At 63.3% G+C, this 110,608-nt stretch carries 112 protein-coding genes and 1 tRNA gene (1 of these 113 cut by a window edge); 40 read left to right on the forward strand and 73 right to left on the reverse strand.

The window, feature by feature from the left end:
• Positions 1-146 precede the first annotated feature (146 nt).
• Positions 147-992, reverse strand: coding sequence for an LOG family protein (locus tag NKI38_RS14730; protein ID WP_352658705.1), 846 nt, complete (start codon positions 990-992; stop codon positions 147-149).
• Positions 993-1,218: 226 nt separating this feature from the next.
• Here NKI38_RS14730 and dapD point away from each other — a divergent pair, with 226 nt between their 5' ends.
• The 4 genes from dapD (at position 1,219) to NKI38_RS14750 (ending at position 3,668) form a co-directional block, all read left to right on the forward strand.
• Entirely contained in the window at positions 1,219-2,073 is an 855-nt protein-coding gene (dapD, locus tag NKI38_RS14735) for a 2,3,4,5-tetrahydropyridine-2,6-dicarboxylate N-succinyltransferase (protein ID WP_352658707.1), read from the forward strand.
• Positions 2,074-2,145: 72 nt separating this feature from the next.
• Positions 2,146-2,508, forward strand: a complete 363-nt coding sequence (locus NKI38_RS14740) for a DUF805 domain-containing protein (protein ID WP_352635600.1) — start codon at positions 2,146-2,148, stop codon at positions 2,506-2,508.
• The gene (locus tag NKI38_RS14745) at positions 2,501-2,878 is read left to right on the forward strand and encodes a DUF805 domain-containing protein (protein ID WP_352658709.1); all 378 of its coding nucleotides are present in this window, start codon (positions 2,501-2,503) and stop codon (positions 2,876-2,878) included. The genes NKI38_RS14740 and NKI38_RS14745 overlap by 8 nt, the downstream gene beginning before the upstream one ends.
• A gap of 13 nt (positions 2,879-2,891) precedes the next feature.
• On the forward strand, positions 2,892-3,668 hold the full coding sequence (locus NKI38_RS14750; protein WP_352658710.1) for a hypothetical protein: 777 nt from the start codon (positions 2,892-2,894) through the stop codon (positions 3,666-3,668).
• Here the strand turns inward: NKI38_RS14750 and NKI38_RS14755 are convergent.
• Positions 3,568-4,647, reverse strand: a complete 1,080-nt coding sequence (locus tag NKI38_RS14755; RefSeq protein WP_352658712.1) for a 2-dehydropantoate 2-reductase — start codon at positions 4,645-4,647, stop codon at positions 3,568-3,570. The genes NKI38_RS14750 and NKI38_RS14755 overlap by 101 nt on opposite strands.
• A 115-nt stretch (positions 4,648-4,762) precedes the next feature.
• Here NKI38_RS14755 and dapE point away from each other — a divergent pair, with 115 nt between their 5' ends.
• A complete protein-coding gene (dapE, locus tag NKI38_RS14760) occupies positions 4,763-5,956 on the forward strand; it encodes a succinyl-diaminopimelate desuccinylase (protein ID WP_352658714.1) in 1,194 nt (397 codons plus the stop codon).
• Between the two features lie 2 nt (positions 5,957-5,958).
• Positions 5,959-6,591, forward strand: coding sequence for a transporter (locus NKI38_RS14765; protein ID WP_352658716.1), 633 nt, complete (start codon positions 5,959-5,961; stop codon positions 6,589-6,591).
• Between the two features lie 40 nt (positions 6,592-6,631).
• Here the strand turns inward: NKI38_RS14765 and truA are convergent, their stop codons facing one another.
• The 5 genes from truA to def all read right to left on the reverse strand — a co-directional run bounded on the left by truA (position 6,632) and on the right by def (position 9,846).
• Positions 6,632-7,411, reverse strand: a complete 780-nt coding sequence (truA, locus tag NKI38_RS14770) for a tRNA pseudouridine(38-40) synthase TruA (RefSeq protein WP_352658718.1) — start codon at positions 7,409-7,411, stop codon at positions 6,632-6,634.
• 23 nt (positions 7,412-7,434) lie between these two features.
• Entirely contained in the window at positions 7,435-7,941 is a 507-nt protein-coding gene (locus tag NKI38_RS14775; protein ID WP_352658720.1) for a GNAT family N-acetyltransferase, read from the reverse strand.
• On the reverse strand, positions 7,938-8,891 hold the full coding sequence (fmt, locus tag NKI38_RS14780; RefSeq protein WP_352658722.1) for a methionyl-tRNA formyltransferase: 954 nt from the start codon (positions 8,889-8,891) through the stop codon (positions 7,938-7,940). The genes NKI38_RS14775 and fmt overlap by 4 nt, the downstream gene beginning before the upstream one ends.
• An 80-nt stretch (positions 8,892-8,971) precedes the next feature.
• Positions 8,972-9,259 carry a plasmid stabilization protein gene (locus NKI38_RS14785; protein WP_352658724.1) on the reverse strand — a complete coding sequence of 96 codons (288 nt, stop codon included), beginning with the start codon at positions 9,257-9,259 and terminating at the stop codon, positions 8,972-8,974.
• Positions 9,260-9,315: 56 nt separating this feature from the next.
• Positions 9,316-9,846 (reverse strand): peptide deformylase, encoded by a 531-nt coding sequence (gene def / locus NKI38_RS14790; protein WP_352658726.1) that lies wholly within the window; start codon positions 9,844-9,846, stop codon positions 9,316-9,318.
• 103 nt (positions 9,847-9,949) lie between these two features.
• Between def and NKI38_RS14795 the strand changes: the two genes are divergently transcribed.
• Positions 9,950-11,221 (forward strand): DNA recombination protein RmuC, encoded by a 1,272-nt coding sequence (locus tag NKI38_RS14795; RefSeq protein ID WP_352658728.1) that lies wholly within the window; start codon positions 9,950-9,952, stop codon positions 11,219-11,221.
• 6 nt (positions 11,222-11,227) lie between these two features.
• On the opposite strand, the gene NKI38_RS14800 is transcribed toward NKI38_RS14795, so the two are convergent.
• The 3 genes from NKI38_RS14800 to NKI38_RS14810 form a co-directional block, all read right to left on the reverse strand.
• Positions 11,228-11,632: a GFA family protein gene (locus tag NKI38_RS14800; RefSeq protein WP_352658730.1), complete on the reverse strand. Its 405-nt coding sequence runs from the start codon at positions 11,630-11,632 to the stop codon at positions 11,228-11,230.
• Between the two features lie 62 nt (positions 11,633-11,694).
• A complete protein-coding gene (locus tag NKI38_RS14805) occupies positions 11,695-12,660 on the reverse strand; it encodes a cation diffusion facilitator family transporter (protein WP_352658732.1) in 966 nt (321 codons plus the stop codon).
• Between the two features lie 135 nt (positions 12,661-12,795).
• On the reverse strand, positions 12,796-13,605 hold the full coding sequence (locus NKI38_RS14810) for a transglutaminase-like domain-containing protein (RefSeq protein ID WP_352658734.1): 810 nt from the start codon (positions 13,603-13,605) through the stop codon (positions 12,796-12,798).
• Positions 13,606-13,940: 335 nt separating this feature from the next.
• On the opposite strand from NKI38_RS14810, the gene NKI38_RS14815 reads away from it, so the two are divergent.
• A complete protein-coding gene (locus NKI38_RS14815; RefSeq protein WP_013528464.1) occupies positions 13,941-14,066 on the forward strand; it encodes a hypothetical protein in 126 nt (41 codons plus the stop codon).
• A gap of 209 nt (positions 14,067-14,275) precedes the next feature.
• Positions 14,276-14,590 (forward strand): quaternary ammonium compound efflux SMR transporter SugE, encoded by a 315-nt coding sequence (gene sugE, locus NKI38_RS14820; RefSeq protein ID WP_064990686.1) that lies wholly within the window; start codon positions 14,276-14,278, stop codon positions 14,588-14,590.
• A 79-nt stretch (positions 14,591-14,669) separates the two neighbouring features.
• On the opposite strand, the gene NKI38_RS14825 is transcribed toward sugE, so the two are convergent.
• Positions 14,670-15,098: a DUF6481 family protein gene (locus NKI38_RS14825; protein WP_352635574.1), complete on the reverse strand. Its 429-nt coding sequence runs from the start codon at positions 15,096-15,098 to the stop codon at positions 14,670-14,672.
• A gap of 279 nt (positions 15,099-15,377) precedes the next feature.
• Between NKI38_RS14825 and NKI38_RS14830 the strand changes: the two genes are divergently transcribed.
• From NKI38_RS14830 to nadE, 4 genes are all read left to right on the forward strand, one after another.
• The gene (locus NKI38_RS14830; RefSeq protein ID WP_352658736.1) at positions 15,378-16,439 is read left to right on the forward strand and encodes an LLM class flavin-dependent oxidoreductase; all 1,062 of its coding nucleotides are present in this window, start codon (positions 15,378-15,380) and stop codon (positions 16,437-16,439) included.
• Between the two features lie 121 nt (positions 16,440-16,560).
• A complete protein-coding gene (locus tag NKI38_RS14835; RefSeq protein ID WP_352658738.1) occupies positions 16,561-17,730 on the forward strand; it encodes an AI-2E family transporter in 1,170 nt (389 codons plus the stop codon).
• A 67-nt stretch (positions 17,731-17,797) separates the two neighbouring features.
• A complete protein-coding gene (locus NKI38_RS14840) occupies positions 17,798-18,799 on the forward strand; it encodes an LLM class flavin-dependent oxidoreductase (RefSeq protein ID WP_352658740.1) in 1,002 nt (333 codons plus the stop codon).
• A 141-nt stretch (positions 18,800-18,940) separates the two neighbouring features.
• Positions 18,941-19,768 (forward strand): NAD(+) synthase, encoded by an 828-nt coding sequence (gene nadE, locus NKI38_RS14845; RefSeq protein WP_352658742.1) that lies wholly within the window; start codon positions 18,941-18,943, stop codon positions 19,766-19,768.
• Positions 19,769-19,920: 152 nt separating this feature from the next.
• Here the strand turns inward: nadE and NKI38_RS14850 are convergent, their stop codons facing one another.
• Positions 19,921-20,940 (reverse strand): LacI family DNA-binding transcriptional regulator, encoded by a 1,020-nt coding sequence (locus tag NKI38_RS14850; protein WP_352658744.1) that lies wholly within the window; start codon positions 20,938-20,940, stop codon positions 19,921-19,923.
• A 220-nt stretch (positions 20,941-21,160) separates the two neighbouring features.
• Between NKI38_RS14850 and NKI38_RS14855 the strand changes: the two genes are divergently transcribed.
• Genes NKI38_RS14855 through NKI38_RS14865 form a run of 3 tightly spaced genes read left to right on the forward strand, consistent with a single transcriptional unit; the run spans position 21,161 to position 25,022 of the window.
• Positions 21,161-22,744 carry a sugar ABC transporter ATP-binding protein gene (locus NKI38_RS14855; RefSeq protein WP_352658746.1) on the forward strand — a complete coding sequence of 528 codons (1,584 nt, stop codon included), beginning with the start codon at positions 21,161-21,163 and terminating at the stop codon, positions 22,742-22,744.
• Positions 22,741-24,057, forward strand: coding sequence for an ABC transporter permease (locus NKI38_RS14860; protein WP_352658748.1), 1,317 nt, complete (start codon positions 22,741-22,743; stop codon positions 24,055-24,057). Before NKI38_RS14855 ends, NKI38_RS14860 begins: the two co-directional genes overlap by 4 nt.
• Positions 24,054-25,022: a substrate-binding domain-containing protein gene (locus NKI38_RS14865; RefSeq protein WP_352658750.1), complete on the forward strand. Its 969-nt coding sequence runs from the start codon at positions 24,054-24,056 to the stop codon at positions 25,020-25,022. Before NKI38_RS14860 ends, NKI38_RS14865 begins: the two co-directional genes overlap by 4 nt.
• 42 nt (positions 25,023-25,064) lie before the next feature.
• On the opposite strand, the gene NKI38_RS14870 is transcribed toward NKI38_RS14865, so the two are convergent.
• The 6 genes from NKI38_RS14870 to NKI38_RS14895 are packed head-to-tail and all read right to left on the reverse strand — an operon-like array spanning position 25,065 to position 32,195.
• Positions 25,065-25,526 (reverse strand): MarR family winged helix-turn-helix transcriptional regulator, encoded by a 462-nt coding sequence (locus tag NKI38_RS14870; RefSeq protein WP_352635922.1) that lies wholly within the window; start codon positions 25,524-25,526, stop codon positions 25,065-25,067.
• Positions 25,523-26,107, reverse strand: a complete 585-nt coding sequence (locus NKI38_RS14875) for an amino acid synthesis family protein (protein ID WP_352658752.1) — start codon at positions 26,105-26,107, stop codon at positions 25,523-25,525. Before NKI38_RS14875 ends, NKI38_RS14870 begins: the two co-directional genes overlap by 4 nt.
• Positions 26,100-26,981 (reverse strand): UPF0280 family protein, encoded by an 882-nt coding sequence (locus NKI38_RS14880; protein WP_352658753.1) that lies wholly within the window; start codon positions 26,979-26,981, stop codon positions 26,100-26,102. The genes NKI38_RS14875 and NKI38_RS14880 overlap by 8 nt, the downstream gene beginning before the upstream one ends.
• Positions 26,981-28,522 carry a 6-hydroxynicotinate reductase gene (locus NKI38_RS14885; protein WP_352658755.1) on the reverse strand — a complete coding sequence of 514 codons (1,542 nt, stop codon included), beginning with the start codon at positions 28,520-28,522 and terminating at the stop codon, positions 26,981-26,983. The genes NKI38_RS14880 and NKI38_RS14885 overlap by 1 nt, the downstream gene beginning before the upstream one ends.
• Positions 28,519-31,314 (reverse strand): molybdopterin-dependent oxidoreductase, encoded by a 2,796-nt coding sequence (locus tag NKI38_RS14890; RefSeq protein ID WP_352658873.1) that lies wholly within the window; start codon positions 31,312-31,314, stop codon positions 28,519-28,521. The genes NKI38_RS14885 and NKI38_RS14890 overlap by 4 nt, the downstream gene beginning before the upstream one ends.
• Before the next feature lie 17 nt (positions 31,315-31,331).
• Positions 31,332-32,195, reverse strand: coding sequence for an FAD binding domain-containing protein (locus NKI38_RS14895; protein ID WP_352658757.1), 864 nt, complete (start codon positions 32,193-32,195; stop codon positions 31,332-31,334).
• A 260-nt stretch (positions 32,196-32,455) separates the two neighbouring features.
• Between NKI38_RS14895 and pncA the strand changes: the two genes are divergently transcribed.
• Positions 32,456-33,070: a bifunctional nicotinamidase/pyrazinamidase gene (gene pncA, locus NKI38_RS14900; RefSeq protein ID WP_352658759.1), complete on the forward strand. Its 615-nt coding sequence runs from the start codon at positions 32,456-32,458 to the stop codon at positions 33,068-33,070.
• A gap of 49 nt (positions 33,071-33,119) precedes the next feature.
• Positions 33,120-34,529: a sodium:proton antiporter gene (locus NKI38_RS14905; protein WP_352658761.1), complete on the forward strand. Its 1,410-nt coding sequence runs from the start codon at positions 33,120-33,122 to the stop codon at positions 34,527-34,529.
• Here NKI38_RS14905 and NKI38_RS14910 read toward each other — a convergent pair whose 3' ends face one another.
• The 8 genes from NKI38_RS14910 to gcvA (NKI38_RS14945) form a co-directional block, all read right to left on the reverse strand.
• Positions 34,530-35,264, reverse strand: coding sequence for an ABC transporter ATP-binding protein (locus NKI38_RS14910; RefSeq protein ID WP_352658762.1), 735 nt, complete (start codon positions 35,262-35,264; stop codon positions 34,530-34,532).
• The gene (locus NKI38_RS14915; RefSeq protein ID WP_352658764.1) at positions 35,261-35,986 is read right to left on the reverse strand and encodes an ABC transporter ATP-binding protein; all 726 of its coding nucleotides are present in this window, start codon (positions 35,984-35,986) and stop codon (positions 35,261-35,263) included. The genes NKI38_RS14910 and NKI38_RS14915 overlap by 4 nt, the downstream gene beginning before the upstream one ends.
• Positions 35,983-36,945: a branched-chain amino acid ABC transporter permease gene (locus tag NKI38_RS14920; protein ID WP_352658766.1), complete on the reverse strand. Its 963-nt coding sequence runs from the start codon at positions 36,943-36,945 to the stop codon at positions 35,983-35,985. The genes NKI38_RS14915 and NKI38_RS14920 overlap by 4 nt, the downstream gene beginning before the upstream one ends.
• The gene (locus NKI38_RS14925; protein WP_352658768.1) at positions 36,942-37,823 is read right to left on the reverse strand and encodes a branched-chain amino acid ABC transporter permease; all 882 of its coding nucleotides are present in this window, start codon (positions 37,821-37,823) and stop codon (positions 36,942-36,944) included. The genes NKI38_RS14920 and NKI38_RS14925 overlap by 4 nt, the downstream gene beginning before the upstream one ends.
• A gap of 301 nt (positions 37,824-38,124) precedes the next feature.
• On the reverse strand, positions 38,125-39,429 hold the full coding sequence (locus tag NKI38_RS14930; protein WP_352658770.1) for an ABC transporter substrate-binding protein: 1,305 nt from the start codon (positions 39,427-39,429) through the stop codon (positions 38,125-38,127).
• Positions 39,430-39,583: 154 nt separating this feature from the next.
• Positions 39,584-41,026 (reverse strand): hypothetical protein, encoded by a 1,443-nt coding sequence (locus NKI38_RS14935; RefSeq protein WP_352658772.1) that lies wholly within the window; start codon positions 41,024-41,026, stop codon positions 39,584-39,586.
• Between the two features lie 185 nt (positions 41,027-41,211).
• Positions 41,212-42,516, reverse strand: coding sequence for a nicotinate phosphoribosyltransferase (gene pncB, locus NKI38_RS14940; protein ID WP_352658774.1), 1,305 nt, complete (start codon positions 42,514-42,516; stop codon positions 41,212-41,214).
• Positions 42,517-42,676: 160 nt separating this feature from the next.
• Complete coding sequence (gene gcvA, locus NKI38_RS14945) at positions 42,677-43,651, reverse strand: transcriptional regulator GcvA (RefSeq protein WP_352658775.1); 975 nt, start codon at positions 43,649-43,651, stop codon at positions 42,677-42,679.
• 265 nt (positions 43,652-43,916) lie between these two features.
• Here gcvA (NKI38_RS14945) and speB point away from each other — a divergent pair, with 265 nt between their 5' ends.
• From speB to NKI38_RS14970, 5 genes are all read left to right on the forward strand, one after another.
• Positions 43,917-44,978: an agmatinase gene (gene speB, locus NKI38_RS14950; protein WP_352658776.1), complete on the forward strand. Its 1,062-nt coding sequence runs from the start codon at positions 43,917-43,919 to the stop codon at positions 44,976-44,978.
• Positions 44,979-45,058: 80 nt separating this feature from the next.
• The gene (locus tag NKI38_RS14955) at positions 45,059-45,865 is read left to right on the forward strand and encodes a transporter substrate-binding domain-containing protein (RefSeq protein WP_352658777.1); all 807 of its coding nucleotides are present in this window, start codon (positions 45,059-45,061) and stop codon (positions 45,863-45,865) included.
• A 6-nt stretch (positions 45,866-45,871) separates the two neighbouring features.
• Positions 45,872-46,528 (forward strand): amino acid ABC transporter permease, encoded by a 657-nt coding sequence (locus NKI38_RS14960; protein ID WP_352658779.1) that lies wholly within the window; start codon positions 45,872-45,874, stop codon positions 46,526-46,528.
• On the forward strand, positions 46,525-47,172 hold the full coding sequence (locus tag NKI38_RS14965) for an amino acid ABC transporter permease (RefSeq protein WP_352634580.1): 648 nt from the start codon (positions 46,525-46,527) through the stop codon (positions 47,170-47,172). The genes NKI38_RS14960 and NKI38_RS14965 overlap by 4 nt, the downstream gene beginning before the upstream one ends.
• Positions 47,173-47,454: 282 nt before the next feature.
• Positions 47,455-47,889, forward strand: coding sequence for an FKBP-type peptidyl-prolyl cis-trans isomerase (locus tag NKI38_RS14970; RefSeq protein WP_352634582.1), 435 nt, complete (start codon positions 47,455-47,457; stop codon positions 47,887-47,889).
• 128 nt (positions 47,890-48,017) lie between these two features.
• Here NKI38_RS14970 and NKI38_RS14975 read toward each other — a convergent pair whose 3' ends face one another.
• The 10 genes from NKI38_RS14975 to gcvA (NKI38_RS15020) form a co-directional block, all read right to left on the reverse strand.
• Complete coding sequence (locus tag NKI38_RS14975; protein ID WP_352658781.1) at positions 48,018-49,421, reverse strand: MATE family efflux transporter; 1,404 nt, start codon at positions 49,419-49,421, stop codon at positions 48,018-48,020.
• Between the two features lie 169 nt (positions 49,422-49,590).
• Positions 49,591-51,177, reverse strand: a complete 1,587-nt coding sequence (locus tag NKI38_RS14980; protein WP_352658783.1) for an FGGY-family carbohydrate kinase — start codon at positions 51,175-51,177, stop codon at positions 49,591-49,593.
• Positions 51,174-51,857: an HAD family hydrolase gene (locus NKI38_RS14985; RefSeq protein ID WP_352658785.1), complete on the reverse strand. Its 684-nt coding sequence runs from the start codon at positions 51,855-51,857 to the stop codon at positions 51,174-51,176. Before NKI38_RS14985 ends, NKI38_RS14980 begins: the two co-directional genes overlap by 4 nt.
• A gap of 15 nt (positions 51,858-51,872) precedes the next feature.
• Entirely contained in the window at positions 51,873-53,351 is a 1,479-nt protein-coding gene (locus tag NKI38_RS14990) for a mannitol dehydrogenase family protein (RefSeq protein ID WP_352658787.1), read from the reverse strand.
• A gap of 156 nt (positions 53,352-53,507) precedes the next feature.
• Positions 53,508-54,278 carry an L-iditol 2-dehydrogenase gene (locus tag NKI38_RS14995; RefSeq protein ID WP_352658788.1) on the reverse strand — a complete coding sequence of 257 codons (771 nt, stop codon included), beginning with the start codon at positions 54,276-54,278 and terminating at the stop codon, positions 53,508-53,510.
• Between the two features lie 2 nt (positions 54,279-54,280).
• Positions 54,281-55,279, reverse strand: a complete 999-nt coding sequence (locus NKI38_RS15000) for an ABC transporter ATP-binding protein (protein ID WP_352658790.1) — start codon at positions 55,277-55,279, stop codon at positions 54,281-54,283.
• A gap of 50 nt (positions 55,280-55,329) precedes the next feature.
• A complete protein-coding gene (locus tag NKI38_RS15005; protein ID WP_352658792.1) occupies positions 55,330-56,154 on the reverse strand; it encodes a carbohydrate ABC transporter permease in 825 nt (274 codons plus the stop codon).
• 11 nt (positions 56,155-56,165) lie between these two features.
• Positions 56,166-57,038, reverse strand: a complete 873-nt coding sequence (locus tag NKI38_RS15010) for a carbohydrate ABC transporter permease (protein WP_352658794.1) — start codon at positions 57,036-57,038, stop codon at positions 56,166-56,168.
• 123 nt (positions 57,039-57,161) lie between these two features.
• Positions 57,162-58,472, reverse strand: coding sequence for an ABC transporter substrate-binding protein (locus NKI38_RS15015; RefSeq protein ID WP_352634608.1), 1,311 nt, complete (start codon positions 58,470-58,472; stop codon positions 57,162-57,164).
• 227 nt (positions 58,473-58,699) lie between these two features.
• A complete protein-coding gene (gene gcvA / locus NKI38_RS15020) occupies positions 58,700-59,605 on the reverse strand; it encodes a transcriptional regulator GcvA (RefSeq protein ID WP_352658796.1) in 906 nt (301 codons plus the stop codon).
• A 110-nt stretch (positions 59,606-59,715) separates the two neighbouring features.
• Here gcvA (NKI38_RS15020) and NKI38_RS15025 point away from each other — a divergent pair, with 110 nt between their 5' ends.
• Positions 59,716-59,901, forward strand: a complete 186-nt coding sequence (locus NKI38_RS15025; RefSeq protein ID WP_352658875.1) for a hypothetical protein — start codon at positions 59,716-59,718, stop codon at positions 59,899-59,901.
• A 55-nt stretch (positions 59,902-59,956) separates the two neighbouring features.
• On the opposite strand, the gene NKI38_RS15030 is transcribed toward NKI38_RS15025, so the two are convergent.
• Positions 59,957-60,916 (reverse strand): sugar-binding transcriptional regulator, encoded by a 960-nt coding sequence (locus NKI38_RS15030; RefSeq protein WP_352658797.1) that lies wholly within the window; start codon positions 60,914-60,916, stop codon positions 59,957-59,959.
• Between the two features lie 257 nt (positions 60,917-61,173).
• Here NKI38_RS15030 and NKI38_RS15035 point away from each other — a divergent pair, with 257 nt between their 5' ends.
• Complete coding sequence (locus NKI38_RS15035) at positions 61,174-61,806, forward strand: HAD family hydrolase (protein ID WP_352658799.1); 633 nt, start codon at positions 61,174-61,176, stop codon at positions 61,804-61,806.
• Positions 61,807-61,809: 3 nt separating this feature from the next.
• On the opposite strand, the gene NKI38_RS15040 is transcribed toward NKI38_RS15035, so the two are convergent.
• From NKI38_RS15040 to ureC, 9 genes are all read right to left on the reverse strand, one after another.
• A complete protein-coding gene (locus tag NKI38_RS15040) occupies positions 61,810-62,577 on the reverse strand; it encodes a class II aldolase and adducin N-terminal domain-containing protein (RefSeq protein WP_352658801.1) in 768 nt (255 codons plus the stop codon).
• Positions 62,578-62,658: 81 nt separating this feature from the next.
• Complete coding sequence (gene ureG, locus NKI38_RS15045) at positions 62,659-63,303, reverse strand: urease accessory protein UreG (protein WP_352658803.1); 645 nt, start codon at positions 63,301-63,303, stop codon at positions 62,659-62,661.
• Positions 63,300-63,740: a DUF3995 domain-containing protein gene (locus tag NKI38_RS15050; RefSeq protein ID WP_352658805.1), complete on the reverse strand. Its 441-nt coding sequence runs from the start codon at positions 63,738-63,740 to the stop codon at positions 63,300-63,302. Before NKI38_RS15050 ends, ureG begins: the two co-directional genes overlap by 4 nt.
• Complete coding sequence (locus NKI38_RS15055) at positions 63,737-64,408, reverse strand: urease accessory protein UreF (RefSeq protein ID WP_352658806.1); 672 nt, start codon at positions 64,406-64,408, stop codon at positions 63,737-63,739. The genes NKI38_RS15050 and NKI38_RS15055 overlap by 4 nt, the downstream gene beginning before the upstream one ends.
• Positions 64,401-64,988, reverse strand: a complete 588-nt coding sequence (ureE, locus tag NKI38_RS15060) for an urease accessory protein UreE (protein ID WP_352658808.1) — start codon at positions 64,986-64,988, stop codon at positions 64,401-64,403. Before ureE ends, NKI38_RS15055 begins: the two co-directional genes overlap by 8 nt.
• Positions 64,985-65,590 (reverse strand): glutathione S-transferase family protein, encoded by a 606-nt coding sequence (locus tag NKI38_RS15065; protein ID WP_352658810.1) that lies wholly within the window; start codon positions 65,588-65,590, stop codon positions 64,985-64,987. The genes ureE and NKI38_RS15065 overlap by 4 nt, the downstream gene beginning before the upstream one ends.
• Positions 65,591-65,635: 45 nt before the next feature.
• Complete coding sequence (locus tag NKI38_RS15070) at positions 65,636-66,229, reverse strand: hypothetical protein (RefSeq protein WP_352658812.1); 594 nt, start codon at positions 66,227-66,229, stop codon at positions 65,636-65,638.
• A gap of 69 nt (positions 66,230-66,298) precedes the next feature.
• Positions 66,299-66,787, reverse strand: coding sequence for a DUF29 domain-containing protein (locus tag NKI38_RS15075; protein ID WP_352658814.1), 489 nt, complete (start codon positions 66,785-66,787; stop codon positions 66,299-66,301).
• 168 nt (positions 66,788-66,955) lie between these two features.
• A complete protein-coding gene (gene ureC / locus NKI38_RS15080) occupies positions 66,956-68,668 on the reverse strand; it encodes an urease subunit alpha (protein ID WP_502899316.1) in 1,713 nt (570 codons plus the stop codon).
• A gap of 182 nt (positions 68,669-68,850) precedes the next feature.
• Here ureC and NKI38_RS15085 point away from each other — a divergent pair, with 182 nt between their 5' ends.
• Together NKI38_RS15085 and NKI38_RS15090 are read left to right on the forward strand one after the other, a co-directional pair.
• Positions 68,851-69,234: a hypothetical protein gene (locus NKI38_RS15085; RefSeq protein WP_352658816.1), complete on the forward strand. Its 384-nt coding sequence runs from the start codon at positions 68,851-68,853 to the stop codon at positions 69,232-69,234.
• A 129-nt stretch (positions 69,235-69,363) separates the two neighbouring features.
• Positions 69,364-69,858: a hypothetical protein gene (locus tag NKI38_RS15090; protein WP_352658818.1), complete on the forward strand. Its 495-nt coding sequence runs from the start codon at positions 69,364-69,366 to the stop codon at positions 69,856-69,858.
• Between the two features lie 20 nt (positions 69,859-69,878).
• Here the strand turns inward: NKI38_RS15090 and NKI38_RS15095 are convergent, their stop codons facing one another.
• Genes NKI38_RS15095 through NKI38_RS15115 form a run of 5 tightly spaced genes read right to left on the reverse strand, consistent with a single transcriptional unit; the run spans position 69,879 to position 72,241 of the window.
• On the reverse strand, positions 69,879-70,184 hold the full coding sequence (locus NKI38_RS15095) for an urease subunit beta (protein WP_352658820.1): 306 nt from the start codon (positions 70,182-70,184) through the stop codon (positions 69,879-69,881).
• Between the two features lie 2 nt (positions 70,185-70,186).
• Complete coding sequence (locus NKI38_RS15100) at positions 70,187-70,780, reverse strand: HupE/UreJ family protein (protein WP_352658822.1); 594 nt, start codon at positions 70,778-70,780, stop codon at positions 70,187-70,189.
• 31 nt (positions 70,781-70,811) lie between these two features.
• On the reverse strand, positions 70,812-71,066 hold the full coding sequence (locus tag NKI38_RS15105) for a DUF1272 domain-containing protein (RefSeq protein ID WP_352658824.1): 255 nt from the start codon (positions 71,064-71,066) through the stop codon (positions 70,812-70,814).
• A 10-nt stretch (positions 71,067-71,076) separates the two neighbouring features.
• Positions 71,077-71,379 (reverse strand): urease subunit gamma, encoded by a 303-nt coding sequence (locus NKI38_RS15110; protein ID WP_023760238.1) that lies wholly within the window; start codon positions 71,377-71,379, stop codon positions 71,077-71,079.
• A 28-nt stretch (positions 71,380-71,407) separates the two neighbouring features.
• On the reverse strand, positions 71,408-72,241 hold the full coding sequence (locus tag NKI38_RS15115) for an urease accessory protein UreD (RefSeq protein WP_352658825.1): 834 nt from the start codon (positions 72,239-72,241) through the stop codon (positions 71,408-71,410).
• 215 nt (positions 72,242-72,456) lie between these two features.
• Here NKI38_RS15115 and NKI38_RS15120 point away from each other — a divergent pair, with 215 nt between their 5' ends.
• The 3 genes from NKI38_RS15120 to NKI38_RS15130 all read left to right on the forward strand — a co-directional run bounded on the left by NKI38_RS15120 (position 72,457) and on the right by NKI38_RS15130 (position 74,789).
• The gene (locus NKI38_RS15120; protein ID WP_013528393.1) at positions 72,457-72,711 is read left to right on the forward strand and encodes an acyl carrier protein; all 255 of its coding nucleotides are present in this window, start codon (positions 72,457-72,459) and stop codon (positions 72,709-72,711) included.
• Between the two features lie 5 nt (positions 72,712-72,716).
• The gene (locus NKI38_RS15125; RefSeq protein ID WP_352658827.1) at positions 72,717-73,925 is read left to right on the forward strand and encodes a beta-ketoacyl-[acyl-carrier-protein] synthase family protein; all 1,209 of its coding nucleotides are present in this window, start codon (positions 72,717-72,719) and stop codon (positions 73,923-73,925) included.
• 159 nt (positions 73,926-74,084) lie between these two features.
• Positions 74,085-74,789: a glutathione S-transferase family protein gene (locus NKI38_RS15130; RefSeq protein ID WP_352634647.1), complete on the forward strand. Its 705-nt coding sequence runs from the start codon at positions 74,085-74,087 to the stop codon at positions 74,787-74,789.
• Positions 74,790-74,813: 24 nt separating this feature from the next.
• Here the strand turns inward: NKI38_RS15130 and NKI38_RS15135 are convergent, their stop codons facing one another.
• The 4 genes from NKI38_RS15135 to NKI38_RS15150 all read right to left on the reverse strand — a co-directional run bounded on the left by NKI38_RS15135 (position 74,814) and on the right by NKI38_RS15150 (position 79,170).
• Positions 74,814-75,149 carry a hypothetical protein gene (locus NKI38_RS15135; protein ID WP_352658829.1) on the reverse strand — a complete coding sequence of 112 codons (336 nt, stop codon included), beginning with the start codon at positions 75,147-75,149 and terminating at the stop codon, positions 74,814-74,816.
• Positions 75,150-75,234: 85 nt separating this feature from the next.
• Positions 75,235-75,855, reverse strand: a complete 621-nt coding sequence (locus NKI38_RS15140; RefSeq protein ID WP_352658830.1) for a nucleoside/nucleotide kinase family protein — start codon at positions 75,853-75,855, stop codon at positions 75,235-75,237.
• Positions 75,856-75,967: 112 nt separating this feature from the next.
• Complete coding sequence (locus NKI38_RS15145) at positions 75,968-77,068, reverse strand: hypothetical protein (protein WP_352658832.1); 1,101 nt, start codon at positions 77,066-77,068, stop codon at positions 75,968-75,970.
• Positions 77,069-77,355: 287 nt separating this feature from the next.
• Positions 77,356-79,170: a methyl-accepting chemotaxis protein gene (locus NKI38_RS15150; RefSeq protein WP_352658834.1), complete on the reverse strand. Its 1,815-nt coding sequence runs from the start codon at positions 79,168-79,170 to the stop codon at positions 77,356-77,358.
• Between the two features lie 407 nt (positions 79,171-79,577).
• Here NKI38_RS15150 and NKI38_RS15155 point away from each other — a divergent pair, with 407 nt between their 5' ends.
• Entirely contained in the window at positions 79,578-80,468 is an 891-nt protein-coding gene (locus tag NKI38_RS15155; protein ID WP_352658836.1) for a D-alanyl-D-alanine carboxypeptidase family protein, read from the forward strand.
• Between the two features lie 559 nt (positions 80,469-81,027).
• Positions 81,028-81,945, forward strand: coding sequence for a DUF1003 domain-containing protein (locus tag NKI38_RS15160; protein ID WP_352658838.1), 918 nt, complete (start codon positions 81,028-81,030; stop codon positions 81,943-81,945).
• 5 nt (positions 81,946-81,950) lie between these two features.
• Here the strand turns inward: NKI38_RS15160 and NKI38_RS15165 are convergent, their stop codons facing one another.
• From NKI38_RS15165 to NKI38_RS15190, 6 genes are all read right to left on the reverse strand, one after another.
• Positions 81,951-85,376, reverse strand: a complete 3,426-nt coding sequence (locus NKI38_RS15165) for a DEAD/DEAH box helicase family protein (protein ID WP_352658839.1) — start codon at positions 85,374-85,376, stop codon at positions 81,951-81,953.
• Between the two features lie 17 nt (positions 85,377-85,393).
• Positions 85,394-85,594 (reverse strand): hypothetical protein, encoded by a 201-nt coding sequence (locus tag NKI38_RS15170; protein WP_352658841.1) that lies wholly within the window; start codon positions 85,592-85,594, stop codon positions 85,394-85,396.
• A 4-nt stretch (positions 85,595-85,598) separates the two neighbouring features.
• Positions 85,599-85,901, reverse strand: coding sequence for a BrnT family toxin (locus NKI38_RS15175; RefSeq protein ID WP_352658843.1), 303 nt, complete (start codon positions 85,899-85,901; stop codon positions 85,599-85,601).
• A gap of 125 nt (positions 85,902-86,026) precedes the next feature.
• On the reverse strand, positions 86,027-86,860 hold the full coding sequence (locus NKI38_RS15180; protein WP_352658845.1) for a protein NO VEIN domain-containing protein: 834 nt from the start codon (positions 86,858-86,860) through the stop codon (positions 86,027-86,029).
• A 2-nt stretch (positions 86,861-86,862) separates the two neighbouring features.
• On the reverse strand, positions 86,863-88,050 hold the full coding sequence (locus NKI38_RS15185; RefSeq protein ID WP_352658879.1) for a restriction endonuclease subunit S: 1,188 nt from the start codon (positions 88,048-88,050) through the stop codon (positions 86,863-86,865).
• A 2-nt stretch (positions 88,051-88,052) separates the two neighbouring features.
• The gene (locus NKI38_RS15190; RefSeq protein WP_352658846.1) at positions 88,053-89,627 is read right to left on the reverse strand and encodes a type I restriction-modification system subunit M; all 1,575 of its coding nucleotides are present in this window, start codon (positions 89,625-89,627) and stop codon (positions 88,053-88,055) included.
• A gap of 296 nt (positions 89,628-89,923) precedes the next feature.
• Between NKI38_RS15190 and NKI38_RS15195 the strand changes: the two genes are divergently transcribed.
• Positions 89,924-90,000: transfer RNA gene (locus NKI38_RS15195), tRNA-Arg, on the forward strand.
• A gap of 3 nt (positions 90,001-90,003) precedes the next feature.
• Here the strand turns inward: NKI38_RS15195 and NKI38_RS15200 are convergent.
• Positions 90,004-91,107, reverse strand: a complete 1,104-nt coding sequence (locus NKI38_RS15200; protein WP_352658848.1) for a LacI family DNA-binding transcriptional regulator — start codon at positions 91,105-91,107, stop codon at positions 90,004-90,006.
• 581 nt (positions 91,108-91,688) lie between these two features.
• Between NKI38_RS15200 and NKI38_RS15205 the strand changes: the two genes are divergently transcribed.
• The 4 genes from NKI38_RS15205 (at position 91,689) to NKI38_RS15220 (ending at position 96,399) form a co-directional block, all read left to right on the forward strand.
• A complete protein-coding gene (locus NKI38_RS15205) occupies positions 91,689-92,651 on the forward strand; it encodes a sugar-binding protein (protein WP_352658849.1) in 963 nt (320 codons plus the stop codon).
• A gap of 115 nt (positions 92,652-92,766) precedes the next feature.
• Positions 92,767-94,305 (forward strand): sugar ABC transporter ATP-binding protein, encoded by a 1,539-nt coding sequence (locus NKI38_RS15210; RefSeq protein ID WP_352658881.1) that lies wholly within the window; start codon positions 92,767-92,769, stop codon positions 94,303-94,305.
• Positions 94,306-94,367: 62 nt separating this feature from the next.
• A complete protein-coding gene (locus tag NKI38_RS15215) occupies positions 94,368-95,363 on the forward strand; it encodes an ABC transporter permease (RefSeq protein ID WP_352658851.1) in 996 nt (331 codons plus the stop codon).
• Positions 95,364-95,499: 136 nt separating this feature from the next.
• Positions 95,500-96,399, forward strand: a complete 900-nt coding sequence (locus tag NKI38_RS15220; protein ID WP_352658853.1) for an aldose 1-epimerase — start codon at positions 95,500-95,502, stop codon at positions 96,397-96,399.
• Position 96,400: 1 nt separating this feature from the next.
• On the opposite strand, the gene phnN is transcribed toward NKI38_RS15220, so the two are convergent.
• The 9 genes from phnN to NKI38_RS15265 all read right to left on the reverse strand — a co-directional run bounded on the left by phnN (position 96,401) and on the right by NKI38_RS15265 (position 106,161).
• A complete protein-coding gene (gene phnN, locus NKI38_RS15225; RefSeq protein ID WP_352658855.1) occupies positions 96,401-97,030 on the reverse strand; it encodes a phosphonate metabolism protein/1,5-bisphosphokinase (PRPP-forming) PhnN in 630 nt (209 codons plus the stop codon).
• Positions 97,027-98,181 carry an alpha-D-ribose 1-methylphosphonate 5-triphosphate diphosphatase gene (locus NKI38_RS15230; protein WP_352658857.1) on the reverse strand — a complete coding sequence of 385 codons (1,155 nt, stop codon included), beginning with the start codon at positions 98,179-98,181 and terminating at the stop codon, positions 97,027-97,029. The genes phnN and NKI38_RS15230 overlap by 4 nt, the downstream gene beginning before the upstream one ends.
• Before the next feature lie 46 nt (positions 98,182-98,227).
• Positions 98,228-98,935: a DUF1045 domain-containing protein gene (locus NKI38_RS15235; protein ID WP_352658859.1), complete on the reverse strand. Its 708-nt coding sequence runs from the start codon at positions 98,933-98,935 to the stop codon at positions 98,228-98,230.
• A gap of 153 nt (positions 98,936-99,088) precedes the next feature.
• Positions 99,089-99,901 (reverse strand): 5-deoxy-glucuronate isomerase, encoded by an 813-nt coding sequence (gene iolB / locus NKI38_RS15240; RefSeq protein WP_352658861.1) that lies wholly within the window; start codon positions 99,899-99,901, stop codon positions 99,089-99,091.
• A gap of 278 nt (positions 99,902-100,179) precedes the next feature.
• The gene (locus tag NKI38_RS15245; RefSeq protein WP_352658863.1) at positions 100,180-100,392 is read right to left on the reverse strand and encodes a DUF3329 domain-containing protein; all 213 of its coding nucleotides are present in this window, start codon (positions 100,390-100,392) and stop codon (positions 100,180-100,182) included.
• Between the two features lie 58 nt (positions 100,393-100,450).
• A complete protein-coding gene (gene iolE / locus NKI38_RS15250) occupies positions 100,451-101,368 on the reverse strand; it encodes a myo-inosose-2 dehydratase (RefSeq protein ID WP_352658865.1) in 918 nt (305 codons plus the stop codon).
• A 72-nt stretch (positions 101,369-101,440) separates the two neighbouring features.
• Complete coding sequence (gene iolD / locus NKI38_RS15255) at positions 101,441-103,291, reverse strand: 3D-(3,5/4)-trihydroxycyclohexane-1,2-dione acylhydrolase (decyclizing) (RefSeq protein WP_352658867.1); 1,851 nt, start codon at positions 103,289-103,291, stop codon at positions 101,441-101,443.
• A 33-nt stretch (positions 103,292-103,324) separates the two neighbouring features.
• Positions 103,325-105,259, reverse strand: coding sequence for a bifunctional 5-dehydro-2-deoxygluconokinase/5-dehydro-2-deoxyphosphogluconate aldolase (locus NKI38_RS15260; RefSeq protein ID WP_352630581.1), 1,935 nt, complete (start codon positions 105,257-105,259; stop codon positions 103,325-103,327).
• Between the two features lie 173 nt (positions 105,260-105,432).
• Complete coding sequence (locus NKI38_RS15265; protein WP_352658869.1) at positions 105,433-106,161, reverse strand: SDR family oxidoreductase; 729 nt, start codon at positions 106,159-106,161, stop codon at positions 105,433-105,435.
• A 138-nt stretch (positions 106,162-106,299) separates the two neighbouring features.
• On the opposite strand from NKI38_RS15265, the gene NKI38_RS15270 reads away from it, so the two are divergent.
• Positions 106,300-107,190: an AraC family transcriptional regulator gene (locus NKI38_RS15270; RefSeq protein ID WP_352630709.1), complete on the forward strand. Its 891-nt coding sequence runs from the start codon at positions 106,300-106,302 to the stop codon at positions 107,188-107,190.
• Here the strand turns inward: NKI38_RS15270 and NKI38_RS15275 are convergent.
• Positions 107,187-108,032: a MurR/RpiR family transcriptional regulator gene (locus NKI38_RS15275; protein WP_352630711.1), complete on the reverse strand. Its 846-nt coding sequence runs from the start codon at positions 108,030-108,032 to the stop codon at positions 107,187-107,189. The two genes, NKI38_RS15270 and NKI38_RS15275, sit on opposite strands and share 4 nt — an antisense overlap.
• A gap of 155 nt (positions 108,033-108,187) precedes the next feature.
• On the opposite strand from NKI38_RS15275, the gene NKI38_RS15280 reads away from it, so the two are divergent.
• The gene (locus NKI38_RS15280) at positions 108,188-109,297 is read left to right on the forward strand and encodes a Gfo/Idh/MocA family protein (RefSeq protein ID WP_352630583.1); all 1,110 of its coding nucleotides are present in this window, start codon (positions 108,188-108,190) and stop codon (positions 109,295-109,297) included.
• A 209-nt stretch (positions 109,298-109,506) separates the two neighbouring features.
• On the opposite strand, the gene NKI38_RS15285 is transcribed toward NKI38_RS15280, so the two are convergent.
• The gene (locus NKI38_RS15285; protein WP_352630585.1) at positions 109,507-110,202 is read right to left on the reverse strand and encodes a helix-turn-helix transcriptional regulator; all 696 of its coding nucleotides are present in this window, start codon (positions 110,200-110,202) and stop codon (positions 109,507-109,509) included.
• Positions 110,203-110,330: 128 nt separating this feature from the next.
• Here NKI38_RS15285 and NKI38_RS15290 point away from each other — a divergent pair, with 128 nt between their 5' ends.
• On the forward strand, positions 110,331-110,608 hold the 5' end (the start) of the coding sequence (locus NKI38_RS15290; protein WP_352658871.1) for a LysE family translocator. The gene runs 358 nt beyond the window's last position; the window shows 278 of its 636 coding nt (coding positions 1-278); it begins with the start codon at positions 110,331-110,333; its stop codon lies beyond the right edge, outside the window.

Below are 110,608 nucleotides of genomic sequence, written 5' to 3' on the forward strand. Positions count from 1 at the left end.
AGGTGGCTGAAGGGTTTTTTGTCGCTCTTGATCGCTCTGCTCCAACTCCAGCCCAAGCCGGTCGCCGCTTAGGGGCCGCATTGTTCACGGTCGACCAATTCTTCAATTCTTCAATTCTTCAATTCCCCAGTTCTCCGATCCCAGCCCTACTCCCCTAACTTGTAGAACCGGCTGATAATCCCCCAGGCCTCATCGGCGGTGTCGACGAAATCGATGATATCCTGGTCGCCGGGACTGATCGTGCCCTGTTCGGCGAGGAAGTCGAGATCGATCGCCCGTTTCCAGAAGGATTTGCCAAACAGGATCACCGGCACGCGCTCCATGCGCCCTGTCTGGATCAGGGTGAGCGTTTCGAAGAACTCGTCCATGGTGCCGAAGCCGCCGGGAAACACCGCGACCGCCTTGGCGCGCATGACGAAATGCATCTTGCGAATGGCGAAATAGTGGAAATTGAAACAAAGCTCCGGCGTCACGTAGATGTTCGGCGCCTGCTCGTGCGGCAGGACGATGTTGAGGCCGATCGACGGCGCGCCGACATCGTCGGCGCCGCGGTTTCCCGCTTCCATGACGCCGGGTCCGCCGCCGGTCACCACGACATATTCGCGGTAGTATGACGTGGCTGACTGCTGCGAGCAGAGGCGGGCGAATTTGCGCGCCTCCTCGTAGTATTTGCTGTTTTCCTCGAGGTTCTTCCTCTGCGTCTCGTTCTTGGCCGCCCAGGCCTCGCCGCCGGGTTCGGGCAGGCGTGCGCCACCGAACAGGATCACCGTTGAATGGATGCCGCGTTCGGCCAGGATCATCTCAGGCTTCAGGAGTTCGAGCTGCAGCCTGACCGCACGCAATTCGCGCCGCGTCATGAAGTCGGGATCGTTCCAGGCCAGCCGATATGTCTCGGCTCGCGTCTGCGGCGTGTCCGGCACGCTCTTCGACCGCTCCAGATCCTCGTCCGAATGCGGCAGCGGGGTCCACCCCGCCTTTTCCATAGGAGTCATAATTGCCTTACCCGTCCAAATTCTTCAGTTGCGCCGTCCCATGGCGCGGCCGCGATTGACCCCCATTGAGCCTTAACATAAGCAGGTTCCGCAAAAGTGTCCGGCGGATTTGCGACAAGAACCTGCTACAGCAAAGACCCAGGCAGGCAAAGCCTGCCAGGGGTCGCGCGACTTTCAAAACAGGTTAAGACGCAGCCCCTTAACAGCTTGGTAATGGAGCGAATTCATGTCGAAGCCCGATCTGGCGAGTCTCGAAAACACCATTGAGAAGGCTTTTGAGGAACGCGACGCGATTTCGACGGCGACCCGTGGCGAAACACGTGATGCCATCCAGTCGGCACTCGACCTGCTCGACCGCGGCACCGTCCGCGTCGCCGAGCGGCAAGCCGACGGCAAGTGGCATGTCAACCAATGGTTGAAGAAAGCCGTTCTGTTGTCCTTCCGGCTCAACCCGATGGAAATCATCAAGGGCGGCCCGGGCCAGGCCGTATGGTGGGACAAGGTGCCGTCGAAGTTCGATGGCTGGAGCGCGGTCGATTTCGAGAAGGCGGGCTTCCGCGCCGTGCCGTCGTCTATCGTTCGCCGTTCGGCCTATGTCGCGCCGGGCGCCGTGCTGATGCCGTCCTTCGTCAATGTCGGCGCCTATGTCGATACCGGCACCATGGTCGACACCTGGGCCTCGGTCGGCTCCTGCGCCCAGATCGGCAAGAACGTGCATCTGTCCGGCGGCGTCGGCATCGGCGGCGTGCTGGAGCCGATGCAGGCCGGCCCGACAATCATCGAGGACAATTGCTTCATCGGCGCGCGCTCGGAGGTGGTCGAGGGCTGCATCGTACGCGAAGGCTCGGTGCTCGGCATGGGCGTCTTCATCGGCCAGTCGACCAAGATCGTCGACCGCGCCACCGGCGAGATTTTCTATGGCGAAGTGCCCCCGAATTCCGTCGTCGTTGCTGGCTCGCTGCCTGGCAAGCCATTTCCGAACAACGAGCTGGGCCCCGGCCTCTACTGCGCCGTCATCGTCAAGCGTGTCGATGCGAAGACCCGGTCCAAGACCTCGATCAACGAATTGCTGCGCGATTGATCTTTGCGCAAAGCGAGCGCACCTTCCGCCGGCGCGACAATCGGTCGCGCTGGTTCAATATGGAGGGGTGACATGGACTGGAAATATCTGCTCACAAGCTTCGACGGCCGCATCAACCGTGCCAAATTCTGGGCCTCGATTGGAGTTTTCATCGTCATTGGCATTGTTGCCTTTATTCTCGATGCGATCCTCGGCACACGCATCACCACGGCCAGCGGCGCCCAGATCGGCATCGTCGGCATTCTCGTCGCTCTGGCCTCGATCTATTTCGCACTCGCAGTCTATGCCAAGCGCTGGCATGATCGCGGCAAGTCGGGCTGGTGGAGCCTGATCATGCTGGTGCCTTTCATCGGCCCGATCTGGTTTCTGGTGGAATGCGGCATTCTCGAAGGCGCCAGGGGCGCCAATCAATATGGACCGGACCCGCTTGCCTGACAGATCAGATCTCACCTGGCTTTTCTTCAAAACCTCGGGCCGCGTCAGTCGCGCGGCCTATTTTCTTGGTGGGCTGCTCGTCGCCATCATCCAGGCCTTCCCGCTCTATCGCTTCACGCTGGTGCCGGAGGGCTCGCCCGAGAGCAACATGTGGTCGTTCATCTTCTTCATCGCCTTCATCGCCTCGCTGTGGTCGAACATCGCACTGGCGGTGAAGCGGCTGCACGACTTGGACAAGCCGGGCATTGCCGCGCTGATCCTGTTCGTGCCTGTCGTCTCGATCGTCGCCTTCCTTGTGTTGTGCCTGTTTCCAGGGCAGCCTGGACCCAATCGCTATGGCCAGCGCACCAATGAGCCGGCACAACACTGAGGGCTGATCGGACATGCGCTACCGCACGCTTGATCCGAAACTGATCATCGAGACCGCCGAACGGCTGGAGATACGCGTCGCCGAGCGTTTCCCTGAGGCCGGCCTGCGCGGTGTTGCGGCCGAGTTGGTGTCGCTCTCGCGCGATCTGGCACGGGGCGCCAAGGCACTGGAAGCGCCGATCTGGTGGCTGCGCGGCCTCATCGTTGCTGCTGTCGTTGCCGGCGCACTGATGTTCATCTTCGTCGGCACCGTCCTGCCGTTCGACCGCATTTCCAAACCCGGTGATGCCGTCCAGTCGGTGCAAGGCATCGAAGCTTCGCTCAACATGTTCATCCTCGCCATTGTCGGCTTCCTCGCCTTGATCCGCTCCGAGGAGCGCATCAAGCGCAAGCAGGTCTTTCGCCAGTTGCACGGCCTGCGATCCCTGATCCACGTCATCGACATGCACCAGCTGACCAAGGATCCGGCCGCTCTTTCCATCAGTTTCAAGCCGACCTCGCACTCGCCGGCCCGTATCACCAAAGCCGCCGACCTGGCGCGCTATCTCGACTATTGCTCCGAAATGCTGTCGATCACCGGCAAGATCGCCGCGCTGTTCGCGCAGTCGGTCAATGACGACGTTGTCATCGATGGCGTCAACGACATCGAGAACCTCGCGTCCAACCTGTCGCGGAAAATCTGGCAGAAGATCACGTTGATCGACGACCGGCCGCCGCCGCGACGATCTGCTCCGGCGCCAGGCCCGGCGAGCCAAGCCGCTCCGATTCCACCTCGCGCACCAGCGCGGTGATCCGCTTGACAAATGGCGCCGGCGTGCCGGCTTTTTCCGCCAGCCGCAAAATAGCGCCCTGCAAGTCATCGATTTCCGTCGGCCGACCACGTTGCAGATCGTCCCACATCGACGAGCGCGCCTGCGGGTCGATCGCCAGCATGCGCCGGGCCAGCAGTTTGAACAGCCAGTCCGGCAGTCTTAGCACCTTCGGCAGCAGGGCTGGCCGCAGGCCGGCGATCCGTGCCGGCTCGATGCCGGACGCCTTCATCGCCTGTAGTGCCTCGTCGATCTGGCCGGCCAGGATCAGCCGCCAGCGACGGTCGGCAAGTTCGGTCGCCAGCGGAAGGTCCGAAAGCGCCACCAGCGCGTTGTTCAAATTCATCAGCAGCTTGCCCCACAGCACGGCCTTCATGTCGCCATGGGCTTCGACCGCAAACCCTTCGACGCCGAGCAGGCCGACCAGGCCGGCGTCGCCGTCTTCGACCATCACCTTGCCGTCGCTGGCGCGGTGAACGCGCAGCGGCAGTTCGCCATCCGGGGACTGTACGACATTGAACGGCACCATGCCGGCCAGCACCGTTCGCCCGGCCAGCACCGTTCGCCCGGCCAGCACCGTTCGCCCGGCAAGCCCGGCACGCAGTCTGTCGGCATTGTCGACGCCGTTCTGCAGGCTGACCACCACAGCATCCGGACGGGCATGGGCCTTGATGAGATCTGCCATATTCTGCGTCGCGCCGCTCTTCACCGTGACCAGGACCACATCCGCCTCCGGCAAGGCGACGGCCGGATCGGTGGTGACGGCAAGCGCCTTCGGCTTGATCGAGCGATCGCGGCCCTCAAGATCGCTGACCCGCAACCCGCCCTGCCGCAACGCCGCCTCGATGCGCGGCCGGGCCAGCAGAATCACCTCGCGCCCGGCGAGCGCCAGGCAGCCGCCGGCATAGCAGCCGATGCTGCCGGCGCCGGCAATGACGATCCTCTGGTCCCCGTTTGCCATCTCTTACTCCGCACCGGCCCGCAACTATACGACATGAAAACCATAATGTCGGCGCCATCACTGGCCCTTATGTCTGGCCGTGACAGGCCCTCCGCTTTCGACTATCGCTTTTGCCATGACGCTGCCGACCGATCCCGCCGAGAACCTCGCCGCCCTTATCCGCTGTGCTTCGGCGACGCCCGCTGAGGGCGGCGCGCTGACCGCGCTGGAGACGATGCTGAAACCGCTCGGCTTCCTGGTCGATCGGCCGGTGTTTTCCGAAGACGGTACGCCCGATATCGAGAACCTTTATGCGCGACGGTCCGGCAACGGCCCGCATCTGATGTTCGCTGGCCATACCGACGTGGTGCCGGTCGGCGACGAGGCCGCCTGGACGCATCCGCCCTTCGCCGCCGAGATCGCCAATGGCGAGATGTATGGCCGTGGCGCGGTCGACATGAAGGGCGGCATCGCCTGTTTCATCGCCGCCGTGGCGCGCCATGTCGAACAGAATGGCGGTCCAAAAGGCTCGGTCTCGCTGCTGATCACCGGTGACGAGGAAGGGCCGGCCATCAACGGCACCGTCAAGCTGCTCGAATGGGCGGCTTCCAGGGGCGAGAAATGGGATGCCTCGATCGTTGGCGAGCCGACTAACCCGGACGCGCTTGGCGACATGATCAAGATCGGACGGCGCGGCTCGATGTCCGGCGCCATCACGGTCAACGGCCGCCAGGGCCATGTCGCCTATCCCTTGCTTGCCGACAATCCGGTGCGCGGGCTGATGAGCCTGGTCGACGCCTTGCTGCATCCTGTCTTCGACAAGGGAACCAGGGATTTCCAGCCGACCAATCTGGAGATCACCTCCATCGATGTCGGCAACCCGGCCACCAATGTCATTGCGGCCAAGGCGACCGCGACCTTCAACATCCGCTTCAACGACACCTGGACAGCCGAGACCCTGCAGGCCGAGATCCACAACCGGCTCGACCAGGCGGCCAGGCGCAAGAAGTACCGGCAGGCCAAGAAGACGCCGGTCGACTACGAGCTCGTCTGGCGCGACCGGCCGAGCCATGTCTTCCTGACCCGCGACGACAAACTGATCGAAACGCTCCGCGGCTCTATCAAGTCGGCGATCGGCAAGGAGCCGACGCTGTCGACCTCCGGCGGCACGTCCGACGCGCGTTTTATCAAGGATTATTGCCCGGTGGTCGAGTTCGGGCTGGTCGGCAAGACCATGCACATGGTCGACGAGCGCGTCGCCATTGCCGATCTTGAAACGCTGACGCAAATCTACCAGCGCTTCATCGAAGACTGGTTCGGACAGGGTTGAGCATGCTTTCGGCGGACGAAACCCAAGCTTCGCTGACGGGCGCCTGGCGGCTGATGCTCGGCAAGACCGACGGATTGCGCCTGCTCGATCTATCGGCCGACGGCTTCTGGAATTCCTTTTTCGCCATTGTCGTTGCAGCCCCGGCGCTGATCGTCGGCTGGGTCGGGATCGCCAACTATACGGGCTATCCCGACGCCTTCGCGGGGCGCTTCAGCATGCTGGTGCGCCTGGCGACGGTCGATATCGGCTCCTGGGTGCTGCCGCTGATCGTTCTGGCCCTGGTCGCGCCGCGTGCCGGCATTGGCGGCCGCTTCGTCCACTATGTCGTTGCCAGCAACTGGGCTTCGGCCATCACCGCCTGGCTGATGCTGCCCTCGGCGCTGATCAGGCTCTTCCTGTCGTCTGCGAGCCAGGTTTCGAGCCTTGTGTCGCTGCTGTTGTTTGCCCTGTCGATGGTGCTGACCTGGCGCATGACCAACGCCACAATCGGCAGGGGCGCTGCCGTCGGCACCGCCGTTTTCGTCGGGATGTTCGTCGCCTCGCTGTTGGTGCTGTTCGGCCTGCAGACGCTGCTCGGCATCACTGTGCCGGACGATGTCGGGGCTCAGAGCCTTTCCGGGTTCGTCTCCGGATAGAGTCTTCCGGCCTCTATCCAGGATAGAGCCCTTTCGGCCTCTATCCTGGATAGTCGACCTCAGGATGATCGACGCCCGAATAATCGACGCCGATGAGAAACAGCCCGTCGGGTGGCGCCACCTGGCCGCAGGCGGCGCGGTCGTGCGCCTCAAGCGCTGCTTTCAGGTCGGCTGCGGTCCAGCCGCCGTCGCCGACGCGCTTGAGGGAACCGACCATCGAACGCACTTGATTGTGCAGGAAGGAGCGCGCCGAAGCCCGCACCTCGATCACGTCATCTTGCCTGCTCACGTCGAGCCGTTCCAGCGTCCTGATCGGGCTGTTAGCCTGGCACTGGGTCGAGCGGAAGGTGGTGAAGTCATGCCGTCCGAGCAGGACCTTTGCTGCCTCATGCATGGCGCTGGCGTCGAGCCGCTTCGGCACCCACCACACCTTGCCCTTGTCGAGCGCGGCGGGCGCCCGGCGGTTGAGGATGCGGTAGAGATAGTGGCGGCCGGTGGCCGAGAAGCGCGCGTCGAAACCGTCGGAGACGACCACCGCCTTCAGGACGACGATGCGCGCGCCGGCCGCCTGCAGATGGGCGTTGACGGCATCGCGCACCTTGTCGCTGGGCCACGCCTTGGCGAGGTCGACATGCGCCACCTGGGCGGTCGCATGCACGCCGGCATCGGTGCGGCCGGCGGCGCGCAGCCTGACCGCCTCGCCGCAGAATTTTTCGATCGCCTGCTCGATCGCCTGCTGCACCGACGGCTGGTCCGCCTGGTGCTGCCAGCCGGCAAACAGGCTGCCGTCATATTCGATGTCGAGGCGAAAACGCGGCATGCCGGGTGGCTATACGCTCTCGCCTAGGCGGCGAGAGCGGTGAAGGCCGAGGCGTAGACCAGTCTGCCGGCTTCCGGGGCGTCGCCCCAGGCCAGCGCCTGCAGCGCTTCGCCCTGGTACTCGCTTTCGAAGTTCTGGGCACGCGTGTGGCTGTAGCCGAAACGCCCGTAATAGGCCGGATCGCCCAGCACCACGGCCAGCGTCTCGCCGCCATCCCTGAGGCGGATATGTGCCTCGCGGATCAGCGCGCCGCCGATGCCGCTGCCATGGAAGGAAGGCTCCACCGCCAGCGGCGCCAGCGCCACGGCCGCGAAGCTCTTGCCGCCATTCTGGACGAACAGCCGCGAAAACAGGATGTGGCCGACCACCTGGCCGTCTTCTTCCGCCACCAGCTCGGCAACGGCATCGCCGCCGGTCACCAGCGCGTCGACCAGCCCGGCCTCCGCCTGCTGCCCGAAAGCGTGTTCCTCGACGAGGCGAATGGCCTCGCGATCCCGCGGCGTGGCCGCGCGTATCGACATCATGCTCATGAGAATTTCATTCCTTTTTCGATCTTGGCCCCGCGCAGGAATTCCGACGCGGCAGCGGGCCTTCCGCCCGCCCGTTGAACTTCGACCAGCCTGATCGCGCCTGATCCGCAGGCAACTGTCAGCCGGTCATCGAGAATTCCTCCCGACTCGCCCAAATCTTCCGAAAGCGACAGGCCTTCGGACAGCGTCGAGCGAAGCAGTTTCAGCCGCTCCAGGCGGCCGCCAATTCCTATCTCGGACCAGGCGCCGGGAAAGGGCGACAGGCCGCGAACATGATTGTGGACCTCGCTCGCCGAGCGAGTCCAGTCCACGCGAGTCTCGGATTTATCGATTTTTTTGGCGTAGGTCACCCCATCCACAGCTTGTGTGGTAAATGTCAGGGTGTTCCTTTCCAGTCGCGCCAGCGCTTCCACCATCAGGGTTGCACCAACACTCATCAACCGATCATGCAGATCGCCGGCCGTCATATCGGGTTCGATGGCGCATTTTTCAACCAGTCCGACCGGACCGGTGTCCAGACCCTCTTCCATGCGCATTACCATCATGCCGCTTTCGAAGTCGCCGGCCATGATGGCGCGCTGGATCGGTGCGGCGCCGCGCCAGCGCGGCAAGAGCGAGGCATGGCCGTTGATGCAGCCAAGCCGGGTTGCCTCCAGAACCGCCTTAGGCAGCAGCAAGCCGTAGGCGACAACCACGGCGACATCAGCCTGCAAGGCACGGAACGCGGCTAGCTCGGCCTCGCCATTGAGCGAAGTCGGTGTCCGGGTCTCGATGCCCAGCCGCTCCGCCTCGCGCTGCACCGGCGACGGCGTCAGCTCCAGTCCGCGCCGTCCAGCGGCGCGCGGCGGCTGGGTGTAGACGGCGGCGATATCATGTCCGGCCTCGGCGATCGCGCGCAACGTCGGCACCGAAAACTCCGGCGTGCCCATGAAGATGACGCGAAGGGGCATTTTTCTTTCGATATCCTGTCTTCTGCTCGCGCCGTGAGCCGGCTCAGGCATCCGCTTCAAACGGGTTTATGACCTTCAGGTCAAGGCCGTCGAAGTCGCGGGCGACCACGGTCGCGTTTCCCTTCCGCTTCGATTTTGTCCATGATCTCGGCGTATTCATCGCCAATTGCGCTTTCAGCGACGAAAGCCGAGCGAATTGCGTCCCATGCCGAGAGGCTCGGCTCCTGCTGAGCCCGCCGTTCTGCAGCCATGCCTTTGCGCAAAAGATCGATGGCCTTGTCCGACAGGCTCTGGCCGACCTTGTGTGCCGCCAGTTCGATTTCGCGTTTCAAAGGCTCGGGAATGTCTCTGATCAGGATGTCGGCCATTGGCATCTCCATTTGGTGCTGTGCCGCCGACATCAGGCCTGGAGTGGACTCCAGCCCTATCCCACCAGCTTGCCCGGCGCCTTGTCCTTGGCGAGCTTCTTGAATTTCTTCACCACCATGTCGCGCTTCAGCTTCGAGATGTGGTCGATGAACAAGACACCGTTGAGGTGATCGATCTCGTGCTGCAGGCAGGTCGCCATCAGGCCCTCGGCCTCCAGCTCCTGCAACTTGCCGTCACGGTCGAGATATTTGACCCGCACGGAGGCCGGGCGTTCGACCTCGGCGTAGTAATCCGGGATCGACAGGCAGCCTTCCTCGTAGACGGAACGCGCGTCGGCGCTCTCCAGGATTTCCGGATTGATGAAGACGTGCGGCGCCGGCGTCTCGTCTTCCTTGGCCAGATCGATCACCAGTATGCGCAGCGGCTCGCCGATCTGGATTGCCGCCAGGCCGATGCCTGGCGCGTCGTACATGGTCGCCAGCATGTCGTCGGCTAATTTGCGCAAGGGCGCGTCGACACGCTCCACGGGCTTCGAAACCTGGCGCAGGATGGGGTCGGGAAGAATGATGAGCGGCTTGATCGGCATGGCGTTCCACCTAAGACCTCCAGCGAAAAGCGTCAACCGGTGGGCTTGAGGCTCGTTCACGTTTTGATCTGTGCTATCAGGGCGAATCGTCTATGCTGTCCACATGAATGATCTGAGCACCATCCTTTCGGAACCTGTCGCCCGGCTTGGCGCCACCACGATCACGCTCGGCCATGCGCTGGCCTTCGCCGCCTTGCTGTTTCTCGGCCTGTTCGTGGCGCTCGTCATAGCGCTGTGGCGGTCGGCCAAGGCGCGCGCAGTCGCCGCCGCCGAAGCCGCCGACCATGCCCGCGATGCCGAGACGAGGATGGCCGGCATATTGCAAAGCCAGGCCGAGATGCAGGGCCGCATGGGCGCCATCGCCGAAGTGTTCGGAGCACGGCAAGCGGAGCTGACGCTGTCGATCGGCCAGCGTCTCGACGCCATGACCGGCCGCCTCGGCCAGACCATGACCGAGCAGACCAAATCCACGCATGAGAGCCTGGCCAAATTGCAGGAGCGGCTGGCGATCATCGATGTCGCGCAGGGCAACATCCAGTCGCTCGCCGGCCAAGTCGTGCAGTTGCAGGCGATCCTCTCCAACAAGCAGACGCGCGGCGCCTTCGGCCAGTCGCGCATGGAGGCGATCGTCGCCGACGGCCTGCCGCACGGCGCCTATGAATTCCAGGCGACGCTGTCGAACGGCAGCCGGCCCGACTGCCTGGTGAAGATGCCGAACGGCGCGCCGTCGCTTGCCATCGACGCCAAGTTTCCGCTCGAAGCCTGGAACGCCATCCGCGCCGCCGACGGCGCCGACCTGCAGAAGGTCGCCTCGCAGGCCTTTCGCCGCGACATCGAGATCCATGTCCGCGACATATCGGAAAAATATCTGATCCAGGGCGAGACGCAGGACACTGCCTTCATGTTCGTGCCGTCGGAATCGGTGTTCGCCGAGATCCATGAGAATTTCGAGGCGATCGTCCACAAGGCGCACCGCGCCCGTATCGTCATCGTCTCGCCGTCGCTGCTGATGCTGTCGATCCAGGTCATCCAGGCGATCCTCAAGGATGCCCGCATGCGCGAACAGGCGCATTTGATCCAGGGCGAGGTCATCCGGTTGATGGAAGATGTTGCGCGTGTCGACGAGCGGGTGCGCAAGCTGCAGGTCCATTTCGGCCAGTCGGCCAAGGACATCGACGACATCCTGGTTTCGACGTCGAAGGTTACCAAGCGCGGCCAGAAGATCGAGGCGCTGGAATTCGGCGCGCAGCCCGACGGCGATGCCGCGGCGGACGCAGCGTCACGGGCTCCTGCTGCGAAGGTCGACGCGGGTGCACGCGTTGCTGATTCGAAAACCGGACAACTCAGGCTAAGGGTCGTCGAAGGCGACGACTGAACAGCACTACTGCTCCTCTATGGTGGTCATGCCCTTAAATTCAGGCAACCAGTGCAGCGCCGAGCGGTGCCATTTCTGCTGTGTCGGAATCAAATCCTCACGTTGCCGCGCGGTCCCTACTCGAATTCCATAGACCTTGGGACCATCTCCGACCGACGTGGCGTAAAGGTGCGAACCGCAGTCGGCGCAAAAGGCCTGGGCGCGCTTGGCGCCGCTCGCCACGGTCTTGATGTAGATTTTCGGCGTACCCTTGGTGATCCGGTAGTTGCTTTCGGGCGCCGGAACCGTCACGCGAAAAGCCGTGCCGGTCAGTTGCTGGCAGTCCGTGCAGTGGCAGATGTTCGTCTTTTCAGGATCAACCTCCGCCTCGTAGGTGATGGCGCCACAATGGCAGCCTCCGTCGATTTTCATCTTCGTTCCTCCAAAGTCCCTTTAATCCTAGCGGGGCAAGACCGTGAGGCAATGGCGAAGCGCTAGTCCAGTGCCGGATCGGATGGGGAGTCGATCAGCTTGCGCCGCTTCTCCCAGGTGCCGGTGGTCTGCGGCTTGACGAACAGCCGCGTGATCTCCGGCATCTCACTCTTCAGCTTCGCTTCCAGTCGCTCCACACAAGCTTCGATCTCCGGCGCCGTCAGATGATCCTCGAACTCGATGCTCAGGCCGGCGACGATCTCTGCCGGCCCCATATGGACAGTCAGAACGCCGTTCGCCCGTTGCACCGCCGGATCCTGCTGGGCGATCGCCAACACCTGTCTCTGCACCTCGGGCGAGGCCGGCTCGCCGATCAGCAAGCCCTTGCTTTCGCGGGCCAGGAAAATCGCCGTCGTGCCAAGGATCAGCCCGATGCCGATCGAGGCGGCGCCATCGAGTTCCGGCATTTCCAGCAGTTCCGCCGCCAGGATCCCGGCGAAGGCGACAATCAGGCCGAGAAGCGCCGCACTGTCCTCGAACAGCACGGTGTAGACGCTCGGATCCTTGCTCGACTGCACGGCCCGCAGCCAGCCTTCGTTGCCCTTCTGCTTGCGGAACTCCTTCAGCGCCACCAGCCAGGAGCTGCCTTCGAACAAGAAGGAAAGGCCCAGGACGATATAGTTCACCTTGACGTTGGCGACCGGTTCCGGCGCCATGATGTGGATCACGCCCTCGTAGAACGATACCCCGGCGCCCACGGCAAAGACCAGAAGTGCGACGATGAAGCTCCAGAAATACAGTTCGCGGCCGTGACCAAGCGGATGCGTGCGGTCGGCCGGTCGGGCGGCGCGATGCATGCCGTAGAGCAGCAGACTGCCATTGCCGGTATCGACCAGCGAGTGCACGCCTTCCGACAGCATCGCCGAGCTGCCGGTGAAGAAGGCAGCCGCGAACTTGGTCAGCGCGATGGCGAGATTGCCGGCCAGTGCCGCGTAGATGACCCTTTTTGAGCCGCCATGCCCGGCCATGGTGTGTTGTCCCCGTTCGACGCGCACCCAGTCTAACGGCCAGACCGCCGAAGCTCCACAGGCAACGCGCGAGTAGCCCGGTCGTTCAAGACGGTGGTTGCTAAAGAGGTCAAGGACTGGTCGGCGAGACGGTGATTATTCGACGATCTCTTCGGTCCACACCTTGAAGCCGGCAAGCGTCCCCGGCCCGAAAATATGGGTCAGCGGCACATCGGCGGCGTCACGGCCGGAGGCGATCAGGATGCGGCCGATGCGCGGCGCATTGTTGCGCGGGTCGAAGACGTGCCAGCGGCCGCCGAGATAGACCTCCATCCAGGCGCAGAAATCCATGCTCGCCCAAGGCTTTGGCATACCGATGTCGCTGATGTAGCCGGTGCAGTAGCGCGTCGGGATGTTGAGTGCCCGACAGAAGGCGACGGCGAGATGCGCGTAGTCGCGGCACACGCCGCTCTGTTCGCGATAGGCCTCGGCAGCGGTGCGTGTCGGCCGCGCATGGCCGTAGTTGAAGACGATATGATTATGGACGAAGTCGCAGACCGCCTGCACGCGTGGAATGCCAAGCGGCGTGTTGCCGAACAGCCGCCACGCCTCAGCAGCCAGAAGGTCGCTCTCGCAAAACCGGCTGGGCAGCAGGAACAGCAGCGTATCCGCCGGCAGGTCGCGCACCTCGTGCTGCCAGGCCATCAGGTCGCCCATCTCGAAGGTGCCGGGATCGCGGATCACTGCATCCGTGCCGAAGGTGAACCGCCCGGGCGGGGCGACGAACCGGTTGCACCAGTTGCCAAAACTGTCGCGATAGCTCTCGATCGGCACCGGCGGATTGGAGATCAGGAAATCCGGCCGCTCGAGATCGGAGGCGCGGGAATAGTGGACGTTCAGCATCGCTATGAGCGGCGTTTCCTGAGGAAAGTCGAAGCTCATCTCGCAGCCGATGTGGATTCGCATTGTCGTCCTGGCGGCCTGCCTGACAATCACCCGGCGACGGCACGGGTTGATGCTGCAGTGCGAAAATGACCATGGCACGGACCGCCAGGGTTTACGAGCAAATTGGAGCAATTCCAGGAAAAGTGTGAAGCGGTTTTCCCGGGAACACGCATAACGTTTTCCCTTGGGAATTGCGTCAAAACAAAGAGTTAGAGCAATACATCGTTTCCACGAAACGGTGAATGCTCTAGAAACCGGTTGAAAGCGATACGCTGACGGCGGCAGCAGTCGCTAACCCCTTGCAGTCGGGCGGTTCTCTTGTTTCACTTCGCTTCCCGCAATCGGAGGAACGAATCATGGCTAAAGGTGCGATGAAGGCAGGCAAGGAAGCCCGCAAACCGAAGAAGGACGCCAAGAAGCCCGCCCCGGCTCCGGCCCTGAAGGCGCCGCCGGTCAAGGCGATGAAGCTCAAGGACAAGTAAGTCCAGCCAATCCGCTTTGGAATGGGGATTGCGACCGGCAACGCTGTTGCCGGTCGTTGTTGATCGAGCGCCCGAAATTCCTATATTGGCACGGCGGGGACGACCTCGCGCTTTCCCCGAAATCCGGTCGGGACGACCCGCCATTGTTTGATAGAGCATAGGACTCCGAAAACCACTTTTCGGTCCGATGCTCCGATGGAGCGTTGTCGATGTCTTGGATTCTTCTCTTTTTTGCCGGCCTGTTCGAGATCGGCTGGGCAATCGGCCTCAAATACACCGACGGTTTCTCGAAGCTGGTGCCGACCGTGCTGACCGTCGCCTCGATGATCGTCAGCCTGACCCTGCTCGGTCTTGCGCTGAAGGCGCTGCCCGTCGGCACCGCCTATGCGGTGTGGACGGGGATCGGCACCGTCGGTACGGCATTGCTCGGCATCTGGCTGCTCGGCGAACCGGCCACCGCGATCAGGCTGGCCTGCATCGCGCTTATCGTCTGCGGCATCATGGGATTGAAGTTCGCCGCCTGACCATAGCGGCAGACAAACACGTTCAGGGCCGCTGCGAGGCGACCCTGGTTCTCGAAGCACATTGCTTCGTAGCTAGAGGCTAGCGGGCGGAGAAGCCCGGAGGCGTTCTGCCGGTGCGCTGCTTGCGCGCCGCATAACGCGCGTCGCGCTTGGCCTTGCGTTCGGCTTCGTCGGCCAGAAAACGGGCGATGCGCTCGTTCTCTTCGGATTCCCGAATCTTGGCCTCAGCCTGTGCAGCTTCCTCGGCGGCGATACGTGCCGCCTCGGCTGCTGCCTCGCGCTCGGCCCTCTCGACCGCTTCGCGTGCCAGCTTTTCCTGCTTCAGCCGGGCCTTTTCAGCTTCGCGGATTTCGCGAGCCGCGAGGATCGCCTTGCGTTCGGCCTGCCGCGCCAGCACTGCGGGATCATCCGCCGCCGGCTTTGCCTTGAAGCGCTCGAGAAGCGCCTTCTTTGCCTCGTTTGCGGCGTTGCGCCGCTCGAAAACGTCTTTTTCCCTGTAGATAGCCAAGTCCACTTCCCTGAAGTCAATTCGCGACGCTTACATACGCGCGAAAACCGAGAGTTCAAGCGCCAAAACGGCATGGCAGCCATGAAATTATTGGCTGTTGCAGTCGGGAGACGCCTTTGGAGCAGTTCCAGGAAAAGTGTGAAGAGGTTTTCCGTCCGGAATTGCGACGAATAGGTAGAGCCGAAACCGACATGCACTGTTCACCGTCCGCCCCCCTGGCGGCGAGGCGGGGCGCTCGCTACGTCTAGAGACAAAACCCAACACCAGGATGACATTCGAATGGAACTCGGTCTCTATACTTTCGCCGACGTCAGCCCGCAGCCGGGCCCTGGCGCCATCGGTCCGCATGAGCGGCTGCGCAACCTGATCGAGGAGGTCGAACTGGCCGATCAGGTCGGCCTCGACGTCTTCGGCCTTGGCGAACATCACCGGCCGGATTATGCCGCCTCCGCGCCGGTCGTGGCCTTGGCCGCGGCCGGCGAGCGCTCGAAGCGCATCAAGCTGACCAGCGCGGTCACCGTCCTGTCTTCCGATGATCCGGTGCGTGTCTTCCAGCAATTCGCCACGCTCGACCTCCTGTCGGGCGGCCGCGCCGAGATCATGGCCGGGCGCGGCTCGTTCATCGAATCCTTCCCGCTGTTCGGCTACAACCTCGAGGACTATGACGAGCTGTTCGCCGAAAAGCTCGACCTGCTGCTTGCCATCCGCGATAGCGTGAAGGTCACCTGGTCCGGCAATCTGCGCGCATCGATCAACGATCGCGGCGTTTATCCCCGGCCTTTCCAGGACAGGCTGCCGGTGTGGATTGCGATTGGCGGGACGCCACAGTCTGCCGCCCGCGCGGGCGCACTCGGCCTGCCGCTGGCGCTCGCCATCATTGGCGGCGAGCCGGCGCGTTTCGCGCCGCTGTTCGATCTTTACCGCGAGGCCGCCAAGCGCGCCGGCAGCGATCCGGCGGGCCTTGCCACAAGCATCAACGTGCACGGCTTCATCGCCGAGACGACCGAGCAGGCAGCCGACGACTTCTACGGTCCGCAGGCGGAGGTGATGAACCGCATCGGCCGCGAGCGCGGCTGGGGTCCGACATCGCGGGCGCATTTCGACCAGTCGCGTGGTCCCAATGGCGCACTGTTCGTCGGCAACCCCGAGCAGGTGGCCGAAAAGATCGTCGCCCAGCACAAGATCTTCGGCAACGACCGCTTCCTGCTGCAGATGGCGATCGGCACCATGCCGCATGCCAAGATCATGAAGGCGATCGAACTCTACGGCACCAGGGTGGCGCCGATCGTGCGCAAGGAAACGGCAAAATCCGCGCCGGCGCTGGCAGCGCCCGTTGCGTGAAGCCAATCGCAAGGCCCACATTCCAGGCCTTGCCTGCAATGCCGGCTAACGGAACCTTGAGCCTGCGGAGACGTTTCGTCAGCGGGATGCACCAATTGCGGTGCACCGCTGAGGGATCGTTATGAAAGCCGAACCCGCCGCTCTGGGCGCAGGTGTTGCCGATGAGCCGGATTCGCGGGTCGCGGCTCGTGCCGACACGCGTCTGATGCGTTCGCTCCTCGTCGGCATCTTCCTGTTCATGGCCGTCTATGCGCTTTACTTCGCCCGCGCCTTCTTCATGCCGGTCATCCTGGCTTTCCTGCTGACGCTGACGCTGACGCCGATCGTCCGGCTGCTGCGCAAGCGCGGCATCCCCGAAGTGGTTTCGGCAACCGTGCTGGTGCTGCTGTCGCTTTTCGTTTTCGCCAGTGCCGGCTATTTGCTCAGCGGTCCGGTCATCGAACTCATCAACAACACCTCGTCGATAGGCCAGCGACTCACCGAACGGCTGGCGCAATTACGGCGTCCGCTCGAGAAGATCATGCAGATTTCGCATCAGATCGAACAGCTGACCGAGACCTCGCAGGAGCCGGGCATCCAGAAGGTTGCGGTGGCGCAGTCCGGCATTCTGTCGGCAGCGGCCAGCAACATCCTGTCGGCGGGAACAAGCCTCACCATAATCTTCGTGCTGTCGCTGTTTCTGCTCGCCTCCGGCACGATGTTCTATGAAAAGATCGTCCAGTCCTTCACCCGTCTCAGCGAAAAGAAGCGGGCGCTGCGCGTCGTCTATGACGTTGAACGGGAAATCTCGCACTATCTGCTCACCGTCACCATCATCAATGCCGGACTCGGCGCCGTCATCGGCCTTGGCCTGTGGGCACTCGGCGTGCCCAACCCGCAAGTCTGGGGCATCACTGCCGCCATGCTCAACTTCCTGCCCTATGTCGGCGCGCTGTTGACCATCATACTTGTCACGATCATGTCGCTGATCAGCTTCGACACCATCTCCTACGCGCTGCTGGCTCCGGCCTTCGTGTTGTTGTGCGATATCGTCGAAGGCCAGTTCGTGACCCCGACGGTGGTCGGCCGCCGCCTCGAGATCAATGCCGTGGCGATCCTCATCGCCATCGCCTTCTGGTCGTGGCTTTGGGGCTTCGTCGGAGCCTTGATGGCGGTGCCGCTGCTGGTCGTCATCAAAGTGTTCTGCGATCATTTCGACGGGCTGAGCCATGTCGGCAATTTTCTCGCCGCACAGCACACGGCTGTCATCGAGGACGAGGACGTCGCCGACACCGAAGCTGCAAAAGGCTGATCAATATTTTTGAATTTGCAGGTCGCAGGGCGCATCCTACATGCGGTCCTGACACAGGATACCGTTCATGACCGACCTTTCCGTTCTCGACCTGTCGCCGATCATCGAAGGCAGCGATGCCTCGCAGTCGCTGGCCAATTCGCTCGATCTTGCCCGTCATGCCGAGCGGCTGGGCTACAAGCGCTTCTGGCTGGCCGAGCATCACAACATGCCGGGCATCGCCAGCGCCGCCACCGCGGTCGTCATCGCCCATGTCGCCGGCGGCACCAAGACCATTCGCGTCGGTGCCGGCGGCATCATGCTGCCCAACCATTCGCCCTTGGTGATTGCCGAGCAGTTCGGCACGCTGGCCGCCTTGCATCCGGGCCGCATCGATCTCGGCATCGGTCGGGCGCCCGGCACCGACATGGGCACGGCCCGCGCATTGCGCCGCAACCTCGAGGCCGGGGTCGATAATTTTCCGCAGGATGTCGTCGAGTTGATGGGCTATTTCCTGCCGGCCGAGGAAGGCCAGCGCATCCGCGCCGTGCCGGGCGAGGGTCAGAACGTGCCGGTCTGGATCCTCGGCTCCAGTCTCTACGGCGCGCAGCTCGCCGCCATGCTCGGCCTGCCCTACGCCTTCGCCTCGCATTTCGCGCCGGCGGAGCTTGACCACGCGCTGGATGTCTATCGTTCGCGCTTCCAGCCGTCGGAGCAGCTCGACAAACCGCATGTCATGCTCGGCCTCAACGTCTTTGCCGCGCCCACCGACGCCGAGGCACGTTTGTTGTTCACCTCGTTGCAACAGGCTTTCGTCAATCTGCGCACCGGTCGGGCCGGCCGGCTGCCGCCACCTGTCGAGAACTATGACCGCGATCTCGATCCGATGGCCAAGACCATGCTCGGCCAGGCATTGTCCTGTGCCGTCGTCGGCTCCCCGGAAACGGTCAGGCAAGGCATCGACGCCTTCGTGCGCCGCACCGGCGCCGACGAGCTGATGGTCACCGCGCAGATATCAGACCATGCGGCGCGGGTGCGGTCGTTCGAGATCCTGGCCGAGGCCCATAAATCACTGTCGCAAGCGGCTTGACAATTTTCTGGATCGCCAAGCGAAGTGCGAAGCCCCGAACTTCGTGGCCTACCTGCGCCATGTCTTCCAGGTTACCGGTTTAGAGACTCGCCAGGCCGTACCGATCAACCCGTTCAAGACCCCATCCCGCAGGAGTGAATCATGCAAGCCGTACAGCGCCAGATTGCTGAACAGCTCAAGGTCCAGCCACCGTTCGCCGACCAGGCTGCCCTCGAAGCCGAAGTGGCGCGGCGGATCGCCTTTATCCAGGATTGCCTGCTGAACTCCGGGCTCAAGACCCTGGTGCTGGGCATCAGCGGCGGCGTCGACTCGCTGACCGCCGGCCTGCTGGCCCAGCGCGCCATGCGTGAGCTGCGCGAACGCACCGGCAACCTCGACCACCGCTTTATTGCGGTGCGCCTGCCGTACGAAACCCAGTTGGACGAACACGAAGCGCAGGCTTCGGTGGACTTTATCGCCCCCGACGAGCGCCACACGGTGAACATCGGCCCGGCGGTCAAATCCCTGGCCGGGGAAGTCGCGGCCTTCGAAGGCAAGGCCGCGGTGTCGCGGGACTTCGTCCTCGGCAATACCAAGGCGCGCATGCGCATGGTCGCGCAATACACCATCGCCGGGGCAGCCCATGGCCTGGTGATCGGCACCGACCACGCGGCGGAAGCGGTAATGGGTTTCTTCACCAAGTTCGGGGACGGCGCCTGCGACCTGGCGCCGTTGAGCGGGCTGGTGAAGAACCAGGTCCGGGCCATCGCCCGGCACTTCGGCGCGCCGGAGTTCCTGATAGAAAAAATCCCCACCGCCGACCTTGAGGACCTGGCACCGGGCAAGCCCGACGAAGCCTCCCACGGCGTCACCTATGCCGAGATCGACGCCTTCCTGCACGGCGAGCCGGTACGCCAGGAAGCCTTCGATATCATCTGCCGGACGTTCGAAAAGACCCATCACAAGCGTGAGATGCCATTTGCACCATGATTCGGGCATCAGGACCTGGTCTCGGAGGCGGACCGCGGGGTCGTACTGTTCATCCGCGCGGCAATCGGCGCCGACTATCCGCAAGATGCATCCGGCGCGCTAATGGTAGCCTATTTCGCCGCCGGCCGGCTGCTTGGGAAGCGTTTGCGGATCTACGCGCTCACACTCTGCGCCATCGCTCCTAGCGGGCGGCATGAATTGCGGATCATCAGCCGGCCCTTGAGTACCAGCTTGCGCGGTGGCGCGTCCCTGTTGCCGGCGAGACGGTCCAGCAAGAGGTTGGCCGCCTGTTCGCCGATCGCCTGCACTGGCTGGGCGACCGTGGTCAGCTGCGGCTGGAACACGTCGGACCATGGAAAATCGTCGAAACAGGCAACCGAAATGTCTTCCGGGCAGGACAGGCCGATGTCGCGGATCGCCTTCATGGTGCCGATTACCATCGGGTTGTTGGCCGAGAAGATCGCGCTTGGCCGATCGTGCGAGGAAAGCATCTGCATGGTGGCGTTGTAGCCGTCGATCTCGTGGAAATTGCCGAAGCGGATCAGCTCCTCCGCGATCGGCAGGCCGGCGACGTGAAGCGCCTCGCGATATCCCGTCATGCGGTCATGCATCGGCGAAATGTCCGACGTGCCGGTGATGTAGCCAATGCGCCGATGGCCGAGATTGATCAGATAGGTGATGGCGTCGAACACAGCGCGCTGGTTGTCGAGCACCACGGCATCGGTATCGACGCCTTCGCAGAGACGGTCGAGCAGCACGACCGGCACATTGGCGTCGTCGACGATCCGCTTGAGGATCGCGCCATCGCCGACGCGCGCGACGATCAGCCCGTCGACCATGCGGTCGAGCAGCAGCCTGATCTGGTCGTCCTGGGTGTTCAAATCCTCGTCCGTGCAACACAGCATGACGGCGTAGCCGGCGCGGTCGAAGGCCTGCTGGATGACTGAGACGACATCGGTGAAGAACGGATTGGTGATGTGCGGCACGGTCAACCCGATGGTGCGGGTCGTGCCCATCTTCAGGCTGCGGGCGATCGCATTGCGCTTGTAGCCGATATCGCGGATCGCCTGTTCGATACGCTGGCTGAGCTCCGGGCTGACCGTCGCCGTGCCGTTGATCAGCGCCGACACGGTGGCGACCGATACACGCGCCGCCTCTGCCACGTGGAGCATGGTCGGCGCCGTGGATTTTCGCTTCTTAATCCGCTTGAATGCTGCCATTTCGAAACGTTTCGCCGCCCTCTATGTGCCATACCTACGGAATCTTGCGGTTTTTCGCAAGAATTGAAATGCATCAGTCCAGCGTTATCAGATAGCGGCTTGACATGATCGAAACGTTTAGATTAGCGTTTGGATGAGATTTGACGAGGACGGAAGGGAGGCCGCCATTGTCATGGAGCACGCGAGTTCCCTTTCCCCGGAGCACAATGCGGCGGATCGGTCAGAGACCGTTCTGAGCGCCGAGCGCATCTCCAAGAGCTTCGGCGGCATCGCCGCGCTGGTCGATGTCGGCTTTGAGCTGCGGCGCGGCGAGGTCCATGCCCTGATGGGCGAGAACGGCGCCGGCAAATCGACGCTGATGAAGATCCTCTCTGGCGTCTACACCGGCTATGAAGGCACGGTCAGCGTCGATGGCCGTCCCGTCAGCTTCGCCGGCGTGCGCGACGCCGAGGATGCCGGCATCGCCATCATCCACCAGGAACTCAATCTCGTTCCCGAACTCAGCGTCGCGGACAACATTTTCCTCGGCCGCGAGAAGCTCATTGCCGGGCTGATCGTCGACCGCAAGGCGAGCAGCCGCGCGGCGGGCGCCCTTTTGCAGCGGCTCGGTATCGAACTCGATCCGCAAGCTCGCGTCGGCGCCTTGCGCGTCGGCGAGCAACAGCTGGTCGAGATCGCCAAGGCGCTGTCGATGTCGGCACGTATCCTGATCATGGATGAGCCGACCTCGGCGCTGTCGCCGGCTGAATGCCAGCGGCTGTTCCGCATCATCCGCCAGCTTGCCGACAGCGGTGTCGCCATCGTCTACATCTCACATCGCATCGACGAGGTTATGCATCTGGCCAGCCGCGTCACCGTGTTTCGCGACGGGCGCCATGTGCTGACCGAGCCGATGGCCGAACTCGACGAGGATGCGATCATTTCGGCGATGGTCGGCCGCAACCTGCTGGCTTCCTCCGAGGGGGAGCGCGGCCCCAGCGGCAGGATCGTGCTTTCAGTCGAGAACCTGTCGCTGTCGAAACCCGATGCCCATGGCTGGCGCACGGTGATCGACGGCGTCGGCTTCGATCTTGCCGCCGGAGAAATCCTTGGCATTGGCGGGCTGCTGGGCTCTGGCCGCACCGAGATCCTGGAAGCGATCTTCGGCTCGAGCGATGGCCGCACCGGCGGCGAAATTCAAGTCGACGGCCGGCCCGTGGATATCCGCTCGCCGCGCGACGCGAGACGGCTGGGCATCGCGCTGGTGACCGAGGACCGCAAGACGCAAGGCTTGCATCTGCAGGCCTCGATCACGGACAATGTGGCGCTGCCATTGGTCGGATCGCTGGCGCGCTTCGGCATCCGCTCGCTGGCAGGCGAGCAGGGGCTGGCGCGGCAGGCGGTCAAGGCGCTCGGCATTCGTTGCCAGGACATCGACCAACCCGCCGGCACGCTGTCGGGCGGCAACCAGCAGAAGGTCGTCATCGGCAAATGGCTGGCGACCAAGCCAAGGGTGCTGTTGCTGGACGAGCCGACGCGCGGCATCGATGTCGGCGCCAAGCGCGAGATCTACGACCTCATCTTCCAGTTGGCGCGCGACGGCCTCGCCATCGCCGTCATCAGCTCCGAACTGCCGGAGCTTCTGCATCTCTCCGACCGCATCCTGGTAATGGCCGATGGCCGCCAGACAGGCATTCTTTCCCGCGATGCGGCCAGCGAGGAGGCCATCATGCGCCTCGCCGCACCGCGTCGGACCATATCGAGATCAGCCGCATGACTGTCCTGAAACTCCTGTCCCAAACCAAGCTCTATTGGGGCCTGATCGCCATCTTCCTGATCGGCGTGCTGGGCTCGCCGATGAGCTCGAAGGGCAACAACATCTTCCTGTCCTACGGCAATCTGCTCGACGTGTTGCGCCAGGTGTCGACCACCGGCCTGATCGCTACCGGCATGACGGCGGTGATCATCACCGGCGGCATCGATCTTTCGGTCGGCTCGCTGATGGCCATCTGTACGGTGGTCTGCGCCATGCTGCTGACCGTTCCTGGCGTGACGCCGGGCGTCGTTCTGGGCGTGCCGACCGTCGCCTTGGTGGCGCTTTGCCTCGGCTTCGTCGTCACCCGCTTCATCTTCCAGAACCTCGTAAAATCCCGTGCCGGCGCCGATGTTGCCCGAGAGGTCAGGCTTGACGGTGTTCGCGGCCTGGTCACGCCCGCCGTCGTCGGCGTGGTCCTGTGCTGCCTGTCGCTCTGGTTCCTGCTGCCGCAGATCGAGCCGAAATTCGGCGTGCTCGGCGTGCTTCTGGTGGCGCCATGCGTCGGGTTGTTGTTCGGCGCGCTCAACGGCTTCATCATCGTTGCCGGACGGCTGCAGCCCTTCATCGTCACGCTGGCGATGATGGTGACGGCGCTCGGCATCGCCCGCCTGACCGCCGGCCAGAACAATGCGGTGCTGCCAGTCTATACCGGCTCGAACGCCACCGCCGATTTCGAGATGCTGCGCTCGCTGGTGTTCGGCGTCATCCCGATGCCCGGCCTGTTCTTCCTCGGCGCCATCCTGATCTATGGCGCGGTGCTGCGCTTCACGCCGTTCGGCCGCTATGTCTATGCCATCGGCGGCAATGAGGAGGCGGCGCGCCTCTCCGGCATCGCAGCCGGACGCGTCAAGATCGCCACCTATGCCATTTCCGGCCTGCTCGCTGGCATCGCCGCCGTGCTCTATGTCGCGCAGTACCGGCAAGGCAAGCCGGATGCCGGCGCCGGGCTGGAGCTGGACGCCATCGCCGCCGTCGTCATCGGCGGCACTAGCCTGATGGGCGGGCGCGGCAGCCTCACCGGCACGTTCTGCGGCGTGCTGATCTTCGGGCTGCTCTCCAATATCCTGCAGCTCCACAACATCAATTCGAACCTTCAGCTGGTGCTGAAGGGGATGATCATCATCGGCACCGTGCTCGTGCAGGAACGCAATGCCGGTGATCTCCTGGCCTATCTGCGCCTGCCAGGCGGGCAAACGGCGCGCAAGGAAACGGCCGCGGCAAAGCGGCCGTCACAAGAGACATCGTCTCTCAATCTCGGAGGAAACAAAAAATGAAACGACGTGACATGCTGAAACTTGCCGCCATGACCGCGGCACTGCTGACCACCACCGCGCTCATGACCAGCGGCAATGCCTTCGCCCAGGACAAGAAGTGGAAGATCGGCTTCTCCCAGGTGACGACCATCGAGCCCTGGCGCGCACAGTTCAACAAGGACATCCTGGCCGAAGCCGCCAAGCATCCGGAGGTCGAGCTGATCATTACTGACGGCGAGGACAAGACCGAAAAGCAGGTCGCCGATGTCGAGAACCTGATCCGTCAGGAGGTCGACGCACTGCTGGTGTCGCCGAAGGAATCCGCCGGCCTGACCGGCGTCGTGCAGCAAGCGATCGATGCCAAGATTCCGGTCTTCGTGCTCGACCGCAATGTCGACACCAAGGACTACACCCAGTTCGTCGGCGGCGACAACGCGCTGATCGGCCGCGCGGCCGGCGAATATGCCGTCGAACTGCTCGGCGGCAAGGGCAAGGCATCAGGCAATGTCGTCGAGATCTGGGGCGGCATGGGCACCCAGCCGGCGCATGATCGCCATGACGGCTTCCATGAGTTCACCGACAAGGAACCGGGCATCAAATATCTGCTCGACCAGCAGTCGGGCGACTGGAAGCAGGACCAGGCCTACAATTTGATGGCCAATGCGCTGAAGAGCAACGAGAAGATCGATCTCGTCTATGGCCACAACGACCCGATGGCCTACGGCGCCTATCTCGCCGCCAAGGATGTCGGCCGCGAGAAGGACATCAAGTTCATCGGCATCGACGGTTTGCCCAACGAAGGCGTGCAGATGGTGAACAAGGGCGAACTGACGGCGACCTTCACCTATGTCACCCCCGGCGCCGAAGGCCTGCGGCAGGCGATCAAGTTCCTCAATGGCGAGAAGGTCGAAAAGACCATCACCTTGCCGACCGAGAAGATCACCAAGGAAAACGCCGCCCAGGTGCTGAAGGACAACGGCCTCTGATCTAAACTTCCTGCCGGGTGCTTTTGCGCCCGGCAGATCCGCCTACGCCAGCTTCGCCAGCAGCTTCATGAAGGTGGCGATCTCCTTGGCTGAGAGCGGCGCCAGTGTTTCCTGGGTGATCTCGCGGGCAAGCGGGATCAGGCGCTCGATCGCATCGCGGCCTTCCGCGGTCAGGTTGACCAGCAACCGCCTTTTGTCGGCCTCGTGCTTGGAAAGCTCGACCAGGCCGCGCGCCTTCAGTCGGTCGATGACGCCCTTCACCGTCGCCGCATCCATGGCGATCAGCGTGCCGAGCTGGTTCTGCGAGGTCTCGCCGACATCGCGCAGCTTGGCGAGTGCTGCGAATTGCGGCGGCGTCAGGTCGCCGATATGCGCGGCAAAGATCGAGACATGGCGCTGATGCGCCTTGCGCAGGATGAAGCCGACCTGCTCCTGCAGGAGGTAATCGTGTTCCTCAGGCTCTTCGACCTCGACGAGCTTGAGCAGATTGTCCTCGGCGCTCATCGCAGCCCGTCCCAGGCCTTGATGTCCTTGGCTGCCAGCCCGCCCATGCGGTCGTGCACGCGCGGGCCGCAGGTCATGGCGAGGCAGAACAGGATCTCGTCGGGACGCGGCCCGTCATTGATGCCGACTTCCATAGCGTCGAAATGGCTGCGCACATAGGCGGCGTTGATGTGGCCGAGCGGTACGTCGAGCTTTGAACCGAAAGCGCCGACCTTCTTCGCCGACGGCACGATCGCCTTGGCGTCGCCGAGCCGTTCGCGCATGGCGTAGCCGCCGGGCACATGCCAGAGCGCGCCATGCTCGAGTTCGCCCGATGTGCCGACAATGGCGCCCTTGCCATAGCCGTCGATTTGTTTCACGTCGCCGCCGAGCGCAGCGATCAGCCGGTCGGCGAGCACCAGGCCGAGCGGCTTCAGATCGTCCATGGCGCTCTGCAAGTCCTCGACATAGCGCCCGGCGAACGGGTTCTTCACCAGCGCCATGGCGGCGGCGCGGCGGCGCGGCACTTGGGCCACCGGCCCGCCCTCGTGAAAGATCTCTTCGGTCAGCACCGCGATTTTGCGGATCGGAAACTCAGGCATGGGCAACTTCCTTCCCTGGGATTTTGTTGGGCGCGGCAAGCGCCATGGAACCACTGATGCGGGTCTGGCCGGCAAGGAAGAGCGCCGATGCGGCGATCAATCCCCTGCGGCGGAAATCTTCGGCAACGGCAAGCCCGCTGTCCAGCGCCGTGGCGATTTCATCCGATGAAAGCCTGCCGACCTCTTGCGTCGCCAGGCGGTCGCCAAGGTCGCTGTCCGGCGCCAGATCGCGCGCCGGCACACGGCGGATGGCCGGATGGCCGGGCAGATCGACGGCATTGGCGATCAGCGTCGCGGCGGCGTCGGCTTCGGCTCCGGTCTTCGCGAGCACGGTGACGGCGTCGGCAATGCCCAGCGAAAACGAGCGCCCGCGCCAGCCGCTGGTGGCAACGCCGCGCACGCTATCCTCGGCGCGGATGATGATGCGGTCCGCAAGACCGTGTCCGGTGCCGGCGATGGCAAGCATCATGGACTGGCCGGTGCCGAGGTGGATGGCGCTATCGCCGCCATTGTTGACATAGGCGCGATCGAGCTGGCGACCCTCCAGCAGCGCATCAAGCATTTCGTCGGCTACCGAACCGGCGACGGCGGCCATCGGCGTGATGAATTTTTCCGCCAGCGGCACAACTGCCGCCTCCATGCGCCGTGCTGTCGACCCGGAGAACAGACGGGGGCGCAATGACGCGGGGCGTCGCAGGTCTGGAAGTTCATCAACCAGTTCGGTCAGAATGGTCTGGAACCGAGCTGCGGCCTGTTCATAGGCCAAGCGGCGTTCGTGCGCCTCGCCAAAGGCCTCGACGATCAGGTCGATCGGCCCGTGGTTGAGATGCAGCCGCTTGCCGTCCTGCAGCCAATGCGCTTGCGGGCCTTGCATCACCCGGTCTCGTTCGACGCAGCGCGGCGCAATTGCGCCAGCGGCGGCCATGGATTGCCGGCCGCAGCAGCGGTGCCGCGTCGCGGGTTGAGGTATTCGCCGCCCTTGGCGACGATATCCTCGACGCTGCGGATCTCGGCCTCGTGGCCGCCCAACCTGATGTAGTCGTCGCGGCGCAGGGTGAATTCGATCGGCGCCACAAGTGCGGGGGTCGGCACATAGCCGAAGGCGCCTTCCGGCACCCTTGTGACATCGACCATCAGCGTGATGCCGCCGCCCGGCCAGACATAGACCGGCGCGCCGCCGACCGTCACATAGGTGGTCAGGCCTTGCACCGAACGGGTCAGGTTGACCGGGTTTTCGGTGACGCCGGCGCGCAGCGAACCACCGGCGCCGCCGATGAACAGCACGGTGCACAAAGCCGGTTCGCAATTGTCCTCGATCAACTCGACCGATTTCTGCAGCCGTTCGGGAAATGGCTTCTGCACCGGCTTCAGCTCGTCGTCGAGCTCGTAATAGGCGAACTGCTCGCCGGTGGTCGAAACCATCAGCAGCGACAGGCCCGACCGCGCGCCCTTCTTGGCATTCCATTCGCCGAGGATCGACAGCGGGTCGGATATGCTGGTGCCGCCCCAGCCGAGGCCGGGTTCGGAAACCTTGAAATAGCGGCCTGGTGTCGAGCGGCGGCCGATGATTTTTATGCCAGTGTCCTGCCAGCCCAGCACCTTGCCGGCCTGATGCTCGGAAACGACGCCGGTGATGTGGTCGTCAACCACCACCACCTCGTCGACGAGGCCGCGCCATTGCGTGGCGAACATGCCGATGGTGGCCGAGCCGCAGCCGACGCGCATGCGATGTTCCTGCTTGCTGTCGATAACAGGCGGTTTGCCGGCTTCGACGATGATGGTGGCGCCGCCGTCGATGGCCAGTTCCACCGGCTTGCGGTTGCACAGATTGAGCAGCGCGTCGCAGGTGGCGCGTCCCTCGGCCTTGGAGCCGCCGGTCAGATGATGCACGCCGCCCAGCGACAGCATCTGAGAGCCATATTCGCCTGTCGTGACATGACCGATCGCTTCGCCTTGCGATCTCACCACAGCCGTTTCGGGCCCGATATGGCGGTCGGTGTCGATCTTCACCTTGACGCCGCAATAGGAGAAGATGCCCTCGGTAACGACCGTGACGAGATCGACGCCCTCGACCTCCTGGCTGACGATGAAGGGGGCCGGCTTGTAGTCGGGATAGGTTGTGCCGGCGCCGATGGCGGTGACGAAGCGGCGACCGGTGTTGATAAGTTCGCCGTCCCATGTCTCGCCCTCGGCAACGAACGGCACGATTGCCGCGCCGGCCTCCGCCGCATGGTCGAGGATGGTCAGCGGGTCCATGCGCACGATGCTGCCGCCGATATTGCCGTAGCGGTCGCAGGCGCCGGTGCGCCCGTCGGCGATGTAGCACATCACCGGACAGGCATCGCAGCGGATCTTCTCCGCCACCAGCTTCTCGCCGGGATCGTGGGTTTCGAAGCGTTCGGCAAGCTCGCTCATCGGGCTGCCTCCTTTTCGCGAATGGCGGCGCGGATACGCGTCGGCGTCGCCGGAACCTTGGTGACCAGGACGCCGGTGGCGTGGCGGATGGCGTTGAGGATCGCCGGCGCCGTCGGGATCAGCACATGCTCGCCCAGCCCCTTGGCACCAAAGGGTCCTTCCGGATCCGGAACTTCTATCAGGATGGTCTCGATCGGCGGCACGTCGCCGATGGTCGGAATGAGATAGTCGTGCAAATTCTCGGTGCGGCCGGGAATATACTCTTCCATCAGCGCCATGCCGATGCCTTGCGCAATGCCGCCTTCGATCTGGCCTTCGACCAGCAGCGGATTGATCGCCTTGCCGACATCGTGCGCGGCGGTGATCTTGATCAGCTTGACCGTGCCGAGCTTGAGGTCGACCTCAAGTTCGGCGATCTGTGCGCCATAGCCATAGACGGCGTAAGGTTTGCCCTGTCCCTTGGCATCGAGTGGCAGCGTCGGCGGGTCATAGGTCTCCTCGGCACGGAAGACGAAGCCTTCGGCATCCACGTCGAGCGAGGCGAGTTCGATACGGCGCGTGGCTTCACCTTCGCGGATGGCGATCGCCGGGCCGTCGAGTTGCAGCGATGCCTTTTCGGACACATTGGCGAAACGCAGGATCTGTTCGCGCAAGGCTCGGCCGGCCTTCTCCGCCGCCCTGCCGGTGACGAAGGTCTGGCGCGAGGCCGATGTCTTGCCGGCGTCGGGAGTGATAGCCGTATCGCCGCTCTTCAGCTGGAATTTTTCCAACGGCAGGCCGAGCGCGTCGGCGCAGATCTGGGTGATGACGGTGTTCGAGCCTTGGCCGATGTCGACTGCGCCCTGGTGCAGGATGACCGAGCCGTCTGCAGCGATGCCGACGCGAATGGTCGACGGATTGGGCAGCGAAGTGTTGCCGCAGCCATACCAGCAGGACGCGATGCCTACGCCGCGCTTTTTGTCTCTGTTGGCACTGTTGAACGCATCCGCGTCGGCTTTCGCGCGCGCCCAATGCGGCCGCAGCGATTCGAGGCATTCGGCGATGCCGACGCCTGAGTCCAGAAGCTGCCCGGTAACCGTTTCGGACCCGTTCCGAAGGCAGTTTCTCAGCCGAAAGTCGAGCCTATCCATGCCGAGCTTGCCGGCCAGCTCGTCATAGAGCGTCTCCTGCATGATCGTCGCCTGCGGCACACCGAAGCCGCGGAAGGCGCCCGAAATCGGCCCATGCGTGTGAATGGCCCGGCCCTCGGCCCGATAGTTCGGCGTCGCATAGGGTCCGGACGCATGCACCGGGACGCGGTTGGCGACCGTCGGCCCCCAGCTTGCATAGGCGCCGGTGTTGAAATCGCCTTCGAAGATCATGCCGGTGACAAGGCCATCGGCATCGGCGCCGATGGTCGCTTTCATCTCGGCCGGGTGGCGCTTGGTGGTCGAAATCATCGATTCGGTGCGGGTGTAGGCGAGTGCCGCCGGCCGCCCCGTCTTCAGCGCCACAAGGCCGATCAGCGGCTGCAGCGAGACATCGAGTTTCGAGCCGAAACCGCCGCCTGTCGCCGTCGGCACGATGCGCACCTTGTCGACGGCAAGGCCGAGCACCTTCGCCGTCTCGTCGCGATCCATATAGGGCGCCTGCGTGCAGGCAACGACGACCAGAGTATCACCGTCCAGATACGCATAGCCGGCTTCCGGTTCGATATAGGCGTGCTCGACATAGGAGGTGTCGATGGCGCCGGACACCGTGAACGCCGCGCCGGCGAGAGCCGTCTCGGGGTCACCGTGTTCGACGAAGCCGGCAGTAAGCAGGTTTGCCGGCCGGTTGTCATGAATGAGCTTGGCACCGCCGGCTCTCGATTCGCGCGGCTGCAGAAAATGCGGCAATTCGGTCCAGCGAACCGGAAAATCCGACATGTCTAGATCGAGGATCGCCTCGCGCTCGCCGGCAACGAGCGCCACCGCCTCGCCGCGCAGGCGAGCAAACCCTTCGGCCAGCGCCGGCTGGTCGGCGAACGGCCCGATGACGCCGAAACAGTTCTTGCCGGGAATGTCGGCGGCAGTGAAGACACCGGCGATGCCGGGATGTGCCTTCGCCCAGCCGTCGAGGTCACCGAAGGCGAAGCCGGCGTGATAATGCGGCGAGCGGACCACCAGCACGGCCAGCGCGTCGGCAGGGAAAGAATCGCCGCCGAATTTTTCACCGCCGGTGACTTTTGGCACGCCGTCGAGCCTGACGGGGGAGGAGCCGATCGCCTGGCCGGATTGAGGCAAGCGGAAATCGAGGCTTGCCGCTTGCTGCGACGCATCCATCACCGCCGCGATGATCTTCCGGTAGCCGGTACAGCGGCACAGAATCCCGCCCAGCGCGTCCTGCACCTCGGTCTCGGTCGGACTGGGCTGCTTGTCGAGCAACGCCGTTGCCGCGACCAGCAGCGCTGGCGTGCAGATGCCGCACTGCGCCGCGCCATGGGCAAGGAACGAGGCTTGCAGCGCCGACAACCGGCCATTGGCGAGGCCTTCAACGGTTGTAACCGACGTTCCGGCAGCGGACGCAGCCGACATCAGGCAGGCGCAGACGGGATCGCCGTCGACCAGCACCGTGCAGGCACCGCAATCGCCGGCATCGCAGCCGACCTTGGTGCCGGTCAGCAGCAATTCGTCACGCAGTACCGAGGACAGCCGGCGCAGCGGCGGTACGTTGACCGAGATGGCGTCGCCATTGACCTCGAAGGCGATATCGGCCCGTGCCGCGCCGAAGTCAGGCAGGACGTTGCCCAGATCGGGCAGGGCTTCACTCATTTCTGTCTGAACCTGGCTCATGCCGCCGCCACCTCGTCGTCAGTCGTTCGCCCCACGGCCGCGAGCACTGCGCGTGCAACGATCTCGCGCACCGCATCGAGCCGGTATTCGGCGCTGCCGCGCACATCGGCAATCGGCGACAGCTCGCCCATCGGCGCGGACTGGACCGCGTCGGCAAGTCTGCCGTCCACCGGTAGCCCGCTCAGCGCGGCCTCGACGCCGGCCAGCCGCTTGGCCACCACCGAGCAGGAGCCGGCGGCGACGGCCGCTTGCCGGACAGTGCCGTTGTCGACGACCAGACGCGCCGCCACCATGGCGATGGAAATGACGAGGTAGCGCCGTGCGCCGAGCTTGACGAAAGCCGACGTGCCAGTGGTAGCGCCTTTCGGCACGCGAATGGCCGTCACCATCTCGCCTGGAAGCAGAGCCGTGCGGCGGTTGCCGAGAACGAAGTCCTGCAGCGGGAGATGCCGGGTCGCCGTCGCTGACCGCAGTTCGACCTCGGCATCGATAACCAGCAGGGCCGGCACGCCGTCGGCGGCTGGCGACGCGTTGCAGAGGTTGCCGGCGACCGAGGCGACGTTCTGGATCTGCGCCGAGCCGACCTCTCGCGCCGCCTGTTTCAGCGCATCGAAGGCTGGCGGCAAGGAATGGCGAATGATATCGGTCCAGGTCGTACGCGCACCGATGACGAAGTGATCGTCCGTCTCGGCAATGCCGCGCAGCGCCGCCAGGCCGTTGATGTCGAGGACATTGTCCCGGAACGGTTTGCTTCCCTGCGCCGGATAAAAATCGGTGCCGCCGGCAAGAATGCGCCAGGCTCCCTCGCCAAGCAAAGCGAGCGCTTCGTCGACCGAGGTGGGTTTCGCGTAACGGATCACGCCTAGCCTTCCAGAAAAGAGGTCTTCCAGAACCGGTATTTCGAAAGATCCGGCCGGCATCGGCGGCCGGGGGAATTCATTCGTATGCAAATGATATCAAGCCAGCAGGAATTGTCAAAGCCGGAGTTTGCGACCACTCGGTCGGCACGCATTTGTTATGCCTTGAGAGGTTGACGCCGCGGCCCTTCTGGTCAAGTTTCTGCGTCCGGTCGCGTCAGCGGCATTTTCCACTGGAGCCTGCATACGGAAGAGGAAAGCCCATGGCCGACGAAGCGCTTGTTGTCATCGACCTGCAGAACGACTTTTGTCCGGGCGGCGCGCTGGCGGTTGCCGGCGGCGACGAGATCGTGCCGCTGGTCAACGACCTGATCCGACACACCGACCATGTCGTGCTGACGCAGGACTGGCACCCCGCCGGCCATTCGAGCTTTGCCTCCAGTCATCCAGGCGCGCAGCCTTTCACGATGATCGAAATGCCCTACGGCCAGCAGACGCTGTGGCCGGACCATTGCATCCAGGGCAGCCTGGGCTCTGATTTCCATTCCGGCCTCGCCTGGACCAAGGCCGAGCTCGTCATCCGCAAGGGATTTCGGCCTGATATCGACAGCTACTCGGCCTTCTTCGAGAACGACCGCACGACGCAGACCGGCCTTGCCGGCTATCTCCGGGAACGCGGCATCGACACGCTGACCCTGGTCGGGCTGGCGACCGATTTCTGCGTTGCCTTCTCGGCGCTGGATGCCGTTAGCCAGGGCTTCAAGACCACCGTCAGGCTCGATGCCTGCCGTGGCATCGATCTCAACGGTTCGCTCGATACGATGCTGCACCGCATGCGCGACGCCGGTGTGACGCTCGAAGATCCCTTATCGGATTAACCGGATCGTGGGGCGCAAGAAGGGCTTCTTACCGACCGCAACGGATGTGATGGCGGGTGCCGCAATCGCTGTCACAATGCTCTTTCCGGCACAGGCGCTGGCTGCGGAAGCGCACAGCCTGCCCGGCGCTGCGATGTCGCTGTGGTGGGCGCTGCCCTTCGCCGGACTGCTGTTGTCGATAGCCACTGGTCCGCTGCTGTTCCCTCATGCCTGGGAGCATCACTACGGCAAGATCGCAGCCCTGTGGGCAGCGCTGGTGATCGTGCCGCTGGCGCTTGCCTTCGGCGTCCCCTCGGCGACCGAGGCGGTGTTGCACGCGCTGCTTACCGAATACATGTCGTTCATCATCCTGCTGTTTGCGCTTTTCACCATTTCAGGCGGCATTCTGGTCGCCGGCAACATTCACGGCACGCCGCTGGTCAATTCCGGGCTGTTGCTGGTCGGTGCACTACTCGCCTCGGTCATCGGCACGACCGGCGCCTCGATGATCCTGATCCGTCCGATCCTGCGCGCCAACGACGCCAGGCCGTTCAACGGCCATGTCGTGATCTTCTTCATCTTCCTGGTCTCCAACATCGGCGGTTCGCTGACGCCTTTGGGCGACCCGCCGCTGTTCGTCGGTTTCCTCAGAGGCGTTGATTTCTTCTGGACGACAGCCAACCTCTGGCGCGAGACGCTGTTCGTCGGCGGTGTCGTGCTGGTCGTCTTCTTAGGCATCGACATCGTCCTGCACCGGCGCGAGGCTGGCGCGCCGAAGATCAAGGATCCGACGCCGGACACGAAGGTGCGTCTGCGCGGTCTCGCCAACCTTCCGCTGCTGGCCGGCGTGATCGGCGCGATCCTGCTGTCGGCTACCTGGAAGCCGGGAGTGAGCTTTTCCGTGTTCGGCGTGAGTCTCGAGCTGCAGAACCTGGTGCGCGACGCCGTCATCCTTGCGCTGGCCCTGCTGTCGCTTCCCCTCTCCTACAAGAGCCACCGCGAGGCGAACGGCTTCAACTGGGGGCCGATCGCTGAAGTCGCAAAGCTGTTTGCCGGCATCTTCATCTGCATCGTGCCGGTCGTCGCCATCCTGAGAGCCGGGCATGACGGCGCGCTGGCGCCATTGGTCGCCCTCGTCACTTCGCCCTCGGGCGCGCCCAACGACCTCGCCTATTTCTGGCTGACCGGCGCGCTGTCGTCCTTCCTCGACAACGCGCCGACCTATCTGGTGTTCTTCGAGCTTGCCGGCGGCGACCCACGGCACCTGATGACGGAATTCGCCTCGACGCTGGCGGCGATCTCGGCCGGCGCGGTGTTCATGGGCGCCAACACCTATATCGGCAATGCGCCGAACTTCATGGTCTACGCCATCGCCCGACATCGCGGCGTGAAGATGCCGGGCTTTTTCGGCTATATGGCATGGTCGGGCCTGGTACTGATCCCGATATTTTTGGGTGCGGGTTTTCTGTTCTTCGGCTGATCAACCCACGCCGACATAGCGGCGGACCGCCGACGGGTCGGCGCGCAGTTGCTCGACATCGACCGTCTCGCGGTTGCGGCCGTTTTCGATGAAGGCAACGCGGTCGGCGACGGACAGCACCGCATCGACACGCTGTTCGACGAGGATAGTCGAAACGTCCATGTCACGCAGCTTCGACACCGTCTCGCGGATCTTGGCGATCATCGACGGCATCAGCCCTTCGGTCGGCTCGTCGAGCAGCAGAACTTGCGGCTCGAGGCAGAGCGCGCGCGCCATCGCCAGCATCTGCTGTTCGCCGCCGGACAGCGTACCGGAGCGTTGCCTCAGCCGCTGGCGCAGCAATGGAAAAAGGTCGAGGACGTTTTCCCGCACGGCCTTGCCCTTGCCGCGTGCCATTAGCCCGATCTCGATGTTTTCGGCCACCGTCATCTCGGCGAACAGCCGCCTTCCCTGCGGCACATAGGCGACGCCGACCTTGGGCACCTCATGCGCCGGCAGCCCGGTCAATTCCTGGCCGTCGAGCCTGACGGAGCCGGCGCTTGGCGGAACCAGCCCCATAATGGCCTTGAGCGTCGTCGTCTTGCCGGCGCCGTTGCGGCCGAACAGACACAGCACCTCGCCCTTGTTCAGCGTGAGGTCGAGGCCATAGAGCACCTGGACTTCGCCATAGAAGCAGTCGAGCCCCGAGATAGTCAGTGCTTGAGACTTCGCTTCGGCCCTGTTTGTTTCGGTCATGGGGCGGTCCCCAGATAGGCTTCCTGCACCGCGGCGTTCTCGCGGATCGCTTCGGGCGTGCCTTCGGCCAGAATCTTGCCGGCGTTGAAGACGGTGATGCGGTCGGCGAGCTGCATGACAACAGGCATGTTGTGCTCGATCAAAAGCACGGTGGCGTTTTTGGCGATTTCGCGCACCAGTTCGATGAAATTGTCGATCTCGCTGTCGGCCAGGCCTTGGGTCGGTTCGTCGAGGATCAGCAGGCGCGGCTTCAGCGCCAGGCCCATCGCCACTTCCAGCAGGCGCTGATGGCCGTAGGACAATTGCCCGGCCGGCATATGGGCACGGTCGGCAAGGCCGGTGCGTCCGAGCGCCGACATGACCCCGGCACGCACCGCGCCCTTCGAGCGGCCGTCGCTCAGGGTCCGCTGCACCGGAAGCGCGACATTGTCGTAGGCGGAAAGATTGGCAAAGACGCTGGTGATCTGGAACGTGTAGGCGATGCCTTGGCGAACCCTGATATAGGCCGGCTGGCTGGTGATGTCGGCACCGTCGAAGATTATCATGCCGGAAGATGGCTGGATGCGGCCGCTGACCAGGCTGACGAAAGTGGTCTTCCCTGCCCCGTTCGGTCCGATGACGGCGCGGATTTCACCCGGCATCAGTTCGAAATCGACGCCGTCGACGGCGCGCAGGCCGCCGAAGTTTCGGGACAGGCCCTTGGTGGTCAAAAGCGGCATCATGGCAGCCACCCGAGCCAGCGCTGGCGGATGCTGCCCAGAATGCCTTTCGGGAAAAACAGCACCAAAAGGATGAGCGCGATGCCGACGATCAGCAGATAGGCTGACGTGTAGCCGCTGGTGATGTCGATGACATAATACATGAACAGCGTGCCGATCAGCGGCCCAAGCGTTGTGGCGGCACCGCCCAGCAGCACCCACAGCAGCGGCAGGATCGAATACTGCACCGAAGCGAAACTCGATCCGACATAACCGAACAACAGCGCATAGGCGGCACCCGAGGCCGCGCAGATGGTGCCGGAGATGACGACGGCGGCGAGTTTGTTGGAGGAGGTATCGTAGCCGAGCATCTTCGTTCGCTCCTCATTCTCGCGGATGGCGACCAGCACGCGGCCATATCGGGAGCGGACGATCGCCAATGTGACGAGCAGCACGATGGAAAACAGCCCTAGCGCCGTCATGTAGCGCACGGTCGGATTGGTGAGTTCGAGCGATGTCGCGCCGAAGCTGAGCACGCGCGCCGGCTGCGGCACGACCATGCCCTGGTCGCCACCGGTCCATGTCGCGAAGTAGAGAATGAGGAGATAAAAAACCTGGGCGAACATCATGGTGACGATCATGAAGGCGACACCCGTGGTGCGCAGCGCCAACAGGCCGATCACCAGCGCCAGCACCGCGCCGCAGGCAATTCCGCCAAGGAAGGCCAATGGCACACTCCAGCCGAGCTGGATGACGGAAAGGCCGGCGCCATAGAGCCCGGCGGCAAAGAACATGGCGTGGCCGAGGCTGAGCAGGCCGACATAGCCGAACAGCATGTTGTAACCCATGGCAAAGACCGCCAGCACCATGATGCGGGCGAGCAGGCCGTGATAATAGTCCGGCAGCAGGAAGCTCAGCACGAAGAGCAGCGCGATGACGCCGAGATGCAGGGCATAGGCCTTTGCCGGCGAAGCTTCGCTCATCGCGATGCCGTCCCGAACAGGCCTTGCGGACGGAACACCAGCACCATGGCCACCAGCAGCGTGGCGATGATCTTGGCCAGCGTCGGCGAGAAGAACATCGAAATGATGCCGTCGGAGAGGCCGATCAGCACGGCGGCGACGACGGTTCCGCGCAGCGAGCCGAGGCCACCGATGATGACGACGATGAAGGAGAGCAGCAGCGGGTCCTGCCCCATAAGATAATGCGCCTGGCTGATCGGCACGATCAGCACCGCGGCGATGGCCGCCAGCAAGGCGCCGAGCGCGAAGACGCCGCCATAGACGCGGCCGACGGGAATGCCGAAGGCCTGCGCCGTCTCGCTGTCATACTGCGTGGCGCGCATGATGAGGCCGATTTTGGTGCGCGTCAGCACCAGCCATGTCGCGACCAGAAGAAGCGCGGAAGCGGCGATAATGGACAGCTTGTAGCCGGAGTAGCCGAACCACGGCAAAAGGATGCGATAGCTGAACGGCGGCTCCACCGGCCGCGCCTCCGGACCGTAGAAGGTCAGCGCCAGTTGCTGGATGATGTAGAGCATGCCGATGGTGGCAACGATGGTGGCTTCCGGATTGTAGTTGAGCCGGCGCAGCACCAAGCGTTCGGCGACCAGCGCGATAGCGCCGACGATCAGCGGCGCAATCACCAATGCAGCCAGGAAGCCGAGTGCCGGGTGGCCGCCGATCGCCGTGGTGATCGCCCAGGCGAGCACAGCGCCGAGCATGAAGAACTCGCCATGCGCGACATTGACGACGCGCATGACGCCGAACACCAGCGACAAACCAAGCGCAGTCAGCGCCAGCACCGCCGATGTGACGAGGCCTTCGAGGGCGGCGAGGAGGAGGTGCGGACCGAAGTGCATCGGCTACACGCCCAAGGTAGGCGCGAGGCGCACCCCCCTCTGTCCTACCGGACCCGGCCCTCCGCTGTCGCTCCGGGCGTTCGTCGTTCGAAAAGCCAAGCAATTGGCTTTCCGTCCGCTGCGCGGACCACTTCTCACCCCCCTCAAGGGGGGAGATTGGATTTCACCTAGGGTTTCGCCAATCGCCAACGCCGGCACATAAGCGCCGCCGCAAGAACCGCCGATCTCCCCCCTTGAGGGGGAGATGTCCGGCAGGACAGAGGGGGGTGGGCCGAAGGGCACTGCGCTTAAAGGACCAAGCCTAAAGCGCCTGCGTCGTATAATCCCCCTCGGCCTCGTAAAGCCCATCCTCGATCTTGGTCTTGTGCACGACCTTCAGTTTGCCGCCTTCGACCTTGGAGATGTTCTGGATGCCAAAGCACTGGTGGATCTTGCCGTTGAAGGTTTTCGGACCCTGCGGGTGCTCGGGTCCTTCGGCGAATTCGGTCAGAGCCTCGGTCGCCTCGACCAGCTTGGCGCGGTCTTCCGGGCCCTTGTAGCCGGCGTCTTCCATCGCTTTCTTGACGACGTAGAGCGTTTCCCAGCAGCCGAACATGTGGGCTGCGGTGGAGACGTCCTTGGGGTCGCCGACGGCGGCGCCATTGTCGTCGATGCCGACAGCGGCACGATAGGCCTTTTGCGCCTCGGAATCGTCTGGCTGCGCATAGCGCGGCGAGCCTTCCCAGAAATGACTGCCGTCGAGGAATTCGAGACCGGGGCTGTTGATGTCGGTGGCTTCGAGCGAATCGATGAAACCGAACAATTGCGGCCGATTGGAGCCGTAGAACTCGCCAAGCTCCTTGACGAAGGTGAGCACCGCCGGACCGACCATGACGTGATAGATCACCTCGGTCTCGGCCGGGATCTGCGGAAAGTACTTGGTGAAGGACGATTCGGTCGGCGGGATGGCGATTTGCGCGATCACCTCGGCGCCTTGCGCCTTCAATGCCGGCGGCAGGTAGTCGCGATGGTCGTAGCCGAAGGCGAAATCCGGGAAGATCTGCGTTACCTTCTTGCCCGCATTGGCCGCGATCCACGGTGCCATCGACTGGATCTGGCTCTTCACGTCGGTGATGCCGGGCTGGAAGACATAACGGTTCAGCTTGGTCGAGGCGACGTGGTGGCCTTCGCTGACGACGAAATAGGGCATCTTGTTTTCGCCGGCGGCTGGCGCCGAGCCGATGACGACATGCGAGAACAGCGTGCCGAAGACGATGTCGGTCTTGTGCTGGGTAGCGAACTTGCCCACCACCTCGGCGCCACGGCCCGGATCGGTGCCGTCGTCCTCGATGATCACCTCGACCTGGCGGCCATTGATGCCGCCGGCGGCGTTGATCGCCTTGACCGCGGCAGCCGTCGTCTTCTCGTACCAGCGGCCATAGGCGGCGCCGATACCGGTGCGGTGCGACTGGAAGCCGATCTTGATCGGCGCTGAGCTCTGCGCCTGGGAATAGCGAACGAAGCCGGGAGCGACGGCGAGGCCGGCGCCCGCGGCCAGACCCTTCAGCGCTGTGCGGCGGGTGAGGGCAGTCTTGGAGAGGTCGAAAAATCCGTTCTTGTCAGCCATGTTCGTTCCCCTGTTTTTCAGTCTTGACCAACGATAAGGCGGCTTTGGCATCCTCGCTCAGAGGACGCAAAAAATTGCATGTGTACAAACTAAATCACCAAAGCCTTGACGTGGCAAGCGAGCTTTCCCCAACGACATCGGGGCCGCCCTTTTCTCATCCGCCGGTTGGCGTGGCAAGCAACCAGAGGCCGAAGACCGTATAGGCGATCATCAGCAAGGTAAGCGGGAACTGGCTGAGTGCCGCGCGGGAGGGCTGCAGGTGTAGGCGCCATGCGAAGCCATGGGCGACGAGGACGGCTAGCACATGGCCTGATACGATGGCGCCGGCCTGGACATTCCACAGCCACCACGCCGAGTCCGCCCCGGCAACGATGCCGGCCTCGATCTGCAAGTCGGCGGTGCCGAAGAGGTTCCAGCCCAGCGCGAACGGGTCGGAAAGCGCCGCAAGCGCATATTGGCCGTCGACGAGCAACACCATCAGATAATGCGCGACATGATAGGCGAGCGCGATCGGCACGATCGACCACACCAGCAGGCCAGCCGCCTGGCCGAGAGTGTGATCGCTGCCGGCGAGACGCTGGCCTAACCAGACGGCGAGCAGGAACACCGCCGCAAGCAGGACGAATGTCAGCACGAGCCCGAGCGTGCCGCTGCCGATAACCGCGGTGCGGCCGGGAAATTCGAGCGGATTGATGCCGAACAGGCCGAGCCAGAAGAAGGTTTTCGACAGGCCGTCGAAGGATACCGACGATAGGGCCAACAGCAGGAAGGCGATGCCGCTGATCGGCAACGGCTCGGCGGTAAGCAGTTTGGCGCCCGGCCAGCATAGCGAAAGCCGGCCGTCTTCGTTCCGTACCACGATTGCGAAACGCGCCACCATCGAGAAGAAAATCGTCAGGAATTCGCCGCTGCGGCTCCAGGAGCGATAGCCGAACGCCAGCATGGCCAGGAAAGAGAACAGCCAGTAGAGGCCGGCGGCTAAGGCCAGCCGCGCCGGATCATCCGGCGCCGGATCGATGAGTTCAAACCAGGCGAAGGCGAAGAACAGTATCACTGCCAGCCAGCAGCCGAGCCATCGAGGCAGGTGCCATGTCCCTTCATTGTTTCCGCCCAACAGGCGCGAGGCAAGACGCCACGGCCCATACCACGGGTTGAGCCAGGACCAGAGATCGCCGGAGACACCCTGCAGCAGCGCAATGCCAGCCCACAGCAGGGTCCAGATCACCAGAGGCAGTGGGTTGGAGAGCGGGTCGCGGCTGCCGAAAAGGCCGGCGGCGATGAGAATTGCAAAGCCGGCAAAGGATATCAGGCTGACGGTGATTCGGGAGGCGTCGCCAAAGGCGAAAAGCGGCAGGCGCCGGCGCCAGAAACGATCGAGCCAATCCGCCGGCAGCAGTGCCAGCACGAGGAAGCTGACGGCCACAGCGAAGGCGCCTCCGACCAGATAGTAGCCGGTCGGCAGGAGCAGGACGTGGCCACGGTCGGAGGCGTGGGCGAAGGCGGGGGTGGGGAGGAAGCTTAACAAAGCCATGAGGCATGGGGGCGCAACTCTCGCAGGAAGGCACTCTACGGCGCCCCCCTCTGTCCTGCCGGACATCTCCCCCTCAAGTGGGGAGATTGGCAGTTTCTCTGATCGGCGCCTCTTTCGCTGCGTGGGGGATTGGCGAAAGCCGAAGTGACAGCCAATCTCCCCACTTGAGGGGGAGATGTCCGGCAGGACAGAGGGGGGCGCCAAGGAACTCATGCTATCCAAGATAGCTATCTTATCGGCCCCACCACCCCTCACACCTTGACCAGTTGCTCCACGCGGTCCTTCTCGCCAAAGATCCTGATATAACGCTCGATCTCTTTCTCGTCACCCGTCGCCTTGGCCGGATTGTCGGAGAGCTTGACCGCCTGCCTGCCATTGGCTTCGGTGACCTTGCAGACCAGCGAGATGGCATCCAAGGCGTTGGTTTCGGTCGGCGCGCAGCCTTCGAAATCATTGGTCAAATTGGTGCCCCAGCCGAAGGACATGCGCACCTTGCCTTTGAAGTGGCGGTAGGTCTCCTCGATGGTTTCGACCTCAAGCCCATCGGAGAAGATCAGCAGTTTCTGCCGGGGATCCTTGCCCTTGTTGCGCCACCAGGACAGGATTTTTTCGCCGCCTTCGATCGGCGGCGCGCTGTCGGGGCGGAAGCCGGTCCAGTCGGCCACCCAGTCCGGCGCATCGCGCAGGAATGACGCGGTGCCGAAGGCGTCCGGCAGCACGATCAGCAGATTGCCGCCATAGTAGCGCTGCCAGTCCTGCAGAACCTTGTAGGGCGACTGTTTCAGCTCCTTTTCGGAATTGGCCAGCGCCGCGAACACCATCGGCAACTCATGCGCGTTGGTGCCGAGCGCTTCGAGGTCGTTGTCCATCGCCAGAAGCACGTTGGAGGTTCCGGTGAACGCCTCGCCAATGCCTTCCTTCAGCGCTTCGACGCACCAGCGCTGCCACAGGAAGGAATGCCGCCGGCGCGTGCCAAAGTCCGAGATGCGGATGCCTGGCAGCGCTTTCAGCCGCTCGGTCTTGGCCCACATCTTGGCCTTGGCGCGGGCATAGAGCACATCGAGCGCGAACGGCCCGAACGCCCGCATGGCCGCGCGAGATCGGAGCTCATTGATAATAGCCAGCGCCGGGATCTCCCACAGCGTGGCGTACATCCACGGTCCGCTGAAGGTCAGTTCGTACTGCCCGTCGCGCTTCGACAGCTCGTATTCGGGCAGCCGGAAGCCTTCCAGCCAGGCGAGGAATTCCGGTTCGAAGATCTGCTTGCGGCCGTAGAAATTGTTACCGCCGAGCCAGATCATCTCCTTCTTGGAGAAGCGCAGCGTGCGGGCATGGTCGAGCTGTTCGCGCAGTTCGCCTTCATCGATCTCGTCGGCCAGCCGCACAGAGGTGGTGCGGTTGATCAGCGAGAAAGTCGTGTCGACCTTGGGATACATGCCCCAGATCATCTGCAGCATCAAAAGCTTGTAGAAATCCGTGTCGAGCAAGCTGCGCACGATCGGATCGAGCTTCCAGGTGTGGTTATAGACCCGCCGCGCAATATCGGTCTTAGCCATGTTTCAACACCGCCTTTGCTGTCTGCAATCCACAACCGCGACAGGCCTCATAGCATCGAATTGGCCAAAACGCTGCCCGGTTTCCGGCTGGCCCGACAAAAAGAAAACCTTGCATGGACTGAGAGACCGCCGACGGCGCGCCGCACGCCGCAAGCCGGCGTCAGGTCCCGGTTTTGGCGCCGATGACCCTGAGCGCGGGACGCTTGCGGCGGCTGACGATGCGCCCCGCCACCGGTGCATCGGCGCGGCCGTCATCTCCGGCTTTCTCGGCAAACAGCCAGTCGATGAACACCTGCACGATTGGCGTCGCCTTCATTTCGTTGCGGCAGACGACATAGAAATCGTCGACAGCCGGCACCGACAGGCTGAACGGCGCGACCAGCATACCCCTGGCCAGCAGCGCGCTCGCCGTCACGGAGTCGCCCAACGCCACGCCATGGCCATGCACCGCCGCCTCGGTCGCCATGCGCGCATCGCCGAGGTGATGGCGGCGGCCCCGCTCCAGGTCCAGCGCATCGGCGGCTGCCAGCCAGGTGTGCCATTCGCGGCCGTCGTCGCCATGCAGGAAGACATGGTCGGCGAGATCCCTGACGCTGCGGATCGGGCGGTTGTTGATCAAGGTCGGGCTGACCACCGGAAACAGTTCGAGGCCCGACCATTTTCGCATCCAGCAATCGGTCCAGCTGCCGTCGCCATAATGCACGCAGACATCGATGTTCGGCGCCCGCAAATCCCTGGGGTCGTTCGAGGGAATAAGCGTCAGCCTTATGTCGGGATATTGCGCCATGAAACTGCCGAGCCGCGGTGTCATCCACAGCAACAGCAGCGCGGGCACGCAGGAGACTGAAAGTGTGCCGCTGCTCGCCGGCCTTGTCATGCGCTGGGTGGCGGCGGCGATGCTGTCGAAGGCGGTCGAGACCGCCGGCAAGAGTTCGGCGCCATGCGGTGTCAGTTTGACCCGCTGGCCGACCCGCTCGAACAGCTTGACGCCGAGCGACTGCTCGAGCGCCTTGATCTGGTGGCTGATGGCGCCATGCGTGACATTCAGCTCACTGGCCGCCTTGGTCAGCGAGCCATGCCGGGCCGTTGCTTCGAAGGCGCGCAGCGGATTGAGGGGCGGCAGGCGTTTGGGCATGAGCATCCATTGAAGCACGATCCCGAAAAATGGAGCCCGGTTTTCGGATGAGATCGTGCTCAGAGTTCATTGTGAGATTTTCTCACAGAAAACACCTTAACAATATCAATTGATTTTTCAATGCGGCTGCCGGACACTTGAGCCCGGAACAGCTTCAAGACGTGAAATCTGCAGGCAGCCAGCGGGACAGCGACCCGGCCGGATGACGGTCGCTTCGCCAGGCATCACCAACGGTCGCACTGCATCAGCCGGCAGGAGAGCGGATATGGGTTATAACAGCGGCAAACTCGACGCGTTGCGTCGCAAATATGGTGAAAGCCATGGCGGCGAGATGTTCGACCCGAAGTTCCGCAAGGTCGCCGACAAGATCTTTTCCAAGAGCGGTACACGGCTGGCGCCTTATTCCGGCATTCCGACCTTCCTCGCCGCCCCCTACCGCGAAATATCGGCCGACAATCCGGATTTCGGAGATTTGCAGGTGGCGATGATCGGCGTGCCGATGGATCTCGGCGTCACCAATCGGCCGGGCTCGCGCTTCGGGCCAAGGGCGCTGCGCGCCATCGAGCGCATCGGCCCCTACAATCACGTGCTGGAATGCGCGCCGACGCATGAACTTCGGGTCGCCGACATCGGCGATACGCCGTTCCGCAGCCGCTACCGGCTGGAAACCAGCCATGAGGATATCGAGCGCCGCACCAACCAGATCGTCGATGCCGGCGTCATCCCGCTTTCGATCGGCGGCGACCATTCGATCAGCCATCCGATCCTCAAGGCCGTCGGTAAGAAGGCGCCGGTCGGGCTGATCCACATCGACGCGCATTGCGACACCAGTGGCCTGTTCGACATGACCAAATTCCATCATGGCGGGCCGTTCCGCAACGCCGTGCTCGACGGCGTGCTCGATCCGACGCGCACGATCCAGATCGGCATCCGCGGTTCGGCCGAATATCTGTGGGAGTTCACCTACGAATCCGGCATGACCGTGGTCCATGCCGAGGAGGTGACCGGGCTCGGCATTCCCGCCATCATCGAGAAGGCGCGCAAGATTGTCGGCGACGGCCCGACCTATGTCTCCTTCGATATCGACAGTGTCGATCCGGCCTTCGCGCCCGGCACCGGCACGCCGGAAGTCGGCGGGCTGACGACGCGCGAAGTGCTCGAACTGCTGCGCGGCCTCAAGGGCCTCAATATTGTCGGCGGCGATGTCGTCGAAGTGGCGCCGCAATACGACGCCACCACCAACACCGCGCATGCCGCCGCACAGGTGCTGTTCGAGATATTGAGCCTGATGGTGTTCAGCCCGGCAATCACAGGCAAGGGCGCCTGACGTTTAGAAAAGCAAAGGCGGCTACCGCGCTGGAGCCGGTGGCCGACCCAAACAAACAAAGCTTCCAGAGGGGAATAAAAATGACGACCCGAAAGACATTTGCATCCATCGCCGCCATGCTGGTGCTCAGCACCACTGGTCTCTCATTCGCCACCCAGGCCGCCAGCGCCGATGCGCTGGCGGATATCACCAAGGCCGGCGCCATCAATGTCGGCGTCTTCGCCGATTTCCCGCCCTTCTCCTCGGCCAGCGCCGATATGAGCCTCAAGGGCTATGACATGGATGTCGCGCAATACATTGCCGACACGCTCAAGGTGAAGCTCAATCCCGTCGCCGTCACTGGCCAGAATCGCATCCCGTATTTGAACGACCATCGCGTCGATCTCTTGATGAGCGTCGGCTATTCGAAGGAACGCGAGCAGGTCATCGACTTCGCTGTCGCCTACGCGCCCTACTACATCGCCGTGATCGGTCCGGCGGCACTTTCGGTCAAAGGCAAGGAAGATCTCGCCGACAAGTCGATCGCCGTCAACCGCGGCACGCTGGAAGACACCTCGCTCACCGAGGCAGCCCCCGCGTCGGCCGACATCAAGCGCTTCGACAACTACAATTCAGTGATCCAGGCCTTTATCTCCGGCCAGACCCAGTTGATGGTCGTCGGCAACGACGTCGGCGCGCAGGTGCTGGCCAAGCAGGACGCGCTGAAGCCGGAGCAGAAGTTCCAGCTTCTGACCTCGCCTTCGCATATCGGTCTCAACAAGAACGAAGATAGCCTGAAGAAGGCGGTCAACGATGCCGTTGCCAAGATGCTGGCGGACGGCAAGCTCGACGAAAGCTCGAAAGCCTGGTTGAAGACGCCGCTCAATCCCGACAACCTCAAGGATTGAGTTTCCGTGGCCTTCGCCTGGCTCCCGGGTGCTCTGGGCGACATCGCGCGCGGCGCGGCCACGACGATCCTGTTGATCGCGGTGACCACGCTTGCCGGAACGTTCCTCAGCATCCTGGGTGCCGCGGGGCGCCGCAACGGCCCGGTGCTGCTCAAGCGGGCCATCGCCTGGTATGTCGAAATCATCCGCAACACGCCGTTCCTGGTGCAGCTGTTCTTCATCTTCTTCGGCCTGCCCAGCCTCGGCATCAGGCTCGATCCGGTGCTGGCCGCCATCCTGGCGATGACGCTCAACATGGCGGCCTACACGATCGAGATCGTTGGCGCCGGCCTTGACGCCGTGCCCGGCGGGCAAACTGAAGCAGCCCTGGCGCTGGGCTTGAGGCCACGCCAGGTGTTCATCAAGATCGTGCTGCCGCAGGCGCTCAAGGTGATCTTTCCGGCGCTGACCAGCCAGATCGTCATCATGATGCTGGAGTCCGCCGTCGTGTCGCAGATCGCGGTGCGCGAGCTGACCTACGAGGCCGACATGCTGCAGGCACGCACATTCCGCTCCTTCGAGACCTATCTGGTTGTGACCTTGGTTTATCTCTTGATGTCGATGGCCTTGCGCCGGCTGCTGGTCACAGGCGGACGCCGCGTGTTGGGGGCCGGCGTGTCATGATCGAATTCACCTTCTGGGACATCGTTCGCAACCTGCTGCTCGCCGCCCGCTGGACGGTGCTCCTGTCGCTGGCCGCCTTCATCGGCGGCGGCATCGTCGGCATGATCGTGTTGTTCTTCAGGATTGCCAAAAACAAATGGAGCCGGCACATAGCCTCCGGCTACATCGCCCTGTTCCAGGGAACGCCGCTCTTGATGCAGCTCTTCCTGATGTTCTTCGGCCTGCCGATGCTCGGCCTGCGCATCGAGCCGTGGACGGCGGCGGTGCTCGGCCTGACCTTCTTCGCCAGTGCCTATCTCGCCGAGATCTGGCGTTCCGGCGTCGCCGCGCTGCCATTGGGCCAATGGGATGCCGGCGCCAGCCTCGGCCTGCACTATCTGCAGGAACTGCGGCTGATCATCCTGCCGCAGGCCTTTTCGATCACCCGCGCGCCGACCGTCGGCTTCCTGGTACAGCTGATCAAATCGACCGCGCTCACCTCGATCATCGGCTTCGAGGAGCTGGTGCGAACCTCCAACGCCATCAACAACGCCACATTCGAACCGTTCAAGGTCTATGGACTGGTCGCGCTGATTTTCTTCGTCATGTGCTTCCCGCTGACGCAATACGCCCGCAAACTCGAAAAGCGGGCGCCGGCGCGCTGAGCCGCGAACGTGTTGTGTTGACCGGCATCGACGGCGACTACACTGAGTTATTTCGGTGCTGGCTTGGTCGGCTCTGAAGATCGGCGGCGGGCATCATCGCGCAGGCAGCACGCGAATGAAGGCGACACATAGGGAAGCCAGTCGGCAGCTCTAGCGCTTTACATCTGCAGCCGAGTGCCTAGTTTTAGAGTTTCGCACCGTGCACGTTCGTGCGTGGATGATCGAGAACGGGACCGTGAGCTCTGGCCGGCCCCCTCAAAAAAATCCGAAAGGATGACTGCTATGACACAAGCCAAGAATGGCGACACCGTGCGCATCAACTATACTGGACGCCTAGTCGACGGCACTCAATTCGATGCTTCCGGCAGCGAACCGCTGCAATTCACTCTGGGCGAAGGACAACTGATCCCTGGCCTTGAAACCCAGGTCGAGGGCATGGAGGTGGGCGCGAAAAGCACCGTCACCGTTCCCGCAGACGCCGCCTATGGGCCCCACCGCCCTGAAGCGGTCGTGACCATCGACCGCGCCAAAGTGCCAGACAACATCAACGTTGATGTCGGCACTCAATTGCAGGTTAGAACCCGCGACGGGCGCCCCATGCCGGTAACAGTCGTCGGTGTGAACGAGGCCAGCGTCAAGCTCGACGGCAATCATCCGTTGGCCGGAAAGGACCTGGTGTTCGATGTTGAACTGGTCGAGATCGTTCAGGCGGCGTAGTCAACGGGATGAATCACGGCTGAAGCTCCTGGCACCAGACAGACGTCTCGTGGGCCGATCTGAAGGCGCCGTGTAATGAGCCACAAGGTTGGAATATGACGGCCGCCGGGCACCGGCGGCCGTTTGGTTCAATGCCCGAACACCAATGGCAGCGCCAGGCGATCCCGGCGCATCCAGCGCGCCAGCAGCAGCGCCGCCACCACGGCCAGCCCCGACGACAGGCCGATCCAGATGCCGACGCCATGCAGGCCGAAATGGAAGGCGAGCAGCACGCCGAGCGGCAGGCCGACACCCCAATAGCCGATCGCGGCGTAGATCATCGGCACCTTGGTGTCGTGCAGGCCGCGCAGCATGCCGGCGGCAACCGCCTGCGCGCCGTCGAACACCTGAAACAGCGCCGCGAAGGCCAGGAACGACACGGCAAGTGCGATCACCCTGGCATTGGCCGGATTGCTCAGGTCGATGAAGGCGCTGATCAGCGGATGCGGCCACAGGATCATCACCAGCCCCATCAGGGCCATGAACGAGACGCCGATGACAAAGGCGGTCCAGCCGGCGCGGGAAACGCCCTCCGGATTGCCGGCGCCGTGCGCAAGCCCGACGCGCACCGTCACCGCCTGGTTGAGGCCGAGCGGCACCATGAAGCTGATCGAGGCGATCTGGATGGCGATCGCGTGCGCGGCCAGCGAATCCGCATCGATCAGGCCCATCAGCAGCGCCGCCGCATTGAAGATCGTCACCTCGAAGGCGAGGATGCCGGCAATCGGCAGGCCGAGCCGCAACAGGCCCTTGAAGCGCGGCCAGTCGGCGCGCCAGAAACGGCCGAAGAGACGGTAGCGCCGGAACTTTTTCTCCAACATCACCACGACGGCCATGCCGACGAACATCAGCGTTGAGGACAGCGAGGTGGCAAGGCCCGAGCCGGCAATGCCCATCGACGGGATGCCAAGGTTGCCGAACATGAACACCCAGTTGAAGAAGGCGTTGCAGGCGACGGCGACGAAGACGATGACCAGCGCCCAGCCCGGCCGTTCCAATGCCGAGATGAATGAGCGCAGCACGATGTAGCCGTAAAAGGGCAGCACCGCCCATTCGAGCCAGCGCAGATAGATGCCGGCTTGGTGGGCGAGCACCGGGTCCTGGCCCATGGCCAGCAGGATGGCTTCGCCGTGCCACAGCACGAGCCAGATCGGGATCGAGATCAGGATCGCCAGCCACAAGCCCTGGCGCACGGTGCGGCGCAGGTCGCGCACCGAATAGCGGCGGCGGCCAAGCTCGGTCGCGATCATCGGCGACGTCGCCAGCATCAGGCCGAGCCCGAAGATCAGCGGCATGAAATAGAGGTTGGCGCCAAGCGCGCCGCTGGCCAGCGTATCCGGCCCGAGGCGACCCATCATCATGACGTCGGTGGCCGTCATCGCGGTCTGGCCGAGATTGGTCAGCACCATCGGCCAGGCGAGCGCCAGCGTCGCCCTGATTTCCTGACGCCAAAGATTTTCCGGCGCGCGAGCGCCGGCTTCGATCGCAGACATTTTCCTGCTCTTTCCAGTTGCGGCACGTCGGCAAAGAGCCGGAAGCCGCATTTCAAACGGCAAAACCTTCGGTTTCGCGGCGTTTGCGCCAGCTTTTGGACGAAACGCGACATGAAGGCAAGAGAGGAGGGGTGGGAACAGATTGAGCCAAGGATAGGCTCGCTTCGCTTTACCGGATCGCGTCCAGCATCTGCCGCTGCCGGTGCATCTCGAGGAAAACCTTGTAATCGCGGTCGAAACGCCCTGATGATCTCGGGTTCGACGCGCGCGTCCTGCCGCCCTGCTGCATGGCGAGACAGGCCGCAGTGAGGTCGGGAAACAGCCCGGCCGCGGTTGCCGCGACCATGCCGGTGCCGAGCAGCACCGCCTCGTCGGCCAGTGGCTCGATCACCGTGCAGCCGGTGGCGTCGGCATAGAGCTCCATCAGCAGCGGGTTCTTGGTGTGGCCGCCGGTGACATGCAGCGTATCGATCAGGTAGCCATTCTCGTTCAGCGCCTCCAGCACGTGGCGCACGCCGAGCGCGATGCCGACGGCGGTGCGCCAGTAGAGCTTGCACAGGCTGTCGAAGGAGGAGTCCAGCGTCAGCCCGCTGACGACGCCGACGGCATGCGGATCGGCGAGCGGCGACCGGTTGCCGTGGAAATCGGGCAGCACATGCAGCCTGGCGGCAAGGTTTTCACCCTCGGTGACGCGCAGCTCGGCGACGCGCCTGGCGATTTTTGCATGCATGGCGGCATCCGGCTCGCCGCCGGCTCCGTGCCAGCGAATAATGTGATCGAGCAGGGCGCCGGTTGCCGACTGGCCGCCTTCCGACAGCCACAGCTTCGGCAAGGCTGCGCCGTAATAGGGGCCCCAGACGCCGGCGAAGGGTTGCGGATCGGGCGACATCGCCATGACGCAGCTCGACGTGCCGGCAATCAGCGCCAGGTGGCGGCCGATGTCCTGTTCGTCGCCGGCAAAGCCGCCGAGCACGCCAAGTGCGCCGGCATAGGCATCGATGACGCCAGCGCCGACCCGGCACTTTTCGCTCAGGCCAAGCTCTGCCGCCGCTTGCGCCGTCAGCTGACCAATATCGCTGCCGACCGGGCTGGCCCTTTCGGGCAAATTGCCGTGCTCGAAAAGATCGTCGAGGCCGACGAGCTCGAAAAAATCGCGGCGCCAGCCGGTCTCCTCATGCGCCAGATAGGTCCATTTGGCGGTCAGCGTGCATTGTGAACGGGCCACCGATCCTGTCGCTTGCCAGGTCAGGAAATCGGTGAGATCGAATAAATAGCCGGCTTCATTCCAGGTCCTGGGCAGGTTCCGCTTCAGCCACATCAGCTTCGGCGTCTCCATTTCCGGTGACATGACGCCGCCGACATAGTCGAGCACGGCATGGCCGCTTGCCGTGCATTCGTCGGCCTCGGCAATGGCGCGGTGGTCGAGCCAGACGATAGTGTCCCAGCGCCTGTCTCCGGTGGTCGAGACGCTGAGCTGGCCGCCTTGCCGATCCCGCACCACCAGCGAACAGGTGGCGTCGAAGGAAATGCCGACGACATCCTCTGCGGCGACGCCGGCCTTTTCACGGGCAGTGCGCACGGCGGCGCAGACCGCCGACCAGATATCGCGCGAATCATGCTCGGCGTGATCGGGCTTCGGCCGGTTCATGACGATCGGCCGTTCGGCGCGGCCGAGCAAGGTGCCACTGGTGTCGAGAATGCCCGCGCGAGCGCTCCCGGTGCCGACATCGACCGCGCAAACGAACTGTTTCGTCAAGATGCTCTAACTCTCGCTCCCAGGCCTGCAATCAGATCGGGCAATTGCAGCATGTCAGCGAATATAAAGTCCGGTTCACTCGACGCAAGCCGCGCTTTCAATGAGGGGTTGCCGGCATGCGAGCCGCCGGTGAAGGCAAACACGCGCATGCCCGCCGCCCGCGCAGCGGCGATGCCGGCCGGGCTGTCCTCGACGACGAGGCATTCGCGCGGATGGGCCCGCATGCTGGCGGCGGCATGCAGGAACAGGTCGGGCGCGGGCTTGCCGCTCGGCACCATGACGGCGCTGAACAGATGCGGCTCCATCAGCCCGAGCAATCCGGTGACGTCGAGCGCGTAGCGGATGCGGTCGAGCGTGCCCGAGGACGCGACGCAGAACGGCAGCCCAAGCCTGGGCAGCATCTCCTTGACGCCGGCGATCGGCTTCAGTTCCTCGCGGAACTTGCGCATCAATTCGACGCGCATCTCGGTGAGGTGGCTGTCGGTGACATCAAGTCCGAAGTCGCGGCCGAGGATCTCGCGCACGCTTTTCATGCTTTTGCCGAGGAAGTGCTCGTAGGCGGCGTCCTCGCTGACGCTGCCGCCGGCCAGCCTGATCATGCCGAGCAGCGCTGAGACGGAGAGTGCCTCGCTGTCGACCAGCACGCCATCGCAGTCGAAGATGACCAGTTCAGGCGTCATGGCAGCGAATGGTTCTCAGAACTCGCCGGCGAGGTAGCGCGTCAGCGTCGCACGCGTGCCATTCGCCCACAGCACGTTGAGCGCATGGGCGAAGGCCTCGACAAATGCGGTCGCGCGGCCGACATCGCCATAGATGTCCTCCATCGCAAGCCAGGCGGCCGGCGCGTCCTTTGCCGCTTTTGCCGTCGTCTGCAACCGGTCCCAGCTCGGGTCGTTGGGCTCGATGACGGCGCCGCTGTCCGTCGTGCCGAAGCAGTAGCGGCACCACAGCGCCGATTCCAGCGCCAGGCCGGCGACGCTTTTCCCGGCTTTCAGGCGGTCGGCGATGGTCGGGATGATGAATTTCGGCTGGCGGTTGGAGCCGTCGAGGCAGAGCCGGCGCACCGTGTCGCCGATCTTGGGATTGGAAAAGCGGCTCTCGATGAGCTGGTAATAGTCTTCCAGAACCGTGTCCGGCACCGGCGGGACGGTCGGGATGATCTCCTCTCGTTCGAGCTTGGCCAGAAAACCGCTCACCAGCGGCTCCTGCATCGCCTCATGGACGAAATGGATGTCCATCAGGCCGGCCGGATAGGCGATGGTCGCGTGACCGCCATTGAGGATGCGGATCTTCATCAATTCGTATGGCGCGACGTCCTTGACGAACTGCACCCCGACCTTTTCCAGCGGCGGACGGCCATCGGTGAAATGGTCCTCCAGCACCCATTGCCGGAACGGCTCGCAGAACACCGGCCAGTTGTCCTCCAGCCCGAAATTCTTGGCCAGGATGCCGCGTTCGCGGTCTGATGTGGCCGGCGTGATGCGATCGACCATGCCGTTCGGAAAGGCGACACGCTCGCTGACCCAGTTCGCCAGACCCTCGTCGATCAGGCGGGCCAGACCGATGACGCCGTCCGAGGTGACGTGGCCATTGTGAGGAATGTTGTCGCAGGACATCACCGTGAACGGCACCGTGCCCTCGTCGCGGCGGCGTACCAGTGCAGCAAGGATGATACCGAACACCGTCTTCGGCGTAGCACCGGCTTGCGCGTCCGCGACGATGTCGGGATGGGTCGGGTTGAAGACACCGGAGGCCGGGTCGATGAAATAGCCGCCTTCGGTGATGGTCAGCGAAACGATCTTGATGGCCGGGTCGGCAAGCCGTTCGATGATGCCGGCCGCATCGCCCGGCATCAGGAAGTCGATCATGGCGCCGGTCACGCGGGCGCTCATATGGCCAGAGTCCTGCTCGACCACCGTGGTCAGCCAGTCCTGCTCTTCCAGCTTGGCACGGCCGATCTTCTCGCCCTCGAACACGCCGGCGCCGACCAGCGCCCAGTCATGTCCGATGCCTGCATTGAAGAGGTCGTCGAGATAGACAGCCTGGTGCGAGCGGTGGAAATTGCCGACTCCGAAATGCACGATGCCGGCCTTGAGCGTCGAGCGGTCATACTTCGGACCGGCGACCCCAGCGGGCAGCTTGGAGAGGTTTGAGGACGAGAGTTTTACGGTCATCTGTTTACCCTTTGGCCGGGCTTCGGCCTTCGTTACTCCCTCCCCCGTTTTCACGTGGAGAGGATAAGCGGCGGCACGTCTTCCAAGGTCGATGAGCCCGCTGATGTCGGCCTCTGCTCCCCGCGGAGGTACGAGGAGCAGAGGCCGTCCCCCGCCTCAACTCATCCACTGGCCGCCATCGACATTGTAGGTCTGGGCGACGATGTATTCGGCGTCGGCGCTGGCGAGAAAGACCGCCATGCCGGTGAGGTCCTGTGCCGTGCCCATGCGGCCATACGGCACCGCCTCGCCGACCAGTTTCTTCTTCTCGCCCTTCGGCCGGTTTTCATACTTGGCGAACAGCGAATCGACGTGATCCCAGTGCTCGCCATCGACGACGCCAGGGGCAATCGCGTTGACGTTGATGCCGTGCTTGATCAGGTCGAGCCCCGCCGATTGGGTCAGCGAAATGACGGCGGCCTTGGTGGCGCAATAGACGCCGACCAGCGCCTCGCCGCGCCGCCCGGCCTGGCTCGCCATGTTGATGATCCTGCCGCCCTTGCCGCGTGCGATCATCGAGCGGGCGGCGGCCTGCAGCATGAACAGCGTGCCGGCAACGTTGACCGAAAACAGTTTGTCGTAGCTTGCCTTGGTGATCTCGACGATCGGGGCCAGATCGAACAAAGCGGCGTTGTTGATCAGGATATCGAGGCCACCGGTCTTCGCCTCGACGGTTTTCACCGCCTGCTCGATGGAGGCGAGGTCGGTCACGTCGAGCTTGACCGCATAGGCCTTGCCGCCGATCTCGGCGGCTGTCTTCTGTGCAGCCTCGAGATTGATGTCGGCAATGGCGACAGTGGCGCCTTCGCCGGCATAGGCTTCGGCGAAGGCCCTGCCGATGCCACGGGCCGAACCCGTGATCAGCGCGGATTTGCCAGCCAGTCGCATGCTTATATTGCCTTTCCGTCGGCGCCGAAGCGATGCAGCTTGGCCTTGTCGGGCGTCAGATAGATGGTGTCGCCGTGATGCACGGCCAGTTCGCCGTCGGCACGCACCGTCAGCGGACCGACGCCATCAGCCTGGACGTGCAGGAACGTGTCGGAACCGAGATGTTCGGCAACGCCGACGGTGGCTTTCCAGTCGCCCTCCGTGGTCGAGATTTCCATATGCTCGGGGCGGATGCCGATGGTCTTGGCGCTGTATTTGGCCGCCGGCGCGCCTTCGATCAGGTTCATCTTCGGCGAGCCGATGAATCCGGCGACGAACAGGTTCTTCGGCGTCTTGTAGAGTTCCATCGGCGAGCCGACCTGTTCGATGTTGCCGGCGTTCAGCACGACGATCTTGTCGGCCATGGTCATGGCTTCGACCTGATCGTGGGTGACGTAGATCATCGTCGTCTTGAGCTGATGGTGCAGTTCGCTGATCTCCAGCCGCATCGTGCCGCGAAGTGCTGCGTCGAGGTTGGACAGCGGTTCATCGAACAGGAAGGCGGTCGGCTGACGCACAATGGCACGGCCGATGGCGACGCGCTGGCGCTGGCCGCCGGAAAGCTGGCCAGGCCGGCGTTCGAGATAGTTGGTGAGGTTGAGCACGCGCGCCGCATCTCCCACCTTCTTGTCGATGGTCGCCTTGTCCTCGCCGGCCATCTTCAGCGGGAAGCCGATGTTCTTGGCCACCGTCATGTGCGGATAGAGCGCGTAGGATTGGAACACCATGGCGAGCTTGCGCTTGGCCGGTGCCTCGCCGGTGACGTCGCGGCCGTCGATGTTGATTGAGCCGCCGCTGGTGTCTTCCAGGCCGGCGATCAGCCGCAGCAATGTCGACTTGCCGCAACCCGACGGGCCGACGAAGACGACGAACTCGCCATTCTCGATCACCAGGTCGAGGCCGGGGATGATGGACGTCGATCCGAAGGATTTGGAGACGTTCTTGAGCGTGATGTTTCCCATGGTTTCCTCCCCGAGGGGTTATTGTCCGGCGTCTGTTGCTTGCGGCGGTCTTACTTCACGGCGCCAAATGTCAGGCCGCGCACCAGCTGCTTCTGGCTGAACCAGCCCATGATCAGGATCGGTGCGATGGCCAGTGTCGAGGCCGCCGAAAGCTTGGCCCAGAACAGGCCTTGTGGGCTCGAGAACGAGCTGATGAAGGCGGTCAAGGGTGCTGCTTCCGTGGTCGTCAGCCGGATCGTCCAGAACGCCTCGTTCCAGGCCAGAATGATGTTGAGCAGCATGGTCGAGGCGATGCCCGGCACCGCCATCGGCGTGAGCACATAGATGATCTCGTTCCACAGCGACGCGCCGTCCATGCGCGCCGCTTCCAGGATCTCGCCCGGTATTTCGCGGAAGTAGGTGTAGAGCATCCACACCACGATCGGCAGGTTGATCAGCATCAGCATGACCATCAGGCCGATGCGGCTGTCGAGCAGTCCTGTGTCGCGGAAGATCAGGTAGATCGGGAACAGCACGGCAACCGCGGGCATCATCTTGGTGGACAGCATCCACATCAGGATGTCCTTGGTTCGCTTGGTCGGCGAGAAGGCCATCGACCATGCGGCCGGTATGGCGACCAGCAAGGCCAGGATGGTCGAGCCGACCGAGAGCAGCACCGAGTTGAAGAAGAACTTGAAGTAGCCGCTCTGCGCCTGAACCTCGGAATAACTCTCGAACGTCCCCGACGGGATGATGCTGAAACCCTGGATGGCTTCCTGCTCCGACTTGAACGAGGTGATGATCGTATAGAGGATCGGGAAGAAGATCAGCAGGGCGACGATCCAGGCGGCAATTGTCGCGATCGTCTTGTGCTGGGTGGTGACTGAGCGTGCCATCGTATCCTCCCTTACTTGTCCAGGTTCTTGCCGACGGCGCGCATGGCGAAGAAGGCAACGATGTTGGCGAGAATGACGGCGATCACACCGCCGGCGGACGCCTGGCCGATTTTGAACTCCAGCAACGCCTTCTGGTAGACGAGGAAGGGCAGGTTGGTGGAGGCGTATCCCGGGCCGCCATTGGTGGTGACGAGGATCTCGGCATAGACGGAGAGGAGGAAGATCGTCTGGATCAGGATGACGACCGTGATGGCGCGCGACATGTGCGGCAGCGTCAGATAGATGAAGCGGCTGATGAAGCCGGCGCCGTCCATCTCGGCGGCTTCCTTCTGCTCACCGTCGAGCGATTGCAGCGCGGTCAAGAGGATCAGGGTCGCGAAGGGCAGCCATTGCCAGGCGACGATGATGATGATCGCCGTCATCGGATGCTGCCCGAACCAGTCGATCGGCTGGGCCCCGAAGAAGCGCGCGATATCGGCGAACACCCCGTATTGCGGGTGCATGATCATGTTCTTCCAGACCAATGCGGCCACCGGCGGCATGACGAAGAACGGCGAGATGACGAGGATGCGCACGATCCCCTGGCCCCACATCGGCTGATCGATCAGCAGCGCCAGCAGGATGCCGCCGATCACCGTGATCAGAAGCACGCTGACCACCAAAGTGAGCGTGTTGAGGATCGATTGCAGGAAGGCCGGGTTCGAATAGAACAGCGCGTAGTTCGAGAAGCCGACGAAGCCGTCGCGGATCGGATTGAGCGGATTGTACTGCTGGAAGGAGAACCAGATGGTGATGACCAGCGGCACGATCATCCAGACGAACAGCAGCACCACGGATGGCGCCATCATGAAACGGGCAAGCGAACGGGTCTGCTGAGTAGCCATGACGGTCACCCTTCACTGGTCAGACTGAATTTTCAAAAGGCGTTAAAGGCGGCCGCCCGAACTGGGAACTCGGGCGGCCGTTGCCGGTCAAGGAGGCGACCGGCATTCGGCACCGGGAGGAGCCTACTTGATGTATCCGCCTTCGGTCATTGCCGCAGTGGCAGCATCCTGGGCCTGCTTCAAGGCATCGTCGACGCTCGACTGGCCGGCAAGAGCCGCCGAGAAGAGCTGGCCGACGGTGGTGCCAAGCCCCTGGAATTCAGGGATGGCGACGAACTGGACGCCGACATAGGGCACCGGCTTGACGGTCGGATGCGTCGGGTCGGCGGCGTTGATGGAGTCGAGCGTCATCTTGGCGAACGGAGCTGCCTTCTGGTACTCGGCATTGGCGTAGAGCGAGGAGCGCGTGCCCGGAGGAACGTTGGCCCAGCCTTCCTTCGAAGCGACCAGTTCGGCATAGTGCTTGCTGGTCGCCCAGGAGACGAACTTCTGGGCGGCATCAGCCTTCTGCGTGCCGGCGGGGATGGCCAGCGACCAGGCCCACAGCCAGTTGCCGCGCTTGCCCAGGCCGTTGTCAGGCGCCAGGGCATAGCCGACCTTATCGGCGACCTGGGATGCCTTCGGGTCGGAGACGAACGACGCGGCGACGGTGGCATCGATCCACATGCCGCACTTGCCCTGCTGGAACAGCGCCAGGTTTTCGTTGAAGCCGTTGGAGGAGGCGCCCTCGGGGCCGTCGGCCTTCATCAGGTCGACATAGAACTGCAGCGTGTTCTTCCATTCGGGCTGGTCGAACTGGGGCTTCCAGTTCTCGTCGAACCAGCGTGCGCCGAAGGAGTTCGACATGGCGGTCAGGAAGGCCATGTTCTCGCCCCAGCCGGCCTTGCCGCGCAGGCACACACCGTTCACGCCGTTGGCGCGGTCGGTCATCTTGTCGGCGGCCTGCTTGATGAAGTCCCAGGTCGGCGCGTCGGGCATCTTCAGCCCGGCCTTGTCCATCAGGTCCTTGCGGTACATGACGAAGGAGCTTTCGCCGTAGAAGGGCGCGGCATAGAGCTTGCCGTCGACCGAAAGGCCGCCGGCGATGGCCGGGATGATATCCTTGGCGTCATAGTCGTCGCCGAGCTTGTCGAGCGGCAGCAGCCAGCTCTGCTTGGCCCAGATCGGAACTTCATAGGTGCCGATGGTCATCACGTCATATTGTCCACCCTTGGTGGCGATGTCGGTGGTGACGCGCTCGCGCAGCACGTTCTCTTCAAGCGTGACCCAGTTGAGCTGGATGTCGGGGTTCGCCTTGGTGAAGTCTTCGGTCAGCTTTTGCATGCGGACCATATCGCCATTGTTGACGGTGGCGATGGTGATGGATTCGGCGTGTGCGGCGAACGCAAATGCGCTGGCCGACAACAAGCCCAGGGTGAGCGTGCGAAGTTTCATCAAATTCCTCCCTTGAACCAAGATGAGCATTTGCCTTGGCTTTGGGCAATTACTCACTTGGCGTTAATTATGTCAAGCCGGATTCGATGCTGCAGCGCAGCACTCGGCGAGGCCGGCGGACATTGGATGGATGGAAATTGCGAAGACAAGCCGCGCCCGCGCCGGACATCAGGCGGCCGGACAGAAAGGCTTGTGGTTTTGAATGCGGCTGCCGGAGGGCTTGCCTGTCAGCAGGCGATCTCGGCCAGCAGCCAGTCGCGGAAGGCGCGGATCTTCGGCACGTTGCGGCGCGCCTGGGGATAGACCAGCCAGTAGGCGTGACCGTCGTCGCCGACCAGGTCGAAGGGCTGGATCAGGCGGCCATGGGCGAGTTCCGCCTTGAACAGGGCCCTGGTCAGGATCGCGACGCCATGGCCGGCGATCGCCGCATTGGCCTCATAAGCCTGCGCGCCCATGCTGCTGCCTGGCCGCTTTGCAAGGTCGTGCGAGTCCACGCCGGCAGCCGAAAACCACTCCGTCCACCAGATGTCGCCGGGATCGAGGATCGGCAGCCGCAAGAGGTCGGCCGGTTCCTTGACGCCGCCGATGCTTGCCGCGAGCTTGGGGCTCAGCATCGGCGTGAAATCGGCATCGAACAGCTTGTGCGCTTCCAGGCCCGGCCATTTGCCGGCGCCGGAGCGGATGGCGATATCGGCTTCCTCGCGGGCAAAGTCCGTCAGGCGGCTCGACGTCTCAAGCCGAACGGCAAGCGCCGGATGAGCGATCTGAAACGAGCCTAGCCGGTGTGCCAGCCAGTTCGAGGCAAAGGTCAGCACCGTGGTGACGCACAGCAACCCGTCGGCGCCGCCACGCGCCGCGGCATAGGCCTGGCCAAGAATGGCAAAGGCCTCGCCGACAGCCGGCGCCAGGCGCTGCCCGGCTTCGGTCAATACGATCTGGCGTGGCCGGCGCAGGAACAGCGGCGCGCCGATACGCTCTTCCAGCACCTTGATCTGATAGCTGACCGCCGCTTGCGTCATGGCGAGTTCGCCGGCGGCTTTGGTGAAGGAAAGATGCCGCGCCACCGCGTCGAACACCCTGATCGCCTGCAGCGGCGGGAGTTGCGAAACCTGTCGCGAGCCGAGGTCCGGCATAAAGCCTCCTTATGGGTCATAACAGACGTTCTATTGGCAAAGGCGGCCGGCAAGACCGACATTCCTGATCAACCCGTCATTCGGGTTCAGGATAGCGAAGGTTGACGATCATGACCATGGCGCAGCAAAAATGCACTCCCGCTCCGGATCACCGCTGGATTTCGTGGCTTGCGGACGGATTTGGCTGGTTCGCGATAAAAAAGAAGACACATCTCGACATCAGGGACCTGTCGCCGCATCTGCTGCGCGACCTCGGTTTCCTTGATGGCAATGATCCTTTCGGGCGAGGCAAATAGCCGGCTGACTTTTTATCCAAATAGGCAGTGACGCCGCTATGACCCGCAAGCGGGATCAGATGCTGGCCAGCAGCGCGGCGGCGGTCCGTTCATCGGTGATGAGGCCGTTGATCAGCCGCCGGTTGACCGCCGCCAGGATGCCCGGCAGCTTTCGTTCGCCCATGGCCAATGCGATGACCAGCGATTTTTCGCGCGACGGCAGCGAAGCCGACGACACCCGGTCGTTGGTGATACCCTCGATCATGCGGCCTTCGCGATCGAACACCCAGCCGACGATTTCGGCAATTCCGCCGGCCTTCTGCAGGGCTTTCAACTCGCTTTCCGAGATGAAGCCGTCCTCGTAGAGCGGCGCCTTCGGGCCGAGGTCACCAATGCCGATGAAGGTGACGTCGGCTTCCGCCGCCAGCGCCAGCGTCGGCTGGATCATCGGCTGCTTGAGCAGCATCTCGCGTTCCTCCGGCGAAGAGGCGATGACCGGCAGTGGCATCGGGAAGGAGCGCGCCTTGACCCTGTCGGCCATGGTGAAGATGACGTTGTAGAAGGCGGCCGAGCCGTCCGGCGAGATGTTACCCGTCAACGACACCACCTTGTGCTGTGGGCATTCCATCGGCGGCAGCTGCTCGATCGCCGCTTTCAACGTGCGCCCTGTGCCGATCGCCATGACGATCGGGGTCGGCGAGCGCAGCCGCCGCTCGATCTCGGCGGCAGCCGCCTCGGCGATGCCGATCGTGGTGGAGGACGAATTGGGATCGCTTGGCACCACCTCGACCAGATCCAGCGCGAAGCGCGATCTCAGCCGTGCCGCCAGATCGAGGCAATTGGCGATCGGATGGTCGACGCGAACCTTGATCAAGCCCTCCGACACCGCCAGCGACACCAGCCGCTGCGCCGTCTGCCGCGAGATGCCGAGCGTGGCGGCGATCTGGTCCTGCGTGTTGCCGGCAACATAATAAAGCCAGCCGGCACGCGCCGCGTCGTCCAGCCTATTGTTGCTGCCATCCTGCCGGGTATTCAAAGTCCTGCCTCCCGAAACCGCTGGTCATAAGAGCGGTTCGTTCCTACTCTTGCAGGGAACGGCTTGCTGCGCAATTGTCAATCTCCAGGGCAATTGCTTGCCGCCCACCGGCGCAGGCGGGGCCAAATTTCCTTCTTCCACTATATCTGCGTCGGGAAAGAAGCGCGGTTGCCCTGCCGACCGGCGGCATGTTCTTCGGCCCCGAAGGTTTATCTCCCGGCGCAAACGCTTTAATGGATCGCAAAAAGGAGCGCTGCATGACACCGAAAGCGGTTTTCTGGGATATGGACGGCACGCTGGTCGACAGCGAACCGTTGCACGAGGCCGCCCTGATGGCCGCGATGCGCAATGTCGGCCTCGTGCCGCCTGATGATCTGCATGAGCGGGTTCTCGGCGTCGCCGCCTGGCCGGTCTACCAGATGATGCGCGACGAGTTCGGCCTGGATCTGCCTTTCGACGACTGGATCGTGCGCAAATACGAGCACTATCTGCCGCTGGTCGAGACCTTGAAGCCGCGCCCCGGCGCGATCGAGATCTTCAACGAGCTGCGGGCAATGGGAGTGGCGCAAGCCGTCGTCTCGAATTCGGACCGGATGATCGTCGACGCCAATCTGAGCATGGTCGGCCTCATTTATCCCGGCATGAAGACGATCAGCCGCAACGACGTGCGTGAAGGCAAGCCGCATGCCGAGCCTTTCCTGCGCGCCGCGTATCTGGCCGACGTTGACCCAGCGCATGCAGTGGCGATCGACGACAGCTGGCCGGGCGCCATGGCAGGGCTCGCGGCGGGCATGAAGACGATCTTCTGGCCGGAGAAGCCGATGGGCGGACCGCCCGGCGCTGCCGTCATCAACAGCGCCGAGGAATTGCGGAGAGAACTCGGGCTTTAGCCTTCAGTTCCGGTAGACCGGTTCCTGCTCGTCGAGGATCGCCTTCAGCTCGCTGAGATGGCGTTCGGCCTGGCCGGGATAGTCGTCCATCTCGCTTGCCGCCTTCTCGGCGATCGCGTCGGAGAGCGTGCGCAGCGGCCGGCCGGTCCACAGCGCCTTGATGTAGGTCTCGGCGGCGCGCTCGAAATAGAACATGCGGTTGAACGCATCGGCGACGGTATCGCCGATGACGAGCACGCCGTGGTTGCCCATCACCATCACTTTGACCTTGGGATCGACGAGAAGCTGCGAGCAGCGCTCGCCCTCTTCCTCGAAGGCCAGTCCGCCATAATGCGCGTCGACGACATGACGATTGAAGAACATCGCCGAATTCTGGTCGATCGGCGGCAGGCGGGAGTCGGCGAGCGAGGCCAGCACCGTGGCGTGGATCGAGTGCACATGCATGACGCAGCGCGCATGGCGCACATTGCGATGGATGGCGCCGTGCAGCCCCCATGCCGTCGGGTCGGGCGCGTTGGGGCCGGAGAGCGTATCCGGGTCGTTGGCATCGATCATCAAAAGGTCGCTCGCCTTGATGCGCGAGAAATGCACCTGGTTGGGGTTCATCAGGAACTGCGTGCCGTCGTCGTTGACAGCCAGCGAGAAATGATTGGCCACCGCCTCGTGCATGTTGAGCCGGGCCGTCCAGCGAAAGGCACAGGCGAGATCGACACGTTCCTCATAGAAGGGCAGGTTGGTCAGCGGTTCCTTCTGCAGGCGGGCGATGCTCATCGAAAATCCTCCGGTTTTGCCAAGAATGCCGCGACCAGCCCATGCCCGCAACCGGTTTTGGTTGGTGCAGGAACGGCTATCTCACGCTGCTGTGCTGGCAGCAGCAGCGCCGGCCCGCAATCCGCCATGCTCGACGATGAAATCGATGACCGCCTGCAGCCCCTTGCCGCGCGACAGGTCGGTGAAGCCGAACGGCCGCTTGCCGCGCATGCGGCCGGCGTCGCTCTCCATGACATCGAGGTTGACGTTCACGTAAGGCGCCAGATCGCTCTTGTTGATCACCAGGAAATCGGAGCGGGTGATCGCCGGTCCGCCCTTGCGCGGGATTTCTTCGCCCTGGCAGACCGAGATGACATAGAGCGTCAGGTCGGCGAGATCCGGCGAGAAGGTAGCCGCGAGATTGTCACCGCCGGATTCGATGAAGACGATATCGAGATCCGGAAACTTCCGGTTCATCTCGGCGATGGCCTGCAGATTGATCGAGGCATCCTCGCGGATCGCGGTATGGGGGCAGCCGCCGGTCTCGACGCCCATGATGCGATCCTCGGGCAGCGCCTGGAGCCTTGCCAGCATCATGGCGTCTTCCTTGGTGTAGATGTCGTTGGTGACGACGGCGATCGAGAATTCGTCGCGCAGCGCCTTGCACAGCTTTTCGGTCAGCGTCGTCTTGCCCGAACCGACCGGGCCGCCGATGCCGACGCGCAGCGGGCCATTTGTCTGTGTCATGCGGGAAACTCCGTGATGGCGAGGATGGCAAAGCCGAGCCCGATCAGCAGGCACAACGGCGAATAATAACGGACATCGAGCCGCGCGAAAGGCTGTTCCGGTGTCAGGCGCCGCCACCACGGCGTGAAGCCAGCAATGCCGCGTCCAAGGAAGACCAGCCCGATGAGCAGCGACGTGGCGGCGAGGCCTTCCCTGGGAAAAGGCGAGGCAAAGACGCCTTCAAGTGCCAGCGGCCACAGCGTCGCCAGGCACAGGCAAGCGGCAACGGCGAAACTGGCGAACGGCGTCGGCATCTCGTCGACGCCGCGAAAGCCGACCACGGCGTGGGCGCAGGAGGCCGCATCCTTGCCTGGCCAGATGCCGCCAATGCCCCAATAGACATGCAGGGCGGTAATCAGCAGCAGAACGGTCGAAAGCGCGAAGGCGAGAAGGATCATGAACGGAACAATCGCGAATACTGGGCTTCGTGCTTCATCGCCATGACGTCGGAGACGAAGGCGCAGCCGCCAAGATCGTCCAACGTCGAGCGCGCGGCGCGGGCTGCGGTCGCAACAGCCAGCGGTTCGAAGCCGGCAAGCAGGACGGTTGCCCTGTTTTGGCCAACGACGCCGAGCCGGATCGCGGCCTGGACAAGGTTGGAGAAGAAGGTCTGTAGGAAGGCGGATAGCGCATCCCGAAGTGCAATTGAATTGCCGCCGGCAATGGCGCCGACGGCGACGCAATAGGCGCACTCAGCCGGCAAGCGCTGCAGCACGGGATTTGGCCAGGCTGCTGCCGCTTTGAGGAAGGCCGCACCCTGCAACATGGTCTCGGTGTGGCGTTCGCGCGAGCCGGCCAGCGCTTCGGCGAGGGCTGCAATCTCGTCGAGATCACCGGTGCCGCGTGCCCGGCGCCAACTCTCGGCGAAAAGCACGGCGTCGTTCCAGCCGGAGCCCATCTCGACCAGCGTTTTCAGCCAGCCGGCAAGGCTTTCGCCGTCGACGATCAGTCCATCATGCACCGCGCGCTCGAGGCCATGGCTGTAGGAGAAGCCGCCGACCGGAAAGGCCGGCGACAACCACGCCATCAGCCGCAGCAGGGCGATGTTCGAAGGCTGGTCAGTCATGGTCGTGGTGGTGGCCGGCGTGGCTGTGCGAATGGGAATGCGATTCGCCATGTGAGTGGGAATGCGCTTCAGCGTCGCTATGCGCATGGCCGTGATCGTGGCTTTGCCCACCATGGCCGGAATAGGCGCCGCGCACCGGCTTGAACGGCTCGGAAACGTCGGTCACCGTGGCGCCGAGCCCCTCCAGCATCGCCTTGATGACATGGTCGCGCAGGATAAGGATGCGCCCGGCCTCGATGCTCGCCGCGAGATGACGGTTGCCGATATGCCAGGCGAGCTCGGCCAGATGCACGGTGTCACGAGCCCGGATGTCATAGACCTCTTCCGGCGCGGCGATGATCTCGACATGGCGGCCATCCTCCAGCACCAGCCGGTCGCCATCGTTCAGGGCGACGGGTTCGGCCAGGTCGACCAGCACCTTGCTGCCGTCGGCAAGCTTGATGGCCCGACGGCGCAGATGGCGCTCGTCATGGGCAAGAACGGCGCGACCGGATGGCGCTGTGGTTCCGGCATTGCCGGCGGTCAGCACCGAAACGGCACGCGGGAATTTGGTGAAGTCGGTGTTGAGGTTGAGCTTCATTTCATGGATCCCCCATTTGCTTGCGCCCTTGCTCGCGCGGGCCGCGCCAACACGCGATCGAAATAGGCGTTGACGCGCTCGGATTCGATCGGGAACCGACCGGCGCGGGCCCAGCCGCCCATGTCGCCGAGCAGGACGTCGACTGCCGAGAACCGGTCACCCAGCGCAAAGGGCCTGTCGCCCAGCCGCCGGTCCAGCGCCTTGAGTTCCGAGGCAAAATCGTAGGCCGCCGCAGGGCCGACATCGACCCGCACGTCCTTCGGCAGCAGGAAGCGATGGCGCAGCTTGTTCCACAACGGCGCCTCCAACTCGCTCTGCGCAAAATGCATCCAGGAATCCATCTCGGCGCGACCGGCCAGGCCCGGGTTGGTCCCCATGCCCATGTCCGCGTGTTTGTCTGAGAGATACACGCAGATCGCCGCTGAATCCGTCACCGTCAGCTCGCCATCGATCAGGATCGGCACCTTGCCCGACGGGTTGAGCGCATAGGCTTCAGGCGAGCGCAGATGAACCTCGACGAATTCATAGGGCTGCCCGAGTTCCTCGAGCATCCAGAGAACGCGGCTGACCCGGGATCCACGCGATCCGACGGCCTTGTACATGGGTGAAACCTGCCTTTCCCGAACAACCTAGACCATCGCGTTCGCTCAGACGATGGTGTCGAAGAGCCGCAGGATGAACGATATCTGATAGATGAGCGCCGCCGCGACAAAGGCGATGTGGAAGCGGCGGTCGCGCACCAGAATCGCAACGATGCAAAACGCGACGAAGACCGGCGTTCGGAACAGATACTCGCTGCCGAAGCGGGCGAAATGCTCCGGCCCTTTCAGCAGCGTGTCGACCACGTCGAGCAGATAGGTCGCCGCCAGCAGGCCGAAGAACCAGGCACGGCGCGAATAGAAGAAATCCTCGTAGCTGGTGTAGTCCAGCATCGAATCCGGAAACAGCAGCGCGCACAGCAGGAACAGCGTGATCGCGTAGAAGATGATGAAAAGGTACTTGCCGAAGGTCCAGCTCTCGATGGCGTAGAGACCGAACTCCCACCACCAAAAATGCACCAGCATCAAAAGCACCGAAGCGACCCAGGCCAGATGCACGGGATAGAGCCTGTACTGGCCTGGATGCTGGACGATGCGCGCCACCCCCGACAGCAGGCGGGCGACACCAAGCCCGATCACCATGCCCATGACGATGCGGATGTGCGGGAAGATGTCGTGGGCTGACGCGATTTCGGTGGCCATGGCTAGTCACACGCTTCATTGAGCCGAATATTGCGGCGTCCTGTACTCTGGCGGGAAGTCCACTCCCCTCTAATCGCGAATGAGTTGGTTCGGCAACCATGGTTCGCCGGGGAAAAAATCTTGATCGAGAACGTCGGCGATTTGATAGGGACAATCGACTGGAAAATGCTTTTCGGGCAAGCCCGTTTCGTCAATCGCTTTCAGTCGTGCAAACTCGAATTCGCCAGTAAGCTGCTTTCGCGGACAGGCCTTCAGGCTTGGGCTTTCATCGATCAGTTTCCCGATCCGATGTCGCTGCTCACGGATTGTGAGCAGCCATCCAGTTTTGCGCTGCTCAGGCTGAAACCCCCATTTGAGCAAATGAAGGATCAAGGTGCCAAGCCTGCTCGCAATTTCCCTCTTGTCGCTCCGCCCCAAGCTCTCGATCTCCTCGGCAAGATTCTCGCGGTCGAGGTCGGACAGACGACCTTCGCGCAACAGCGCGCCTTGCTCGGCGCACCATTGAGCATAGTCGGCCTCATAGGGCGTCAATTGCTGTTTGCGAAAAATCTTGTTCATACGGCCTATATTGCTCCAAGGGCGCCGGATTTCCAAGTTGGAAGCAACGAAAACGGCCGCTCAGGCAATTCGCTTGCGGCGGTGCAGTCGTGAGCAGTTGACCAAGCGCGTACGCTTTTTGGTTTGAGTGGCCTGACAGAACGCATGACTCATGGCCACCAATCTGCCTCAAAACAGAAAATACCTCTGCGCCATCGGCAGCACCGTTGCCGGCTCGCAGGTCAGCAGCTCGCCGTCAGCGCGGACTTCGTAGGTTTCGGGATCGACCTCGACATACGGCGTGGCGTCGTTGAGCACCATCGAATGCTTGCCGATACCGCCGCGGGTGTTCTCGACGGCGACGAACTGCTTGTCCACACCCAGCCTGCCGTGCAGGCCGGATTCGAGCGCGGCCTTCGAAACAAAGGTCACCGACGAGTTGGTCCTCGCCTTGCCATAGGCGCCGAACATCGGCCGGTAGTGCATCGGCTGCGGCGTCGGGATTGAAGCGTTGGGGTCGCCCATCGGGGCGGCGGCGATCATGCCGCCGATCAGCACCATGTCCGGCTTGACGCCGAAGAAGGCCGGGTTCCACAGCACCAAGTCGGCGCGCTTTCCCACCGCGATCGAGCCGATATCCTTCGACAGCCCATGCGCGATGGCCGGGTTGATCGTGTATTTGGCGATATAGCGGCGGACGCGGAAATTGTCGTTGTTGCCGGTTTCCTGCGGCAGCGAGCCGCGCTGGCGCTTCATCTTGTCGGCGGTCTGCCAGGTGCGGATCGCCACTTCGCCGACGCGGCCCATGGCTTGCGAATCCGACGAGATGATCGAGAAGGCGCCGATGTCGTGCAAAATGTCTTCCGCCGCGATGGTCTCCTTGCGGATGCGGCTTTCGGCAAAGGCGATGTCTTCGGGGATCGACGGCGACAGATGGTGGCAGACCATCAGCATGTCGAGATGCTCGGCCAGCGTGTTGACCGTGTAGGGCCGTGTCGGATTGGTCGACGACGGGATCACATTGGGCAGGCCGCAGACCTTGATGATGTCGGGTGCATGGCCGCCGCCGGCACCCTCGGTGTGGAAGGCATGGATGGTCCGGCCCTTGATCGCCGCAACCGTGTTCTCGACGAAGCCGGATTCGTTCAGTGTGTCGGTGTGGATCATCACCTGCACATCGTAATCGTCGGCGACCGAGAGGCAGCAGTCGATCGCCGCCGGCGTCGTGCCCCAGTCCTCGTGCAGCTTCAGCGAGCAGGCGCCGCCCAGCACCATTTCCTCGAGCGCGGCAGGCAGGGACGCATTGCCCTTGCCCGACAGGCCGATGTTCATCGGGAAGGCATCGAAGGACTGGATCATGCGCGCCATGTGCCAGGGCCCGGGCGTGCAAGTGGTCGCCAGCGTGCCATGCGCCGGGCCGGTGCCGCCGCCGAGCATGGTGGTGATGCCGCTCATCAGCGCTTCCTCGATCTGCTGCGGGCAGATGAAGTGGATATGCGCGTCGAAGCCGCCGGCGGTGAGGATCTTGCCTTCGCCGGCGATGATCTCGGTGCCGGGACCGATGATGATGGTGACGCCATCTTGAGTATCGGGATTGCCGGCTTTGCCGATCGCAGCGATGCGCCCATCTCGCAGACCGATATCGGCCTTGAAGATGCCGGCACTGGCGTCCACCACCAGCGCGTTGGTGATCACGGTGTCGACGGCGCCCTGGGCTCGGGAAACCTGGCTCTGGCCCATGCCGTCGCGGATCACCTTGCCGCCGCCGAATTTTACCTCTTCGCCGTGGATGGTGAGATCCTTCTCGACCTCGATGAACAGTTCGGTGTCGGCAAGCCGCACTTTGTCGCCGACCGTCGGGCCGTACATTTGCGCATAGGTGGCGCGGGTAATTCTGGCCATCAGCGATTGCTCCCGAAGTGCGGTTTGGCGAAATGCGGTTTGAGTGAAGTCCGGCTGCACATTGTCGCCATCCAATGGTCACGCAATGACCCGCTCGGCGACACTTTCTGATCCCATTTGGCGTTTGAGGTTAGGGGGTCACCCCAAAACGACCGTTTGCCAATCGATGGAAAGGAAAGTCCATGCGCAAAACGATAGTTCTTGCCGCTGCCGCCACCCTGATGCTGGCGGGCGCCGCCAGTGCCCAGCAGCAGCCCGCGCAACAGCCCGCTCCGGCGCCGACCACGCCCGCTCCGGCCACCCCCCAGGCGCAGCCTGCCGTACCGACGATCCAGAGCGTCAACATCGTCGACATCACGGAGCTGCCAAAGGACACCCAGACGCAGGTCAACCAGGTGATCGCCCAGCGTGGCGACGACGGCTTGAAGAAACTGCGCAGCTCGATCGACGCCACGCCCAAGGTGAAGTCCGCGCTGGAGGCCAAAGGGCTCAGCTCGGCGCAGGTCGTCGCCGCCAGCATGGAACCCAATGGCGCGCTGACCCTGATCACCAAAAAAGCGAGTTGACAAAGCGGCGCGGAGGGCCGCTACCCGGCCCGCCGGCCGCATCGGGAAAGGAACCTTCGCCGGGCGGGAATCGTTTTGTTTCTTTCGCGCTAAACCGCGTCCCGAAACGATTTCCGTCAGGAGCGAGCGATGGCGATCACCCCCCTTTTTGCCAAAAGACGGCTCCAGGCAGTCGCCGCGATGGCGTTCCTGGCAGCGGCCGGTCCTGCTGCCGGACTGAAGGCTCAAGGTCTTGAAAGCACAGAGACCGTCAACCGCATTGTCGGCTCGGAGGTCAAGCAGGAAGAGGCCAAGGCCACCACTGAGGCCGGCAACGTCAACACGGCGATCGACCGGACGCGTGAAAACATCGGCATGGTGCGCAAGACATCCAAGCTCGACAAGGTCGATATCGTATTCCTGACCGACGCCGCGCGCACCGAAGGCGGCCCGCCGGCAGTAATCGAAAGCAAGATCAAGCAGCATCAGGACGATATTGCGGAATTGCGCAAGGAGATCGAGGCCAACGCGCTCTTGTTCAACGCCATCGAGTCGCGGCGCGTGCTTGTGCAGGATGTCCTCGCCGTCGAATTCGACGATCCCGGAAAGGTCGTCATCTACGCCGCGGCCAAGCCGTCGAACTGAGCCGAGCGCGCTGGGAGATCTCACAGCTTGCCCATCACCTTCTGCTGAAATCCATAGACCTCGCGCTTGCCGCCGAGCGGCACCAGTGTCACGTCGCGCTCCTGTCCCGGCTCGAAGCGCATGGCCGTGCCGGCGGCGATGTCGAGGCGCATGCCTCTGGCAAGGTCACGGTCGAACTTCAGCCCCTCATTGGTCTCGAAGAAGTGATAGTGGCTGCCGACCTGGATCGGCCGGTCGCCGCTGTTGGCCACTTTCAAGGTGACGGTCGGCAGACCCTTGTTCAGGTCTATGTCACCGCCCGCCGTGATGATTTCGCCCGGGATCATCTTCACAGCACACCGAAGACGAGGCCGGCACCGATCGCCGCGCAAGCGGCACCGGCAGCGCGGGCCAAGCCACGGAACCGGGTGCCGAGACCGAGCCCGGCGGCGATGCCGGTGGCATGGAGAGCCGCGGTGGCGACGGCAAAGCCGGCCATGTATTCAAGCCCTTCGGCATTCTCCGGCACCTCGGTGCCATGGGCGTGGCCGTGGAACAGCGCGAACAGGCCGATGATCGCGACGCCGGCCGAGACCGGCAGATCGACCGCCAGCGCCACCAGCAGCCCGAGCACCATGACCGATGCCAGGATACCCGGTTCGACGAAGGGCAGCGGCATGTGCAGCATGCCGAGCGCGCTGCCGACCAACATCACGCCGACAAAGGCCGCCGGCCAGGCAAGAACCGCCTTGCCGCCCTTGAGCGCTGCCCACAGTCCGACCGCGATCATCACGGTCATGTGATCAAGACCGGAGAGCGGGTGCATGAAGCCGGCCGTGAAGGAGGAGGTCGTGCCGATGCCGACATGGGCATAGGCCGGCATGGCAGCGGCCAGAAGCAGAATTGCGGAAAGCGAAGCGCGTTTCATCGGAGCGGGGATCATCGAAATGCCTTCTGGTTAGGGGTCGCTGTGTTCACGCAGCCTTGCGAGGGCCGCAGCCTTCGGCCTTGAGAACGCGTTTGATCGAGGCGGGGTATTTCTTCAGCATCGCCACCGGGCGGATCGGCCGTGCCGAAAAATTACCCCCGCAATTGGGGCAGATGCCGCCCAGCACATGCTCCACGCAGTCGGCGCAAAAGGTGCACTCGAAGGTACAGATCAACGCATCCGTTGCCTCCGGCGGCAAGTCCTTGTCACAGCATTCGCAGTTGGGGCGCAGCTCGAGCATCTTCTCCTCCTCACCGTATCGGTTCGTGCACGGTCACCAGCTTTGTGCCGTCGGGAAATGTCGCCTCGACCTGCACGTCGTGGATCATCTCGGCGATGCCTTCCATGACTTGCGCGCGGGTGACGACATGGGCGCCGGCCTCCATCAGGTCGGCGACCGGGCGGCCGTCACGGGCGCCCTCGACGACAAAGTCGGTGATCAGCGCGATCGCTTCCGGATGGTTGAGCTTGACGCCGCGTTCGAGCCGCTTGCGCGCCACGATCGCCGCCATGGCGATCAGCAGCTTGTCCTTTTCCCTCGGCGTCAGGTTCATGCGGTTTTCCAGGCTGGTAGAGACAGACTCAAAGTGACCATAATTTGGGCAACCCCGCCCTTCCGTTGAGCAATTCGACGAGTGGAACCAGCCGCTGGCGCAGCTGGTAGCCATCCCCGGCGTAGAGCCTCGCAAGAAGCTTGCCAGATTTCTTGACGCTCCAGGCGCTGGCGCTGCCCTGGTCGCCGACGATCCCCAGAACCGGGTCGAGCAAGGCCTCGGCCCGCAGCGACACCAAAAGCAGCGTCGCCATCGCGATCGCGCCGCCGGCAACCGCCGGCCGATCGAGCGTAGCGGCGATATCGGGTCCGATGCGGAAATCCTCCGCGTGAATGAGGAAACCATCCTGGCGGATGCGCCAACGGTCATGGAAATGGCCCTGCGCGGCGCGTTCGCCCATCGCCAGGCGGCCGAAGACGGCGGCTTCCAGCACCAGCGCCTCGGCGCCGGCGGCAAGCTCGACGTCGAGCGTGCGGGCAAAGGCCGCCCGGTCGAAGACGATGGTTTCCTGCGGCAGCCAGGCGATGCGGCCGTTTTCACCAACCGACAATTTGACCCGCACTTCGGCACGGTCGGATGCCGCCCGGTAGATCTTCTCGCAGGCCTGGGTCGTGATCGACACCGAGGCGGCCGCGCCGACATCCACGTCCCAGGCGATACGGTCGCCGCCCGTCATCCCGCCGGCGGTGTTGATCAGCACCGCTTCGAGCGGATCGGCCGAGACAGCCGGCATCCTTATCTTGGCGGCACCGTCCTGATAGAGGCGCCGCAGGCGCGTGCGACCGTCACCGAGAGCGCAGGAAAGCCGCGCCATGCCCGCAACGCGCTGCGTCGAAATCCCGCCATGTTCAGCCGTATCCATGCCAGCACGTTAAGCACTCCGGCGGCTTTGTCGATATGGAGTTCGATATAGCTTGTTGCTTGACAACGTTTCGGTTTCTATAGAGGGAACCACCTTGGTACGGTCACGCAGCGCTTGGCGGGGGTATAAAACGACGACGGCGGCTTGATACCGGGAGAAGAAGGGACGCTGCGCAGTTGGCGTCGGGAAACGCGACACAGTGGGGAAGAAACCGAATGGCCGACCAGCTGGCAACGGATATCATCGCGAAGATCAAGGCTCATGCCGAGCCGGGCGGCGAGGAAATCACCACCACCACCGAATTGACCTCGCTTGGTATCCATTCGCTCGAGCTGACGGAGATCATCTTCGATCTTGAGGAAGAGTATGGCATCGAGATCGAGATGAACACGGTCGACGCCTGGAGCAATCTGAAGAATGTCGGCGATATGGTCGAAGCTGTCCGCGCGCTGATCGCGAAAAAAGCCTGACCTGAATGCGGCAGCGCGTCGTCATCACCGGCATGGGCGGCATTTGCGGGCTCGGCACCAGCGCACCTGCGATCTGGAACGAGATGCGCGCCGGCCGCTCGGCCATCGGCCAGATCACAAGTCCGCAGCTGCACGACTTGAAGGTTAAGGTCGGTTGCGAAATCAAGACGCTTCCCGATCACGGCATCGACCGCAAGCAGACCGTGTCGATGGACCGCTTCAGCCTGCTGGCAACCATTGCGGCGCGGGAAGCCATGCAGCAGTCCGGCCTGGTTTCGAATGAGGCCACCACCTATCGGATGGGCACCGTCGTCGGTGTCGGCGTCTGCGGCTGGGAAGCTATCGAGGAGAACTATCGCGCCATCCTGATCGAGGGCAAGAACCGCGCCGGCATCTTCACCGTGCCAAAGGTGATGCCCAGTGCGGCATCCGGCCATGTCTCCATGAATCTCGGCCTGCGTGGGCCGGTCTTCGGCGTCACCTCGGCCTGCTCATCGTCCAACCATGCCATCGCCTCGGCCGTCGACCAGATCAGGCTCGGCCGCGCCGACGTGATGGTTGCCGGCGGCACTGATGCGCCGCTGGTCTGGGGTATCCTGAAGGGCTGGGAAGCGTTGCGGGTGCTGGCACCGGACACCTGCCGGCCATTCTCGGCCGACCGCCAGGGCCTGTCACTTGGCGAAGGCGCCGGCATGGCGGTGCTGGAAAGCTACGAACACGCCATGGCGCGCGGCGCCACCATCCTTGCCGAGATTGCCGGCGCCGGCCTTTCCGCCGACGCGTCCGACATTGTCGCACCGACCATCGAAGGGCCGACGGCCGCCATGCGCGCCTGCCTGGCCGACGCCGGGTTCAATCCCGAGGATATCGACTATCTCAATGCCCACGGCACCGGCACCAAGGCCAACGACCAGATCGAGACGGCGGCGATCAAGCGCGTCTTCGGCGACCATGCCTACAAGCTTTCGATGTCGTCGACCAAGTCGATGCATGCCCATTGCCTCGGCGCATCGGGCGCGCTCGAGATGATCGCCTGCGTGATGGCGATCCGCGAAGGCATCGTGCCGCCGACGGCCAATTTTCGCGAGGTCGATCCCGATTGCGACCTCGACGTCACGCCGAATGTGGCGCGTGAGCGCAAGGTGCGCGCCGCGATCAGCAACGGCTTCGCGTTCGGCGGCACCAATGCGGTGCTGGCTTTCAAGGCCGTCTGATTCAAGGGTGCGATTTGCGCCAGGCGGTCGGTTCCGTTGACTGTTCGTGCACGGCGAAACGTTCACCGCCATATTGATCGTGCCGTGTCGCGCGTCTAATTCTTGGCCGCCCCCGCCAAAACCGCGCCGCTCGGCGCGAATCCCCATCAGGAGTTTTCCATGGCCGACCTGTCCGCCTTTCCGATCGCAACGCGCTGGCCGGCCAAACATCCGGACCAGATCCAGCTCTATTCGGCGACAACGCCGAACGGCGTGAAGATATCGATCGCCCTGGAAGAACTCGGCCTGCCCTACGAGCCGCATCTGGTCAACATAGGTAAGAATGAAAGCTGGACGCCGGAATTCCTGTCGCTCAATCCCAACGGCAAGATACCGGCGATCATCGATCCGAACGGTCCGGACGGCAAGCCGATAGGCCTGTTCGAATCCGGCGCCATCCTGCTCTACCTCGCCGAAAAGACCGGCCTGCTCATGCCCGTGGACGCGGCGCGCCGCTACGAGACCATCCAGTGGGTGTTCTTCCAGATGGCCTCGGTCGGGCCGATGTTCGGCCAGGTCGGCTTTTTTCACAAATTTGCCGGCCGCGAGATCGCGGACAAGCGTCCGCTGGAGCGCTATCGCGATGAATCGCGGCGGTTGCTCGGCGTGCTCGACGGCAGGCTGAAGGGCCGCAAGTGGATCATGAGCAATGACTACACCATCGCCGACATTTCGCTGCTCGGCTGGGTGCGCAACCTGATCGGCTTCTACGAAGCGCGCGACCTCGTCGGCTTCGACGATTTCGCCAATGTGGCGGCATGGCTGGAACGCGGTCTTGCACGACCGGCAGTGCAGAAGGGCCTGACCATCCCGGCCAGAGCCTGACGCAAACCAGGACCTTAGAGAAGGCTACTTTGCCTTCGCCTTGGCTTTCGAGCCGCCCTTGCCCACCATGGATGCTGCAAGCGATGCAGTGCCCCTGGCGGCGATGACGACGGCGCCCGCAGCCACATTGGCCGCAGCCTTGACCGTGCGCATTGCGCTGCCTGAAATAGATCCATCAGCTCTTGACGGCTTTCGGGGCTTTGCGGCTTTCGCAGCGGCCGGCACCACTTTTTTCGGCGCCGCCTTGCCGAAGGTCGGCTTGGTGTCCTTCGACCGCGCCGCGACCGCCGGGCCGGCGCCTGCCTTGGATTGGGTTGCCTTGCCCTTGGAGGGCGCGGGCTTTCTTGCCTTCTGTGCCATCGGACGGACTCCCTCTTTGGCAGAATTGCCTTATCGGCGATAACGGCCTGAAAGTCTTAAGGTTCCCCTTGCTCAATCCGTAGAATCAAGCGGGTTCGCCGATCACCAGATCTGCGGCCCGGCGGCGAGCAATAACCCGGTCGATATTGGGCATGTCGTTGGAAGCGATCCAGGCGCGAGCATCCTCGTCGGAGCGGCCATGCTCGTGCCAGCGCTCCAGCAAGCGGCGCTCGAGCTCATTGCGCGGCACGTCGACGAAGATCGTGAAATCGAACAGCGGCGCCAGCCGCGACCAGGGCTCCTCGTCGAGCAGCAGGTAATTGCCCTCGACCAGGATGAATTTGGTCTCGGTGGCGACGATCGAGGCAGCGGCGCGCGACAGTTCCATGCTGCGGTCGAAGACCGGGATGGCGATATCGGGCTCGCCGGCCCGGATACGCTTCAGCAGGCTTTCAAAACCGGCAAAGTCAAAGGTTTCCGGCGCGCCCTTGCGCGCGCGCAGGCCGCGCCGCTCGAGCACGGCGTCGTCATAGTGGAAGCCGTCCATCGGCACCACTTCCGCCGCACCTTCGGGCAGCAAATCATGCAGCCTCGCCGACAGCGTCGACTTGCCGGCGCCCGGCGGACCGGCAATGGCGACGATGAAGCGGTTTGCCTTGCCGGCACGCTTGAAGATGGTGGCGGCGAGATGGGCGATTTCGGACATTGGAGCCTCTCTTGCAGGAGCTTCAAATCCACCATGTTCCGCATGATGATTTCGGCCACATCGTGGCGGCAGTTCGTGGAAATTTCAAACCCAGCGGCCGCGCAATCCCGGCTCAGGCGGCCGGAGGCTGTCCAATACGCAGGAAATCGCTGTCGAAGGGAACCTCCCGCGTCGTACCGCCCGCTGCCAGCCGCATTCGGCCATCCGCTGTCGTGACCTCCTGCGGTGGCTCGCCGCCGGACAGGGGCATCGCGCCGATGACATGGCGGAAGGAAATGCTTTGGCCTTCGCCCAGCGCAAAGGCCGTCGTTACCCCTTCGCGCTTCAGCCAGTTGTCGCCGATCGAGGCGGCATGGCCGACGGCGGCGCGCCCGTCCTCTATGCCGAGCACGCCGAGGTGGCGGCCGCTCCAGGGCGCGTAGTCGCGGCCGCCATTGCTGAACCACAGCATAGTGATCGGCAGCTCGGCCGGGTTCTTCAGCACCAGCACCAGGTCCTCTTCGGCCTGTCGCGCAAGCGCGGTCCAGCCCGGCCCGCCATGATCAGCCTCGACCAGCGTGATGAAATCCTCGCGTTGGTCTTCCATACGGTATTGCGTGAGGTCGAGCGTGCCGCCGCCAGCGGCGGGGAAATGGCTGAGATCGGTGGAGCGCGCCGGATAGGCCAGCATGAAGCGGCCGCGCGCGGGATCCGGCTCCAGCGGATCGTCCAGCGTCGCGGCGAGCCGCTTGGGCGAAAAGGCCAGCCTGCCGCCGCCCGTCATCGCCGTCATCGGGTGATGCGCGACCGAGATCGCGCCATGACCGCCGGAAAACACATGCTCCTGGTAGAGGAAGGGATGGCCGTCGCGCAGCGTCAGGATTTTTTCGACCGTTGCGCCCATCACCTTGTGCCGCAGGCGGTAGACCGCGCGCCAGCCATCATCCGTCGTGGCACTCTCGACGACATCCCAGGCGCTGTTGGCCGGCCAGCCATGCAGCGGCGCCGCCTCGACATCGCTGCGCGAAAACGGCGCGCAGAGAAAATCACCTGACAGCCGGACCGTGCCTTCCGGCAAATTGTCCGGCAGCGTCTCGTTCGCGTCGACCCAGGGTGCGCGGTGCAACGGCTTCAGCTGCCGCCCGCCGCCCTCGACGACCATGTCGGCGATGTGGCCGACCGTGAGGTCGAGCGAAACCGAAATACCCCTGGCCTTGATGGTGCTGACAGTCATTGCGCTCTCACCGATTCTGAAGGCGCAAACAGAACCCCTTCGGCGCCGGTAGCGCAAGGATGATGTCGGGCATTTCGTATCAAAAGGAGGGTGGCGACTGATCGCCGAACGTCGGCGCTGCCCCCGCTCCGCCTCGCTGCGCGAGGCACCTCTCCCCCGCTTTGCGGGGGCGAGGAACCCAAGTTCTGCAAGACTGGCCTTTCGAAGTTGGCGGTTCCTCGCCCCACGAAAGTGGGGAGAGGTGGCTCGGCGAAGCCGAGACGGAGAGGGGAATGGCGCCGCCGCCTCTACTGCCGCTTGTACTCCCGCACCGGCGACTTGGTGTCGTCGGTGTAGGTGACCTGCACCGACATCGATTTCACGCTGTCGGCGACCTTGAAATAGCCCTTGGCGTCGTAAGGGATGGCGTAAGGGTCTTTCTTGTCGCAAGGCGGTATCTCGAGCGACTTGTCGAGCGCGGCACCGTTCAGGCTGTAATGCACCTCCTTGATGGCGCAGCGGTAGGACAGCATCTGGGTGAAATAGACCAGGCCGTGGTTGCCGCCGGAGTCGAAGGCGATCCACGACGTCCAGAACTGGTCGAGGATCTGCTTGTCGCCTTGCTGCAGCGCTGTGTCCGGGTCGAAACGGATGTCGAACGGGCCGGTTTCGCGGCCCCTGATGTCGAGATATTTGATCGCGATGGTCCCGGCCACGGTGCTGTCGGGCATCTCGAAGCTCGGATTGGCCATCGGCTTGCCGGTGGTCTGGTCGTTCATCGCCAGGAAACCGGTGTCGGTGAACGGACCGCTGTCGCCCATGCGCCAGGAGATGGCGGTCGCCGGCTCCGGCAGCGAGATGGTCATCGACCAGCCCTGGTTGGAGCGTATCGGCGTCAGCGAAGGCACGAAGCGGGCGGGGTCGAGCACGTCGCCAAGGGCGGCCAGCCGGCTGCGGCTGCGGTCCAGCCAGTCGGCCAACTGCGTCTGGTCGACGAAATATTTGAGCAGCCCGCCATCCTTTTCATAGGATACGAACTTGGTCAGCGCCTTGGCCTCGTTACGCTTGTCGGCCAGCGTCTGGGCGCCGAGGCGGTCTTCCGAAAACTCCTGCGCCAACAGGAAATAGGCCGGCGCGAAATCCGCATTGGCGGCGAGGAAGGCGTTGAGCTTGTCGAGCCGCTGGGCGTCGTCGAACTGCTGGATATGCACCAGCTTGATCGACAGCGCCTTGCCCTTGTCGGCAAGCACGCCGAACACTTCGCGCGCGCCGGCCTTGCCGTCCTGCACTCGAAGCAGCGTGGCAAAGCGCGTATAGGGGTCGATGGCGTCGACATCGAAACCGGCAAAGGCAAGATAGGAGTGCCGCGCGTTCAGCATGTCGCCGGAAAGCTCGTAGACGCGGGCATTGTGGTAGAACTCGTCGGGCCGCTTCGGCTCGGCAATCGCCCCGCCCTGCGCGGCAAGCGCGGCAAACCCCTTGGCGATGGTGTCGATCGAGGCGGCGATCTGCTGTGTCGTCGCCTGCAGCTTCTCGGTCTGCCCCTGCTGCTGCGCCTGGCCGGCGGCCAGCGTCTCGGTCTGCTTCTTCACCTCCTCGGTGGTCTTTTGCACTTCCGCCGTCTGCTGCGTCTGCTGCTGCTGGGCGTTAGCGATTTCATCGGTCTTTTGCGCCACCGTATCAGTCGTCTGCTTGACCTGTTCGACCGTCTTCTGCGTTTCGGTAACGGTCTGCTCGATCTTGGCCACCTTGGCCGAGACGATGCCCATCGACTGCTGCAGTCCGGCGATGGCCGGCACCAGGCTGGCGATCACCCCGTTCTGTGCGTTGGTCTGCTGTTGCAGGCCGTAGACGCCGCCGGCGACGGCCGCAGCACTGGTGGCGAAGATCAAGGCCGGCAGCGCCTTGGCCGCCAGCACCAGCCTGAGCACGATGGCAATGGCGATGATCACCGCCGCGATCGAGGCGACCAGCGCGATGTAGGCGGCGAAAGGCGCCAGCGGATTGAGCACATCGCCAACGGCGCCACTGATGAAAGCGACGCTGCCGGCCCATTTGCCGGTGCGGCTGAGCGATGCCCTGATAAGCGAGGGCGCTGCGCCCCCAACCCCGATGTCAGTCATGCAAGCCCCCCAAGCCGCCAGATACCACGACCCTTCCCACAGGAAACGCGGCCTTGGCAAGGAAAGACACGGGAAACGGGCGTTTTCGGGGCGGATGGAGAGCCTTTCCTCGCCCCCACAAAGTGGGGGAGAGGTGGCTCGGCGAAGCCGAGACGGAGCGGGGGCTGCGCCGGCCGCAGTTAGGGCAGACGATCCAGAGACATATCGTTGGCCGGGTGGCGCCCTACGAAAGCCCCCTCTCCGACCGCTTCGCGGCCACCTCTCCCCCGCTCCGCGGGGGCGAGGAACCCAAGCCTGCGAAGGCCGTGACAATCCTGGGGCTACTGCTATTAACCAAATGGACGCAGCTGACGCGTTACGTTAGCTTCGCCTTATCTCAGCAACAGCTTGACCGAACAGACTTGCCCTTGTCCCAACCGCGTTCCCTTCCGCTCATCCAGAGAGTTTTTGCGGTCCTTGGCCTGTTGCTGCTGTTTGCCGGCTGCACGACCGTGACGCCGCCGGACGCCGTATTGGCGGTGCCGGCGCCGCCGCAGAAATATGCCGCGATCGTTATCGATGCCCGGACCGGCAAGCAGCTGTTCGAAGTCAGCTCGACGGCGCAGCGCTATCCGGCCTCGCTGACCAAGATGATGACGCTCTATCTGCTGTTCGAGGCGCTGGACTCCGGCCGCCTCACCAAGCAGACGCAGATCCCGGTTTCGGACCATGCCGCCTCGCAGCCGCCGACCAAGATGCGCTTCCGGCGCGGCGAGAGCATCGACGTCGATTCCGCGATCCGCGCCATCGTCGTCAAATCGGCCAACGACGTGGCGGTGGCGGTCGGCGAATATCTCGGCGGCTCGGAGGAGCAGTTCGCCGCCATGATGACATCCAAGGCGCGCCAGCTCGGCATGGCCAGCACCTCGTTCCGCAATGCGTCGGGCCTGCCCGACGATGGCCAGATGACGACCGCGCGCGACATGGCGGTGCTCGGCATGGCGCTGCATCAGCGCTTCCCCCAGCAGTTCCACTATTTCTCCGAAAGCGACTTCATGTTCCGCGGCAGGTTGGTGCGCGGCCACAACGACATGCTCGGCCGCGTGCGCGGCGTCGACGGCATCAAGACCGGCTACATCAGGGCCTCAGGCTTCAACATCGTCACCTCCTACAACGCCGACGGCCGCAATCTGATCGTCGTGGTGATGGGCGCCGACAGCGCCCGCCAGCGCAACGACCATGTCGAAGCGCTGATCCAGCGGAGTCTGTCGCCGACCATGGATGGCGCCAAGACCAGGCTGATGTTCGCCGAGCAGTAGTGAGGCGCAGCGCGATTTGCGCCGGGGCGCCCGGTGACGGATTGCCCGGTTCGCGCCAATTGATCCACGACCCGCCGCAAGGCGGGTTTTTTGTTGCCCGCCGTCGTGCAGAACCTTTGCGGGACGCTGGCGGGACAGCACCCCCCTCTGTCCTGCCGGACATCTCCCCCGCAAGGAGGGAGATTGGCTGTTATCCCGGCTTTCGCCAATTTCCACCGTCACAGGAGTGAGCGTAGCGCCGAAGCCGCTGATCTCCCCCCTTGCGGGGGAGATGTCCGGCAGGACAGAGGGGGGTGATTGGCGCAAACATCGGGCAAGTTCTTCCCGCTCCGCCCGTGGATGACGAAGTTGGGGAGGCTTCGGCCAATCTCGGCTTGCCTCTGATGGCCGCCACCGCCCTGAGCTTGCGAAGAGTAAGCCGCCGCCAGCAGCATCGAGCCACGTCGCCTTCTCCAATCAAAACCACTTGTCCGGCCTGCGAAATCCGCGCCCCAAGCTGGCTATCCTCCTCCACCTCTGTTTATCGTCCCGCCCAGCACCACCGCAGGAGCCCCGCACCATGAGCAGCGTCCCCAAAACACCCGAGCAGCCGGCGGAAAACGACAGCGGCGGCGAATATTTCGAGGCGCCGACCACCGGGCAGCTCGAGGCCGACCAGGCGTCGGACGAACACCTCGAAACGCCCGACGTGCCGGACTCGGAACCCTCAGCTCCAGGCGCCCATCGCGGCAAGCCGAAGAAAAAACCGTCGGCGATATCGGGCCGGAAATTCCGCAAGCGCGATCTGGTGCGCATCGACACGCTGCGCCCGAGCCTCGCCGACCGCATCAGGTCGGATCATCCGGACCTGCCGGCCGGCGCCCGCATCACCCGCGCCGAACTCGGCCGCTACCGCATGCGCTACATGGAGGAGCTGCTCCAGCAGGAGCACGGCGAATTCTCCGAGCTCGACCGCCAGGTGGTCGAATCGATCGCCAGGCAAGACACGATTTCCGAAAACTCGGAGGAGGAGTTCGAGGAGCACCGCACATTCGCCGACCGCGTCTCCGACAACATGGCTTCCTTCGGCGGCAGCTGGTGGTTCCTGATCTCGTTCGCCAGCGTGCTGCTGGTGTGGATCGGCATCAACCTTATCGCCGGCATGGCGGGCGCCTTCGATCCCTATCCCTTCATCCTGCTCAACCTGCTGCTCTCCTGCATCGCCGCCATCCAGGCGCCGATCATCATGATGAGCCAGAGGCGGCAGGAGTCCAAGGACCGCCTGCGCTCCTTCAACGACTACCGCGTCAACCTCAAGGCCGAGCTCGAAGTGCGCCATCTGCACGAAAAGCTCGACTACCTCATCTCGCGCCAATGGACGCGCCTGGCCGAAATGCAGCAGATGCAGCTGGACGCGATGCACGAACTGACCGGGGCGAAGAAGCCAAAGCGCGCGCCGAGACGGAGGCGGACGGTGAAGAGCGAGGCGGGGCAGTAGGGTGGCTAGGCCACCGCGCTGTCGCTGATCTCACGGATACGGCTGACCAGCTTGGTCACACGATCCTCGTCAAACACTTGCTCCGGCCCCGTGGGCGCCAAGTCGGTAAAGGGCGGCTCATAGAGCAAGCTCGGGTCCATCGTGCCCTGGTCGGTCAGGTGCTCGATGATCATGCCGACAAACTCGATCTGTGCGGCGGAAGCTGTTCCCGCGGACAGGAATTCGCCAAAGGCTTCCGAAACGGCGGTACGGTCGAGCCCTACCAATGAACGCACGAACCGACCGAAGCCACGGCTCGCCTCGCGGGCTCGTTCGATATCGCCGGCGTCACCAATGCCTGCATCGAGCAGCATCTTTTCCAGCGCGGCCAGATCGATGGCCGTCAGCGGCTTTCCCTGCCTCAGCTTGTGCAAGACGAGATGGTCCTCGTGCCTCTTGAGGAAGTGGCGTGCTTTCTGCTTGAAGCGAGCGAAGTCGGCTTCGCCAACTTGGGGCAGGTCGATTTCAACACCATCGCCGATCTCGTCGGCAAAGTCGGAATAGACAATCGCTTTCCGACCCTTCTCGATGTGCTGGACGAGACCGCGCAGCCGTAGCCGAACCAGTTCGAGCAAAGGAACGTTGACACCCTCCCACCAGATGTCCGTCTGGATCTCTTCGATCAGGACGGCCTGATGAGCGATTGCTGGAATACCGGTCTGATCCTCCAGCGCCGACGCTATCTCCAGCAGTTGCTTCTTTAGCGTATCGAAGCGCTTGGAGCCCTTCAGCAGCGCAAGCTGCAGCGAAAACATCAACAGGTCGAACCGTTTCGCCTCTTCGGTTCCAAACTGTTTCGCTGACGGCAAAGGCGCAATCTCGTCGACAAGCTCCTTGCGCTTCTCGTCGTCGATCGCAATCCAGGCTTCCGGCCCTTGGTATTTTTCCACGGTGCGACGACGCTGACGCACGATGAAATTCTCGAGGTTCAGCCCGGCTACGGTGTCGCGCAGAACGTCGACCGCATCGGTTCTGATATCCTCCTCGGTCAGCGGCAAGTCGACATAGGTCGAGGCTTTGAACGGTGTCGGATCTTCGGCTAGGCCATCGGACTTACGCTTCTTTTCGTCAAGCGCGCGTATCAGATCGAGCCGCGTTGCAAACAGCCGTTCCGACAATGACTTCGCGGTGCTTGCATCCTTGAGTTCCGGATTGGCGCCGAAGAATTCAAGGTTCTGGCAGTAGTCGAAGACGCGGAAGAACTCCTTGTCTTGGCCCGGCCCGAACAGGTCGGGACACAGCCGGGTGCCGCGCCCCATCATCTGCCAGAATTTCGTCTTCGAGCGCACCTGCTTGAAGAAGACGAGGTTCACCACCTCCGGCACGTCGATACCGGTGTCGAGCATGTCGACCGAGATGGCGATATGAGGGGCCTTCGTTTTCTTCGAGAAATCGTCGATCAGCGTTTGCGCATAAGCGCCGCTCTCATGGGTAATAACCCGTGCGAAATGGCCGGCAAGGTTCGGATAGGCCGCGTTGAACCGCGCCTCGATAAACACCGCATGCGCCTGGTTCTTGGCGAAAATAATGGTCTTGCCGAGCCGATCACCACCTTCGACCTTGAGGCCGTTGGTCATCAAATGCGCGATGACGAGATCGACGGTATCGGTGTTGAAGAGCCGCTTGTTGACCTCCGCGGCATCGACGCTGTCGGGGATCTCCTCTTCGCCCCATTCCAACATGTCCCAACGGTCTTTCTCCTCGTCGCTCAGATCGTCGTAGCGCAGGCCGGAGCGCACGATCTTCAGCGGCACGGAAATCGCCTTTGGCGGCACCAGATGGCCATCGGCCACTGCCTCGTCGAGCGAATAGGCGTCGGTCGGGACACCGTCTTCCAGGTCGAACAGTGAATAGGTGTTGTGGTCGATCTCATCCTTGGGCGTCGCCGTCAGGCCGACAAGGAAAGAGTCGAAATATTCAAAAATAGCCCGGTAGCGCTGGTAGACCGAGCGATGCGCCTCATCGATGACGATCAGGTCGAAGTGGCCCGGTCCGAACTTGCGCTTCTCGTCTGCCTTGCCATCGATCAGGTTCATCATCGTTGGATAGGTCGACAGGAAAACGCGGCCCTCGCTGGTCCGTTCGGTCACGAGGTTGACCGGCGCTGAATCCGGCAGATGTGCCTTGAACGCGCCGGCCGCCTGGTTGACCAGCGCGACACGGTCGGCGAGGAACAGCACGCGTTTTACCCAACCGGCACGCATCAACAGGTCGACCAACGCGATGACCGTGCGCGTCTTGCCGGAGCCGGTCGCCATGACCAGCAACGCCTTGCGCTCGCCGTCGTCCTCGAAACTCTTAGCGATGGCGCGGATAGCGCGCTGCTGGTAGGGCCGCTTGTGGCCGGCGATCTTGGTATCGATGCGGGTGTCAGTGAGCTTCTTCCGGCTGGTGCGGCGTTGGATCAGCAGTTCCAGTTCATCGCGTTTGTAGAAGCCGCCAATCTGGCGCGGCGGATAACGCGCATCGTCCCAGATCCAGTGCTCATAGCCGTTCGAGTAGAAAATCACCGGCCGCTGGCCGTAGCGCGCCTCCAGCCGGTCGGCATAGAGTTGTGCTTGTTGCTGGCCCTGGCGCGCATCCTTGCGCGTGCGCTTGGCCTCGACCAGGCCCAACGGCTTGCCGTCGGCGCCCCACAGCACATAATCAACAAAGCCGACGCCTTGCTCGTTGGGCATTCCCTCGACCCGAAACTCGATGTCTTCCGCTTTGTCCAGCGCCCAGCCTGCCTCGCGCAGCAGCAGATCGATGTAGCGGTCGCGGGTCTCGGCCTCGTTGTAGTCATGCGTGGAGGGAGTCGCCTCGGCGGCACGGCGGGCGGCTGCCACTTCGGCACGCAGGCGCTGCAATTCGGCGTCGAGGTTCTGCCGGTCGGAAAGCAGCTTGGTCAGTTCGCCGTTCTTGGCGTCGAGTTCGGCTTGCTGCGCCTTCAGATGCGCGAAGGCCTTCTTCAGCGTCTCGTCGCGGCGCGCCAGCACCGAGGCGTCGAAGGCAAGGCCGTCCGCAGGCTTTGCCTTGAGCGCGTAAGTGCGCGCGAGCCAGAAGCAGACGTGGAACAGGTCCTTGACTGCCCCGGCAGCATCGCCTGGCCGGATAGTCTTTTCCTCATGCACGGCGCGATTGCGCAGCGTGTTGATGAACTTCGCCTTGGCGAACACCGCTTCGCCCGCCGCGCGGCGAAAGCTCGGTTCATGCAGCAGGGCGGCGATATTGTCCTGATATGGAAGCTTAAGACCAGGATCGCTGCGAAACGCCCATTTGACCGCGAGTTCCACAGTCTTGCCGGCGAAGAACGCCGCCGCCGTCGGCGACACTCCCGCCTGCCGCTCGGCTTCCACCGCCGCCTCGTGAACGGTCGGAAATTCGGCGGCGAGGAAAGTGAAATTGGACATGCGCGGGGCCGGCCTGCTTACTCGGCCGCGGCGATCATCTCGATGTCCTTCCTCAACAGCGTATTGACCAGCGTACTCAACGAGACGCCGCGCGCCGCCGCGCGTTCGGACAAATAGTCGAGCACGTCGGGCTCGAGATGCACCGGCGGGACGAGACGGGCGCCCGTGCGGTGGAACTTGCCGCGCTCTGCACCGGAGAAATCGTATTCTTCCTTCATTGGGTCACCCGGTTTCATACTGCTTCGCCTCGCGGTGTGTTGGGGTTCTGGCCGAAATAATGCGTATCGCTGCCCGGTCGCCGGACAGCTCGACATAGGTGTGCACCAGGACCAGCAATTTGGCCGCGCCGTTCATGCCCAGTGTAACCCATCTTTCCTCACCTTCGCCAGACTCGTCATCCAACCGCGACAGCGCAAGCGGATCGGCTAGGACGCTCATTACCTCTTCGAAACTCACGCGGTGCTTTCGCCGGTTGATCGCCGCCTTGCCCGGATCCCAATCGAATTCGAAGCGAACACCGGTCATCGCCCGGCCCCGATCGCCGCCTCGTGGACGGGTGGAAACTCGGCAGCGAGGAAAGTGAAGTTGGACATCGCTGAAAACTACGGTAGCGAAAAGAATTCGCAAGCAGTTTCAAATATTCAACCGCGTCAGAATTCTGCCCGCCAGGTCGCGGCTTTCAACAGCACCGATCTATCCAATGGTGGAGTGAGTTCGAAGGCGCGTGGCTCGCGAGCGAAATCGAACAGCCGCACTAATCGGAACGCATCAGGCCGCTCCTCCGAAAAGGCCCGTTCATTCTCCGAAAGCAGGAACGGAGTCTGCTTGTGACCAGTGGTCGTCTTCACCTCGATCAGCCGCTCGCGGCCGCCAGGATCGAACGAACGGATGTCATAGCCGGCGCCGTCGCCATCCTCAGCCGACACCCAGCGCACCTTCCGGGCAAGATCGTCGCGCCCGGCCACCCGCAAGCCGGACTGTTCGGCAAAGAAGATGCGCTCCTCTCCGCTCTTGCCGAGTTGTCGGTTGCGGGCATCTCGGAGCGCCGGATCAAACTTTCGCATGATCCGCTCCAGGACGGGCGGGACATCCTCGAAAGCCGCGACAGGCGGTGCTTCGAAGAAAAGTGGTTGGGACTCCTGCAAGCCGGGTGCAGTCGGGGTCGAGATTGGGTTCTCGAAGAGCGCCGGGTCGCGTGCTATATGGCGCTCGACGCCATCGATCAGTGCGCGCTGGAAATTGTGCCGTGGCACGTAGCCTTTCAGCCAGACCATGCCGAGCCAATCTAGCACTGCACTGATGTTATGGTGCTTGAATTCGATCGAGCCGCGGCTGCGGCTGGTGAGTTCCTGTAACGCCGCGTTGCGCTGCGCCTTCACGAAGGGACGGCCTGCTAGATGCAACGACAGCATGTCGAAATAATCCGCGACGATTAGGTCGATTTCACGATCTGTCCAATCACTGCCGGCAAGCGCGTCGGTCATGGCTAAAGCTGACCTGAGAAAGCGCGGTGCTGAAGCGAGGAGAAGAGCGAATCTACTCGATCCATGGCAAGCGCGAACCGCCTTGCCTCGCCTGTTATGCGCTCAGCCGCGTACACGAATTCCTGCTGCAACTCTAACGGAGGAATAATGGTCGGAAATGCTGAAAGCTGCGTCTTGTTAATTGAAGCAATTCCCGTTGTCTGTTTAGCCACGCTCAAAAAATATTTCTTCCCATAACTGCTTCCAACTAGCCAACTCAGAAACAAGGGCAAGATACAATTCGAGATAATTCTAACTCGAAATACGTGATTTTGGTGGATGGCTTCGTCGAGGTCACCCGTCCACAAGGTGCCTCTTCCCAACTTGTCCGGATCACCACCCTCGGTAAGTAGCAAGTCATTCAATTCAAGGCGATAGCGGGCAATCTCGGCATTCGTTGCCTCGATAAATTTGACAGTCGATAGGTCCAATCTTCGATCTTGCACATTCACTACGGCCAGATAAGGCACCTGTCTTGTGCTACTCCCGTTAAGCTTCCGGCCCTTTGTGATGCCGGAACCGATGTTGGCCACTTCCGACAATGGAACCGGCTCGCCCCACCGTGACAGTTGCTCCGGCTCTTCTCCAAACATCTCAAGAAAGATCGACTGCGTGAGGCTGTCGAGCAGTTCGACGGCGCGCTTGCGCTTGCGCCGCAGCGCATCCGCCTTATCCAGGATCGCCGCGATCCGCCGCTGCTCGGAAAGTGGTGGCAGGGGTATTTCGAGCCGTTTCAAGAAGTCGGCGGGAACGCGTTTTTGACCAGCGCTGCCGGTCATGTTGTTGGCACCGAGCTCTCGGAACTTGGCGTTCCATATTAGGTAAAAAAGGTAGGCTGGATCAACCTCGGGCCCTGCTCGCAGAACGTGAAATTCCGTGGACCCAAACCCCAGCCGATTGGCAAGGGAGGACGTTCGAGTGGCCTTTCCGTTCTCGAAGCACGGGGTGATCTTCGCCATCAGAACGTCATCGCGCTCGAAGTAGGTATAGCCTTTCCTGACTTCGCGAACGGGCCTTTCTTCCTCGAAGTCTATCTGACCGTCTTCCGAGACCGCTGCCATGGGTAAGAAGGAGACAGTATCGTCATCGGATACCGTTTTGGGCATGCGTGGATTGATCTCGCAAACCTCGTCTAGCCGAACAACGTGCATCGTCACAGCATCGCCTCCAGTTCTTGCAGCCCCTCGGCAATCTCCTTCTCCAGCACCTTCAGTTCCGTGATGATTTCCTTAGGGCGGCGATGCACGGTCGCCTCGTGCACCACCTCCTTGTAGCGAGTTATGGAAAGGTCATAGCCGGCGGCGACGATTTCAGCCTTGGGCACGCAGAAGCTCCGGTCGGTGCGCGCGCGACCTCGCTCCGCGCCCACCCGCTGTCCCCAGCGCATGGCGATATCCGGAAGATTGTTCTTCGCGTGCTCCTTGTCCGTCAGCGTCAGGTTGACGAAATGGCCGGCTTCGTGGTGACCAGGCGTCGGACCGAGCTTTTCTCCCGGCAATAGAGGGGTTCGTTTGTCATCCAGCGAAAACCCGTCGGCTTGGCAGTCGTAGAACCAGACGCGATCCGTGCCACCGGAATTGGTTTTGGTGAAAAGAACGATCGCTGTCGAGACGCCGGCATAGGGCCGGAACACACCCGAGGGCAGCTTGACGATGCCGTCCAGCCGGTGGTCCTCGACCAGCATGCGGCGGATTTCCTTGTGTGCGGTTGACGAGCCGAACAGAACGCCGTCCGGCACGATCACCGCCGCACGCCCGCCGGGCTTCAGCAGCTTCAGGAACAGCGCCATGAACAGAAGCTCGGTCTTCTTGGTTTTGACGATCGAGAGCAGGTCCTTGGCGGTAGTCTCGTAGTCCAGCGAGCCGGCGAAGGGCGGATTTGCCAGCACCAGAGAGTAGCGGTCCTCGTCGCCGGCATGCTCCTGGCTAAGCGAGTCCTTGTAACGGATGTCGGGATCCTCGACGCCGTGCAGCGTCATGTTCATCGAACCGATGCGCAGCATGGTGTTGTCGAAGTCGAAGCCGTGGAACATTTCCTCGTTGAAATGGTCGCGGCTCTCCTGGTCGTGGAACATCTTCGGATGGTTGTCGCGCAGATATTCGCCGGCCGTGACCAGGAAGCCACAGGTGCCGCAGGCAGGGTCGCACATGATATCCTTCGGCGTCGGCGCCGTCATCTCCACCATCAGTTCAATGATGTGGCGCGGGGTACGAAACTGGCCGTTCTGGCCGGCGCTGGCGATTTTCGACAGCATGTATTCGTAGAGATCGCCCTTGGTGTCGCGGTCCTGCATCGGCAGCTTGTCGATGAGATCGACCACCTTCACCAGCAGCGCCGGCGACGGAATGGTAAAGCGCGCACCCTTCATGTGCGTGGCGTGCGCGGTGCCATCCTCCGCCATGGTGCGCAGGAACGGGAAAACGTGCTCGGAGACGATCGAAAACATCGTGCCGGCGTCTTCGTTTTTTAGCCGCGACCAGCGCATGTCCGAATAGGCGACGCCGCCATTCTTCCCAATTCCGTCCTGGCCCTCTTTGAAGATGCGACGGCGCATCGGCTGGCCCGTGCGCGTCGAGCGGTTTTCCTCGAGCTGCTCGGCATCGTCCAGCCCGCGCATGAACAGCAGGTAGGTGATCTGCTCGATCACCTCGAGCGGATTGGCGATGCCACCCGCCCAGAAGGCGTTCCAGACTGCATCGATCTTCGAGCGAAGTTCACCTGTGATCATGCTGTTTCCTACCATTCCGTGGCCGATAGCTTTAAGCCACGCGTCTCCCGCTTTAAAGCACAGCGAACGTTATTGCGGTGGATACGATGATCTGGCGTGAGGAACGACATTCGTGATTGAGCGCCACAGCTCCGGCACATTGCCACTTGCGCATCCGACAGGATTCGAACCTACAACCTGCCTGAGGAGGCAAGCGCTATTCCATTTGCCCGTTGAAGCCCGCGCCGGCTTCCGCTAAGAAGCCGTGACTTGCCGGTTCACCGGCTGGTTCGTTTTCCGGATCGCCGGTCCTGAAAGCACCCGTAGCTCAGCTGGATAGAGCGCTGCCCTCCGAAGGCAGAGGTCACAGGTTCGAATCCTGTCGGGTGCGCCAGTTCTAAATCGCCACCCCCCTCACACTCTCCCGCTCCACCAGCGGGCACTCCAGCTTCGTGATCGGATAGCGCCCCCGTCCGGGCGCCGCCGGCGCTTCCAGCTGTTCGATCGCCCATTGGCCCATCGCCATGTGCGGCAGGATCGAGGTGGTCAACGGCGGGAACAGATGCCGGGCTATTTCCTCGTCGTCGTAGCCGACCACGGAGATGTCCTGCGGGATGTGCAGGCCGGCTTCCTTCAGCGCTTCGTAGCAGCCGATCGCGGTGCGGTCGTTCTGGCAGAAGATGGCGGTGGGCTTATCCCTGAGCGCGAGCAGCTTGACGGTCGCGGCATAGCCGGCGCTGGCCGACCAGTCACCCTCGACCACCAGTTTGGGGTCGAACGGGATGTCGGCGGTGGCGAGCGCGCGGCGGTAGCCTTTCAGCCGGTCCTGTGCGGCCTGCATCCAGGGCTCGCCGGTGATGGTGGCGATGCGGCGGTGGCCGTGGCTGATCAGATGGCGGGTCGAGCTCTGGCCGCCGGCGATCTCGCTTGGCACCACGGCCGGGAAGGCATAGTCCGCCGTGTAGCAGTTGAGCAGGATCACCGGGATGTCGAGGCCGTAGAGATAGTCGGGCGCTGTGATCTCGCGGGTGAAGATGGTCATGTAGATCAGCGCCGAAATGCCCCGCTTGGTGAGTGCCGCGATGGCGCGCGGCTCCATGACGGAATCGCCTAGCGTCTGCGCCACCAGAAGCACGTTGCCGGCATTCCACGAGGCCTGGCGCGCGCCCTCGATGGCGACGACGGCTTCCGGGCTGGTGGCGAGCTGGTCGACGGCGAAGCCGATCACGCCGTCCAGTCCCTCGAACGCCGGTAGCGGCGGGTGAAGTGCCTCGAAAGCGGGCGCGGCATAGCCAAGGGTCCGCGCGGCTTCGATCACCCGTTCGCGGGTCTGCTGCGACAGCTTGATGCCGGGCGAATTGTTGAGCACGAAGGAAACCGTCGCCTGCGAGCAGCCGGCGGCCCTGGCGATATCGGTCATGGTGACACGACCCCTGGCGCTTTTCGCCGGCGCCTTGCGTCGCCTCGCCGTGTCGATGGCCGGATCCGTCGTGTCGCTCATGTCTCTCCCCATCCCCGGCCTGTCTAGCGGTGGCCTGTCTGGCCGGCAAGATGGCGTGACGCTGTCGATTTATAGAGGTCGCCACGGGAATTTATATCTATTAGTGCCTTCAAGGTCCATCCGTCATTCATCTCCGCACAACCCTGAATACAAACATTATAAGGCTTGGATCCTGGCGCAGCCGAGGCAGCTGCTCGTTGGCAGATGCGCCGCGAAACCGCATTCATGCCCTCTGATGTCGCTCCAAACTAATACTGTTTACTAATACAAAAATGCGCTGTACCGTCAATCTGTCGCGTCCGGCCCGACTGGCCCGGAGGCGGTGGGAGTGTACGAAAATGGCCGATGGCGAGCGGATCTTAACCCCGCGAGCTTTGTGTCGGATATGTGATATGTCTGACAAATCGGACTATTTACGAATGAAGGATGAGTCTCTAAGGTCCACGATCGTGGCTGGAACGGCGCCATTCTTTCGTTGCCGGGAACCCTTTGAGGAGGAGGGCGTCCAAGCTGCAAAACGGCAAAATCAGGTCAGTGCAAGATCGGTCAGTCTGATGACTGAACCAAATGGGAGGTTGAACATGAAATCCTTGATACGAAATGCATCCGTAGCCACCGCGGCGCTGCTGCTCGGCCTGTCGGCCACGGCAATCGCGCGCGCCGACGACAAGCCGACGCTGGCCTTCGTCGTCAACGGCGCTTCCGATTTCTGGAAGGCCGCCGAAGCCGGCGTCAAGAAGGCGCAAGGCGAACTGCCGGACTACAATCTCGAACTCAAATATCCCGAGCAGTCCTCGGTGGCCATCCAGCAGCGGCTGATGGACGATCTGGTGACGGCCGGCGTCAAGGGCATCATGGTCTCGGCCGTCGATCCCAAGACCTCGACCGACGGGCTGAACAAGATCGCTTCGGAAACGGCGCTGTTCACCACCGACTCGGACGCCCCGCAGACCAAGCGCGTCGCCTATATCGGCTCGTCCAACGTCGATGCCGGCAAGCAGGCGGCCGAGATCGCCAAGAAGGCGATGCCCAATGGCGGCAAGTGCCTCGGCTTCGTCGGCCTGCTCGGCGCCGACAATGCCAAGGAGCGCATCCAGGGCATGAAGGACGGCCTGGCAGGCACCAAGATCGAGCTGATCGACGTGCGTGGCGACGACATCGACCAGGCGCGCGCCAAGAAGAACGTCGAGGATGCGCTGGTCGCCAGCCCCGACGTCACCTGCATGGTCGGCTTCTACTCCTACAACACGCCGCGCATCTATGAAGCGCTGCGCGACGCCGGCAAGCTCGGCTCGATCACCGTCGTCGGTTTCGATGACGATCCGATCACGCTGGGCGGCGTCAAGGAAGGCACCGTTGCCGCAACCGTCGTGCAGCAGCCCTTCGAATGGGCCTATCAGGGCATGAAGCTGATGGCTGCCTATCTCAAGGGCGACAAATCGGGCATCCCGGACGGCAACCTCATCATCATCCCGACCAAGATCATCGGCAAGGATGACGTCGACGCCTATGCCGCCAACCTGAAGGCGATGGCTGGAAACTAAGACTTGAAGCAGTTCAGCCGGCTCAACTTCGCTTGGGCCGGCTGCTCGCATTGACGAACACCGCGAGGATCGTCAGTCTGCCAAAAAGTCGGCACGCCAATCGCTGTCAGGCATGATGAACTTATCCGACACATCCATCGCCACGACCACCCCGTTCCTCAGCCTCGAGAACGTGCGCAAGACCTATCCGGGCGTCGTCGCACTCGACGGCTTCTCCATGGAGGTCAGGCCGGGCGAGGTCATCGGCCTCGTTGGCGAAAATGGCGCCGGCAAATCGACCTTGATGAAGATCCTCGGCGGCGTCACCACGCCGGACACCGGCACGATCACGGTCGACGGCACCGCCCACAAGGGGCTGACCGTCGAAGCCAGCCTGGGCTCGGGCATCGCCTTCGTCCATCAGGAACTCAATCTGTTCGACAATCTCGATGTCGCCGCCAACATCTTCTTCGGACGCGAGCCGTTGCGCGCCGGGCCGTTGAAGCTCGTCGACCGCGCAAAACTGCGCACCATGGTGGCGCCGTTGTTGAAGCGCGTCGGCGCCAATTTTTCCGCCGACACACCGGTTGCGACCCTGTCGCTGGCGCAGCAGCAAATGGTCGAGATCGCCAAGGCGCTGTCGATCGAGGCAAGGCTGGTCATTCTCGACGAGCCGACATCGAGCCTGCCGCTCGCCGAAACCGACAAATTGCTCGACGTCATCAAGGCGCTGAAGGCCGACGGCATCAGCGTCATCTTCATTTCGCACCGCCTGCACGAGGTCGAGCGCGTCGCTGACCGCGTCGTCGTGCTGCGCGACGGCATGCTGGCCGGCACCTTGCCGAAGAGCGACATCGGCCACGACCAGATGGTCAAGCTGATGATCGGCCGCATGCTGAAGGAGCGCGAAAAGGCATCCGAGGCCGCGCGCGCGCCCGGCGCCACGGCGCTTTCGGCCAAGGCCATCCGCACACCAGCCTATCCCGGCCGGCCGGTCGATCTCGATGTCAGGCGCGGCGAAATCCTCGGCCTTGCCGGTCTTGTCGGCTCCGGTCGCACCGAGCTGGCGCGGGTGTTCTTCGGCATCGACTCAAGCCTTGGCGGCGGGCTCGAGCTCGACGGCAAGCCGCTTGTCCTGGCTTCCGCGGCCGACGCCGTCGCGCATGGCATCTTCCTGGTGCCCGAGGACCGCAAGCTGACCGGCATCCTGCTCGACCTGTCGATCGCGCAGAATATTTCGCTGCCCAATTTGCCGGCGCATGCGCGGCGCTCGTTGGTTTCGGCAAGCGCCGAGACCGCCACCGCCGAGAAACAAAAGAAAGATCTCGGCATCAAGGCGCCGTCGGTGCAGACGCGCACCGGCACGCTGTCGGGAGGCAACCAGCAAAAGGTCGTGCTCGGCAAATGGCTGGCCATGAACCCCAAGGTGATGATCCTCGACGAGCCGACGCGCGGCATCGACATCGGTGCCAAGGCGGAAATCTACGGCCTGATGCGGGCGCTGGCCGATGCCGGCGTCGCCGTGCTGATGATCTCCTCCGACATGGAAGAGGTGATCGGCGTGTCCGACCGCATCGCCGTCATGCATGAGGGCCATATCTCCGGCATTCTCGACAAGGACCGGTTCAGCCAGGAAAACGTGCTGCTGCTGGCGGTGGGCAAGCAGCCGAAATAGTTTTTTGTTTTGCCACGGGTTCCGGTCCGGAACCTTCTAGGGCGGGCATTGGGGAGAAGACGATGAGCAAGAAAGATCTCGGCCTGCTGATCCTGATCCTGGTGGTCGGCGCCATCGTGGCGATCATCAACCCGCGCTTCCTGTTGCCGATCAACCTCGCCAACACCTCGAACCTGATCGGCCTGTTCGGCATCCTGTCGATCGGCCAGGCCTTCGTCATCATCACCGGCGGCATCGAACTGTCGGTCGGCTCGGTGGTGGCGCTGCTGGGCACGCTGTTCATCGATTTCATCGCCGTGCGCGAGGTGGGCTGGCCGCTGGCCTTCGTGCTGATCCTGTTCCTCGGCGCCATCATCGGCCTGGTGCATGGCTGGCTGATCACGCGGCTCAAGCTGCAGCCCTTCGTCGTCACGCTGTGCGGCTTGCTGATCTACCGCGGCGTCGCCCGTTTCTACACCGCCGACGGCACCGCCGGCTTCGCCTTCGGCCAGAATTTTCCCGACCTCGAATTCCTCACCGCCGGGCGCTCATATGGGGTGCCGAACAGCTTCATCGCGCTGATCGTCATTTCCATCGTCATGTGGGTGGTGCTGCACCGCTCGGTGTTCGGCCGCTATCTCTACGCCATCGGCAAGAACGAGGAGGCGGCGAAATATTCCGGCATTCGCACCGGTCGCGTCGTCATGGCCGCTTACGTCATCTGCGGCGTGCTGACGGCGCTGTCGGCGATCTATTTCGCCATGTACACGCGCTCGATCTCGCCGGCCAGCCATGGCCAGTTCTACGAACTCTACGCCATCGCCGCCGCCGTGCTCGGCGGCTTCTCGCTGCGCGGCGGCGAGGGCTCGCTGATCGGCGTCATCCTCGGCACGGTGCTGCTGCAGGAGCTGCAGAACCTCGTCAATCTGCTCGGCATCCCGTCCTCGCTCAACTTCGCGGTGATGGGCGGCGTCATCCTCATCGGCGTGCTGGTCGACCAGCAATGGGGCGTGTTCCGGGAACGGCGGCTGATGGTCGATGCCACCCGCAAAAGCGCAGCCGGCGCGGCCGCGGAATAACCGCCCTGCCAGAACGCGTCGCGCGTTTGTCGGCGCCTGGCGGCATGAATGAAATGGTTGCGGCCTTGCCGCCCTTCTGCGATTGCGGGACGTCTCCACACCATGCCGGATGTCGGTGGCGGACGGGTGGCAGGCCATGAGCGCGAAACCTGAACTGTTGATGCTGAAGGCGGGCGCGCTTGAAGCCGAACTGGCGCCGCAAATCGGCGGCAGCCTGGGCGCGCTGCGCTGGCGCGGCACCGATCTCATGCGCCGGCTTTGCGACCATGATCGCGAAGCCGGCAACGTGCTTGGCGTCGCCATGTTCCCGATGATGCCTTACGCCAACCGTATCGCCGGAAATGCCTTCATGTTCGGAGGGAAACGCTGGCAGGTTCAGCCGAACAATCTCCCCGAAACAATCAATGTGCATGGCAGCGGCTGGAAGCATCCCTGGACTGTCATCGACGCGACCGCCGACAGCGCCGGATTGTCGCTCGAAATTACCGCCGGTCCCGAGCCTTATTCCTATCGCGCGACGCAGGTTTTCGAAGCTTCCGATGAAAGCCTCGCGGTCCGAATGACGATGATCAACACCGGGCCGGTTTCGATGCCGTTCGGGTTCGGTCTGCATCCGTGGTTCGACCGCGACCCGGACGTGACGCTGCGGTTCAACGCCACGCGGTTCTATCTGGAAGAACCGCAAGGCATTGCCGGCGATCCGATCACGCTTGCCCCCGAACTCGACTTCGCCGGTGGCCGGCCTTTGCCGGGCGGCTGGCGCAACAATGATTATGGCGGCTGGAGCGGCGAGGCCGAGATCCGCTTCCCGACACGCGGCGTCGGGCTGCGCATCAAGGCCGATCCGATGTTCAAGCACCTGATGCTTTATGCCGATCCTGCGAAACCGTATTTCTGCGTCGAACCGCAGACCAATGCCTCCGGCGCCTTCCACCGCGACGGGTGGAACGATCCGGACGAGGGCATCATCGTGCTTGCCCCGGGCGAAAGCATCGCCGGCACCGTCTCGTTCATGCCCTTCGCGCTTGAAGGCTAGCCTAGATCAAGCCCGACATGTCGGAAAAAGCCATCGCCTTGCGCAGCACTTCGGCGAAGCGCTCGCCGGCGGCTTCGCGCGGGCCGCTGTTGTCGATCGAGGTGACGCCAGGTCCCGACAGGCTCACATTGGCGCTGCGCGCCAGTCGCGCCAGCACTTCGCCGCGTGACTCGCGGCCGCGCATCGCCAGCCGCTCTGCCAGCACGTCGGGCGCGGCGGTGATCTCGACGACAGCCAGATTGGCATAGCGCTCGCGCAGCGCCGGGATGATCGCGCGCGACACGTTTGCCACGGCAACGCGGCCATTGGCGACGGACCAGTCGACATCGGCAGGGATGCCATAGCGCAAGCCATGCGCCTCCCAGGAAATGGCGAAGGCGCCGTCGGCTTCGGCCTCGGCGAAGGCGGCGTCGGCCAGCGTGTCGTGATCCTCGCTGGCGGCATCGCTCGGTCGTGTGATGACGCGGCGGACGAACTCAAGCCTTGTCTCGTCGGCAAAGCGGCTGCGGGCATAGCCGATCACCGTGTCCTTGCCGGCGCCGCTTGGACCGACGACGGCGACGAAGACGCCGTCACGGATCGGAAACACCTCGGCCGACAATTCACGCTCGATCAACGCGGACACCATCATGCGACCCGGCGTCCCTGCCGCCAGACGGTGCGCACGACCGGAACGTGGTCGTCGACTCGCACGCGCACCAGATCGGCGCGGCGCCCCTGCTCGATGACGCCGCGGTCGGTCAGGCCAATCGCTTCGGCCGGGTTCTTCGAGACCATGGCGACCGCCTGCGGCAGGGAAATGCCGTCGACGACGTCGCCGAGGAAGAACGCTGACTGGATCAGGCTGAAGGGAATGTAATCGGACGACAGGATGTCGAGCAGCCCATCGCTGGCCAGCGTGCGAGCCGAGACATTGCCCGAATGCGAGGCGCCGCGCATGACGTTGGGCGCACCCATCAGCACGCCCAGCCCGGCCTCCTTCGAGGCCCTGGCGGCTTCTTCCGTGGTCGGGAACTCGGCGACGCGCACACCCTGTTCGATCGCCTCGCCGACATGGCCAAGGGTGGCGTCGTCATGGCTGGCCAGCACGATGCCGCGCTCGTGGCAGGCGGCGGCGATCACCGTCCGGTTCGGCACCGAATTGCGCGCCGATTCCCCCATCCGCTTTTCGCAGAACAGTTTGAAGTCGCGATCGGTCAGCTTCAGCTTGCGCTGGTAATAGTAGGCATAGGTTTCGAGGTTGACGAACTGGCGCTGGCCGGGCGCATGATCCATCAGCGATGCCAGCTTCACCCGTTCGTCGCCGTCGAAATTGGCGAACGCCTTGAGGCAGTCCGGCGCCGAAACCTCGCAGCGCAGATGGATGAAATGGTCGGCGCGCAGACGATCTTGCTGCACGCTGTCCTCGATCGCATCGGCCAGCTTGCGGATGTCGGTCGACGTCAGGTCGGCATCCTCGTCCATGCCGACGCGCAAGGCATCGAGCACGGTGGTGATGCCGGCTGTCGCCACTTGCGCGTCATGGGCGAGCACGGCGGCGATGGGGTTCCAGCGCACCTTGGGCCGCGGCGCGTAGTGGCCTTCGAGATGGTCTGTATGGAGTTCGACCAGCCCGGGAATGATGTAGTCGCCGCCCATATCCGCGCCGGCCATGCTCCCGCCGGTTCGGCTGGTGCCGGCATCGATGCCGGCGATAAAGCCGTCGCGCAGCACCAGCGAACCCTCGACGATCTCGTCGGCAAGCACGATGCGGGCGTTGTGGAGAATAGTCTCGGCGGTCATTTCAGGCAGTCCTTGGTTATTCCGGCTGGGGTTATCCAGCAGGGTGTCAGGCAGTTTTTCTGGCCGGGCGGCGCCCGAGTGCATGATGCGAAAGCACCATGAACGGTGCGCCCGGTTCGGTTTCGACGAACAACGTCAGCGCATCCACCGGCAGCGGCTGTTGCAGCACCTGCGCAAACAGACTGTCGATTGCTGCGCGCAAACGAGGGCTTTCCTGTGACCCCGCCCGGCCGGACAGCGTCATATGGAAGCGAAAGGTCTCGAAGACATAGGGATAGCCCCATTGGCAGAGATTGCGGAACTCGGCCGGCTTCAGCGAATCCGGGCTGCGCCGCTCAATCTCGGATTCCGTCAGCGGTGCGCGAAAGCGATCGAAATCGCGTACTACCTCATCGGCGAAGCGGTTGAGCGCAGGCAGCGGCCTCTCCGGCACCAGTGCGAAGAAGCCATCGATCTGGCTGACGACGAGACGCGGGATGGTCACCGCAGGCGTCGCCTCGGCAAAATGGTCGAGTGCGGCGCGCAGCGAGGCTTCGGTCTCGTTGGCGGCCAGGCGGAAAGGGGCTTTCAGCGTCGCGTGGAAACCATAGCGGCGCGCCGAAGCGGTGTGGAAAGCGACTTCCGCCGCCGACAGGTCGGCCACCGCCTCGACCGGCCTTGTCGCCGCGCCAAACGGGTCGCGGCCGAGCCAGTTGGCAGCGATCCGCGCTAGAGGCTCGTCCTGCCGGGGGGTGAAATAGATGGCGTAGCGCATGAAAGGTCCTTGTCAGCTCCGCTGCCATAGGTGATTTCCATGACGGATTGACGAAGCTTTGCAGCGTTTCCGATAACAAAACGGTGCGGCCGGGTCATTAGCCAACGATTCTTTCGTGCCGGACCAGTCCTCGGGCCCTCAAGGAATGGCCTGTCAGGCCTTCATCAGCCATTCGTGCTCGGGTGCATTGTGGAATTTCCACGTCCGCTTCGGCCCGGCCATCACGTTGAGATAATAGAGGTCGTAGCCGTGGCAGGCGGCGCAGGGATGATAGCCCTTGGGCACCAGCACGACATCGCCATCCTCGATCGCCATTGCTTCATCCAGCGCGCGATGGCCGTTCTTGTCGGCGTCGGTATAGACGCGCTGGAAGGCAAAGCCCTGCGGCGGGTTGAGCCGGTGATAGTAGGTTTCCTCGAGATAGGATTCGGCGGGCAGATTGTCCTGGTCGTGCTTGTGCGGCGGATAGCTCGACGTATGGCCGCCGGGCGTGATCACCTCGACCACCAGCAGCGAATCGGCCGGCTTGCCCTCCGGCAGGATGTTGGTGACGTAGCGCGTGTTGGTGCCCTTGCCGCGCACCTCCTGGCCGAGATCGTCCGGTGTGATCACCCGCACCGGCAGACCGCCGCCAAGGCCCGGCGCCGAGCAGACCGCGAGTTCCAGCTCGGTATCCGCCGTCACCGACCAGTCCGATCCCTCTGGCACATAGACCGACCACGGCTTGCCCTCGAAGGGCGACATGCGCTCGCCAAGCAGGCCGAGATCCTTGCCGCCGGCGGACGCCGTGCCCTTGCCGGTGACGAACACCAGGCAGACTTCGCGATCATCGGTTTTTCCGGACGCGCTCTCGCCGGGCTTCAGCCGGTGCAGGTCGAAACCGACATAGGTCCAGCCGGCGATTTGCGGTGTCACATGGGCGACCCGGCCATGGCCTTTATTGGCTTTGACGAGCAGCTTCGACATTTTTGTCTCTCCTATCGCAAATCTTCGAGAATTGGCCGAAGTCTCCCAACTTCGTCATCCTAGGGCGTAGCAGGAGCGAAGCTCCGTCGCGAAGACCCTAGGATCCATGCCGTAACCTCAGTCCAAGAGCGCAGCGGGACGGAATACTGCACCGCGGCGGCTGTTTTGATGTCGCGGCATGGATCCCGGGGTCTGCGCTGCGTCGCTTCGCTTCTTGCTCCGCCCCAGGATGACGAAGCGAGAAGCGCCGCAAGCTAATCGCCAACGCATGGGATCAGTCACTCCTTCGGTTCGGCCTCGGCCTTGGTCTCATCGACCGGCTTGTAGAGGTAGAAAAACTGCCAGACGGCGTAGCCGGCGAAACCAAGCGCGATGACGCCCCAGAACGGCGTGCCGGTGGCGAACTCGATGATCGACCAGATGACGCAGACCGCGACGACGGCGACACGTCGCCACAAAGGCCGGAAGAAGGGGTGTTCGGAATCTTTCATCGGGCCAATCTACAGCAATCGGCTTCGTCGGGAACCCATCGCGTCAGGCCGCCCTTGATCAGGCATTGGGAAAGCCTTGCGTCTCGACCGTGTAGCCGGCGGCGGTCATGACGCGCATCAATTCCTTGTAGCCGACTTGCGCCATCCTGAGCGGCGGGTTCTTCTTCGGGTCCTGCTCGGCCTCGACCACGAACCAACCCTCATAGCCATGGTCGGCGAAGCGCTGCACGATGGCGCCGAAATCGAGTGAACCATCGCCCGGCACCGTGAAGGCGCCCAGCGCCACGGCGTCGAGGAAAGACTGCTTGGTGCGATCAAGCTTGTCGATCACGCCCATGCGCACGTCCTTCACATGCACATGGCTGATGCGCTTGTGATGGTTGTCGATGGCGCGCAGCACGTCACCGCCGGCAAAGGCCAGATGGCCGGCATCGAGCAGCAGCGGAATGCCGGCGCCGGAATGGCGCATGAAGGCATCGAGTTCCGGCTCGGTCTCTACCACCGCCGCCATATGGTGGTGGTAGGAGAGCGGCATGCCTTGCTCGGCGCACCATTCGCCGAATTCGGTGAGGCGCCTGGCATAGGCCTTCATCTCGTCGTCCGACAGCTTCGGCTTGGTGGCCAGCGGCTTGGAGCGGTCGCCCTGGATCGAGCGGCCGACCTCGCCATAGACGATGCAAGGCGCGTTCACCGCCTTGAACAGGTCGATCATCGGCTGGATGCGGTCCTTGTTGTCGGCCATCTCCCCGTCGACCAGCGTGCCGGAGAACCAGCCACCGCACAGCGTCACGTCGGCTGCCTTGAGGATCGGCAGCATGACATCGGGATCATTGGGAAAACGCCGGCCCATTTCCATACCGGTGAAGCCGGCCGAACGCGACTGGCGCAAACACTCCTCCAGCGACACGTCATCGCTGAGTTCCGCAAGATCGTCGTTCCACCACGCAATGGGGGACATGCCCAGTTTGGCTTTCAAGTCGTCACTCCAGTTTCAGTTCGTATTCACTCTCCCCTTGTGGGGGTCCGAAGGACGTGGCGGCGCAAAAATTCAATCGCCAACACTCTGCATCTGCCGCTTCTCGTCATAGGTCTTGCGCGCCGCGTTCACCTGCGGCCGGGCCGATACTTCCGGCACCGCCACATCCCACCAATGGCCGCCGGCATCGGTGGAGGCAAGCGGATCGGTGTCGATGACCAGCACCGTGGTGCGGTTGTTCTTCTTGGCCTTTTCCAGCGCGTTTTCCAATCCGGCGATCGACGGCACCTTTTCGGCAATCGCCCCCAGGCTCGCCGCATGCGCGGCGAAGTCGATATCGGGCAGCACCTCGTGGCGCGAGTCCTTCAGGAGGTTGTTGAAGTTGGCGCCGCCGGTCGCCATCTGCAGCCGGTTGATGCAGCCATAGCCTCTGTTGTCGAGCAGTACGATGGTGAGCTTCAGGCCGAGCATCACCGAGGTGGCGATCTCGGAATTCAGCATCAGATAGGAGCCATCGCCGATCATGACGACGACCTCTTCGTCGGGCTTCGCCATCTTTGTGCCGAGCCCGCCGGCAATCTCGTAGCCCATGGTGGAGAAGCCGTATTCGGCGTGATAGGAGCCAGGCGCGCCAGCCTGCCAGAGCTTGTGCAATTCGCCCGGCAGACCGCCGGCGGCGTGCAACAGCGTCACGCCGGAGCCCATCGCGCGCTGCACGGCGCCGATCACCTGCGCATCGGACGGATAGGCGGCATTGGTCGACGCCGTCACCTTGGCGGCCTCGGCTTGCCAGGCCTTCTTGCCGGTGGCCGCATTGTCGGTCCAGGTCGCCGGCGCCTTCCAACCTTTAAGCGCCTCACCCAGTTCGGCCAGACCCTCGGCCGCATCTGCGACCAGCGGCAGCGCGCGGTGCTTGCCGGCGTCGAAGGGCTGCACGTTGAGCCCGATGATGGTCTTGCCCGAATTCTTGAACAGCGCCCATGAGCCAGTGGTGAAATCCTGCAGGCGCGTGCCGATGGCCAGCACGACATCGGCTTCCTCCGCTAGGCGGTTGGCGGCGGAAGTGCCGGTGACGCCGACCGCCGCCATGTTGAGCGGCTGGCCGTCCGGCAGCGAGGATTTGCCGCCTTGCGTCTCGCAGACCGGAATGCCGGCGCTTTCCACGAATTTCGCCAGCTCGTCGGAGGCTTGCGAATAGAGGACGCCGCCGCCGGCGATCACCAGCGGCTTTTTTGCTCCCTTCAGCGCCGCGACCGCGGCGGCCAATTCGTGGCGGTCCGGGCGCGGCCGGCGCTGGTACCAGACCCGCTCGGCAAAGAAGCTCTCGGGATAGTCATAGGCCTCGGCCTGCACGTCTTGGCACAGCGACAGCGTCACCGGCCCACACTCGGCCGGATCGGTCAGCACAGTCATGGCGCGGCTGAGCGCCGGGATGATCTGCTCCGGCCGGGTGATGCGGTCGAAATAGCGCGACACCGGGCGGAAACAGTCATTGACCGTCGCCGTGCCGTCGGAAAAGTCCTCGGCCTGCTGCAGCACCGGGTCCGGAATGCGGTTGGCGAAGACATCGCCGGGCAAAAACAGGACGGGCAACCTGTTTACATGGGCGAGCGCCGCGGCCGTCACCATGTTGAGCGCACCAGGACCGATCGAAGAGGTCGCGGCCATGAAGCGACGGCGGAAGTTGGCCTTGGCGTAGGCGATCGCAGCATGCGCCATCGCCTGCTCATTGTGGGCGCGGAAGGTCGGCAGTTCGTCGCGCACCTGATAAAGCGCCTCGCCTATGCCGGCGACGTTGCCGTGGCCGAAGATCGCCCAGACCCCGCCGAAGATCGGGACCTTGTTGCCGTCGATCTCGGTCATCTGCCTACTGAGAAAACGGGTCAGCGCCTGCGCCATCGTCAGGCGGATTGTCTTGCTCATGGTGTCTCCTCCGCAGTCGTTGTGCCGCGCTTCTTATGCCGCTTTGCGGCCGCGCGCGGCAAGCCACGCTTCGGTCAACTGTTCGAAGCGCTGCGCCATGTCGGCGATAGCTTCTTCATCCGACATCTTGCCGGCCAGCCATTGTTCGGCAGCGTGGACGAAGATGGTGCGACCGACGGCAAAACCCTTGACGATGGGCGCCTTGGCGGTGGCGGCGAATGCCGCTTCCAGTTCGTCCTGCGGCGCTTCCAGCCCAAGCAGCACGACGCCGCGGCACCAGGGATCGTGCTTCAGGATCACCGCTTCGATCTTGGCCCAGGCGCCGCTCGACGCCTGCGGCTCGAGCTTCCACCAGTCCGGCTTGATGCCGAGCCCATAGAGTTCCTCCAGCGCGCGCGGGATCGTCGTATCGTCGAGCTTGCCATGCTTGCCGGCAATGATCTCGATGAGAAGTTCTCTGCCTACTTTCCGCGCGCCTTCGAACAGCGCGCGCAGCTTCTGCTGCTGCTCTTCCTTGAGCGCCGCCGGATCGTCGGGATGATAGAAGCACAGGCACTTGATGCAGTGATCGACAGGCCATTCGGTGAGCTGCGAGCCGATGTCCTGCGAGAATTCGAAGCGCAGCGGCCGCGAGCCCGGCAGCTCCACCGGCCGGCCGAGCCAGGCGAAGGGATGGCGGGCGAATTCGAACATCGCCTTGCGGCCATGTTTTTCGTCGATCAACATGCCGTAGCCGTCGCGTCCGGCGGCGACCTTCGCCGCGGCCTTGACCGCCAGCACCTTGAATTCTTCGATCCGCGCCGGATTGGCGCCGGCCTTCGCCGCCACATCCTCGAGCTGCACACGGTGGTCGCAGGCGAGCGCCATCAGCGAGGGAATGTCGCGCCGGCGCGTCGTCGCCCAATGGATGTGGTTGATCGCCTCGTCCTTGCGCAGGGCCAGATGCTTGCTGCCATGCTTGAGGAAGAACTGCAGCTCCTCGAAGGTCGGATATTCCGGCGCGCAGAGCAGCCGCGACACGGCGAAGGCGCCGCAGGCATTGGCCCAGGTCGCCGCCGTCGCATGGTCTTCGCCACCCAGCCAGCCGCGCAGGAAGCCGGACATGAACGCGTCGCCGGCGCCGAGCACATTGTAGATCTCGATCGGGAACCCCTTGCCGACGACGCCGTCCTCGAGATCGTCGCTGATAGGTCCGTCATAGACGATGCAGCCCATGGCGCCACGCTTCAGGACGATGGTGGCGGACGATAGCGAGCGGATCGTCTTCAGCGCGCTCAGGCAATCGTCGGCGCCCGACGCGATCATGATCTCTTCCTCGGTGCCGACAATGAGGTCGCAATCGGGCAGCACCGTCTTCAGCTGGGCCGAGACACGGTCCGATTTGACATAGCGCTCAAAGCCTTCGGCATGACCGGCAAGACCCCAGAGATTGGGCCGGTAGTCGATGTCGAACACCACCTTGCCGCCCTTGGCCTTCATGATGCGGATCGCCTTGCGCTGGGCGGCGTCGCTGTTGGGCCGGGAAAAATGCGTGCCGGTGACGACGATCGCCCGCGCCGAGGCGACGAAGGCCTCGTCGATGTCTTCCGGCGCCAGCGCCATGTCGGCGCAGTCCGAGCGGTAGAAGATCATCGGCGAGACGCCTTCGTCCTCGACCGACAGCAGCACCAGCGCCGTCAGCCGCTCCTTGTCGGTCTTCAGCCCGTCGACGTTGACGCCTTCACGTTTGAGCTGCTCGCGGATGAAGCGGCCCATCTGCTCGTCGCCGACGCGGGTCAACAGCGCAGAACGCAGGCCGAGCCTGGCCGTCCCGACCGAAATGTTGGCCGGGCAGCCGCCGACCGACTTGGCGAACGAGGTGATGTCCTCCAGCCGCGAGCCGATCTGCTGGCCGTAAAGGTCGACGGAAGCGCGACCGATGGTGATGACGTCGAGCGGCGCCTGTTTCGCGTCCACGGCTTCGCTCATTGGAACCTCCCGTCGGCCTTGTTGTTTTGGGGTACACGCGCGAGCGGCAGCGTGGCGCCGGGAATATGAAATAATAATTCCAATCCATAGTCAATATGGAATGAGCATTCCTTCCGTGAAAAGTACCATTAGGCCGTCGCGTGCGGGAAGAGATTTTGGCGGGTCTGCCCAGTTCACCACGGAAGCGGGCCATCGTCGTTGAAGTACCCGGCGTTCGGACCATCGGCGTCCAAGGTCGCCAAGCGTATGACGATCTCGGCCGCCTGCTGCACGGTGCGGTGGCCTCTAAATCCATTCAGGTCGGTGGCGGTATAGCCGGGCGCCGCTGCATTGACCTTGATGCCTTGTGGCGCGAGTTCGCGGGCGAAGGCGACGGTGATGGCATTCAGGGCCGTCTTGGAACTGCCATAACCCATCAGGTTGACCGATTGGTTCGGCGTCCCGGAATCGAGCGCGCGCCCAATGGATCCCGTGGAACTGCTCACCATCACGATGCGGGCGGCCGGCGCTGCAAGCAGCAGCGGCAGGAAGGCTTGGGTCACGCGGATCGGTCCGAAGACATTGACGTCATAGGTGGCCCTGACATCGGCAAGATGCTGCTGGCTCGGCGGCAGCTCGTAGTTGATGGCGATGCCGGCATTGTTCACCAGCACGTCGAGACAAGGGCTTTCCGTCCCGACAGTCTTGGCCGCAGCCGCCACGCTTTCGTCCTGTGTGACATCCAGCTCGAGCCATTGCACGTCCAGACCTTCGGCGCGCAATTCCTGCGCTGCCGCCATGCCACGTTCGGCATTCCTGGCGCCAAGCCACACCTTGAAGCCCATCGTCGCCAGCCGTCGGGCGATTTCGTGGCCGATGCCCTTGTTGGCACCCGTCACCACAGCGGTTTTCGATCTCGTCATTTGGGTTCTCCATCTCTTCCTGTCGAAGACCAAGAGATGACGCCCTGTAGGAAACGCCGCGCGCCGAAAACTCTCCGGCTCTTGCCTAATCCTCTCATATGGGTTGCGCGGCCCCCGTGGATGCGCGAAGCTGACATCATGAGCGAGGCATTGCAGGAGCTGATCGAAATCGCCGGCCGTCATGCGCGCGGGCGACGAACGACAACGGCGATCCCCCGCGTTTCGATCGGCCGCAGCGAAGTCGCCACGGCGCCGATGGCGGGGGTATGGGGGTCGGGAATCCTGTTTGTGCTGCAGGGCGCGAAAACGGTTCTGATCGGAGACCGGACCCTTCGCTACAATCCCGCCAGCTATTTCATCTACACAGTCGACACACCCACCATCAGCCAGTTGGTCGAAGCGAGCGCCAAGCATCCCTACCTGGCAATCGGCTTCGCCCTCGACCTGCAGGCCGTCGCCGCCCTCCTCGTCGAGCACGAACCGGCGCTCGGCGGCGACAGTTTCTCCACCTCGCCCGTCAATGAAGACCTGCTCGACGCATTGCGGCGAATAATGCGGCTGCTCGACCGGCCAGGGGAGATTCCCGTGCTGTCGGCCATGCTCGAACGCGAGATGCTGTTTCGGCTGCTGCAAGGCCCCCAGGGCGCAAAGCTTCGCCAGCTTGCGCGCGCCGACGGCCATCTGTCCCGGATTGGCCAGGCGATCGCCTGGATCCGCGCACATTGCCATCAGCCGGTCCGGGTCAGCGATCTGGCCGAAATCGCCCATATGAGCAACGCTGCATTCTACCGCCACTTCAAGGCGGCGACGGCCATGAGCCCGATCCAGTATCAGAAACAGATCCGGCTGCTGGAGGCGCGCCAACTGCTGGCTGCCCAGCCAGGCAATGTTGCAAGCGTCGCCTTCGCCGTCGGCTACGAGAGCGCTTCCCAGTTCAGCCGGGAGTATGCCCGCCAGTTCGGATCGCCGCCCGCGCGCGACGCAGCCCAGCTTTTGGCGGCAGGCGAGGCGTCTGTAGAGGTCCTCTAAATTTTGCGCTTGCGGCCTGTGTCGCGTCGCTTCTCGCCGACGCCGACGGTCAGCGCCATGGCCAGCGCCATCGTTGCCGATAGCGAGCGGAAGCCGGCAAAATCGGCCTCGGCAACCTCGAACCAGACCTTGGCGAACTGGGCGAGCGGCGAAAACGAGCTGTCGGTGATGGCGACGATCGGCACGCCCTGTTCCGAAATGCTGCGCGCCTCTTCGATGGTGGCCGGCGCATAGGGCGAGAATGAGATGGCGATGACGGCGTCCGCCGGCGTGGCGAAGGCGATCATCTCGGCATTCAGGCCGGCGGCTGATTCGATCAGCTGGTTGCGGATCTTCAGCTTGCCCAGCGCATAGGCGATGTAGGACGCCACCGGATAGGAGCGGCGCTTGGCCAGCACATAGATGGTCTCGGCCTTCGCCAGCAACGAAATCGCATCTTCCAGATGCGTGTCGTCCAGCGTGCGTGAGATGTCGTTGAGCGAGGTGGAGGCGGCGGCGACGAAGCCGTCGAAGATCGCCCGGTGGCCGGCGGCGCCCTCGGCCTTGGCGCGCAAGGCTTGCAGCCTTTCATCATAGGATGAGTTGCGCTCGCGCAGCCGCTCGCGAAACACCTGCTGCAGGCTGGTGAAACCGTCGAAGCCGAGCTGCTGGGCAAAACGGATCAAGGTCGAAGGCTGCACGCCGGCCGAAGCGGCGATGCTGGCGGCGGTGCCGAAGGCAATGTCGTCGGGATTGTCGAGCGCATAGGCGGCGATCTGGGCGATGCGCTTCGGCAGGCTTTCGCGCCGATCGAGGATCGTTGCGCGCAGCGTCTCGAAGTCGCGAGGTACCCGTTCGTCCATCGTCGCCCTGTCCAAGCTCATGCGTGAAGCGTCCCTCTGTGCCTCATCATAGTGAACCTGCGCAAGAACGCCATAAAAAATGAGGCAGACGTTCCATTCCAAGATAAAATGGACTAATTCATCCACGCAACGCTTCAGGCAGTGGAGAAACGGAAATGGTCGGCGTCGGTCTCATCGGCACGGGTTTCATGGGCAAATGTCACGCCATCGCATGGAGTGCCGTCGGCGCCGTCTTTCCCGATGTCGCCAAGCCACGGCTTGTCCATCTCGGCGAGGTCAACGAGGACCTCGCCAGGCGCAAGGCGGGCGAGTTCGGCTTCGCCAAGGCGTCCGGCGACTGGCGCGCCGTCGTCAACGACCCGGAGGTCGATATCGTCTCGCTGACCACGCCCAACCAGTTCCATCCGGAAATGGCCATCGCCATCCTCGAGGCGGGCAAGCATCTGTGGTGCGAAAAGCCGATGGCGCCAAGCTTCACTGAGGCCGAAGCGATGGCGGCCGCGGCGAAAAAGTCCGGCAAGGTCGCGGCCCTTGGTTACAACTACATCCAGAGCCCGGCGATCCGTCACATCGGCGCGCTGCTCGATGAGAAGATCATCGGCGAGGTCAACCATCTGCGCATCGAGATGGATGAGGATTTCATGGCCGATCCCGAGGCGCTGTTTTTCTGGAAGCACGAAGCCGCTTCCGGCTACGGCGCGCTCGACGATTTCGCCGTGCACCCGCTGTCGCTGGTTTCCGCCCTGTTTGGCCGCGTCGCCAGCGTCATCTGCGACATGGCCAAGCCCTATGCCGACCGCAAGGTGGCCAGTGGCGGCCGTCGCGCGGTCGAGACCTACGACATCGCCAGCGTGCTCATGCATCTGGAGAACGGCATTGCCGGCACGCTGCTTGTGAACCGCTCGGCCTGGGGCCGCAAGGGCCGTATTGCCGTCCAGATCTTCGGCTCGAAGGGGTCGATCCTGTTCGACCAGGAACGATCGAACGAATTCCAGCTCTATCTCACCGCCGACCGCCCGACCGAACAGGGCTACCGCACCATCTTGGTGGCGCCGCACCACAAGCCCTATGACCTCTTCGTTCCGGCGCCGGGCCATGGCCTCGGCTTCAACGATCTCAAGATCATCGAATGTCACGAACTGCTGACGCGGCTTGCCGGCAAACCGGCGCGGCTCATCGAATTTGCCGAAGGGCTGGAGATCGAGCGCACGGTGCACGCGATGGCGCGCTCCTTCGAGGAAAAGCGCTGGGTCGATGTGCGGTAGAGCCACGTAGTTCGTCGAGACGGGGTAGGTTGCCGACTCTCGGCAGACAAGATTTCACCATTCATTTGGTGACCCGTCGCAGACATTCGCGATTGGCCGACGCCTCCCTGACGCTTCGCCCCAGGATGACGAAGCAACGGGCGTTTCGACCAATCCCCAAGGCATGCGACCTGCCAAGGTAAGCACCACGCCAAGTATCTGCGGTCACCTCAGCCGCCGGCGGCCGGAGTCTCCCAGCCGTTGACCCAGACCTGCCGCAACCGGTCGCCCTCGCCCTTGAACCGTAGTCCCGTCGCCTGGCAATCTTCGATCCGGTCGCTGCGGAAATTGCGGATCGCCTGGCGCAGCTCGCACCAGGCGACGATATTGGCGGTTTCGGCGTAGTATATCAGGGCGATCGGGCGGACGAGTCGCTCGGAGGCGCGGCCCATTTCGTCGCGATAGGAGAGGTCGAGCTTTTCCTCGTCGCGGATGGCGCGACGCACCAGCGCCAGATCGATCGCACCGGTCGAGGGTGCGGCAAATCCCCATGCATGCAGCGCATTGGCGTCGAACGCCTGGCGCAAGGGCGGCGGCACCGCACCGGCGATCTTGGCGCTGACGCGCTTGGCCGCCTGCTTGAGTTCGCTGTCCCCGGTGCGCTCCAGCAGCGCCAGTGACAACACGATCGCCTCCATCTCCTCGATCGAAAACATCAGCGGCGGCAGGTCGAAGCCGGGGCGCAGTATATAGCCGATGCCACGCCCGCCCTCGATCGGCACGCGCATCGCCTGCAGTGCTGCGATGTCGCGGTAGATCGAGCGCACCGTCACTTCCAGCCGCCCGGCAATCGTTGCCGCCGTCACCGGCTGCCGCGCCAGCCGCACGATCTGGATGATCTCGAACAGGCGTGACGCCTTGCGCATTTTTCACCCGGATTCCGATCGCAACTGACACACCATCGTCAGTTGGGCTGACCTATAGGAGCGCCTATCGAATTGAGAATCAATACATTCCGCTGCGGCCTGGCCGGGCGAGGCGACGGGCAACTGACATGGACTACGCGGGAAATCTCTGGCTCTTCTGTCTCCTCCTCTTCGGCATCATCATCGTGCCCGGCATGGATATGCTGTTCGTGCTTGCCAATGCACTGACCGGTGGCGGCAACAGGGGACTTGCCGCGACCGGCGGCATTATGCTGGGCGGCATGGTGCATACGCTGAACGGCGCGCTCGGCGTCGGGCTGCTGATGCATTTCGTGCCGATTCTCTACAATCCGCTGCTGATTGCCGGCGCCGCCTACATGGCTTTTATCGGCCTGACGCTGATGCG

It is taken from the genome of Mesorhizobium sp. M0621 (assembly GCF_040320745.1).
GTDB lineage: Bacteria > Pseudomonadota > Alphaproteobacteria > Rhizobiales > Rhizobiaceae > Mesorhizobium.

What these genes read in the sequence shown, in the direction of transcription:
- NKI38_RS14955 (WP_352658777.1), top strand. Translation starts at nt 45,059, where the DNA reads ATGACGACCCGAAAGACATTTGCATCCATCGCCGCCATGCTGGTGCTC.
- NKI38_RS14870 (WP_352635922.1), bottom strand. Translation starts at nt 25,526, where the DNA reads ATGAGCGCCGAGGACAATCTGCTCAAGCTCGTCGAGGTCGAAGAGCCT.
- NKI38_RS15110 (WP_023760238.1), bottom strand. Translation starts at nt 71,379, where the DNA reads ATGAACCTGACGCCGAGGGAAAAGGACAAGCTGCTGATCGCCATGGCG.
- NKI38_RS14800 (WP_352658730.1), bottom strand. Translation starts at nt 11,632, where the DNA reads ATGAAAATCGACGGAGGCTGCCATTGTGGCGCCATCACCTACGAGGCG.
- NKI38_RS14990 (WP_352658787.1), bottom strand. Translation starts at nt 53,351, where the DNA reads ATGACCGTAAAACTCTCGTCCTCAAACCTCTCCAAGCTGCCCGCTGGG.
- fmt (WP_352658722.1), bottom strand. Translation starts at nt 8,891, where the DNA reads ATGCCCCTTCGCGTCATCTTCATGGGCACGCCGGAGTTTTCGGTGCCG.
- NKI38_RS15040 (WP_352658801.1), bottom strand. Translation starts at nt 62,577, where the DNA reads ATGAGCATCGCCCGCCTGCAGAAGGAACCGCTGACCAACCTGCCCTTC.
- NKI38_RS15190 (WP_352658846.1), bottom strand. Translation starts at nt 89,627, where the DNA reads ATGATCACAGGTGAACTTCGCTCGAAGATCGATGCAGTCTGGAACGCC.
- NKI38_RS15270 (WP_352630709.1), top strand. Translation starts at nt 106,300, where the DNA reads ATGAGCGAGGCATTGCAGGAGCTGATCGAAATCGCCGGCCGTCATGCG.
- NKI38_RS15135 (WP_352658829.1), bottom strand. Translation starts at nt 75,149, where the DNA reads ATGGCACAGAAGGCAAGAAAGCCCGCGCCCTCCAAGGGCAAGGCAACC.
- pncB (WP_352658774.1), bottom strand. Translation starts at nt 42,516, where the DNA reads ATGGCTAAGACCGATATTGCGCGGCGGGTCTATAACCACACCTGGAAG.
- NKI38_RS15065 (WP_352658810.1), bottom strand. Translation starts at nt 65,590, where the DNA reads ATGTACAAGGCCGTCGGATCGCGTGGATCCCGGGTCAGCCGCGTTCTC.
- NKI38_RS15050 (WP_352658805.1), bottom strand. Translation starts at nt 63,740, where the DNA reads ATGATCCTTCTCGCCTTCGCGCTTTCGACCGTTCTGCTGCTGATTACC.
- NKI38_RS14860 (WP_352658748.1), top strand. Translation starts at nt 22,741, where the DNA reads ATGACTGTCCTGAAACTCCTGTCCCAAACCAAGCTCTATTGGGGCCTG.
- NKI38_RS14985 (WP_352658785.1), bottom strand. Translation starts at nt 51,857, where the DNA reads ATGACGCCTGAACTGGTCATCTTCGACTGCGATGGCGTGCTGGTCGAC.
- ureE (WP_352658808.1), bottom strand. Translation starts at nt 64,988, where the DNA reads ATGAAGCTCAACCTCAACACCGACTTCACCAAATTCCCGCGTGCCGTT.
- NKI38_RS15205 (WP_352658849.1), top strand. Translation starts at nt 91,689, where the DNA reads ATGAAATCCTTGATACGAAATGCATCCGTAGCCACCGCGGCGCTGCTG.
- sugE (WP_064990686.1), top strand. Translation starts at nt 14,276, where the DNA reads ATGTCTTGGATTCTTCTCTTTTTTGCCGGCCTGTTCGAGATCGGCTGG.
- NKI38_RS14815 (WP_013528464.1), top strand. Translation starts at nt 13,941, where the DNA reads ATGGCTAAAGGTGCGATGAAGGCAGGCAAGGAAGCCCGCAAACCGAAG.
- NKI38_RS15130 (WP_352634647.1), top strand. Translation starts at nt 74,085, where the DNA reads ATGGCCGACCTGTCCGCCTTTCCGATCGCAACGCGCTGGCCGGCCAAA.
- NKI38_RS15200 (WP_352658848.1), bottom strand. Translation starts at nt 91,107, where the DNA reads ATGAGCGACACGACGGATCCGGCCATCGACACGGCGAGGCGACGCAAG.
- NKI38_RS15275 (WP_352630711.1), bottom strand. Translation starts at nt 108,032, where the DNA reads ATGGACGAACGGGTACCTCGCGACTTCGAGACGCTGCGCGCAACGATC.
- phnN (WP_352658855.1), bottom strand. Translation starts at nt 97,030, where the DNA reads ATGATGGTGTCCGCGTTGATCGAGCGTGAATTGTCGGCCGAGGTGTTT.
- NKI38_RS14890 (WP_352658873.1), bottom strand. Translation starts at nt 31,314, where the DNA reads ATGAGTGAAGCCCTGCCCGATCTGGGCAACGTCCTGCCTGACTTCGGC.
- NKI38_RS14995 (WP_352658788.1), bottom strand. Translation starts at nt 54,278, where the DNA reads ATGCGACTGGCTGGCAAATCCGCGCTGATCACGGGTTCGGCCCGTGGC.
- NKI38_RS15235 (WP_352658859.1), bottom strand. Translation starts at nt 98,935, where the DNA reads ATGCGCTACGCCATCTATTTCACCCCCCGGCAGGACGAGCCTCTAGCG.
- NKI38_RS15025 (WP_352658875.1), top strand. Translation starts at nt 59,716, where the DNA reads ATGACCATGGCGCAGCAAAAATGCACTCCCGCTCCGGATCACCGCTGG.
- gcvA (WP_352658775.1), bottom strand. Translation starts at nt 43,651, where the DNA reads ATGCCCAAACGCCTGCCGCCCCTCAATCCGCTGCGCGCCTTCGAAGCA.
- ureC (WP_502899316.1), bottom strand. Translation starts at nt 68,668, where the DNA reads ATGGCCAGAATTACCCGCGCCACCTATGCGCAAATGTACGGCCCGACG.
- NKI38_RS15005 (WP_352658792.1), bottom strand. Translation starts at nt 56,154, where the DNA reads ATGGCACGCTCAGTCACCACCCAGCACAAGACGATCGCGACAATTGCC.
- dapD (WP_352658707.1), top strand. Translation starts at nt 1,219, where the DNA reads ATGTCGAAGCCCGATCTGGCGAGTCTCGAAAACACCATTGAGAAGGCT.
- NKI38_RS15280 (WP_352630583.1), top strand. Translation starts at nt 108,188, where the DNA reads ATGGTCGGCGTCGGTCTCATCGGCACGGGTTTCATGGGCAAATGTCAC.
- speB (WP_352658776.1), top strand. Translation starts at nt 43,917, where the DNA reads ATGGGTTATAACAGCGGCAAACTCGACGCGTTGCGTCGCAAATATGGT.
- NKI38_RS15140 (WP_352658830.1), bottom strand. Translation starts at nt 75,855, where the DNA reads ATGTCCGAAATCGCCCATCTCGCCGCCACCATCTTCAAGCGTGCCGGC.
- NKI38_RS15075 (WP_352658814.1), bottom strand. Translation starts at nt 66,787, where the DNA reads ATGAACAAGATTTTTCGCAAACAGCAATTGACGCCCTATGAGGCCGAC.
- NKI38_RS14830 (WP_352658736.1), top strand. Translation starts at nt 15,378, where the DNA reads ATGGAACTCGGTCTCTATACTTTCGCCGACGTCAGCCCGCAGCCGGGC.
- NKI38_RS15260 (WP_352630581.1), bottom strand. Translation starts at nt 105,259, where the DNA reads ATGAGCGAAGCCGTGGACGCGAAACAGGCGCCGCTCGACGTCATCACC.
- NKI38_RS14935 (WP_352658772.1), bottom strand. Translation starts at nt 41,026, where the DNA reads ATGTCCGGCAGGACAGAGGGGGGCGCCGTAGAGTGCCTTCCTGCGAGA.
- NKI38_RS14805 (WP_352658732.1), bottom strand. Translation starts at nt 12,660, where the DNA reads ATGGCCGGGCATGGCGGCTCAAAAAGGGTCATCTACGCGGCACTGGCC.
- NKI38_RS15000 (WP_352658790.1), bottom strand. Translation starts at nt 55,279, where the DNA reads ATGGGAAACATCACGCTCAAGAACGTCTCCAAATCCTTCGGATCGACG.
- NKI38_RS14835 (WP_352658738.1), top strand. Translation starts at nt 16,561, where the DNA reads ATGAAAGCCGAACCCGCCGCTCTGGGCGCAGGTGTTGCCGATGAGCCG.
- NKI38_RS15085 (WP_352658816.1), top strand. Translation starts at nt 68,851, where the DNA reads ATGCGCAAAACGATAGTTCTTGCCGCTGCCGCCACCCTGATGCTGGCG.
- gcvA (WP_352658796.1), bottom strand. Translation starts at nt 59,605, where the DNA reads ATGCCGGACCTCGGCTCGCGACAGGTTTCGCAACTCCCGCCGCTGCAG.
- truA (WP_352658718.1), bottom strand. Translation starts at nt 7,411, where the DNA reads ATGCCGCGTTTTCGCCTCGACATCGAATATGACGGCAGCCTGTTTGCC.
- NKI38_RS15090 (WP_352658818.1), top strand. Translation starts at nt 69,364, where the DNA reads ATGGCGATCACCCCCCTTTTTGCCAAAAGACGGCTCCAGGCAGTCGCC.
- NKI38_RS15215 (WP_352658851.1), top strand. Translation starts at nt 94,368, where the DNA reads ATGAGCAAGAAAGATCTCGGCCTGCTGATCCTGATCCTGGTGGTCGGC.
- NKI38_RS14910 (WP_352658762.1), bottom strand. Translation starts at nt 35,264, where the DNA reads ATGACCGAAACAAACAGGGCCGAAGCGAAGTCTCAAGCACTGACTATC.
- NKI38_RS15125 (WP_352658827.1), top strand. Translation starts at nt 72,717, where the DNA reads ATGCGGCAGCGCGTCGTCATCACCGGCATGGGCGGCATTTGCGGGCTC.
- NKI38_RS15160 (WP_352658838.1), top strand. Translation starts at nt 81,028, where the DNA reads ATGAGCAGCGTCCCCAAAACACCCGAGCAGCCGGCGGAAAACGACAGC.
- NKI38_RS15100 (WP_352658822.1), bottom strand. Translation starts at nt 70,780, where the DNA reads ATGATCCCCGCTCCGATGAAACGCGCTTCGCTTTCCGCAATTCTGCTT.
- NKI38_RS15220 (WP_352658853.1), top strand. Translation starts at nt 95,500, where the DNA reads ATGAGCGCGAAACCTGAACTGTTGATGCTGAAGGCGGGCGCGCTTGAA.
- NKI38_RS14875 (WP_352658752.1), bottom strand. Translation starts at nt 26,107, where the DNA reads ATGCCTGAGTTTCCGATCCGCAAAATCGCGGTGCTGACCGAAGAGATC.
- NKI38_RS14775 (WP_352658720.1), bottom strand. Translation starts at nt 7,941, where the DNA reads ATGAGCATGATGTCGATACGCGCGGCCACGCCGCGGGATCGCGAGGCC.
- NKI38_RS14810 (WP_352658734.1), bottom strand. Translation starts at nt 13,605, where the DNA reads ATGCGAATCCACATCGGCTGCGAGATGAGCTTCGACTTTCCTCAGGAA.
- NKI38_RS14740 (WP_352635600.1), top strand. Translation starts at nt 2,146, where the DNA reads ATGGACTGGAAATATCTGCTCACAAGCTTCGACGGCCGCATCAACCGT.
- NKI38_RS14865 (WP_352658750.1), top strand. Translation starts at nt 24,054, where the DNA reads ATGAAACGACGTGACATGCTGAAACTTGCCGCCATGACCGCGGCACTG.
- iolB (WP_352658861.1), bottom strand. Translation starts at nt 99,901, where the DNA reads ATGTCGAAGCTGCTCGTCAAAGCCAATAAAGGCCATGGCCGGGTCGCC.
- NKI38_RS15175 (WP_352658843.1), bottom strand. Translation starts at nt 85,901, where the DNA reads ATGACCGGTGTTCGCTTCGAATTCGATTGGGATCCGGGCAAGGCGGCG.
- def (WP_352658726.1), bottom strand. Translation starts at nt 9,846, where the DNA reads ATGCCGATCAAGCCGCTCATCATTCTTCCCGACCCCATCCTGCGCCAG.
- NKI38_RS15115 (WP_352658825.1), bottom strand. Translation starts at nt 72,241, where the DNA reads ATGGATACGGCTGAACATGGCGGGATTTCGACGCAGCGCGTTGCGGGC.
- NKI38_RS14840 (WP_352658740.1), top strand. Translation starts at nt 17,798, where the DNA reads ATGACCGACCTTTCCGTTCTCGACCTGTCGCCGATCATCGAAGGCAGC.
- NKI38_RS15105 (WP_352658824.1), bottom strand. Translation starts at nt 71,066, where the DNA reads ATGCTCGAGCTGCGCCCCAACTGCGAATGCTGTGACAAGGACTTGCCG.
- NKI38_RS14885 (WP_352658755.1), bottom strand. Translation starts at nt 28,522, where the DNA reads ATGAGCGAGCTTGCCGAACGCTTCGAAACCCACGATCCCGGCGAGAAG.
- NKI38_RS14905 (WP_352658761.1), top strand. Translation starts at nt 33,120, where the DNA reads ATGGCGGGTGCCGCAATCGCTGTCACAATGCTCTTTCCGGCACAGGCG.
- NKI38_RS15170 (WP_352658841.1), bottom strand. Translation starts at nt 85,594, where the DNA reads ATGAAGGAAGAATACGATTTCTCCGGTGCAGAGCGCGGCAAGTTCCAC.
- NKI38_RS15145 (WP_352658832.1), bottom strand. Translation starts at nt 77,068, where the DNA reads ATGACTGTCAGCACCATCAAGGCCAGGGGTATTTCGGTTTCGCTCGAC.
- NKI38_RS14750 (WP_352658710.1), top strand. Translation starts at nt 2,892, where the DNA reads ATGCGCTACCGCACGCTTGATCCGAAACTGATCATCGAGACCGCCGAA.
- NKI38_RS14850 (WP_352658744.1), bottom strand. Translation starts at nt 20,940, where the DNA reads ATGCTCCACGTGGCAGAGGCGGCGCGTGTATCGGTCGCCACCGTGTCG.
- NKI38_RS15245 (WP_352658863.1), bottom strand. Translation starts at nt 100,392, where the DNA reads ATGAAAGATTCCGAACACCCCTTCTTCCGGCCTTTGTGGCGACGTGTC.
- iolD (WP_352658867.1), bottom strand. Translation starts at nt 103,291, where the DNA reads ATGAGCAAGACAATCCGCCTGACGATGGCGCAGGCGCTGACCCGTTTT.
- NKI38_RS15055 (WP_352658806.1), bottom strand. Translation starts at nt 64,408, where the DNA reads ATGACTGACCAGCCTTCGAACATCGCCCTGCTGCGGCTGATGGCGTGG.
- NKI38_RS14965 (WP_352634580.1), top strand. Translation starts at nt 46,525, where the DNA reads ATGATCGAATTCACCTTCTGGGACATCGTTCGCAACCTGCTGCTCGCC.
- NKI38_RS15120 (WP_013528393.1), top strand. Translation starts at nt 72,457, where the DNA reads ATGGCCGACCAGCTGGCAACGGATATCATCGCGAAGATCAAGGCTCAT.
- NKI38_RS15070 (WP_352658812.1), bottom strand. Translation starts at nt 66,229, where the DNA reads ATGGCCACCGAAATCGCGTCAGCCCACGACATCTTCCCGCACATCCGC.
- NKI38_RS15035 (WP_352658799.1), top strand. Translation starts at nt 61,174, where the DNA reads ATGACACCGAAAGCGGTTTTCTGGGATATGGACGGCACGCTGGTCGAC.
- NKI38_RS15010 (WP_352658794.1), bottom strand. Translation starts at nt 57,038, where the DNA reads ATGGCTACTCAGCAGACCCGTTCGCTTGCCCGTTTCATGATGGCGCCA.
- NKI38_RS14930 (WP_352658770.1), bottom strand. Translation starts at nt 39,429, where the DNA reads ATGGCTGACAAGAACGGATTTTTCGACCTCTCCAAGACTGCCCTCACC.
- NKI38_RS14975 (WP_352658781.1), bottom strand. Translation starts at nt 49,421, where the DNA reads ATGTCTGCGATCGAAGCCGGCGCTCGCGCGCCGGAAAATCTTTGGCGT.
- NKI38_RS14880 (WP_352658753.1), bottom strand. Translation starts at nt 26,981, where the DNA reads ATGCAAGGCCCGCAAGCGCATTGGCTGCAGGACGGCAAGCGGCTGCAT.
- NKI38_RS14970 (WP_352634582.1), top strand. Translation starts at nt 47,455, where the DNA reads ATGACACAAGCCAAGAATGGCGACACCGTGCGCATCAACTATACTGGA.
- NKI38_RS14925 (WP_352658768.1), bottom strand. Translation starts at nt 37,823, where the DNA reads ATGCACTTCGGTCCGCACCTCCTCCTCGCCGCCCTCGAAGGCCTCGTC.
- NKI38_RS15230 (WP_352658857.1), bottom strand. Translation starts at nt 98,181, where the DNA reads ATGACCGCCGAGACTATTCTCCACAACGCCCGCATCGTGCTTGCCGAC.
- NKI38_RS15165 (WP_352658839.1), bottom strand. Translation starts at nt 85,376, where the DNA reads ATGTCCAATTTCACTTTCCTCGCCGCCGAATTTCCGACCGTTCACGAG.
- NKI38_RS14730 (WP_352658705.1), bottom strand. Translation starts at nt 992, where the DNA reads ATGACTCCTATGGAAAAGGCGGGGTGGACCCCGCTGCCGCATTCGGAC.
- NKI38_RS15150 (WP_352658834.1), bottom strand. Translation starts at nt 79,170, where the DNA reads ATGACTGACATCGGGGTTGGGGGCGCAGCGCCCTCGCTTATCAGGGCA.
- NKI38_RS14755 (WP_352658712.1), bottom strand. Translation starts at nt 4,647, where the DNA reads ATGGCAAACGGGGACCAGAGGATCGTCATTGCCGGCGCCGGCAGCATC.
- NKI38_RS15180 (WP_352658845.1), bottom strand. Translation starts at nt 86,860, where the DNA reads ATGACCGACGCGCTTGCCGGCAGTGATTGGACAGATCGTGAAATCGAC.
- NKI38_RS14915 (WP_352658764.1), bottom strand. Translation starts at nt 35,986, where the DNA reads ATGATGCCGCTTTTGACCACCAAGGGCCTGTCCCGAAACTTCGGCGGC.
- NKI38_RS14765 (WP_352658716.1), top strand. Translation starts at nt 5,959, where the DNA reads ATGCTTTCGGCGGACGAAACCCAAGCTTCGCTGACGGGCGCCTGGCGG.
- ureG (WP_352658803.1), bottom strand. Translation starts at nt 63,303, where the DNA reads ATGACACAGACAAATGGCCCGCTGCGCGTCGGCATCGGCGGCCCGGTC.
- pncA (WP_352658759.1), top strand. Translation starts at nt 32,456, where the DNA reads ATGGCCGACGAAGCGCTTGTTGTCATCGACCTGCAGAACGACTTTTGT.
- NKI38_RS14795 (WP_352658728.1), top strand. Translation starts at nt 9,950, where the DNA reads ATGAATGATCTGAGCACCATCCTTTCGGAACCTGTCGCCCGGCTTGGC.
- NKI38_RS15285 (WP_352630585.1), bottom strand. Translation starts at nt 110,202, where the DNA reads ATGCGCAAGGCGTCACGCCTGTTCGAGATCATCCAGATCGTGCGGCTG.
- NKI38_RS15265 (WP_352658869.1), bottom strand. Translation starts at nt 106,161, where the DNA reads ATGACGAGATCGAAAACCGCTGTGGTGACGGGTGCCAACAAGGGCATC.
- NKI38_RS15210 (WP_352658881.1), top strand. Translation starts at nt 92,767, where the DNA reads ATGAACTTATCCGACACATCCATCGCCACGACCACCCCGTTCCTCAGC.
- NKI38_RS14855 (WP_352658746.1), top strand. Translation starts at nt 21,161, where the DNA reads ATGGAGCACGCGAGTTCCCTTTCCCCGGAGCACAATGCGGCGGATCGG.
- NKI38_RS14785 (WP_352658724.1), bottom strand. Translation starts at nt 9,259, where the DNA reads ATGGCCGACATCCTGATCAGAGACATTCCCGAGCCTTTGAAACGCGAA.
- nadE (WP_352658742.1), top strand. Translation starts at nt 18,941, where the DNA reads ATGCAAGCCGTACAGCGCCAGATTGCTGAACAGCTCAAGGTCCAGCCA.
- NKI38_RS14920 (WP_352658766.1), bottom strand. Translation starts at nt 36,945, where the DNA reads ATGAGCGAAGCTTCGCCGGCAAAGGCCTATGCCCTGCATCTCGGCGTC.
- NKI38_RS15185 (WP_352658879.1), bottom strand. Translation starts at nt 88,050, where the DNA reads ATGCACGTTGTTCGGCTAGACGAGGTTTGCGAGATCAATCCACGCATG.
- NKI38_RS15015 (WP_352634608.1), bottom strand. Translation starts at nt 58,472, where the DNA reads ATGAAACTTCGCACGCTCACCCTGGGCTTGTTGTCGGCCAGCGCATTT.
- dapE (WP_352658714.1), top strand. Translation starts at nt 4,763, where the DNA reads ATGACGCTGCCGACCGATCCCGCCGAGAACCTCGCCGCCCTTATCCGC.
- NKI38_RS15095 (WP_352658820.1), bottom strand. Translation starts at nt 70,184, where the DNA reads ATGATCCCGGGCGAAATCATCACGGCGGGCGGTGACATAGACCTGAAC.